General features: G+C 63.2%; 113 protein-coding genes and 2 tRNA genes. 74 read left to right on the top strand and 41 right to left on the bottom strand.

Going from position 1 to position 112,344, the window contains the following annotated elements; all coding sequences use genetic code 11:
- Positions 1–106: 106 nt before the first annotated feature.
- The 4 genes from I6F16_RS26050 to I6F16_RS26035 all read right to left on the bottom strand — a co-directional run bounded on the left by I6F16_RS26050 (position 107) and on the right by I6F16_RS26035 (position 3,897).
- Positions 107–610: a DUF6496 domain-containing protein gene (locus I6F16_RS26050; RefSeq protein ID WP_036026948.1), complete on the bottom strand. Its 504-nt coding sequence runs from the start codon at positions 608–610 to the stop codon at positions 107–109.
- 127 nt (positions 611–737) lie between these two features.
- Positions 738–1,520, bottom strand: a complete 783-nt coding sequence (locus tag I6F16_RS26045) for an alpha/beta hydrolase (protein ID WP_036026951.1) — start codon at positions 1,518–1,520, stop codon at positions 738–740.
- A 4-nt stretch (positions 1,521–1,524) separates the two neighbouring features.
- Complete coding sequence (locus I6F16_RS26040) at positions 1,525–2,820, bottom strand: O-acetylhomoserine aminocarboxypropyltransferase (protein ID WP_225113382.1); 1,296 nt, start codon at positions 2,818–2,820, stop codon at positions 1,525–1,527.
- Positions 2,821–3,096: 276 nt separating this feature from the next.
- Positions 3,097–3,897, bottom strand: a complete 801-nt coding sequence (locus tag I6F16_RS26035) for an IclR family transcriptional regulator (protein ID WP_036014389.1) — start codon at positions 3,895–3,897, stop codon at positions 3,097–3,099.
- 129 nt (positions 3,898–4,026) lie between these two features.
- Here I6F16_RS26035 and I6F16_RS26030 point away from each other — a divergent pair, with 129 nt between their 5' ends.
- Genes I6F16_RS26030 through I6F16_RS26005 form a run of 6 tightly spaced genes read left to right on the top strand, consistent with a single transcriptional unit; the run spans position 4,027 to position 8,642 of the window.
- Positions 4,027–4,992 carry a tripartite tricarboxylate transporter substrate binding protein gene (locus I6F16_RS26030; RefSeq protein WP_036014388.1) on the top strand — a complete coding sequence of 322 codons (966 nt, stop codon included), beginning with the start codon at positions 4,027–4,029 and terminating at the stop codon, positions 4,990–4,992.
- A gap of 3 nt (positions 4,993–4,995) precedes the next feature.
- A complete protein-coding gene (locus tag I6F16_RS26025) occupies positions 4,996–5,613 on the top strand; it encodes a flavin reductase family protein (protein WP_036026965.1) in 618 nt (205 codons plus the stop codon).
- 52 nt (positions 5,614–5,665) lie between these two features.
- Complete coding sequence (locus tag I6F16_RS26020; RefSeq protein WP_036026966.1) at positions 5,666–6,526, top strand: fumarylacetoacetate hydrolase family protein; 861 nt, start codon at positions 5,666–5,668, stop codon at positions 6,524–6,526.
- Between the two features lie 3 nt (positions 6,527–6,529).
- Positions 6,530–7,333, top strand: a complete 804-nt coding sequence (hpaH, locus tag I6F16_RS26015; protein WP_225113381.1) for a 2-oxo-hept-4-ene-1,7-dioate hydratase — start codon at positions 6,530–6,532, stop codon at positions 7,331–7,333.
- Between the two features lie 25 nt (positions 7,334–7,358).
- Positions 7,359–7,754: a RidA family protein gene (locus I6F16_RS26010; RefSeq protein WP_225113380.1), complete on the top strand. Its 396-nt coding sequence runs from the start codon at positions 7,359–7,361 to the stop codon at positions 7,752–7,754.
- A 12-nt stretch (positions 7,755–7,766) separates the two neighbouring features.
- Complete coding sequence (locus I6F16_RS26005) at positions 7,767–8,642, top strand: amidohydrolase family protein (RefSeq protein WP_225113379.1); 876 nt, start codon at positions 7,767–7,769, stop codon at positions 8,640–8,642.
- Between the two features lie 48 nt (positions 8,643–8,690).
- Here I6F16_RS26005 and I6F16_RS26000 read toward each other — a convergent pair whose 3' ends face one another.
- Positions 8,691–9,698 (bottom strand): LLM class flavin-dependent oxidoreductase, encoded by a 1,008-nt coding sequence (locus tag I6F16_RS26000; protein ID WP_225113378.1) that lies wholly within the window; start codon positions 9,696–9,698, stop codon positions 8,691–8,693.
- Between the two features lie 252 nt (positions 9,699–9,950).
- Here I6F16_RS26000 and I6F16_RS25995 point away from each other — a divergent pair, with 252 nt between their 5' ends.
- The 4 genes from I6F16_RS25995 (at position 9,951) to I6F16_RS25980 (ending at position 12,743) form a co-directional block, all read left to right on the top strand.
- Positions 9,951–10,454, top strand: a complete 504-nt coding sequence (locus tag I6F16_RS25995) for a Twin-arginine translocation pathway signal (RefSeq protein WP_225113377.1) — start codon at positions 9,951–9,953, stop codon at positions 10,452–10,454.
- 13 nt (positions 10,455–10,467) lie between these two features.
- The gene (locus I6F16_RS25990) at positions 10,468–11,106 is read left to right on the top strand and encodes a ferric reductase-like transmembrane domain-containing protein (RefSeq protein WP_225113376.1); all 639 of its coding nucleotides are present in this window, start codon (positions 10,468–10,470) and stop codon (positions 11,104–11,106) included.
- A 98-nt stretch (positions 11,107–11,204) separates the two neighbouring features.
- The gene (locus tag I6F16_RS25985; RefSeq protein ID WP_225113375.1) at positions 11,205–11,993 is read left to right on the top strand and encodes a class I SAM-dependent methyltransferase; all 789 of its coding nucleotides are present in this window, start codon (positions 11,205–11,207) and stop codon (positions 11,991–11,993) included.
- Between the two features lie 273 nt (positions 11,994–12,266).
- The gene (locus I6F16_RS25980) at positions 12,267–12,743 is read left to right on the top strand and encodes a cyclic nucleotide-binding domain-containing protein (RefSeq protein WP_225113374.1); all 477 of its coding nucleotides are present in this window, start codon (positions 12,267–12,269) and stop codon (positions 12,741–12,743) included.
- Between the two features lie 126 nt (positions 12,744–12,869).
- On the opposite strand, the gene I6F16_RS25975 is transcribed toward I6F16_RS25980, so the two are convergent.
- The 3 genes from I6F16_RS25975 to I6F16_RS25965 form a co-directional block, all read right to left on the bottom strand.
- Positions 12,870–13,073, bottom strand: coding sequence for a hypothetical protein (locus tag I6F16_RS25975; protein WP_036026980.1), 204 nt, complete (start codon positions 13,071–13,073; stop codon positions 12,870–12,872).
- Positions 13,074–13,874: 801 nt separating this feature from the next.
- Complete coding sequence (locus tag I6F16_RS25970; protein ID WP_085969234.1) at positions 13,875–14,225, bottom strand: RidA family protein; 351 nt, start codon at positions 14,223–14,225, stop codon at positions 13,875–13,877.
- Positions 14,226–14,319: 94 nt separating this feature from the next.
- A tRNA-Thr gene (locus I6F16_RS25965) sits at positions 14,320–14,394 on the bottom strand.
- Between the two features lie 317 nt (positions 14,395–14,711).
- On the opposite strand from I6F16_RS25965, the gene I6F16_RS25960 reads away from it, so the two are divergent.
- The 13 genes from I6F16_RS25960 (at position 14,712) to I6F16_RS25900 (ending at position 25,042) form a co-directional block, all read left to right on the top strand.
- Positions 14,712–14,900: a hypothetical protein gene (locus I6F16_RS25960; protein ID WP_036014369.1), complete on the top strand. Its 189-nt coding sequence runs from the start codon at positions 14,712–14,714 to the stop codon at positions 14,898–14,900.
- 39 nt (positions 14,901–14,939) lie between these two features.
- The gene (locus tag I6F16_RS25955; RefSeq protein WP_225113416.1) at positions 14,940–16,646 is read left to right on the top strand and encodes an FAD-dependent oxidoreductase; all 1,707 of its coding nucleotides are present in this window, start codon (positions 14,940–14,942) and stop codon (positions 16,644–16,646) included.
- 126 nt (positions 16,647–16,772) lie between these two features.
- Positions 16,773–17,081 (top strand): EthD family reductase, encoded by a 309-nt coding sequence (locus tag I6F16_RS25950; RefSeq protein WP_036014366.1) that lies wholly within the window; start codon positions 16,773–16,775, stop codon positions 17,079–17,081.
- A 191-nt stretch (positions 17,082–17,272) separates the two neighbouring features.
- Positions 17,273–17,782 (top strand): hypothetical protein, encoded by a 510-nt coding sequence (locus tag I6F16_RS25945; RefSeq protein ID WP_036014365.1) that lies wholly within the window; start codon positions 17,273–17,275, stop codon positions 17,780–17,782.
- Positions 17,783–17,932: 150 nt separating this feature from the next.
- On the top strand, positions 17,933–18,757 hold the full coding sequence (locus tag I6F16_RS25940; protein WP_225113373.1) for an alpha/beta hydrolase: 825 nt from the start codon (positions 17,933–17,935) through the stop codon (positions 18,755–18,757).
- A 142-nt stretch (positions 18,758–18,899) separates the two neighbouring features.
- Entirely contained in the window at positions 18,900–19,343 is a 444-nt protein-coding gene (locus I6F16_RS25935) for a DUF2948 family protein (protein WP_036014359.1), read from the top strand.
- Between the two features lie 139 nt (positions 19,344–19,482).
- Positions 19,483–20,778, top strand: a complete 1,296-nt coding sequence (hisD, locus tag I6F16_RS25930) for a histidinol dehydrogenase (RefSeq protein WP_225113372.1) — start codon at positions 19,483–19,485, stop codon at positions 20,776–20,778.
- Positions 20,775–21,272, top strand: a complete 498-nt coding sequence (locus tag I6F16_RS25925) for a UPF0262 family protein (protein WP_225113371.1) — start codon at positions 20,775–20,777, stop codon at positions 21,270–21,272. The genes hisD and I6F16_RS25925 overlap by 4 nt, the downstream gene beginning before the upstream one ends.
- A gap of 71 nt (positions 21,273–21,343) precedes the next feature.
- Complete coding sequence (locus I6F16_RS25920) at positions 21,344–21,811, top strand: arsenate reductase ArsC (protein ID WP_036026992.1); 468 nt, start codon at positions 21,344–21,346, stop codon at positions 21,809–21,811.
- 154 nt (positions 21,812–21,965) lie between these two features.
- Positions 21,966–22,595 carry a Maf-like protein gene (locus tag I6F16_RS25915; RefSeq protein ID WP_225113370.1) on the top strand — a complete coding sequence of 210 codons (630 nt, stop codon included), beginning with the start codon at positions 21,966–21,968 and terminating at the stop codon, positions 22,593–22,595.
- A 156-nt stretch (positions 22,596–22,751) separates the two neighbouring features.
- Positions 22,752–22,934, top strand: coding sequence for a DNA gyrase inhibitor YacG (gene yacG, locus I6F16_RS25910; protein WP_036027000.1), 183 nt, complete (start codon positions 22,752–22,754; stop codon positions 22,932–22,934).
- A gap of 186 nt (positions 22,935–23,120) precedes the next feature.
- Positions 23,121–23,196 (top strand) — tRNA-Phe (locus tag I6F16_RS25905).
- 85 nt (positions 23,197–23,281) lie between these two features.
- A complete protein-coding gene (locus I6F16_RS25900; protein ID WP_225174127.1) occupies positions 23,282–25,042 on the top strand; it encodes a site-specific integrase in 1,761 nt (586 codons plus the stop codon).
- 68 nt (positions 25,043–25,110) lie between these two features.
- Here the strand turns inward: I6F16_RS25900 and I6F16_RS25895 are convergent, their stop codons facing one another.
- The gene (locus tag I6F16_RS25895) at positions 25,111–25,707 is read right to left on the bottom strand and encodes a hypothetical protein (protein WP_225174126.1); all 597 of its coding nucleotides are present in this window, start codon (positions 25,705–25,707) and stop codon (positions 25,111–25,113) included.
- A gap of 238 nt (positions 25,708–25,945) precedes the next feature.
- Here I6F16_RS25895 and I6F16_RS25890 point away from each other — a divergent pair, with 238 nt between their 5' ends.
- Together I6F16_RS25890 and I6F16_RS25885 are read left to right on the top strand one after the other, a co-directional pair.
- Positions 25,946–26,149 (top strand): hypothetical protein, encoded by a 204-nt coding sequence (locus I6F16_RS25890; protein WP_225174125.1) that lies wholly within the window; start codon positions 25,946–25,948, stop codon positions 26,147–26,149.
- Positions 26,150–26,221: 72 nt separating this feature from the next.
- Complete coding sequence (locus tag I6F16_RS25885) at positions 26,222–27,028, top strand: S1/P1 nuclease (protein ID WP_225174124.1); 807 nt, start codon at positions 26,222–26,224, stop codon at positions 27,026–27,028.
- A 31-nt stretch (positions 27,029–27,059) separates the two neighbouring features.
- Here the strand turns inward: I6F16_RS25885 and I6F16_RS25880 are convergent, their stop codons facing one another.
- A complete protein-coding gene (locus tag I6F16_RS25880; protein ID WP_225174123.1) occupies positions 27,060–27,488 on the bottom strand; it encodes a hypothetical protein in 429 nt (142 codons plus the stop codon).
- Positions 27,489–27,605: 117 nt separating this feature from the next.
- Between I6F16_RS25880 and I6F16_RS25875 the strand changes: the two genes are divergently transcribed.
- The 3 genes from I6F16_RS25875 to I6F16_RS25865 all read left to right on the top strand — a co-directional run bounded on the left by I6F16_RS25875 (position 27,606) and on the right by I6F16_RS25865 (position 29,990).
- A complete protein-coding gene (locus I6F16_RS25875) occupies positions 27,606–27,848 on the top strand; it encodes a helix-turn-helix transcriptional regulator (protein ID WP_225174122.1) in 243 nt (80 codons plus the stop codon).
- Between the two features lie 326 nt (positions 27,849–28,174).
- Positions 28,175–29,482: a phospholipase D-like domain-containing protein gene (locus I6F16_RS25870; RefSeq protein ID WP_225174121.1), complete on the top strand. Its 1,308-nt coding sequence runs from the start codon at positions 28,175–28,177 to the stop codon at positions 29,480–29,482.
- Positions 29,483–29,495: 13 nt separating this feature from the next.
- On the top strand, positions 29,496–29,990 hold the full coding sequence (locus I6F16_RS25865; protein WP_225174120.1) for a hypothetical protein: 495 nt from the start codon (positions 29,496–29,498) through the stop codon (positions 29,988–29,990).
- 418 nt (positions 29,991–30,408) lie between these two features.
- Here I6F16_RS25865 and I6F16_RS25860 read toward each other — a convergent pair whose 3' ends face one another.
- From I6F16_RS25860 to I6F16_RS25845, 4 genes are all read right to left on the bottom strand, one after another.
- Complete coding sequence (locus tag I6F16_RS25860; protein ID WP_225174119.1) at positions 30,409–31,698, bottom strand: hypothetical protein; 1,290 nt, start codon at positions 31,696–31,698, stop codon at positions 30,409–30,411.
- A gap of 119 nt (positions 31,699–31,817) precedes the next feature.
- Positions 31,818–32,450, bottom strand: a complete 633-nt coding sequence (locus tag I6F16_RS25855) for a hypothetical protein (protein WP_225174118.1) — start codon at positions 32,448–32,450, stop codon at positions 31,818–31,820.
- Positions 32,451–32,812: 362 nt separating this feature from the next.
- On the bottom strand, positions 32,813–33,355 hold the full coding sequence (locus I6F16_RS25850; RefSeq protein ID WP_225174117.1) for a hypothetical protein: 543 nt from the start codon (positions 33,353–33,355) through the stop codon (positions 32,813–32,815).
- Between the two features lie 244 nt (positions 33,356–33,599).
- Positions 33,600–34,340: a recombinase family protein gene (locus I6F16_RS25845; RefSeq protein WP_225174116.1), complete on the bottom strand. Its 741-nt coding sequence runs from the start codon at positions 34,338–34,340 to the stop codon at positions 33,600–33,602.
- Positions 34,341–35,391: 1,051 nt separating this feature from the next.
- Here I6F16_RS25845 and I6F16_RS25840 point away from each other — a divergent pair.
- The 9 genes from I6F16_RS25840 (at position 35,392) to I6F16_RS25795 (ending at position 46,726) form a co-directional block, all read left to right on the top strand.
- On the top strand, positions 35,392–36,741 hold the full coding sequence (locus I6F16_RS25840; protein ID WP_346656571.1) for a DNA cytosine methyltransferase: 1,350 nt from the start codon (positions 35,392–35,394) through the stop codon (positions 36,739–36,741).
- A 1-nt stretch (position 36,742) separates the two neighbouring features.
- Complete coding sequence (locus I6F16_RS25835; protein WP_225174114.1) at positions 36,743–38,539, top strand: AAA family ATPase; 1,797 nt, start codon at positions 36,743–36,745, stop codon at positions 38,537–38,539.
- Positions 38,540–38,862: 323 nt separating this feature from the next.
- Positions 38,863–39,750, top strand: coding sequence for a hypothetical protein (locus tag I6F16_RS25830; RefSeq protein ID WP_225174113.1), 888 nt, complete (start codon positions 38,863–38,865; stop codon positions 39,748–39,750).
- 21 nt (positions 39,751–39,771) lie between these two features.
- Positions 39,772–40,233: a very short patch repair endonuclease gene (locus I6F16_RS25825; RefSeq protein WP_225174112.1), complete on the top strand. Its 462-nt coding sequence runs from the start codon at positions 39,772–39,774 to the stop codon at positions 40,231–40,233.
- Positions 40,234–41,145: 912 nt separating this feature from the next.
- Complete coding sequence (locus I6F16_RS25815; protein WP_225174110.1) at positions 41,146–42,294, top strand: DUF262 domain-containing protein; 1,149 nt, start codon at positions 41,146–41,148, stop codon at positions 42,292–42,294.
- A 4-nt stretch (positions 42,295–42,298) separates the two neighbouring features.
- Positions 42,299–43,477 carry a DUF3696 domain-containing protein gene (locus I6F16_RS25810; RefSeq protein ID WP_225174109.1) on the top strand — a complete coding sequence of 393 codons (1,179 nt, stop codon included), beginning with the start codon at positions 42,299–42,301 and terminating at the stop codon, positions 43,475–43,477.
- A gap of 5 nt (positions 43,478–43,482) precedes the next feature.
- Positions 43,483–44,457 carry a hypothetical protein gene (locus I6F16_RS25805; RefSeq protein ID WP_225174108.1) on the top strand — a complete coding sequence of 325 codons (975 nt, stop codon included), beginning with the start codon at positions 43,483–43,485 and terminating at the stop codon, positions 44,455–44,457.
- A gap of 93 nt (positions 44,458–44,550) precedes the next feature.
- Entirely contained in the window at positions 44,551–45,081 is a 531-nt protein-coding gene (locus tag I6F16_RS25800) for a hypothetical protein (RefSeq protein WP_225174107.1), read from the top strand.
- 925 nt (positions 45,082–46,006) lie between these two features.
- Positions 46,007–46,726, top strand: coding sequence for a hypothetical protein (locus I6F16_RS25795; protein WP_036027003.1), 720 nt, complete (start codon positions 46,007–46,009; stop codon positions 46,724–46,726).
- A 109-nt stretch (positions 46,727–46,835) separates the two neighbouring features.
- Here I6F16_RS25795 and I6F16_RS25790 read toward each other — a convergent pair whose 3' ends face one another.
- Positions 46,836–47,777 (bottom strand): GlxA family transcriptional regulator, encoded by a 942-nt coding sequence (locus tag I6F16_RS25790; RefSeq protein WP_225174106.1) that lies wholly within the window; start codon positions 47,775–47,777, stop codon positions 46,836–46,838.
- A 148-nt stretch (positions 47,778–47,925) separates the two neighbouring features.
- Here I6F16_RS25790 and I6F16_RS25785 point away from each other — a divergent pair, with 148 nt between their 5' ends.
- The 9 genes from I6F16_RS25785 to I6F16_RS25745 all read left to right on the top strand — a co-directional run bounded on the left by I6F16_RS25785 (position 47,926) and on the right by I6F16_RS25745 (position 57,976).
- The gene (locus I6F16_RS25785; RefSeq protein ID WP_225113368.1) at positions 47,926–48,945 is read left to right on the top strand and encodes an alcohol dehydrogenase catalytic domain-containing protein; all 1,020 of its coding nucleotides are present in this window, start codon (positions 47,926–47,928) and stop codon (positions 48,943–48,945) included.
- Positions 48,946–49,005: 60 nt separating this feature from the next.
- Entirely contained in the window at positions 49,006–49,830 is an 825-nt protein-coding gene (locus tag I6F16_RS25780; RefSeq protein WP_225113367.1) for an alpha/beta hydrolase, read from the top strand.
- A 487-nt stretch (positions 49,831–50,317) separates the two neighbouring features.
- A complete protein-coding gene (locus I6F16_RS25775; protein ID WP_057027610.1) occupies positions 50,318–50,950 on the top strand; it encodes a DUF1326 domain-containing protein in 633 nt (210 codons plus the stop codon).
- Positions 50,951–51,124: 174 nt separating this feature from the next.
- Entirely contained in the window at positions 51,125–51,790 is a 666-nt protein-coding gene (locus I6F16_RS25770; protein WP_345944114.1) for a DUF2182 domain-containing protein, read from the top strand.
- 332 nt (positions 51,791–52,122) lie between these two features.
- A complete protein-coding gene (locus I6F16_RS25765; protein ID WP_225113366.1) occupies positions 52,123–54,690 on the top strand; it encodes an EAL domain-containing protein in 2,568 nt (855 codons plus the stop codon).
- Between the two features lie 173 nt (positions 54,691–54,863).
- A complete protein-coding gene (locus I6F16_RS25760) occupies positions 54,864–55,112 on the top strand; it encodes a hypothetical protein (protein ID WP_225113365.1) in 249 nt (82 codons plus the stop codon).
- 190 nt (positions 55,113–55,302) lie between these two features.
- Positions 55,303–55,965, top strand: coding sequence for a heme-binding beta-barrel domain-containing protein (locus tag I6F16_RS25755; RefSeq protein ID WP_225113364.1), 663 nt, complete (start codon positions 55,303–55,305; stop codon positions 55,963–55,965).
- A gap of 19 nt (positions 55,966–55,984) precedes the next feature.
- A complete protein-coding gene (locus tag I6F16_RS25750; protein ID WP_225113363.1) occupies positions 55,985–56,692 on the top strand; it encodes a dihydrofolate reductase family protein in 708 nt (235 codons plus the stop codon).
- Between the two features lie 9 nt (positions 56,693–56,701).
- Complete coding sequence (locus tag I6F16_RS25745; protein ID WP_225113362.1) at positions 56,702–57,976, top strand: NAD(P)/FAD-dependent oxidoreductase; 1,275 nt, start codon at positions 56,702–56,704, stop codon at positions 57,974–57,976.
- Between the two features lie 50 nt (positions 57,977–58,026).
- Here I6F16_RS25745 and I6F16_RS25740 read toward each other — a convergent pair whose 3' ends face one another.
- The 5 genes from I6F16_RS25740 to I6F16_RS25720 all read right to left on the bottom strand — a co-directional run bounded on the left by I6F16_RS25740 (position 58,027) and on the right by I6F16_RS25720 (position 62,520).
- A complete protein-coding gene (locus I6F16_RS25740; protein WP_036027019.1) occupies positions 58,027–58,329 on the bottom strand; it encodes a hypothetical protein in 303 nt (100 codons plus the stop codon).
- A 414-nt stretch (positions 58,330–58,743) separates the two neighbouring features.
- Entirely contained in the window at positions 58,744–59,322 is a 579-nt protein-coding gene (locus tag I6F16_RS25735; RefSeq protein ID WP_225113361.1) for a hypothetical protein, read from the bottom strand.
- A gap of 251 nt (positions 59,323–59,573) precedes the next feature.
- Positions 59,574–60,887: a tetratricopeptide repeat protein gene (locus I6F16_RS25730; RefSeq protein WP_225113360.1), complete on the bottom strand. Its 1,314-nt coding sequence runs from the start codon at positions 60,885–60,887 to the stop codon at positions 59,574–59,576.
- Between the two features lie 12 nt (positions 60,888–60,899).
- On the bottom strand, positions 60,900–61,910 hold the full coding sequence (locus I6F16_RS25725; protein WP_225140507.1) for an aldo/keto reductase: 1,011 nt from the start codon (positions 61,908–61,910) through the stop codon (positions 60,900–60,902).
- A gap of 184 nt (positions 61,911–62,094) precedes the next feature.
- The gene (locus I6F16_RS25720; RefSeq protein WP_036014328.1) at positions 62,095–62,520 is read right to left on the bottom strand and encodes a PaaI family thioesterase; all 426 of its coding nucleotides are present in this window, start codon (positions 62,518–62,520) and stop codon (positions 62,095–62,097) included.
- 70 nt (positions 62,521–62,590) lie between these two features.
- Here I6F16_RS25720 and I6F16_RS25715 point away from each other — a divergent pair, with 70 nt between their 5' ends.
- Complete coding sequence (locus I6F16_RS25715; RefSeq protein ID WP_225113358.1) at positions 62,591–63,217, top strand: CoA pyrophosphatase; 627 nt, start codon at positions 62,591–62,593, stop codon at positions 63,215–63,217.
- Positions 63,218–63,273: 56 nt separating this feature from the next.
- A complete protein-coding gene (locus I6F16_RS25710) occupies positions 63,274–64,491 on the top strand; it encodes a hypothetical protein (protein ID WP_225113357.1) in 1,218 nt (405 codons plus the stop codon).
- A gap of 167 nt (positions 64,492–64,658) precedes the next feature.
- Here I6F16_RS25710 and I6F16_RS25705 read toward each other — a convergent pair whose 3' ends face one another.
- A complete protein-coding gene (locus tag I6F16_RS25705) occupies positions 64,659–64,964 on the bottom strand; it encodes a hypothetical protein (protein ID WP_036014324.1) in 306 nt (101 codons plus the stop codon).
- A 193-nt stretch (positions 64,965–65,157) separates the two neighbouring features.
- On the opposite strand from I6F16_RS25705, the gene I6F16_RS25700 reads away from it, so the two are divergent.
- From I6F16_RS25700 to I6F16_RS25680, 5 genes are all read left to right on the top strand, one after another.
- Positions 65,158–65,637 (top strand): hypothetical protein, encoded by a 480-nt coding sequence (locus I6F16_RS25700; protein ID WP_036014322.1) that lies wholly within the window; start codon positions 65,158–65,160, stop codon positions 65,635–65,637.
- A gap of 343 nt (positions 65,638–65,980) precedes the next feature.
- Positions 65,981–66,928: a TAXI family TRAP transporter solute-binding subunit gene (locus I6F16_RS25695; protein ID WP_036039897.1), complete on the top strand. Its 948-nt coding sequence runs from the start codon at positions 65,981–65,983 to the stop codon at positions 66,926–66,928.
- 162 nt (positions 66,929–67,090) lie between these two features.
- The gene (locus tag I6F16_RS25690; RefSeq protein WP_036027038.1) at positions 67,091–69,211 is read left to right on the top strand and encodes a TRAP transporter permease; all 2,121 of its coding nucleotides are present in this window, start codon (positions 67,091–67,093) and stop codon (positions 69,209–69,211) included.
- Positions 69,172–69,585, top strand: a complete 414-nt coding sequence (locus I6F16_RS25685) for a DUF1850 domain-containing protein (RefSeq protein ID WP_225113356.1) — start codon at positions 69,172–69,174, stop codon at positions 69,583–69,585. The genes I6F16_RS25690 and I6F16_RS25685 overlap by 40 nt, the downstream gene beginning before the upstream one ends.
- 93 nt (positions 69,586–69,678) lie before the next feature.
- The gene (locus I6F16_RS25680; protein ID WP_036027040.1) at positions 69,679–70,485 is read left to right on the top strand and encodes a glucose 1-dehydrogenase; all 807 of its coding nucleotides are present in this window, start codon (positions 69,679–69,681) and stop codon (positions 70,483–70,485) included.
- A 78-nt stretch (positions 70,486–70,563) separates the two neighbouring features.
- Here I6F16_RS25680 and I6F16_RS25675 read toward each other — a convergent pair whose 3' ends face one another.
- Positions 70,564–70,899: an antibiotic biosynthesis monooxygenase family protein gene (locus tag I6F16_RS25675; RefSeq protein WP_050996005.1), complete on the bottom strand. Its 336-nt coding sequence runs from the start codon at positions 70,897–70,899 to the stop codon at positions 70,564–70,566.
- Between the two features lie 149 nt (positions 70,900–71,048).
- On the opposite strand from I6F16_RS25675, the gene I6F16_RS25670 reads away from it, so the two are divergent.
- From I6F16_RS25670 to I6F16_RS25655, 4 genes are all read left to right on the top strand, one after another.
- Positions 71,049–72,290 carry an FAD-binding protein gene (locus I6F16_RS25670; RefSeq protein ID WP_036014306.1) on the top strand — a complete coding sequence of 414 codons (1,242 nt, stop codon included), beginning with the start codon at positions 71,049–71,051 and terminating at the stop codon, positions 72,288–72,290.
- Positions 72,290–73,612 (top strand): glycolate oxidase subunit GlcF, encoded by a 1,323-nt coding sequence (glcF, locus tag I6F16_RS25665; protein ID WP_074448046.1) that lies wholly within the window; start codon positions 72,290–72,292, stop codon positions 73,610–73,612. Before I6F16_RS25670 ends, glcF begins: the two co-directional genes overlap by 1 nt.
- 85 nt (positions 73,613–73,697) lie before the next feature.
- Complete coding sequence (locus tag I6F16_RS25660; RefSeq protein ID WP_225113355.1) at positions 73,698–74,069, top strand: histone; 372 nt, start codon at positions 73,698–73,700, stop codon at positions 74,067–74,069.
- Positions 74,070–74,522: 453 nt separating this feature from the next.
- Positions 74,523–75,536, top strand: a complete 1,014-nt coding sequence (locus tag I6F16_RS25655) for a TorF family putative porin (RefSeq protein WP_036027050.1) — start codon at positions 74,523–74,525, stop codon at positions 75,534–75,536.
- Positions 75,537–75,677: 141 nt separating this feature from the next.
- On the opposite strand, the gene I6F16_RS25650 is transcribed toward I6F16_RS25655, so the two are convergent.
- Positions 75,678–77,429 carry an ABC transporter ATP-binding protein/permease gene (locus I6F16_RS25650; RefSeq protein WP_109145355.1) on the bottom strand — a complete coding sequence of 584 codons (1,752 nt, stop codon included), beginning with the start codon at positions 77,427–77,429 and terminating at the stop codon, positions 75,678–75,680.
- A 387-nt stretch (positions 77,430–77,816) separates the two neighbouring features.
- Here I6F16_RS25650 and I6F16_RS25645 point away from each other — a divergent pair, with 387 nt between their 5' ends.
- A complete protein-coding gene (locus tag I6F16_RS25645) occupies positions 77,817–78,215 on the top strand; it encodes an META domain-containing protein (protein ID WP_036014293.1) in 399 nt (132 codons plus the stop codon).
- Between the two features lie 125 nt (positions 78,216–78,340).
- On the opposite strand, the gene I6F16_RS25640 is transcribed toward I6F16_RS25645, so the two are convergent.
- The 3 genes from I6F16_RS25640 to I6F16_RS25630 all read right to left on the bottom strand — a co-directional run bounded on the left by I6F16_RS25640 (position 78,341) and on the right by I6F16_RS25630 (position 81,790).
- Entirely contained in the window at positions 78,341–79,546 is a 1,206-nt protein-coding gene (locus I6F16_RS25640) for a hypothetical protein (protein ID WP_225113354.1), read from the bottom strand.
- A gap of 197 nt (positions 79,547–79,743) precedes the next feature.
- Positions 79,744–81,375: a chaperonin GroEL gene (groL, locus tag I6F16_RS25635; RefSeq protein WP_036014289.1), complete on the bottom strand. Its 1,632-nt coding sequence runs from the start codon at positions 81,373–81,375 to the stop codon at positions 79,744–79,746.
- A gap of 118 nt (positions 81,376–81,493) precedes the next feature.
- Positions 81,494–81,790 (bottom strand): co-chaperone GroES, encoded by a 297-nt coding sequence (locus tag I6F16_RS25630; protein ID WP_025033779.1) that lies wholly within the window; start codon positions 81,788–81,790, stop codon positions 81,494–81,496.
- A 314-nt stretch (positions 81,791–82,104) separates the two neighbouring features.
- Here I6F16_RS25630 and I6F16_RS25625 point away from each other — a divergent pair, with 314 nt between their 5' ends.
- Entirely contained in the window at positions 82,105–82,626 is a 522-nt protein-coding gene (locus tag I6F16_RS25625) for a hypothetical protein (protein ID WP_036014287.1), read from the top strand.
- Between the two features lie 230 nt (positions 82,627–82,856).
- On the opposite strand, the gene I6F16_RS25620 is transcribed toward I6F16_RS25625, so the two are convergent.
- Positions 82,857–83,642, bottom strand: a complete 786-nt coding sequence (locus I6F16_RS25620; RefSeq protein ID WP_225113353.1) for a protein phosphatase CheZ — start codon at positions 83,640–83,642, stop codon at positions 82,857–82,859.
- Between the two features lie 316 nt (positions 83,643–83,958).
- Between I6F16_RS25620 and I6F16_RS25615 the strand changes: the two genes are divergently transcribed.
- Both I6F16_RS25615 and I6F16_RS25610 read left to right on the top strand, forming a co-directional pair.
- Positions 83,959–84,789: a L,D-transpeptidase gene (locus tag I6F16_RS25615; protein WP_225113352.1), complete on the top strand. Its 831-nt coding sequence runs from the start codon at positions 83,959–83,961 to the stop codon at positions 84,787–84,789.
- Positions 84,790–84,823: 34 nt separating this feature from the next.
- Positions 84,824–85,021 carry a hypothetical protein gene (locus tag I6F16_RS25610; RefSeq protein ID WP_146207773.1) on the top strand — a complete coding sequence of 66 codons (198 nt, stop codon included), beginning with the start codon at positions 84,824–84,826 and terminating at the stop codon, positions 85,019–85,021.
- 415 nt (positions 85,022–85,436) lie between these two features.
- Here the strand turns inward: I6F16_RS25610 and I6F16_RS25605 are convergent, their stop codons facing one another.
- The 6 genes from I6F16_RS25605 to I6F16_RS25580 form a co-directional block, all read right to left on the bottom strand.
- Positions 85,437–86,252 carry a DUF2076 domain-containing protein gene (locus I6F16_RS25605; RefSeq protein ID WP_036014279.1) on the bottom strand — a complete coding sequence of 272 codons (816 nt, stop codon included), beginning with the start codon at positions 86,250–86,252 and terminating at the stop codon, positions 85,437–85,439.
- 305 nt (positions 86,253–86,557) lie between these two features.
- Entirely contained in the window at positions 86,558–87,403 is an 846-nt protein-coding gene (locus tag I6F16_RS25600; protein ID WP_225113351.1) for a ChbG/HpnK family deacetylase, read from the bottom strand.
- Entirely contained in the window at positions 87,400–88,437 is a 1,038-nt protein-coding gene (locus tag I6F16_RS25595; protein ID WP_036014274.1) for a glycosyltransferase family 2 protein, read from the bottom strand. Before I6F16_RS25595 ends, I6F16_RS25600 begins: the two co-directional genes overlap by 4 nt.
- 86 nt (positions 88,438–88,523) lie before the next feature.
- Positions 88,524–89,501 carry an ATP phosphoribosyltransferase gene (gene hisG / locus I6F16_RS25590; protein WP_225113350.1) on the bottom strand — a complete coding sequence of 326 codons (978 nt, stop codon included), beginning with the start codon at positions 89,499–89,501 and terminating at the stop codon, positions 88,524–88,526.
- A gap of 3 nt (positions 89,502–89,504) precedes the next feature.
- Positions 89,505–90,656 carry an ATP phosphoribosyltransferase regulatory subunit gene (locus I6F16_RS25585; protein ID WP_225113349.1) on the bottom strand — a complete coding sequence of 384 codons (1,152 nt, stop codon included), beginning with the start codon at positions 90,654–90,656 and terminating at the stop codon, positions 89,505–89,507.
- A 130-nt stretch (positions 90,657–90,786) separates the two neighbouring features.
- Positions 90,787–91,542, bottom strand: coding sequence for a 16S rRNA (uracil(1498)-N(3))-methyltransferase (locus I6F16_RS25580; RefSeq protein WP_225113348.1), 756 nt, complete (start codon positions 91,540–91,542; stop codon positions 90,787–90,789).
- Positions 91,543–91,752: 210 nt separating this feature from the next.
- On the opposite strand from I6F16_RS25580, the gene I6F16_RS25575 reads away from it, so the two are divergent.
- The gene (locus tag I6F16_RS25575; RefSeq protein ID WP_225140496.1) at positions 91,753–92,415 is read left to right on the top strand and encodes a hypothetical protein; all 663 of its coding nucleotides are present in this window, start codon (positions 91,753–91,755) and stop codon (positions 92,413–92,415) included.
- The gene (gene ubiA / locus I6F16_RS25570; RefSeq protein WP_225174105.1) at positions 92,412–93,344 is read left to right on the top strand and encodes a 4-hydroxybenzoate octaprenyltransferase; all 933 of its coding nucleotides are present in this window, start codon (positions 92,412–92,414) and stop codon (positions 93,342–93,344) included. The genes I6F16_RS25575 and ubiA overlap by 4 nt, the downstream gene beginning before the upstream one ends.
- A gap of 109 nt (positions 93,345–93,453) precedes the next feature.
- On the opposite strand, the gene I6F16_RS25565 is transcribed toward ubiA, so the two are convergent.
- The gene (locus tag I6F16_RS25565) at positions 93,454–93,972 is read right to left on the bottom strand and encodes a DUF6101 family protein (RefSeq protein ID WP_225113345.1); all 519 of its coding nucleotides are present in this window, start codon (positions 93,970–93,972) and stop codon (positions 93,454–93,456) included.
- A gap of 264 nt (positions 93,973–94,236) precedes the next feature.
- On the opposite strand from I6F16_RS25565, the gene I6F16_RS25560 reads away from it, so the two are divergent.
- From I6F16_RS25560 to lpxK, 6 genes are all read left to right on the top strand, one after another.
- Positions 94,237–95,628: a TldD/PmbA family protein gene (locus I6F16_RS25560; protein ID WP_225174104.1), complete on the top strand. Its 1,392-nt coding sequence runs from the start codon at positions 94,237–94,239 to the stop codon at positions 95,626–95,628.
- Positions 95,615–96,433 (top strand): 3'(2'),5'-bisphosphate nucleotidase CysQ, encoded by an 819-nt coding sequence (locus tag I6F16_RS25555; RefSeq protein ID WP_225147342.1) that lies wholly within the window; start codon positions 95,615–95,617, stop codon positions 96,431–96,433. The genes I6F16_RS25560 and I6F16_RS25555 overlap by 14 nt, the downstream gene beginning before the upstream one ends.
- 61 nt (positions 96,434–96,494) lie before the next feature.
- Entirely contained in the window at positions 96,495–96,737 is a 243-nt protein-coding gene (locus tag I6F16_RS25550) for a DUF4170 domain-containing protein (RefSeq protein ID WP_036039955.1), read from the top strand.
- The gene (locus I6F16_RS25545) at positions 96,734–97,453 is read left to right on the top strand and encodes a lysophospholipid acyltransferase family protein (protein ID WP_036039958.1); all 720 of its coding nucleotides are present in this window, start codon (positions 96,734–96,736) and stop codon (positions 97,451–97,453) included. Before I6F16_RS25550 ends, I6F16_RS25545 begins: the two co-directional genes overlap by 4 nt.
- Positions 97,416–98,762 carry a 3-deoxy-D-manno-octulosonic acid transferase gene (locus tag I6F16_RS25540; protein ID WP_225174103.1) on the top strand — a complete coding sequence of 449 codons (1,347 nt, stop codon included), beginning with the start codon at positions 97,416–97,418 and terminating at the stop codon, positions 98,760–98,762. Before I6F16_RS25545 ends, I6F16_RS25540 begins: the two co-directional genes overlap by 38 nt.
- The gene (lpxK, locus tag I6F16_RS25535) at positions 98,755–99,771 is read left to right on the top strand and encodes a tetraacyldisaccharide 4'-kinase (protein WP_225174102.1); all 1,017 of its coding nucleotides are present in this window, start codon (positions 98,755–98,757) and stop codon (positions 99,769–99,771) included. The genes I6F16_RS25540 and lpxK overlap by 8 nt, the downstream gene beginning before the upstream one ends.
- 317 nt (positions 99,772–100,088) lie before the next feature.
- On the opposite strand, the gene I6F16_RS25530 is transcribed toward lpxK, so the two are convergent.
- From I6F16_RS25530 to I6F16_RS25510, 5 genes are all read right to left on the bottom strand, one after another.
- Positions 100,089–100,274 (bottom strand): hypothetical protein, encoded by a 186-nt coding sequence (locus I6F16_RS25530; protein WP_225124433.1) that lies wholly within the window; start codon positions 100,272–100,274, stop codon positions 100,089–100,091.
- Positions 100,275–100,625: 351 nt separating this feature from the next.
- The gene (locus tag I6F16_RS25525) at positions 100,626–101,003 is read right to left on the bottom strand and encodes a TadE/TadG family type IV pilus assembly protein (protein ID WP_225174101.1); all 378 of its coding nucleotides are present in this window, start codon (positions 101,001–101,003) and stop codon (positions 100,626–100,628) included.
- Positions 101,000–101,503, bottom strand: a complete 504-nt coding sequence (locus tag I6F16_RS25520) for a TadE/TadG family type IV pilus assembly protein (RefSeq protein WP_225174100.1) — start codon at positions 101,501–101,503, stop codon at positions 101,000–101,002. The genes I6F16_RS25525 and I6F16_RS25520 overlap by 4 nt, the downstream gene beginning before the upstream one ends.
- An 11-nt stretch (positions 101,504–101,514) precedes the next feature.
- Entirely contained in the window at positions 101,515–102,810 is a 1,296-nt protein-coding gene (locus tag I6F16_RS25515; protein WP_225174099.1) for a pilus assembly protein TadG-related protein, read from the bottom strand.
- A gap of 244 nt (positions 102,811–103,054) precedes the next feature.
- Complete coding sequence (locus I6F16_RS25510; protein WP_036009228.1) at positions 103,055–103,279, bottom strand: DUF2093 domain-containing protein; 225 nt, start codon at positions 103,277–103,279, stop codon at positions 103,055–103,057.
- A 192-nt stretch (positions 103,280–103,471) separates the two neighbouring features.
- Here I6F16_RS25510 and I6F16_RS25505 point away from each other — a divergent pair, with 192 nt between their 5' ends.
- Both I6F16_RS25505 and I6F16_RS25500 read left to right on the top strand, forming a co-directional pair.
- Positions 103,472–104,266, top strand: a complete 795-nt coding sequence (locus I6F16_RS25505) for a dienelactone hydrolase family protein (RefSeq protein ID WP_225174098.1) — start codon at positions 103,472–103,474, stop codon at positions 104,264–104,266.
- A gap of 64 nt (positions 104,267–104,330) precedes the next feature.
- Entirely contained in the window at positions 104,331–104,477 is a 147-nt protein-coding gene (locus I6F16_RS25500) for a hypothetical protein (protein ID WP_197424412.1), read from the top strand.
- A gap of 129 nt (positions 104,478–104,606) precedes the next feature.
- Here I6F16_RS25500 and xseA read toward each other — a convergent pair whose 3' ends face one another.
- On the bottom strand, positions 104,607–106,226 hold the full coding sequence (gene xseA / locus I6F16_RS25495) for an exodeoxyribonuclease VII large subunit (protein ID WP_225174097.1): 1,620 nt from the start codon (positions 106,224–106,226) through the stop codon (positions 104,607–104,609).
- 170 nt (positions 106,227–106,396) lie between these two features.
- On the opposite strand from xseA, the gene I6F16_RS25490 reads away from it, so the two are divergent.
- Together I6F16_RS25490 and I6F16_RS25485 are read left to right on the top strand one after the other, a co-directional pair.
- Positions 106,397–108,955 (top strand): SIR2 family protein, encoded by a 2,559-nt coding sequence (locus tag I6F16_RS25490; protein ID WP_225113334.1) that lies wholly within the window; start codon positions 106,397–106,399, stop codon positions 108,953–108,955.
- Complete coding sequence (locus I6F16_RS25485) at positions 108,921–110,423, top strand: hypothetical protein (protein WP_225113333.1); 1,503 nt, start codon at positions 108,921–108,923, stop codon at positions 110,421–110,423. The genes I6F16_RS25490 and I6F16_RS25485 overlap by 35 nt, the downstream gene beginning before the upstream one ends.
- A 204-nt stretch (positions 110,424–110,627) precedes the next feature.
- Here I6F16_RS25485 and I6F16_RS25480 read toward each other — a convergent pair whose 3' ends face one another.
- Positions 110,628–111,203, bottom strand: a complete 576-nt coding sequence (locus I6F16_RS25480) for a GIY-YIG nuclease family protein (RefSeq protein WP_225113332.1) — start codon at positions 111,201–111,203, stop codon at positions 110,628–110,630.
- Positions 111,204–111,643: 440 nt separating this feature from the next.
- On the opposite strand from I6F16_RS25480, the gene I6F16_RS25475 reads away from it, so the two are divergent.
- A complete protein-coding gene (locus I6F16_RS25475) occupies positions 111,644–112,168 on the top strand; it encodes a hypothetical protein (protein WP_225174096.1) in 525 nt (174 codons plus the stop codon).
- Positions 112,169–112,344 lie beyond the last annotated feature (176 nt).

The following is a 112,344-nucleotide window of genomic DNA, read 5'->3' as shown; positions in this document are numbered from 1 at the left end:
GAAATCGTGGGCACGCCTCGCTTTGCCCACCCCACAGACGCCCGCGATGTGGTGCCGACCACTTCTGACCGCGCCAGATGAATCCGCCTGACGCCGCCTGAGCTGATCAGCTCTGGCGGCGCGCCCTGGTGCGCGCCGCCTTCTTCGCGGCGGCGGAGCGCACCTTGGCACCCTTGGTGTGGCTTGCCTTGCGCGCGGCGGCTGAACGGGACGCTGCGGTTCGGCGGCTTGCGGCTCGCTTGGCCTGTTTCGACAGCGCACTGCGCGATGCGGTCGATCGCGGTTCCTTCTTCAGAGCGTTCGTGGCGGCGCGCGATACTTTTGGCCTCCGCTTCGGCGTGCGTTTGCCCTGGCCGACCTCGTAAGCGTACTTGGCACTACGGCGCGTCGACTTCTTAGTGCTTCCCTTGCGCGGTGGCGGCAGATCGACACCGGCGCGACGCGCTTCGGAGAGGCCGATCGCGATGGCCTGCTTGGTCGAGCGTGCGCCGTGCTTGCCTTTCCGGATCCTGTCGATCTCGTCCTTGACGAATTCGCCGGCCTGCGTGCTGGCCGACTTGCCGGCGCGCTTGTCTTGCCTGGCTTTGCGAATGACTTCCTGTCTCGGCATGGTCCAGTTCCCTTCTTGAGTGAGAGGGATGTCTGACCGCAACGCGCAAGACGGAAGATTGATCCGCCTAAAGCATGATCCGGAAAAGTGCGAAGCGGTTTTCCGGAAAGATCATGCGTAGACAACTTTAGTTCCTCAGCGCCGCCAGCAGCTCGTCCGGCCGCTCGGCCATGATCATGTGGCCGGCGCCGGGCACCACAACGGTCTTTGCATGCGGGATCGCCGCGGCGAGCGCCTTGCCGGCCTTCGCCGGCGTCATCATGTCCCGCTCGCCGAGGATGAGCGTCGTCGGCACCTTCACGGTCGCCGCAGCGGCAAGCGCATTCGTATAGGAGTTGCAGGCCGACAGATCCCTGAACAGCACGCCCGGCTCGCATGCCCTGAGCACCGCCTGCGCGCCGCCATGCATCCACAGGCCCGGCGCCAGGCTGCCGCCGAGCTCCGCGTTGAAGCCGAGGCCCCAGATCGAGACCATGTCGTTGGCATCCTGCGAGTTGGCTTCGGCGGCTTTCAACAGATCCGGACCCACCGTCATGGTCGCGGCGGTGCCGATCAGGCTCAGCGCTGACACCTTGTCGGGATGTCGCGCGGCGGTCTCCAGCGAGATCAGCGAGCCCATGGAGTGACCGATCAGATGCGCCTTTGCGGCGCCCGCCGCATCGAGCAGCGCCGCCGTCCAGTCGGCCATCTCGGCGATGCTGCCGAGCGAAGGCCCAGTAGAGCGGCCGTGGCCGGGCAGGTCGGGCGCCAGCACGGCAAAGCCGTGATGGGCGAACCAGCGCGTATGCAACGCCCAGGTCGAATGGTCGAAGCCGGCGCCGTGGATGAAGACGACCGCGGGCAGGGACTTGTCGAAGTCGCGGCCACCGGTTGCGACAAACACATCGGTGCCGTTGACGGAGAGCTTCATGGTGTCAGGCCTTTTGCGAGATGCGCAGCGCTTGGTTGAGGTCGTCGATGATGTCGCTTGCGGTCTCGATGCCGACCGAGAGCCGCACCAGCTCTTCGCCGATGCCGGCCGCCTTGAGCTGCTCGGCGTCCATCTGCTGATGCGTGGTCGAGGCCGGATGGATCACCAGCGTCTTGGCGTCGCCGACATTGGCGAGATGGCTGATCATGCGTAAGCTCTCGATGAACTTGCGTCCGGCAGGCCGGCCGCCCTTGATGCCGAAGGAGACGATCGAGCCGGCACCGCGCGGCAGCAGCGTCTTGGCAAGCTGGTAGTCCGTATGGTCCTCGAGCGACGGGTGCAGCACCCAGTCCACGGCCTTGTTGGACTTCAGCGCCTCCAGCACCAGATGCGTGTTCTGCATATGCCGGTCCATGCGCACGCCGAGCGTCTCGACGCCCTGGAGCAGCTGGAACGCATTGGTCGGCGACAGGCAGGCGCCGAAATCGCGCAGGCCTTCCGTGCGGGCGCGCATGATGAACGCGGCGGTGCCGAACTGCTCGTCGAAGACGATGCCGTGATAGCCGCCATAGGGCTCAGTCAGCACGCCGAACTTGCCGGAGGAGCGCCAGTCGAAGCGGCCGCCGTCCACGATAGCGCCGCCGATCGCAATGCCGTGGCCGCCGATCCATTTGGTTGCCGAATGCATCACGATGTCGGCACCGAGCTCGATCGGGCGGCTGAGATAGGGCGTGGCGAAGGTGTTGTCGATCAGAAGCGGAATCTTGGCCTCATGCGCGATCGCCGCAACCTTCGGGATGTCGAGCACCTCGAGGCCAGGGTTGCCGATGGTCTCGCCGATCACGAGCTTCGTGTTCGGCTTGATCGCTGTGCGGAACGCGTCGAGATCGCGCGGCTTGACGAAGGTGGTGGTGATGCCGAAGCGGGGCAGCGTGTGCGCCAAGAGGTTGATGGTGCCGCCATAGAGCGAGCTCGACGCCACGATGTGGTCGCCGGCATTGAGCAGCGTGGCGATGGCGAGGTGCAGCGCCGCCATGCCGCTCGCCGTGCAGATCGCGCCGACCCCGCCTTCCAGCGCCGCAAGCCGCTCCTCCAGCACGCCGGTGGTCGGATTGGAGATGCGCGTATAGATGTGGCCGGCACGCTCCAGATTGAACAGCGCGGCGGCGTGATCGGAATCCTGGAACACGTAGGACGTGGTCTGGTAGATCGGCACCGCCCGGGCGCCGGTCGTGGGATCCGGATGCTGGCCCGCATGCAGGCTCAGGGTGTCGAAGGCAGGCGGTTTCGGCGCGGGCATGCGTGGCCTCGTTGGTCGGTCGGCGATGCAGCGTTGTGCCATAAAACGGAGCGGTACGTCAGCCCATTGACAGCGCTGGGTTTGAAGCGAGCTCCAGCCGCGCCGGCGGTGCGCTCCCTCGCCCCGTTCTTACGGGGAGAGGGTTGGGGTGAGGGGCTCTCTCCACGAAGATGATGGCAGCTGGACTCGCGGAGGCTCCCCCTCACCCGGAATTTGCTGCGCAAATTTCCGGCCTCTCCCCGCAAGCGGGAGAGGCGAAGAGGCGCCGTCCGCGCTTCACCCCCCGATCGCCTGCTCGATCACCCGCGCCTCCCGCAGCAGGATCTCCGCGACCTCCTGCTCGCGCCTTGGCCCGAGCCTCGTGCGAACGGCGGAGACCGTCATCGCTGCAGCCGGTTGCCCGTCCGGCGTCTTGATCCAGGTCGAGATCGATTTCGTCCCCTGCACCAGTCCGATCTCTCTCATGCCATATCCCAGGCGCCTGGCGGCGGTGACCTCGCCGAGCACGGTCGCGACGTCGGTCCGGTAGGCCTCGAACCGCTTCTCGTTCGCCGCGACGATCTTTCGCGCCTCCTGCGCCGGCATTGCGGCGAGAATGGCAACGCCGGCGCTGGAGACGCCGAGCGGCCGGCGCGCGCCGACCTCGATCGACAGCACCTGGATCGGGTAGACGCCGATCCGGCGATCGACGCACAGCGTGTCGTTGCCGGTGCGCACCGTCAGGAACAGCGTGTCGCCGATCGCGGCGGACGCGCGCTGCAGCGACGGATTTGCGGCGACCAAGAGCCGCGATGGCCGCGGACGCGCCAGCGCCAGTTCCGGTACCTGGTTGCCGATCGCGTAGCGGCCGCTCCTGCCGTGCCGCTCGACGATGCCTTCCTCGATCAGCACGTGGACGATGCGATGCACGGTCGGGCGGGTGAGGCCGGTGGTGCGGACCACCTCTGCCAATGGCACACCGTCCTCGCGCCCTGCGGCCAGGATGCGCAGCACCGCGAGCGCGCGCCGGATCGCCTGCGCGCCATGTCGCGGCTCCACGGCGCTGCGGGTGGATTTCGTTGCGCGTCGTTTGTCCATAATATGGACAAGAACGCCACAATTCGCTCGACAGGGCAAGCGCGCATCTGGAGATTGCGCTCCGATCGGGATGCCATGCATGAAAGTCTGCGCCCGACATGGAATTGGAAGCGCCGCCGGGAGGTTAACATGAGATTAATCTGGATTGCCATCGCTGCAGCAGCCGCAATGTTGGCGGGACCCGCCTCCGGCCAGCAATGGCCGGCGCGCAACGTCAAGCTGATCGTGCCCTATCCCGCCGGCGGCAATGTCGACAGCGCCGCGCGCATCGTCGCCGACAAGCTCCAGGAGAAGCTCGGCCAACCCTTCGTCATCGAGAACAAGGCCGGCGCCGGCGGCATGATCGCGGGCGAAGCCTTCGCGAAATCGGCGCCCGACGGCTACACGCTGTTCGTCGGCGCCAACGGCCCCGTGCTGTTCGCGACCGAGATCAACAAGCGCGACGCCTACAATTGGAAGAAGGACTTTCTCCCGATCTCGACGATCTCGATGACGCCGCTGGTGCTCGAGGTTCATCCCTCGGTGCAGGCGACCACGCTCAAGGAGTTTCTCGACCTCGCCAAGCGCGAGCCCGGCAAGCTGACCATGGCCTCGCCCGGTCCCGGCACCACCAACCATCTGCTCAGCGAGCTGATGCAGTCGAATCTCGGCCTGCAATGGGTCACGGCGCATTACCGCGGCAATGCGCCGGCCATCAACGATCTCCTGGGCGGTCAGGTGCAGTTCGCCTTCGACCAGCTCACGGTCAGCCTCCAGCACATCAAGGCCGGCCTGTTCCGCGCGCTCGCCGTCACCTCACCGCATCGATTGAAGTCGCTGCCCGACGTGCCGACCTTCGCCGAGCTCGGCTACAAGGACTTCGACGGCCAGACCTTCACCGGCCTGTTCGCGCCCGCTGGCACGCCTGCGCCCATCGTCGAGAAGCTGCACGAGACGCTGGTCGCGATTCTCAAAGACCCCGCCGTGGTCGACAAGTTCGAAAAGCTCGGCGGCGAAGCCACGCCGATGACGCCGGCCGAATTCAGGGCCTATCTCGAGCGCGAGGACGCCAAGTGGATTCCGGTGGTGCGCAAGGCCAATATCAGGGCGGACTGATCGATGCGGATCGATCCGACCGAGCTCGGCGCCGAGCGCATCTACCGCCTGATGACCGGTATCGTGGTGCCGCGCCCGATCGCCTGGGTGACGAGCTTGTCAGCTACGGGCGTGCTCAATCTCGCTCCGTTCAGCGCCTTCACCTTCGTCTCGCAGAAGCCGCCGATGCTCGCCATCAGCGTGGGCCGCAAGGGCGCCGACTACAAGGACACCGCGCACAACATCCTCGATACCGAGGAATATGTGATCCACATCGCGGATACGCCGCTGATGAATGCGGTGCACGACAGCTCCGTCGAGCATCCGCCTGAAATCAGCGAGGTCGAGCATCTCGGCCTGGAGACGCTCGCGAGCGAGCGCATCAAGGTGCCGCGGCTTGCCGCCGCGCCGGTCGCGATGGAGTGCCGATTCCGGCAGTGCCTCGAATTCGGTGACGCCAAGAGCCGGCTCATCGTCGGCGAGGTCGTGCTGTTCCATTTGCGCGACGGTCTCGTCAACGACGGTAAGGTCGAGACCAGGGCGCTCGACCCGATCGCGCGCATCGGCGGGCCGCGCTACGCCCGCCTCGGCGAGATCGTGACGCTGGGCAGCGTGTTCCAGACTCCCAAGTCGAAAGACTGAGCGTGCGGGCCTCATCGCCGGCCGCCGCCCCAAGATCATCGGAGGACATACAATGCGACTGCTGAGCTATCTGCTGGACGGCGAGGCGCGCTACGGCGCGGCCGTGGACGGCGGCGTGGTCGATCTGACCAGGCGCATCGGCCGCGACTATTCGGACGTCAAGGCGCTGATCGCGGCCAACGCACTCGCCGAAGCGCAGGAGGCCGTCGCGGGGCAAAAGCCGGATCATGCGCTGGACAAGCTCGTCCTGTTGCCGCCGGTGCTGGCGCCGGAGAAGCTCTGGTGCATCGGCGTCAATTACGCCGAGCGCAATGCGGAGTATAAAGACAATTCCGACCTGCCCAAATATCCCAGCCTGTTCGTGCGCAGCATGTCCTCGATGACGGGCTCCGGCCAGCCGATCGAGAAGCCGAAGGTTTCGGACCAGCTCGACTATGAAGGCGAGCTCGTCATCGTGGTCGGGCAGGGCGGCCGCCACATTCCGCGCGAAAAAGCGTGGTCGCACATCTTCGGCATGACACTGTGCAACGAGGGCACGATCCGCGATTGGCTGCGCCACGGCAAGTTCAACGTCACGCAGGGCAAGAATTTTGATCGCTCCGGCAGCATCGGCCCGTGGATCGTGACGTCTGACGAGCTCGATCCGCGCGGGCCTCACGACATCACTACGCGCGTCAACGGCGAGGTGCGGCAGCAGGACACGACGGAACGGCTGATGTTCCCGTTCGATTTCCTGATTTCCTATCTCTCGACCTTCGCGACCCTCAAGCCTGGCGACATGATCGTGACGGGCACACCGACCGGCGCGGGTGCGCGGTTCGATCCGCCACGCTGGCTGAGGGACGGCGACGTCGTCGAGGTCGAGTCCAGCCGCATCGGCGTGCTGCGCAACACCGTGGCGGCGGAGCAGTAAACGATGCTGGATTCCGCCACGATCGAACGCCTCGCCGCGCGCCTCGACGAAGCCGAGCGCACGAAATCGCTGATCCCGATGTTCACCAAGGACTATCCGGAGTTCAGCATCGAGGATGCCTACGCGGTCCAGCGCGCCTGGACCAAGCTTCAGCTCGGCCGCGGCCGCATCATCAAGGGCCACAAGATCGGCCTGACCTCGAAGGCGATGCAGAACGCGGTCGGCATCAACGAGCCCGATTACGGCGTGCTGTTCGCCGACATGTTTTACCCCGATGCCACGCCTGTTCCGTTCGACCGCTTCCACGCGCCGCGCATCGAGGTCGAGCTCGCCTTCGTGCTGAAGGCGCCGCTGCGCGGGCCGGATTGCTCCATTTTCGACGTGCTCAACGCCACCGACTACGTCACGCCTGCGCTGGAGATTCTGGAGACGCGCATGCACCGCGTCGACCCCGAGACGGGCAGGACCCGCAAGGTGATGGATACGATCTCGGACAACGCGGCCAATGCCGCGCTGGTGCTCGGCGGCCGGCCGATCCGCCCGATGGATGCGGATCTGCGCTGGATCGGCGCCTTGCTGTTCCGCAACGGCGAGGTCGAGGAGACCGGGCTTGCCGCTGGCGTGCTCAATCACCCCGCCAACGGCATCGCCTGGCTCGCCAACCGCCTCGCACCGCATGACGAGCATCTCAAAGCCGGCGAGGTCGTGCTGGCGGGATCGTTCACGCGGCCCGTCGACATCCGCCGCGGAGACACTTTCCATGCCGACTACGGCGCCTTCGGCTCGGTGTCGTGCCAATTCGTCTGAAGCAATAACGAGCAGGGAGCGAACCATGAGTGGTCAAACGCGGCGCAGGAGCGTCCACATCGGCGGCTTCAAGCACGTCAACCCGATTCCGAACGCCTGCCGCATCGGTAATCTCGTGATGTCGGGCGTCATCCTCGGCCGCGATCCCGCGACCAATGCGATGCCCGAAAGCCTGGATGCCCAATGCGCCAACATGTTCGCCCATATGAAGGCGACGGTGGAGGCCGCCGGCGGCTCGACCTCCGACATCATCAAGATGACGGTGTGGCTGAAGGACCGCTCGCAGCGCGGCCCCGTCAATGTCGAATGGTTGAAGATGTTTCCGGACGAGCATTCGCGCCCCGCGCGCCACGCGCTGCCGATGGACAACATGGATGGCGGCGCGCTGGTGCAATGCGACTTCACCGCCGTGATCGACTGAGGGAGCGCTTCCATGCCGACCTATCTGCCGTTCGACCCCAACCCGCGCCGCCCGATCAAGGCGCCGCCGCCAAAGACCATCGACAGCCAGTTCCACGTGCTGGGGCCGATCGACAAATATCCGGAGCGTCCCGGCGCCGCCTATCGGATGCCGACCGCGACCTGGGAAGCGGCGCTGCGCATGCACAAGACGCTCGGCATCGAGCGCGGCATCATCGTGCAGACCACGACCTACGGCGCGGACCATGCCGTCGTGCTCGACGGCCTTGCCGCGATGGGCCCGAACTATCGCGGCTGCGCCAATGCGCTGGTGTTCGCGGAAGCCAGCGACGCCTATCTCGCAAAACTGCATGACGCCGGGGTGCGCGGCGCGCGCTTCAGCTTCCGCCAGGAGCTCGGCGCCGTGCTATCGGACGCCGATTTCGCCCGCGCCATCGCCCGCATCCGCGAGCTCGGCTGGTACGTCAAGATCCAGCCCGAGAAGGACGGCATCGTCTCGAGCGTCGCCAAATACGAAGATCTCGACGTGCCCGTGCTGATCGACCACATGGCGCGGCCCGACCCCGAGGCCGGCAGGAACGATCCGAATCTGCGCAAGATGCTGGAGCTGCTCGCCAAGGGCAATTTCTGGGTCATGCTCTCGCTCGGCGAGAAAACCTCGAAGACCGGCGCGCCTTACGACGACGTGATCCCGATCGCGCGCGCCTATATCGAGGCCGCTCCCGACCGCTGCGTCTGGGCCAGCGACTGGCCGCATCCGGTCTCGGTGAAGCAGCCGCCGAACGATGCCGATCTGTTAGAGCTGATGTACCGTTACGCGCCCGACCAGGCGGAGCTGGAGAAGATCCTGGTGCACAATCCGGCCAAGCTGTTCGGCTTTGCGGATTAGGGCATGAGAGGATTGGGCTGAGCAGCTCGCTCGGGGCGCGATTGCGCCTCACCCCACCGGCTGCTTCGCGAGCCTATCCCGCACCTCCGCGGCGATCTCGAACGAGCGCAGCCGTGCCGTGTGGTCGTAGATCTGCCCCGTCGTCATCAATTCGTCCGCGCCGGTTTCAGTGATCAGCGCCTTCAGCTTCGCTTCGACCACATCGGGCGACCCGACCGCTGAGCACGACAGCGCTTGCGCAACGCCGGCCTTCTCGGCCGGCGACCACAACGGGTCCATGTCCTCCACCGGCGGCGGCAGCGGCCCCGGCGTGCCGCGGCGCAGGTTGATGAATTGCTGCTGCAGCGAGGAGAACATCCGCTGTGCCTCTTCATCGCTGTCGGCCGCGAACACGTTGACGCCGATCATCGCATAGGGCTTGTCGAGCTGCGCCGAGGGCTCGAAGCGCGCACGATATTCGCGCAGCGCCGGCATCATCATCTGCGGCGCGAAATGCGAGGCGAACGCGAAGGGCAGGCCGAGCATTGCCGCCAGCTGCGCGCCAAAGGTGCTCGATCCCAAGATCCACAGCGGCACCTTGGTCCCCATGCCGGGCACGGCGCGGATCGCCTGGTTCGGCTGCACGTCGCCGAGCAGCGCCTGCAGCTCCAGCACGTCATGCGGAAAGTTCTCGGACGTGGTGGCAAGGTCGCGCCGCAGCGCCCGCGCGGTGAACTGGTCGGTGCCCGGCGCCCGGCCGAGCCCGAGATCGATCCGCCCGGGATAGAGCGATTCCAGCGTGCCGAACTGCTCGGCGATGACGAGCGGCGAGTGGTTCGGCAGCATGATCCCGCCGGAGCCGACGCGGATCGTTTTCGTTCCGCCCGCGATGTGGCCGATCACTACCGACGTCGCCGCGCTGGCGATGCCCGTCATGTTGTGATGCTCGGCCAGCCAGAACCGCTTGAAGCCCCACGTCTCGGCATGCCGGGCCAGATCGAGCGAATTGCGAAAGGCCTGCGCCGCGTCGCCGCCCTGCCGAATGGGTGCGAGGTCGAGCACGGAGAAGGGGATCATGGGAGGGCTGCCGGTGTGGAGGGGCCGCGTGACGGTGCGCGCTTGCAGGACACACATGTAGTGGCAGCGCGCCGAATAGGTAGAGCACTTGCGGGCCCCTCTTGTCAGCTCATCTGAGAGATGCACGCCGCGAAGACGGCCGTTCACAACACTGTTATTGCAGGCCCTGGCGCCCCTCGCGCCAACTGGGCGTTTTACACCTGGTATTGTAGCTTGCGGGAAGCAGCTGCGCTGCTGCCAGGAGGAACTGACATGACCACGGTCGTCTTCACCCGCCGCAACCTCCTCGCTGCCGGCGGCTCCGTCCTCGCAACGGGCCTTCTGGCAACCGGCGATTCCGGCCTCCTGCTGCCCGCCCGTGCGGCGGGCCTCGCACCGACCGAGTCGATGTCGGGCGGCGCGAACAATTACCGCAAGGGCGCGGCGATCGTGGAGCGGATCGGCAAGGGCGGTTTCTGGATGAGCGGCACCGTGCGCCGCGCCGGCGACGGGGCTCCGCTGGCCGGGCAACGAATCCAGATCTGGGCGCACACCGTCGAAGGGCGGGAGCACGAGCCGCAGAGCCACGGCGCAACGCTCACCGACAAGGACGGCAGGTTCCGGCTGGAGATGCCGCAGATCATTCCGATCTTCGGCCAGCCGCACGGCCACCTCGCCTATGACAGCGGCGAGTTCAAGACCGTCTTCCTGCGGCCGGTGATGCGGAGCGCCAAGGAGACCAGCCTCGAGGCGCACTTCGTGCTGCAGCCGGCTTGAACCCCACTTGCAGATGACGCGATGGAGATCGGCCCGGGCGCCCCTGATCTGGGTCGCCCTTGGCTTGGCGATCGGCGTGCCGGTTGCGCTTGCTGCGGCCAGCGAGCAGCTGGCATGGCGCGATCCTGTCTACGTTATCGCCGGCTTCGCCGGCATCATCGCCCTCGGTCTCGTGCTCGTGCAGCCCTTGCTGATCGGCGGCTACCTGCCGCGATTGTCGGCCTATCGCGGCAGGCGCGCCCATCACTGGATCGGCGGCGCGCTTGCTCTCGCGATTCTGATTCACGTCGCCGGCCTCTGGATCACCAGCCCGCCCGACATGGTGGACGCACTGACCTTCTCATCGCCGACGCCGTTCTCTCCCTTCGGCGTGATCGCGATGTGGGCCATCTTCGCGGTTGCATTCCTGGCTCTGTTGCGAAGGCGGTTGGGATTGCGCCCGCGAACCTGGCGCATTATCCATATTCCCCTCGCCATCGTCATCGTCGCAGGCAGCGTGGTCCATTGCCTGCTGATCGAGGGGACGATGGAGACGATCTCCAAGGTGGCACTCTGTGCGCTCGTCCTCGCGGCGGCCGTGAAAGTCATGATTGACCTGCAGGTGTGGCGGAAGCGAAGGACGCCGCGCGGGGAGAATGTCGCGCGGCAATAATCCGCGGATCAGGTCAGCTCCGGCACTTCCCCAGTCCCATCTCTTGTGCGCAGAATGGCGCGCGCCAAGCATCGTCATCGGGCCGGGAGGATCTCGAAATGGCAGAGCAGACCATTCGCTTCGACGATGGTGCCGCCTACGAGCAGATGATGGGAATCTGGAGCCGGTTCGCAGGCGAGATATTCCTTGATTGGCTGGCACCTCCTGCAGGCTTGCGGTGGATCGACATCGGTTGCGGCAACGGCGCCTTCACTGAACTCCTGGTCGAGCGCTGCAACCCCGCCGAGGTCCAGGGCATTGACCCCTCGGCCGAGCAGCTTGCTTTTGCGCGCACACGACCTGCGGCGCGCGTGGCAAAGTTTCACCAGGGCGATGCGATGGCACTTCCGTTCGCCGACGCCAGCTTCGATGCGGCTGTGATGGCGTTGGTTCTGGTGTTCGTTCCGGACCCTGCGAGGGGCGTCAGCGAAATGGTGCGGGTCGTTGTCCCCGGCGGTGCGGTCATGACGTATATGTGGGACATGTTGGGTGGCGGCTTTCCGCTCGACCCGATCTATGACGAGATGAAAGCAATGGGCATTCCGGCAACGCGCCCGCCACGGATGGATGCCTCTCGCATGGAAGCGTTGCGGGACCTGTGGCGAGGAGCAGGTCTCGAGGACGTGCAAACGCGAGAGATTACGGTGCAACGGACGTTTTCAGGTTTCGATGATTTCTGGGCAATCAGTCTGAAGTCCCCCGCGCTCCGGCCTTCCGTTGCCGCCATGAGGCCCGCGGACGTCGAGACCCTCATCGCGCGGGTGCGTGCGGGCCTGCCGGCGCATGCGGACGGCCGCATCACCTGCACTGCGCGCGCGCACGCGATCAGGGGGCGCCGGCCCAAATAGCTCGCACTGTGCGGCCCGTAGGATGGATAGAGCACTTGCGAAACCCATCATCTTCGCCACCGCACGAGTCTGATGGGTTTCGCTGCGCGCGGCAGTGGTCCAGAGTCGAGAGGTGAAATCTCTCGCCGCGTCATTGCGAGGAGCCCTTGCGACGAAGCAATCCAGACTGTTTCCGCGGACACATTCCTGGATTGCTTCGCTACGCTCGCAATGACGGAACCTGGCTGCACCGCTTAGCTTGCCGCAGCCTTCGACCGGGCGTAACCTCGCGCAATGCTCGTCACGTCCCCCGATCTGAAAGCGTTTCTGCTGGCGACGCCGTTCTTCGGCGGGCTTTCGGAGGTGGGCCTCGACCTCTTGATCTCGATGCTGGTCGAGCGCCGCTTCGAAGCCGACGCGACCGTTGTGGCCGAGGGCGAGCCGGGACGTTCGATGTTCATCGTCAAGTCCGGCCGGCTGGCGGTGAGCAAACGCACGCATGCGGGCAGGGTCATCCCGATATCGCGTTTGGAGCCTGGCGATTTCTTCGGCGAGATGACGCTGATCGAAATGCAGAACCGCTCCGCTACTGTTATCGCGGAGGCGCCGACCGTGCTGTACGAGCTGACGGCCCAAAAGCTCTATGCCTGCTACAAGGCCGACATCCACGCCTACGTGATCGTTCTGCAGAACATCAATCGCGAGCTATGCCGGCGGTTGCGCCGTTCGGACGACCGCTTCGCAGCACTGCAAATGAATGGCGACCATTGATGGTGCGCAGTGCGTAGGATGGGTAGAGCCCTTGCGAAATCCATCACGTTTCGTGGCTCGACAAGGAGCAGATGGGTTTCGCTTCGCTCTACCCATCCTACGGGCTACTGAGATCCTCGACGCGCATCACGACTTGTCGTGCGCGTACTTCTCCAGGACCAGCCGATTATACTCGTCCCTGACGGCTCTGCGGGAAACATGTCCCTTCCGGTCCTTGGCGATTTTCAAAAGATCAGGATCGGTCGGTGCTTTTGATTTCCGCCGAAATCTCGCAAGAAGAGGAATCGTCGGCTCCGACATCCTTCCAAACAGGCGGTCGAACCATCCCATCGTGTCCTCCCGGACAGGTCGCGAGCGAAAAGACTAGCACCATGAAATGAGGGGTCAACGTGCCGTGTGGCCGCAACCTTTCGAAGAGGCGCAACCGGAAGGACACCGATCGCAACGCTTCTGGCCCGTCGGGCAAAACACCACCTCTCCCGCGCAGCCCCCGTCAATCCCTTCCCGCAAATATATTCCACTTTACCGAAATTCGGAATTGCAGTATCCATCGCTCATCCCGGCCCAAGGAGAGGGGCGATCGTACGTCGTCACGAACGAGGGCCAGGGTGCGGTGGACGCGGCTGCGTCGGGCACGCGGGGCGGGACCAGGGCGAGATGAACCTCGTGAGGTCTCACAGCGTGCGGAACGGACGGCGCCAACATCCGGCGAAGCCTCTTGGCGGAGCCGGAAACTGCGTACGGCAAAACCGTGGGTCCTGACCGTCGTTGCTACGGTCAAACCTTGCGGAGATGCATCTGGGCTCAACCGGGCCTTGAGGCATCGTCAATTCGCGAGGTGACGGAGGCCAGAAGGAACTCGGCTCCGGGGAGAGCAGGCATAAGCCGTCAAACCACTGCGCAGGGAAGGCCGTGTGTTGGGCTTCACCTGTATGCCGCTGTGCAGTTTTCTGCGTGTGCTGTCGCACAGCGGACCGTGGGTGCCAGCCGGCACCCGGCCTTCCCTGCGCCCTCTTCATAGAAGAGGGACAAGGAAACGAGCAAAACTCGGGCGTTTCGGGCCGCGAGAATGCCAAGCCATGTGTGGAAGACTGACGAAACGACCGAGCTTGCTCTTCTCGCCCGTGAGGATCAGCGGCGCGCGGCGATCGCCGTCAGCTCCAGCTTGACGCCCGGGCCGAGATCCGCAACGCCGATCGCGGCCCGCGCCGGCAGATGCTCCGCGGTGAAGTAGCGCTTCCACACCTGGTTGAACGCGGCCTTCTCAGTGAGGTCGGCCACGAAGATCGTCACCTGCAGAACGCAGGACAGATCGGAGCCGGCCCCCTCGAGCAGGGTCTTCAACTGGCGCAGCACATCCTCGGCCTGGCCGGCCATGTCGAGCCCGGCATCTTCAGGGACGATGCCGCCGAGATAGAGCACGCCATTATGCTCGACGATCTCGTGGAGCAGTCCTTCATAGGGCAGGGAGCGTGTGATCACGATCGCATCCATGGGTGTTGCGGGCGCGCTGGCCAGGCACAAGGCTTGGTTCAACAAGGCTTGGTTCAACACGGCTCGCGTCGGTGAGGAAAGCTGGTGCTGCCAGACAGGATTGAACTGTCGACCTCTCCATTACCAATGGAGTGCTCTACCACTGAGCTACGGCAGCATGTGCTGGGACAAGAATCGGCCGCCCGAGGGGCCTACCAAGCGGGCCGATATCTGCCACAAGCCCCCCTCCTGCGCAAGCTTGCTAGCCCCGCCAAAACGAGAAAATCGGGCCGATATCGGCGCCAAAATGCCCGTTTTCGTCCGGACTGACCGCCTTCATGCCGATTCGGGGTCTGATGTCCCTGCCCAACTGGTCAGTTGGCCGGGGAGCCGGATTCGATCCATCTCGCGTTTCGCAAGGGTCCTATCGCCTCACCCTCTTGAGCTGCCACACTTCGATGGCATCCTGTGGCCGGTTGCTGTGATGGAGCCGCGATGGGCGACGAGACTGACAAGAGCGCGAGGCAGCCGAGGGCGTCCCGGGACGACCGGCTGAAATCGGCGCTGCGCGAAAACCTGAAGCGGCGGAAGTTGCAGGCGCGCGAACGCGCCGCAAGCACCGACCCCTCGCAGAACGACGATGGTTCCCTAAATGAGGGGGCCGCCGGCAAGACCTCTCGTTGAACGCCGGCGGCTGGAGATTTTGGAGTGCATGCAGTGGCCATGGGGCAGGACGAAACACAACGAACCGACCGTGATGCGCAGCTGTTGCGGTTCACGCGCCCCGAGCAGACCTTTCCGGCGCTGACGCCCGCCGAGATCGAACGGATCAGGCACTTCGGCGAAATCCGCACCTACGCGGACGGCGAATTGCTGTTCGAGACCGGCAAGCCCGGGCCCGGCATGTTCGTGGTGCTGGCGGGCCACGTCGCCATCACCCAGCGCGATGGTCTCGGCCACGTCACGCCCGTGATCGATCAGGGGCCGGGGCAATTCCTGGCCGAGCTTGGCCAGCTCTCGGGCAGGCCGGCGCTGGTCGACGGCCGCGCCGAAGGCAATGTCGAGGTGCTGCTCGTCCCGCCGGACCGGCTGCGCGCGCTGCTGGTGGCCGAAGCCGAGCTTGGCGAGCGCATCATGCGCGCGCTGATCCTGCGCCGGGTCAATCTGATCCAGGGCGGCATCGGCGGCCCCGTGCTGATCGGGCCGTCGAACTCCGCCGGCGTGGTGCGCCTGCAGGGCTTTCTCACCCGCAATGGCCAGCCGCATCATCTGCTCGATCCCGAGAGCGAGCATGACGCCGCCGAACTGATCGCGCGCTATTCGCCGAAGCCGGAGGATTGGCCGCTCGTCGTCACGGCCGGCGGCACGGTGCTGCGCAATCCCAGCGAGACCGAGCTCGGCCGCGCCATCGGCATGATCGGCGGGGCTAAGGACGACCGTATCTACGATGTCGCCATCGTCGGCTGCGGGCCGGCGGGGCTCGCGACTGCGGTCTACGCTGCGTCCGAAGGTCTCTCGGTCGCGGTCGTCGACACCCGCGCCTTCGGCGGCCAAGCCGGCGCCAGCGCGCGCATCGAGAACTATCTGGGCTTCCCGACCGGCATCTCCGGCCAGGCGCTGGCGGGCCGCGCCTTCACGCAGGCGCAGAAGTTCGGCGCCGACATCATGATTCCGATGTCGGTGAGCTCGCTGGATTGCTCGCGCGTCAATGGCACCTTCGCGCTGGCGCTGGATTGCGGCGAAACCTTGCGCTCCCGTTCGGTGGTGGTCGCCAGCGGCGCGCGCTATCGCCGTCCCCATATCGCCAACCTCGAGAAGTTCGAGGGCCGCGGCGTCTGGTACTGGGCATCGCCCGTGGAGGCGCGGCTCTGCGCCGGCGAGGAGGTGGCTCTGGTCGGCGCCGGCAATTCGGCTGGCCAGGCCGCCGTGTTCCTGTCGGGCCATGCGAAAAAAGTGCTGATGATCATCCGCGGCGGCGGCCTTGGCGCCAGCATGTCGCGCTATCTCATCGAGCGCATCGAAGCGACCCCGAACATCGAACTGATGTTCAACACCGAGATCACCGCGCTCGAGGGCGACGAGGCCTCGCTGCTGCGGCGCATCCGCTGGAAGAGCCGGCTCTCGGATGACGAGGATTCCGCCGACATCCGCAATCTCTTCCTGTTCGTCGGCGCCGATCCCGCCACGTCCTGGCTCGACGGTTGCGGCGTGACGCTCGATCGCGGCGGCTTCGTGGTCACGGGCGCGCAGTCGGAGCAGAACCAGGGCAAGCTGGTGGCGCCGCTGGAGACCTCCGTGCCCGGCGTCTACGCCGTCGGCGACGTCCGCTCCGGCTCGGTCAAGCGCGTCGGCGGCGCCATCGGCGAGGGCGCGCAGGTCGTTGCCTCCCTGCATGGCTATCTCGGCGACGCCGCAAAACCGGCGCTTTAGTCAAGGACAAGGCAAGGCAATGGCAAGCCAAATCCGGCTTGTCATCTTGCTGCGCAATGCGTGACTATCCCCTCGTCGCGAGGCAAATCGCGCGCGGAAAAAACAACGATTCAACGGGAGGACCAAATGGCTGAAGTCGTCGTGCTCTACAAGACACCCAAGGATGCTGCCGCCTTCGACAAGTACTATGCCGAGACGCACATTCCACTCGCCAAGAAACTTCCCGGCCTGAAGAACTACGCCGTCAGCAAAGGGCCGGTCGCATCTCCCGCAGGCCCTTCCGGAATCCATCTCGTCGCCATCCTCACCTTCGACAGCGTGGCCGACGTTCAGGCCGCCTTTGCCAGCCCGGAAGGCAAGGCGACCGGCGCCGACGTGCCGAAATTCGCCAGCGGCGGTGCCGACATCCTGATCTTCGATACCAAGAACGTGTGAGTTCGATTCAACTTTCGTCGAAAGCCTGCCGTCGTTTGTGACAGCGCTGCAAAAAGTTCAGCCATGCGTTTTTCGATTTCGCACGATGACGCATGGCTGCGCTCATGCATGTGACGACAACGCAGGTGGTAATCCGATGAGGACCGTAATACTATTCTCGTCACCTCAACGCCGAGAGTAGGAGAGATGTCATGGTGCTTGGCCTAAGCCTGCCCGCCCTTACGCTGATCCATGTCATCATCAGCCTGATTGCCATCGTCGCCGGGCTTGTCGTGATGTTCGGCCTGCTTGGCTCGAAGTCGATGCCGGGCCTGACTGCGATCTTCCTGCTGTTCACCATTCTCACCAGCGCGACTGGTTTCCTGTTTCCATTCAAGGAGCTGCTGCCCTCGCACATCATCGGCATCATCTCGCTGGTGCTGCTCGCGATTGCCTGTTTCGCGCTCTACGGCATGAAGCTCGGCGGCGTCTGGCGCCCGGTCTACATCGTCACCGCGATGATCTCGCTCTATTTCAACGTCTTCGTGCTGGTGATCCAGTCGTTCCTCAAGGTGCCCGCACTTGCCGCGCTCGCGCCCGCCGTGCCCCCGGCGCCGCCATCGGGGCCGGTCTTCGCCGTGGTGCAGGGCATCGTGCTGGTGTTCTTCGTCGTGCTGACCATCGGCGCCTGGCGCCGCTACAAGCCCCTGGCGTTTGCCTGATTGGCCCCTCTCGTCATTCCGGCCATCGCACAGCGATAAACTCTGGTGCGCAATCGCGCACCAGAGAATCCCGATTTATCAATCTCCAGATTCCGGGTTCGCGCTGACGCGCGTCCCGGAATGACGTCTCTCATTGAAAGGAGCCCCACCATGCCCACCATCACCACCAAAGACGGCGTCGAGATCTTCTACAAGGACTGGGGCTCGGGCCAGCCGATCGTGTTCAGCCATGGCTGGCCGCTGTCCTCGGACGATTGGGACGCGCAGATGATGTACTTCGTCACGCGCGGCTATCGCGTCATCGCCCATGACCGCCGTGGCCACGGCCGCTCGGCGCAGGTCGCCGACGGCCACGACATGGATCATTATGCCGACGATCTCGCCGCGCTCACCGCGCATCTCGACCTCAAGAACGCCCTCCATGTCGGCCATTCCACCGGCGGCGGCGAGGTCGTGCACTACGTCGCCCGTCACGGCGAGAGCCGCGTCGCGAAGGCCGCGATCCTCTCCGCGGTGCCGCCGCTGATGGTGCAGACCGCAGCCAATCCCGGCGGCCTGCCGAAGAGCGTGTTCGACGATTTCCAGGCCCAGCTTGCCGCCGGCCGCTCGGCCTTCTACCGCGACATCGCCGCCGGCCCGTTCTACGGCTACAACCGCCCCGGCGCAAAACCGCTGGAAGCGGTGATCGAGAACTGGTGGCGCCAGGGCATGATGGGTGGCGCGAAAGCGCATTACGACGGCATCGTCGCGTTCTCGCAAACCGATTTCACTGAGGATCTGAAGAAGATCAACGTCCCGGTGCTGGTGATGCATGGCGACGACGACCAGATCGTGCCATACGCGGACTCGGCGCCGCTCTCGGCCAAGCTGCTCAAGAAAGGCATCCTGAAGACCTACAAGGGATTCCCCCACGGCATGCCGACCACGCATGCCGAGACGATCAACGCGGATCTCCTGGCGTTCTTCAGGGAGTGAGGTTTCACGACTCTCACCCTCCCTTGTTGTGGGAATGGGTGGCTCGCCGCGTAGCGGCGAGCCGGACGAGGGCTTAACTTGTGTGTGGAAATTTCGGGGCTCGTGCGCGTTGAGCCCCGTCCACTCCAGGAGAGGCGCGGCGATGTCGCCCCAGCTCAAACTGATCGCTCTCGACGCCGACGACCTCGCCGTGATCTCGACCCATGTCCAGGACGCCCGCGTCCAGGCTTCCGATATCATTTGGCGGCAGGGCGAGAAACGGCTTGTGGTCGGAATGAGCCGGCTGGACTGGGAGCAGACCTTGGAGGGCGAGACCGAGCCGCGCCGGCTGGTCGCAGCGCTCCGTTTCGACCGTGTGCTCGCCTGCAAGTCGCGCAACATTGACCTCGCCGCGCCGGACAAGATCCTGGATCTCGTCGGCATTGAATTTCACCCCCGGGACGGCCGCGCCGAGGAGCCCGGCGGCAGCGCCCTGCTTTTGTTCGCCCAGGGCGGCGCCATCCGCCTGGACGTCGAGTGTCTGGAATGCGAGCTGACCGACCTCGGGGCTGACACGCTGGGCACTGGAGTCCAGGGGGAGGGCTGAAGAGGCCGTATACCAGCCGAATGGGCCCTGGCTGGGATGGCATCTGCCGAGGGTTGACGCAGCTTCCCCGCCGCGCCATTGAGCAGGGGACCTGGTGCGCCGATCCGCCCCTCAAGACCAGCCGGAAGCCAAGCGAAACATGCCCGTTCGCCTCGACCGCAGCAGCGCCGATTTCGACCAGCGATTCGCAGCCTTCCTCGCCGCCAAGCGCGAGGCTTCGGCCGATGTCGAGGCCGCCGCGCGCGCGATCGTCGACGACGTGGCCAAGCGTGGCGACGCCGCCCTGCTCGAGGCGACGGCCAAGTTCGACCGCTTGAGGCTGGACGCATCCTCCTTGCGCGTCTCCGCCGCCGAGATCGAGGCCGCCGTGAAGGCCTGCGAGCCTGCGACGCTGGATGCACTCAAGCTCGCGCGCGACCGCATCGAGACCTATCACCGCCGCCAACTACCGAAAGACGAGCGCTTCACCGACCCGCTCGGCGTCGAGCTTGGTTGGCGCTACACCGCGATCGAATCCGCCGGCCTCTACGTCCCCGGCGGCACGGCGGCCTATCCGTCCTCGGTGCTGATGAATGCCGTGCCGGCGAAAGTCGCCGGCGTGTCGCGCCTCGTGATGGTGGTGCCCTCGCCGGACGGCAAGCTCAATCCGCTGGTCCTGGCGGCCGCCCATCTCGGCGGCGTCACCGAGATCTACCGTGTCGGCGGTGCGCAGGCGGTGGCCGCGCTGGCGCATGGCACCGCGACCATCGCGCCGGTCGCCAAGATTGTCGGCCCGGGCAATGCCTATGTCGCTGCCGCGAAACGGCTGGTGTTCGGCAAGGTCGGCATCGACATGATCGCCGGCCCCTCGGAGGTGCTCGTCATTGCCGACGACACCGGCAACGCCGATTGGATCGCCGCTGACCTCTTGGCGCAGGCCGAGCACGATTCCAGCGCGCAGTCGATCCTGATCACGGACTCGGCGCGCCTTGCCGCCGACGTCGAAAAGGCGGTCGAGGCGCAGCTGAAGACGCTGCCACGCGCCGCGATCGCCAGCGCGTCCTGGGCCGATTTCGGCGCCGTTATCATGGTGAAGAACCTGGGCGACGCCGTCCCGCTTGCCGACGCCATCGCGGCCGAGCATCTCGAGATCATGACCGTCGATCCCGACGCGCTCGCGGCGAAGATCCGCAATGCCGGCGCGGTGTTCCTCGGACCGCACACGCCCGAAGCGATCGGCGATTATGTCGGCGGCTCCAACCACGTGCTGCCGACGGCGCGCTCGGCGCGGTTTTCCTCCGGGCTCTCGGTGCACGACTTCATGAAGCGCACCTCGATCCTGAAATGCGGACCGGATCAATTGCGTGCGCTGGGTCCGGCCGCGATGACGCTCGGCAAGGCGGAGGGGCTGGATGCCCATTCCCGCTCGATTGGATTGCGCCTCAATCTGTCATGACAAAGCCGCCCGCACAGGACGACTCGACCAATCGCATCGTCGGCGTCTCGCTCGACGAGGAATCGATCGGCCGTTCCGGGCCCGACATCGAGCACGAGCGGGCGATCGCGATCTACGATCTGATCGAGCAGAACCTGTTTGCGCCCGAGGGTGCGGAGGGCAAGGGCCCGTTCACGCTGCATATCGGCATCACCGGCAACCGGCTGATGTTCGACATTCGCCGCGAGGACGGCACGCCCGTGGTCGCGCATCTGTTGTCGCTGACGCCGTTCCGGCGGATCGTGAAGGACTATTTCATGATCTGCGACAGCTATTACCAGGCGATCCGCACCGCGACCCCCGACAAGATCGAGGCCATCGACATGGGCCGCCGCGGCATCCATGACGAAGGATCGCGCACGCTGCAGGAGCGGCTGAAAGGCAAGGTGCGGGTCGACTTCGAGACCTCGCGCCGGCTGTTCACGCTCATTACTGTCCTGCACTGGAAGGGTTAGGGCATGGCCCGGAAAAGTGTGCAGCGGTTTTCCGACAAGGCCATGCCCTCTATCAAAAGAGGCTGAGCGCGATGGCGGATCCGCCACGCGCACGCGATCCTCAGTCGGTGCTGTTCGCCTGTGCGATGAACAGCGTGCGCTCGCCGATGGCCGCGAGCCTGTTGCAGCACATGTTTCCGCAAGGGCTCTATGTGAAGTCGGCCGGCACCAAGAAGGGCGAGCTCGATCCCTTCGCCGTGGCCGTGATGGGCGAGCTCGGCCAGGACATCTCCGGCCACAAGCCGCAGACCTTCGAGGAGCTGGAGGATTGGGAGGGACTGAATTTCGACCTCATCATCACGCTCTCGCCCGAGGCGCATCACAAGGCGCTGGAGCTGACGCGAACGCTCGCGGCCGAGGTCGAATACTGGCCGACGCAGGATCCCACCACCATCGAAGGCAGCCGCGACCAGAAGTTAGCTGCCTATCGCGAGGTCTGTGATCAGCTCCTGATGCGCATCCGGCGGCGCTTCGCCAAGGTCGGCGCGGCGAGCGGGTAGCGTCAGCCCGCCGTAACACCCGCGTCACAGAGAGCAGGCACAGCCGTGGCGGATACCTCGAATCACCAAACTCCGGTTCCCGGGTTGTGAAATCAGCCCCCTTCCGATAGGTTCCGCGCGCAATTCACCCCTGCCTCATCTTCCAAATCACCTGATGCTTGGCCGCCCCAAATTCGTACTTGCCTCCGGCTCGCCGCGTCGGCTGTCGCTGCTCAACCAGGCCGGCATCGAGCCGGATGCGCTCCGGCCGGCCGACGTCGACGAGACGCCGAGGCGGGGCGAGCTGCCGCGCGCCTGTGCCAACCGGCTGGCCAGAGCCAAGGCCGACGCTGCGCTGAAGTCGGTGCAGCTCGACGACGAGCTGCGCGGCGCCTTCATCCTCGCCGCCGACACGGTGGTGGCGGTCGGCCGCCGCATCCTGCCCAAGGCCAATCTGGTCGACGAGGCCGCGCAGTGCCTGCGGCTGCTGTCGGGCCGCAACCACCGCGTCTACACCGCGATCTGCCTGGTCACGCCGCGCGAGGCGTTCCGCCAGCGCCTGGTCGAGACCCGCGTGCGCTTCAAGCGCCTCTCCGAGGACGACATCCAGGCCTATATCGGCTCTGGCGAATGGCGCGGGAAAGCCGGCGGCTACGCAGTGCAGGGCATCGCCGGATCCTTCGTGGTTAAGATGGTCGGGTCCTACACCAATGTCGTCGGCCTGCCGCTCTACGAGACCACGACACTGCTCGGCGGCGAGGGCTTTCCGATCCGCTTCGGCTGGCTCAATACCACCACGGTGTGAGCCCAAGGGCCGCGCCGACAAAAACCTCGAAAACAACCCCATGCACAGTAGAATGGCCCCGCCGGGTCCGACCAGCGGCGCATGCGCAGCTGCACCGGGAACCCGTTTCCGGGCAGGCTCTTGAACCCCGTCACCCCGTGTAAGCTGCCGACATCCATGGACGACCAAGTCAACAAGCCCACCGGCCCGCTCAAAACCTGCCCGATCTGCGGCAAGCCGCAGACGCAGGCCACCCGTCCGTTCTGCTCCTCGCGCTGTCGCGACGTCGACCTGAACCGCTGGCTGAAGGGCTCCTACGTCATCCCCGGCCGCGACGACGAAACCGACGACGTCGAATAATCGAGCTGTATCAAAGCTTTAATTGCCTCGCTGAAGCGCCGAGCGGCAGCCGCAGCAACCCCGCCCGATCTTGTGCACAGAAGGGCCGCGCCCGGCGCAGCCACTTGGCGAAGCCGGGTGGACAGGCCGCTCCGAGCCCACTATAAACCGCCCGCTCGATGGGCTTTGGCCCCTCTCTTGGAGCACGCCCAGGTAGCTCAGTTGGTAGAGCATGCGACTGAAAATCGCAGTGTCGGTGGTTCGATTCCGCCCCTGGGCACCATGCTCTTGAAGGTTCGTTTCCCTTCAATAACTTAAGCCCTTACAGTGACTTGCGCTCGCCTGACTGTGTAACAACGGTGAGCAACATGCTGTATCGGGTGGTGCGACCAATGAAGCGCGATGGCTCGCGATTTCAACTCTACGTGCGGCGAATTCCGGTGGATGTGCGGGAGCGGCTGATTGGCCGGACGCTGCACTTTCCTGTTGGTGATGAAACGCATGCTGTAACGATCTCGCCCCGAGCGCAGGCCATTAGGTTCTCCCTGCGTGCCGATGATCCCGCCGTCGTGAAGCAAAGGATTGCGGCGGCTGACCAATACTTCGAGCGGATCCTTCGCGCCTTTCGAGACAACAGCCCGACCTCCCTCACCAACGCTCAAGCAACGGCTTTGGCCGGGCGCCTCTACAGAGCATGGGCCGGAGGCGAAGGACGCGAGCGTACGCATGCCGTAGAGCAGGGACCGGACGGCAAGATGCACCCGGTACCCCACGATCCTGAGGATGACGCTGCTATCTTCGAGGCGGCCCTCGTGCGTCTCGTGCGGCTGGAGACCATCGGCAAGCATGAAATGGATAAGCCGAGGCCACTGCGCAACCCGGTAGACCTCGACCACCTTCCTCCCGCCGACGAGTGCCCCGAAGTTGCGAACCTAGAGATTCACCTAGGCCGTCTTGTTGATCGCTTGTTGTTGTCTGAAGGCATACGCTGCGTTGACACCGCGTCTCGTGGTCTGCTGCTGAAGGCGTTTTGGCTAGCGCTGCGTGATGCGTTTGAAGTTCGCTTGCGAAATGCTCGGGGAGATTATTCTCCTGACCCGAGGTCAGAGCGCTTCCCTGCATGGGTCGGACCGAACGCAGTCACCGCCATTCCCCCGCAACGGACGGCCATGAAAGCTGGCTCGCTGGTCTCATTGGTCGAAGGGTGGTGGGTGGAGGCAAAGGCCCGCAACCTCAAGCCCAGCACCCACGAGAGCTATAGCAACTCAATGGCGGCTTTCGTTGCGTTTCTTGGTCATGATGATTGCAGCAGGGTGACCAAAGATGACGTGATCGGCTTCAAGGATCATCGTCTGGCAACCATCAATCCCCGCACTAAGCGTCCAATCACTGCGAAGACAGTGAAGGACAATGACCTCTCCGGGCTGAAGGCTGTGTTTGGCTGGGCCGTGGCCAATGGAAAGATGCACAGCAATCCCGCTGAGGGCGTCACACTCAAAGCTTCGAAGCCTCGCAAGCTGCGCAGCAAGGCGTTTACCGAACAAGAAGCCAAAGCCATCCTTACGGCAAGTCTGCATGTGAAGCGGGGCCGCGAGCAATCGGAGACCTTTGCGGCGAAACGCTGGGTCCCCTGGCTTATGGCGTACTCGGGCGCCCGAGTAGGTGAAATGGCCCAACTGAGGAAGGAGGACCTCAAACGGAGCAAGGACATTTGGTATCTGACGGTTACACCTGAGGCAGGAACCGTGAAGACCAACGAAGCGCGAGACGTGGTTCTCCATCCTCACCTTATCGACACCGGCTTTGTGGAGTTTGTAAAGTCGGCGCCTCCCGGCCACCTTTTCCTTCGCCCCGCCAATGACGGCGATGTGCTTGGGCCCCTCCAAGGCATCAAGAATCGACTTGCGGAGTTTGCACGCGAGATAGTCACGGACAAAGGTGTTGCGCCGAACCATGGCTGGAGACACCGCTTCAAGCCGATTGGCACGAGGGCTGGCATAGATCGGCGAACGCTGGATGTGATTTCTGGGCATGCCCTTGAAGGGCGCACCGTTGCGGATGGATATCATGGTGTCGAGCTTGAGGACCAAGCGGCTGCACTCGCCAAATATCCGCGCTATGAAATATGAGTTCGGTGTCTGACGGACTCTGAGATAGGCGCCCCGATGGACTTGTCTGGCCAGCTCGGCAGCTGCGCTCACCGCAGTAGCGGCCAAAGCGTCCGCTTGTGCAGCTTCTCAATTGGCACGTCCAACAGGTCCCATCTATCAACGAATGCCTGCAAATTGCGCTTCATCTGTTCATGATGACCTCGATGCGTCTTGCGGTTGGCGCTGAAGCAGAGATAGATCGGGAAAGTGAAGCTCCGCTTGCCCAGCTTCAAGGTCTCCCGTTTTCGTGCCGGTACACCAAACCAGTAGTTGGCGTGGCGTCGGCAGAGCTTCTCCGCAAGAGCCACCGGTAAGACGACGAACTTGCATGCATTTTCAATATAGCCAACAGCGACAACTATATCAGCCAGGAGAGGACTGTCCTTTGAATTGAAGAAGCTCTTGCTATCGCGAAGGTAATTTGTCGAATATCCAAAGCCCATCCAATTGCCACTGCGGCTTTGCTTTTCGAAGTCCGTCGTCTTGACCTGAATCGTTACCCGCCGCTTTCCCTTAACGGCAATCAGATCAGCATTGGAAGCCATTTGTGCGGTGTCCAGCCTCACCGGGTGCCAACCGTGTTTGGCCAGCTGCAATTCGACCGCCAACTCTCCTAACAGTCCGATCTTCGCCTCTCGGTCCATCAGCCTCTGGTCCCCACCTTGCGGACCAAAGCTCTACCGATCGACATCGGTAAGCAATCCCCCTTTGGATGGTATCGACCATTACCACGTCCATTGGTTCACCGGAGTGTGCGAAACAGGCCCCCGTGAACTATTCCAGCTTGGACTGTCCGCTGAGTGTTCATTGACCCCAAGGCCGGTGAGCTAGGCGTGCGCAATGCGGTGAAGACGGCGCGTAACAAGGTTAATGCGTTCGTGCGTGAGGTGGAAGGATAAGAACGTTGATCCAAGCCACGGCTGGCGCCATCGCTTCAAGACTGTGGGAATTGATCAGGGCGTCGAGATGCGCGTGCTGGATGCCATTCAGGGGCATGCGCCGCACAACGTCTCGGAGGGTTACGGGGACGTTACCATCAAGGCGAAGGCAAACGCCATTGCTAAGTTTCCGAGCATGGTGGTCTAAGTTCTTGTCGTGTTTGCCGTCTTCCAAAAAGAATGCTTCGATGCGTGAGAGGTCGCTATGCGAGGGATGCCGGTGGGTCGATTGCTTGTTGCCGCGTTGGCTTTCTGCTGGTCCTACTCCGAAGCCCACGCTTGGGGTGACAAGGGTCATCAAGCAATTTGCGAAATCGCCTTCAAGCTCGTGCGGCAAGATACGAGAGCCGAAATTGAAAGGCTCATTGCCCTAGATGCGCGATTCAAAAGCTTCCCAGACTCTTGCACATTTCCGGACAATCCACGCATTCGGGCCCCGGAGCATTTCGTAAATCTAGCCAGAGATGCTGGCGGGTTTTTAGCCGACGAGTGCCCTAAAGCGGATGTGTGCGTCCTATCCGCCATACGAAGCGACACGCAAATCTTATCTTCTACGAGCGAAGACGATTCGAAGCGACTGATAGCGCTTAAGTCTTTGGGGCATTGGGTCGGCGATGTGCATCAACCGCTTCATGTTTCCTTCGAGGACGACCGTGGAGGAAACAAAATCGTCTCCAGCGGTGAATGTAAGAACTTGCACGCCGTGTGGGACAATTGTTTGGTGCTCTATTCGATAGGTCCAGATTGGGCGGACGCCGCGGATGAACTCATTCAGGCGATGACTCCTGAAGAGAAATCGCAGTGGCTCTCCTCTACTCCAAAAGATTGGGCGACCGAGTCATTTGCGATCGCGCGGGCGCTATCGACGGGTTATTGCGTGATGAGTGGCCCTTCGTGCGATCGACCAAAGGCGAGTGTGACGATCTCCGAGGAGTATCTGGCGGCGAACGAGCCGGTTGTGAAAAAGCAACTGCTCAAAGCGGGAGTTCGGTTGGCTCAGCTTCTCGATCTCGCGCTAGGCAGGTGAGCCTTGGTTCAAGTCTGAAATCACTTGGCCACTAGCGGGTGTTGGCGTATTGCGTTGCCGACTCCTTGCAGGCTGCGATCTTCGCACAGGCGAGCATGGCACCATCGCGCAGGTGACTCTCGTAAGAATCGCTGTCGTGCCTCGCGTGAAGATAGGCTCCGAGTAAGGCCGCAACGACCAAGACAACGACGTAACGGGCCCGCTCCAAGATCAGCCGCGCTTTGGGGGTCTTCTGGATCCAAGTGACCGTCGCCAAGAATATGGCCGGTGTGCTCACAAGAAGGATGGCAACTTGGAGGCCGCCCGACTCGATATCCAGCCGCTTCAGAACCTGATGTTCGAGCCAAAGGCATAGCGCGATGAAGCCCCAGATGGTGGCCCAGTAGCTGGCCATATCGAAGAGAACCTTGATGGGGTCGTCCTCAGATAGCTTTGGGGCAGTGTTCTCCGTGCTGGCCATTCCGGCATTCCTCATTGCTGGGCAACAACAATTGTAGACGATAGTCATAATCACTCAAGTAAAAATGGGACTCATAGTCCGTAGACCCAAAGTCATCATGGCGGCCTGCTCCCATGGATGGATGACGAGACCGGAATCATTGACGTGGTGGCAGAAGCCGTGCGGAAGGCACGCAAGGGGCTCGGGCTGTCCCAAGAGGATTTAGCCTTAGAGGCGGGGCTAGATCGCACCTACGTCAGCCAAGTCGAGAGGGGCACCCGCAATTGCACCATCATCGTCCTGGCCCGCTTGGCGAAGGCCCTGAAAACGACCCCTGACCGCTTGCTCGTGCCTCAGAGGAAGGGGCGGGGGCCGTCCTAAATCTCGTCCGGTGTCAGGTTGATCACTTTGAGCACCGGCCGCGAGGAAGCAGGGCCCGTCACCGGTTGCGGGGACGACGCATTGCGCAAGATCGCTCTCGATCCAAAGCGGACTTCGGCAGTCACTCACACAATGTCAGCATGTGAGATGACCTTTGAATTATCTCGATGGATGCTCGCCTTATCGCTGTTGCTCACGGTGTGCGGTTGGGTGCGACAAAATGACAAGGACAACTCAGGCGAGTTGCGTCGTTCCAATTCCGTTTCTTGGTGTAGGTTAAGCGATATTGAACGAGCTACCTAGCGAGTCGTCTGGAGACGGTTGCTATGCAGGCTGCGGTCAGGATTGCTCTGCTTGCCATCTTATTTTTGCTGCCCTGCAGTGTCTTTGCTCAAAGCAACCAGGCATCGGAGAAGGATGTACCTTCGGACACACACTCCGTAAGGATGGTGTACTTCAATGCTGATCCGCCACTTTGCGCCACTTACGCTATATCCGGTGCGTCTTACCCCACGAATACGTACTGTACGAGAGCTGACTCCTCGACTCTCGAAGAGCACCGCCTGACTCAGTTTACTCGTTCCCTACTTGGCACGAAGCTCGGTCATATACAGCTATTTTTCTATGGAATGGACAATCCGCGATACGCCAGCGTGATCTGCCAGTTAGTCTCGTTCGGCGCGACTAGTGTTCAAGTAGCGATACAGGCAGACCGCTCTCCATTAGGCGTACGCGAAATTGAGCGCTGTGCTCAATCCGCGACCGTGCCGTTTTCAAGCCGCGCGTTGGGCAGAAACGCAGATTTTTCGAGCTTTCACGTCAAAATTGCTGCGTTCGAACGAGACGACACGACGATCATCCTGACGGGAAGCGGCAACCCCATGCTAAACTCGGAGGCCTTCCATGACTACGCAATTGCGTTTGAGGTAAACTCAGCAAGTGCATTTTCGAGATGGCATGCCTGCATCGGGCTCGTGTTCAGCCTGAAGCCTGAAGATCTGACGTTCTCACGAGCCTCTGAGCTATACCAGCAGTGTGATATCTGGCGTCGAAGCTCCGCTGGCATTCAGCCATTCCTACTACCGTTTGATCGAGACGCATTTGTCTCAGAGTGGCGGTCGCTTGCTTCGGCATCCGTTCAAATTGAGATTATTGTTCAGCATGCCAATTCTACCATTATTCGTGACGCGCTATTGGATTCGCTGAGGCGCGGCAACCACGTAAAGATCATCATGGACGATGACATAGTGTGGGCCAAGAGAGCGCGACCTACTGGCGCAGAGACTGAGTACTACAACACGCCCGAAGAGTACGATCGATGGTTAGAGCCGCTGATGCAGGCGGGAGCAGAAGTGCGATTTCTTCCTACCAATCACCACACTTTGCCGCATAATTTTCTACACATAAAGCTAGCAAATTTTTTGATGCCTGACGGGTCGCGCGTCTCCATCTTCGGTGCCCCTAATATGACGCGAGCGGCATTGTACCGAAACTTGGAGAATGCATATTCGACAGCACTGGCATCGATTACCACGAAGTTTTCAGACTCCTTTTCGATGTACTGGGAGCGACTGTCCATCGACCAAAGTGCAATGCCGAAGGAGGACTTCCCGCCGACTCGTATCAATCCTTGATCACGGTGAAACAATGGACCCTAACCAGCTAATAGAAAAGTTCGCTGACTCTTGTAAGCAGCTAAAAGCGGGCCTTGATGCGTCGACCAGAAAGGTTGAGCGTCAACGCTTATATTGTGAGTTCATAGCCTCCATGCACGAGCTACAGTATTGGGTAACGAAACAGCATCGAGGTGAGCCACTTGATCCGCAAGTCGAGCAGCTATGGGAGAAAATATCGAAGTTGGTGGATGGTTTGTTTGAGGCGCGGCTATTGAAATGGAGTTCCGCCGTGAAGCGGGAAAGATCGTTCTTTCCTGCAAGTGATGATGATGGCGACTTCGCCGGACAAATAGCTGCTGCTATCGACGCTTGCCTTCAGGGCTTAAGGGACGCAGACGGCATGAATGAGCGCGTAGAAGCCGCAAAAGACTGCGTGGATGACTTTCAGGATATCTGGGACGGCGATCTGGATGACGATCAACATGAGCCCGGTGGTCTTCGCATCAACCGGTCATCCACCTCTTAGCTTTAGGGACGACACGTTGACGGAACCTAGAGCAGGTCGGGGTTGGCCCTTAACAGACCTTGCTCGTGGCGCGGCGGATGTCGGCTTCCCGCCAAAGCAGACCCAGTAGGCTCGGTTCTACGTCGCGCTACCCCTTGCTTCATCATCGAGGGGCTCAATAAGGGGACTTGGGGACTCATTCGCCCGAACTAAGAGGTGGCCCTACTAAATCGACCTTGGGGCCGGAAGCTCGGCCTTAGTGGATTGCCCTTAAAGGTGGCCGTGTAGGAGGGGTGGTGTCACCCTCCCAACTTGAAGGGAAATCCTTAGAGACCCCACAGAGATAAACCCACCAAGGTTGCTCCTCTAAGTTCTCCCCCCCTCTAGCTTCCTCCTCCATTAGCGGAGGCGTAAGGCCCAGTATTGCCCTAAGCGACTGTTATCGTGGGCAAAATTCTATGGAAACAATCGCGCAGGAAGATCCCGTTCCCATGCTGAACGCAGCCTGCATCGCGCCAGCCGCAACGTAGGCCTTTGATTCTGCGACCAGCACCGCGTCATGAAGTGGCAGGGCGGTGACCCCGAGGCTCGCCAGATGGGCGATGATCCCGATCAACATATCGCTCTCGAAGCGCATCAATTGAAAGCCTAGCCCGGTCCCGAACAAATGAGCGATAGGCTGATGGCGCGCGGCTAGCATCTCGGTCGCGGTCCGGAGTTTAAAGCCCGAGGGGAAGTGCTGAAGCGTGCCCTCCGGCCAATTCCGGAGAGGTCCGTCCGAGAACAACATCGCGTTCATCAGCGTCTTCCAGCCATCTCGGCCGGAGCCATCTCCTGCGACGTCATAGATGTCACCTTCCGGCTGCGGCTTGTCGGCCCTCGCGTATGCGAGGCGAGGAAAAAGTTGCCTGTAATCGACATCAGCAATTCGCTCGCCATCGATCCGGATGCGCTCAAACCGCTCGGTTCGCTCCATGCCCATCCAGAAGCCACCAGCGAGGCGGCCCCCCTGTTTCCAGTCGGCATTATTGAAGATCCGGCGGAGGGAGCGGCGATAGGGAGCGATGACCTGCCCATCTTTGCCCAGAGATAGGCCGGCGTCCTGACCAGTCACCGCGATGTCTGCGCTGCGCAGACCCTCATTGATGCGCCGTACCTGTCTCGAAAATTGACGAGTCTTCGCGGACTCGCGAAAGGCAATCGCGCGGGCACGCCCATCATCATCCTTGCCTTCTTTTAAAATGATCAGAGCGCGGTCGTCGACTTGCTCGACGCTTCGCCAATCGGGTGGCGCCAGCGGAAGATGCTCAGCGAGCGATGCGCTTGGTCGAATGAGCGACGGCACGCGCATTTTATCGGACAGCCTATATCCCCTTTGCTCCTCCTCGATCAGGCCAAGCGATGCAAGGCCATCTATCGCGGATAAGAAGTGCTGGCCGTAGACCGGGTTGGCGCTGCCATCGCCCCGCCAAAGGAAGCCGTGCGACCGGGGCACCGCGAGCTTGGGGCCGCAATCGATTGCGCTAAGCAGGATCAAGTTGCAGGCCAGCGCCTCCACGGCGAGGCCGAACTTCTCCTCATCTGCTTCCTTCCTCGCTCGCTTCCTCGCGCCGCTCGCGGATTCGTGGTGCAGGAGTGCATAGCGCAGGCGGTAGACTGCATAGCGAAGCTCGGCTGTCTTGGCCCGGAGCAGTGGATCGAACCACATTATGTTGGCTGATTGCGTCATGGGGCCGTGAAGCATGTGTTCAAAGTGGCCTGCTCGAACCCTCGATATGCACGCACTGCTTCACTCCGACCAGATCGCTCATGGGAATGCTGCGACCCGCGAATACTTGCGGCCATCGATCAGCTCGCCGCGCGGGGCCGTCCATAGCGCTGCCGGTGGGCCAGGATGCCGGCGACATGCTTCTCAATGACCCAGTCGCAGGGCTCTTCCAGCATGCGCCCCATCTCCCGCAGAACCCGCCCGGTGGACTTGGGGAAGGCGTGCATTTCGACCTGCCGCTTCCTGCCCTGATGGTCCTCCAGGACCCACACACGATGCGTGCCGGAGGCCAGACGGTGGACGGCCTTGCAGATTTGCACTGTCCGAAACTCCTTTGCGCGGGGCGCTGTGGCGTCGGCCTTGATGAGGGCCGCGACGGCGAGGACAATGGAGACAATCCGCTGCGGGGGCACGCCTTCAACACGGAGCCTCGCCAGTCCGATCTTGGCCCGCTTTGTGGCGGACATGCCTTTGAGGCGGGTCGCAATTTCCACCGGGCCAGCGTCCTCTAGAGCCCGTCCCATGTCCGCAATCGCGGCGGCGATGAACTTATCGTTAGCTGCCCGAAGGCCGACATACGCCGTCGCTGCCGTGATGAAAGGCCGCAACTCGGAAGCCTTGAAGCTCGGCCGCCAGTAGGACCCATGACGCTGCCGGTGCTCAACGTGGCGCCTACAGTGGAAAGGGGCGAGGCCTTCGCGGGCCGCCTTCATGGTCGGGCGCCCGCAACCGGGAATGGCGCACTTGGCTGATGCTGCGAGCGGGCCTAAGCGGATGCTTTCCTTAAGGGCCGCACGCCGTTTTGCCCGCTTGCCGCTAGGCTTCAGCACTGGACCCGCCTTGCCATTGAACCCGATACTTCTCATGCACCGAGTCCGCTAGATGGAGCGCGACGCGCAAGAGCATCTCGTAATCCACCAACGTCAGATCGGTCGATAGTAGTACGGAGTGTCCTGAATCTGAGAGCCGTAGTGCCTCTCCAACTCCCGCCTGAAGTTGCCAAGTGCAAACTGGATAATATCCTCGCGGCCTTTGGACGGTTCCGAGGCGTTGTTTGATTGAACGTGGGCCCACGCTACGCGTCTCCGATCGTATCTCGCATGACGTATACTCCCGCCGTTTTGTACCTTTCTGGATTCGCTATGCGATCTCGGTACGCTTCATCTGCAACTCGTGCGGCAACGTTTTTGGTTTCGGCGATTAGTGCCCGCTCGCCAGCCGTTTCCGGGAGGCGTGGCTTGACGTCGGCGATCGCCTGGGATTCAAAAAGTCGCTTATAGGCCGCTTGCCCATCAGCGGAGGTCCGACTTTCACGAAGCTGTTGAAACAGAGTGTTCTCCTGCGCCGACCAGAAGTTCAGTTTCTCCATAACGCATTCTAAGCGAGACATCTCCGGATCGTCCTTCAGGACTTCCTCGATGCCGATCGCTACGCCGTGTGCCAACATCACCGAGGGTGATTTCTCGCCGCCGTATCCATTCAGATAAACACGTGTGCTGTCGGGCTTGACCCAGATGCAACTGTACGCAACGGGCGCAATGCCATCGAAGCGCTGCGGCGGTTCTTTGTGCTTCGAATGAGGAAAGAGTAGGTGAGGCCGAGTCAGATTCTTGATCATGCTAGTCCGCTTCGCCGTTTGCGCTTCGCAGGCGGCAAACTAGGAAAAGCGTCTCGATCGTGTCAATCCCCCCACAGATCCCCTACCCACCAGGAAGTGCTTGTGCTGCAGGGGTTTCTTTCATCCGGTAGCTACCCCAACGTGGGTGTCGAGTATCCGCATGCGTACCCTAATGGTCCCACCAAGGTGCCCTTGCACAGGGGGGCTGGTTTCAAGGCGCATGCCCTGGCTCTACTGCCCACACTCAGTCTGTGGGCCGCTGTGGCGCACCCCTATCCGACGGTGGTGCCCTTCGCAGTACCCTTGCGACTTGTACCCCTGTCCACTCGGCATGTCCTCGTGAGGTAGGGATACCTCTATCGGTGAGTGCGCAGGCCAACCCTTCATAGGAGGTTACCCCTTGGCCTTGTAGTTCTCTGATGGTCGGTATGAGGTCCTGCGCTCGCTGGCTGGCTATCGTTCCGCGGGCGAGCCTGCTTGCTAGGTGTGCTGCCTTGGATATCGACACTCCCCGGAAGCCTCCAAGCTTGACCCCCCGCTTCTTGGCGGCTGCAAGGGCCGCCTTGGTTCGTGTGGAGATCAGGCCCGCTTCCAGCTCCGCCACGGCGGCCATCTGTTGAAGCATGAATCGACCAGTGGGGCCTTCGATTGCGGGCAGGTCGGCGAAGCGAACTTCCACGCCAGATTCCAACAACCGCGAAAGAAACGCGACTGACCTTGTAAGGCGATCCACCTTGGCAACTACAATAGGAACGCGATGAACGCGGGCCGCAGCGAGGGCCCGCTCTAAGGCCGGCCTGTCGCTTCGGCGTCCACTCTCAACCTCCTTGAACTCCGCTATGACTTGCCCGTGCTCCTTCAGGTAGGCCGCAACAGCTGACCTCTGTGCGGCTAACCCGAGACCAGATGCTTCCTGCTTCGCTGTCGATACGCGATAGTAAGCGACAAAGCGATTGATCGTGACTGACATGCACTGCTCCAACATTTGCAACAACGTCCGTTGACATAAATGTTAGGAGACATCTCTATGCACGCGAAGATGCTTCTGATGAGTCAAAACGACTCAGGCCGCTTTCTGAGCGTCTAATTTTGCGGATCACATGAGTGCGGCGATACGCAACGTGCTGATGTTTGAAAGACGCACCCGGAATATTGATAACGGCGCGGCCTCTGGGCTGAGCTTTGAGTGCGGCGTCCTAATTCGTAGAAGTCACAATATGGTGGCAGCTAGATACAAGCTGGGACACACTAGCGGTTCAGGCGCAGATTCTTGCTGAGTTGAGCGGGGGCAGGGGGGTAAACCGCAGCCTCGCTGCCACACGTCACCTGCCGCGTTTGCGACCCATTTGAGATATCGGCCGGGCTCCTCGATTGCGTGGCCAAGGTGCTGGAGGACTCCGCAGGTAGGTTAGCGCGTGCCTGCGAGAACGCGAGGTGCGACTTGCCGAACGGATGGCGTCCAATTCAGAGGATGTCCAGCCGGCTCCTACACTGAGGACTCAATGCGCCTCCCCGTCCGCGAGCTAAGCGAGTGGTGGGCTGCTTACTTCGCCTGGGAGTGTGCGTGAGCCTTCAAGACTCGTCGTGGGGGCACGATCCGTCCTAGCCCTCTCAGGACTCAAGTCCACGTCGGTCGCGCCGACCAGACTTCCGGAAAAGGTCCCTAGTTAGAGGGGATATGTCAATTTCTATCGTATTTACAATGATTTATGCGTTTGTTGGCGCAATGTTGGAACATGGGCCACTCCCATGATCCCTTCATAGGTGCGACCCCTTAAGGTCCGGGTTTTTTCATAATGCTCAACGGCTGGGGATTGCGGTGAACGTTTTGCCCACGGCGAACACTCGCAAGCTCTGCGATGAGGAGGGGGGCTAGACTGTGCTAGGCGGGTTAGCTGCGTTTCTCTCGACCAGAACAAAACTGGGAGATCACCTTATCCGGGACTCGCTGAGACGATAGCATAGAACAATTGCAAGCGATTCGGCTGGCTTGGGGATACTGAATGTTAGGGTCTAGTAGTGCCGCGCGGTTCGCGGTGGGAGAACTCTTCTGTGGTGTGGGCGGCCTGTCCCGTGGCTTCCACAGCTTGGGTTTCCAGCCAATATTTGCCAACGATGCCTGGGACCTTGCGCTTCATAACTTCCTGATGAACTTCGATGGAGGCTACGCTCGCAACCCCTCGGGGGGCGCTCGCGACATTCTGGCGTTGCCTGGCTCTGTCGAGGACGTCAAGGTCAGTCAACTGCTTGGTCATGTGGTTCATCCAGGCAGTGCCAAGAAGCTCGACTTTGGCGATTTGGACGTCCTACTTGGTGGGCCGCCCTGTCAAGGTTTTTCGCTGAATTCTCACATCCGTTCAGCGGATGATCCCCGTAATCACCTCTTTCGTCACTACGTCCGACTGTTGCGCGGGCTATCCCCGAAAGTATTCGTCCTCGAAAACGTTCCCGGAATGCTTTCCCTGAACGGCGGAGCCTTCATTGAGGAACTCGTCCGGAAGATTTCGACATCGAGGGCGAATGGTTGCCCTGGTTACGAACTAGACCTCCGTATCTTGAATGCAGCTCACTATGGAGTTCCGCAGGAAAGATTTCGGATTGTGATGGTGGGAACTCGGCGCGACGTTGCAGACAAAGCTGGGCTGGTGAAGCTACCTCTTCCCAAGCACTTCTCTCTCGCCCAAGCCCACTTCAAAGGCGGAAGAACTCACACCTTTCACTATGCTATCGGGTATGGAAAGCGGCCACCTGCCGATGAACTGCCACACATAGGTCCTCGGTTAGCGTCGCCCATTCGTGTGAGCGAAGCTATTGGAGACCTTCCGCCTCTGCAAAACGGCGGCGGCCAGGACGTCAGCGTTTACGAGGACACGCAATCAGACCAGCTCACTGACTTTCAGCAACAGATGCGGGGAGACTGCCGTGTTCTGACCAATCACTGGTGCCGCGAGTTGCTTCCGCCAAACGATGAGCGGGTAAAGCACATTCCGATCGGTGGGGATTGGAGATCGATACCGAAAGAGCTTCTGCCTCCAGGCATGCAGCGTGCTCTGCGGAAGGACCACACCAAAAGATATGGGCGTTTCGCGCCAACAGATTTGCCGGGAACACTACTCACCAAGCCGGACCCCCATTGGGGAACGTTCCTGCACTACGATGTCAAACAGCAGCGTCTCATTTCTGTTCGTGAAGCAGCTAGGATCCAGTCCTTCCCAGATAGCCACACTTTCTTCGGATCGCAGGTTGACCAGTATCGCCTCTGCGGCAATGCCGTGCCCCCTTTGATGGCCAAAGCTGTAGCCATCGAAGTGCAGAAAGTTCTCGACTGCTATCACGTGGATGCGAGGGGGCGACGCAAGACCAAGCGCCTTGCGGGCGGAAGATAGCATGGCAGCAAACGATGAGAAGCTAAGGTCTGCGTTAACGGCGATAGCGGATGCTTCCTCCGGGTCGATAAGTTTTCGGCCGGGCACTTCCCGCGAGATGAGCGAGGAGCTTGGGTTAGAGCTGTCGCGTTCGCCGAACCCCCTGTATCTTTTTGAGTTTCAGGCGCAAGGACAAGGTAGCAAGCGCGTCCTAGTGTTTACGCTTGTCCTTGACGGTACTCGCAGGGTCGCAACGCGGGCCGAGGCCCTAGGGAGAAATATTGCGGTAACTGACGGGACAATATTCGAGGTCAATCCGGTTCTGCTGATCTACGATTACAAGGAAGAACGGTTTCTCGCGGTCTCCGCAGCAAAGTTGTTCATGGCGTTTGCGGAAGAGGCGCGAACGCGTAAGATAGCCTATTCGGATACGTCATCGTTTTCCCTCACGCCAAGTTTCGACAAGCAGACCATTTCGATGTATGCGACGTTGGCTCCTCCCGACGTCTGGGTGCAGTCGCTTAGCTCACTGTCCGCAGGCGATCTCATTGCGAGTCTCACAAGGTTCGCAGACGAGACCACTGCCATAGCGGCGAGTATTCCAAGCTTGGTCCAAGCAATTCAGGCTCGACTAAATGCTGCCCAACCCACAGCGTCAGCTGCTCCCGCAGTGACACACGTTCCTGTCCCAAGTGTCCCGGATCATGATGCGGGGCCGGAGGCTGACGTGAAGGTGTCCCCTCGCGTATGGCGAATGATTCTGAACGCAATTGCATCCTCACCGGCGGTGATCTTGGTAGGGCCGCCCGGAACAGGAAAGACAGCCCTGCTTCGCAAAGCTATCGGGATGACACGACCTGCCGACTCAGCGGATCCTCTTTGGGCAACTCCAGATGAGAGTTGGACTGCACGCGAATTAGTCGGTGGCGAAACTATCCTGTCTGGAGAGGTCGTCTTCAAGCCGGGCTGGGTCCTCAGAGCCCTAGAAGAAAAACGCTGGTTGGTTCTTGACGAAGCCAATCGCGCGGACATGGACCGAATTTTTGGCGGTCTGTTGACCTGGCTTTCGGGGGGCAGCGTTTCGATCGGGCTAGAATCGACTGCCGCGGAAGCGAAAACCATACAACTAGGTTGGAAGAGCGGAAGCAGCGAACGCGTTGAAGCTGAGGGCAGTATCCGGTATCTCGCTGGAGATGATTGGCGCATGCTAGGGACGTACAATGCCCTAGATGCCCAGCGAGTTTTCCGTTTTGGAGCGGCTCTCGGACGGCGGTTTTTGAGAGTTCCTATTCCCGCGGCAGACCCCGCAATGTTCGGCGAGATTTTGCAGGAGCAAGCTGCCGATCTTCCCACGACCTCGCGAAGCGCGATCAATAGCCTCTACGCCGCCCATTATGTGAGTGAGACGACACAGCTGGGACCCGCACTATTTCTCGGGATTTGTAAGTACCTCCGGGCTGCAATTGCGGCGGATGCAAAGTCGGGCCTTGCTCTCGATGAAGCCCCCACGAAGAAGTCCAGCCAAGCTAGCGAGGTGCATTCAGGGGGGGTATCTGGCGAGCTGAGCTCCTTGGTGGAGACCAGCCAAGAGAACGGAGAGATGGCCTCCCATGATGCGGATACCGATTCAGCAGGGTCTGTTACAGTCGGACGGTTGCAAGAATGGCTCGCTGAAGCTTATGTCGTGAACGTTGGCACGTGGGTGGCCAACCTAGAGCCACATGATTTAGACGAGTTGAAGCAGCGGGTCGTGAGCGCCGGTGCGCTGACCGAAGACGATTGGTCATGGATTCAAAAAATGTCCCAGTCGCTAGCTTAGGTTCACCGACTATCCCGCAAGAGGGGCTGGCCGAGGTTCTGAGCAAGTGGACCGGAAGAGGTGGCTTGTGGGAGGCCTTGGCAGCTCCGCTGGATGCTGAGGCTTCAGCACAGTGGACGGCGTCTGACGTCAGGGCACGTGCATACCGAGTGTTGCTGGAACACCTACAAGGTTCAATATCTCGTTGGCCCGACCGTCTGAGCATTTGGCACGATCTTCTTCCGGCCGCTCGCGTGAGCGCAAAAATCGTGAGGGACGTGCCGTTTGCGGGGGTGTCCTGGACTAACACCAGGATCTCCTTCGGATGGCCGCCGGGCAAATTCGTGGGTAAGGAAAGTGAGCGTAATGCTGACCTGATGATAGTAACCAACTTGCGCTGGATCGTATCTGAGCTGATCAAAGTTCGAAAGCAAGCTACGAATCTCTTTCCGGACGTCGACCGTAACATTCGGCCGCAGCTCGACGTCGCAGAGCGCTTGTTAAATTTCGAAGCGATGGCCTCGGCTGCATCTACTCGGCCCTCTCGTCACGAGCTTAAAGCCATTCGACGCGAAGGCGCGCCCTGGGGAGCAGTGTGTGAAGTAGCAGACGAGCTGATTAGCGCGGAGACATCAGTAGACCATCTCGCAGCAAGGCTGCTCGTTCCAGATGACGCAATCCGCTGGCGTCTATTCCATCTAGGTGTGCTTGGAGTGTTGCTAGCCAGTTTGCGCGAACATGGGTGCATCTTGGATTCCCTCCGGCCTCTTAGCGCAGGGGCTGCTCGTCCTGCTTTTCGAGTTCGTGACAAGATCGGCAGGTCTTGGGAGCTTTGGTTTGAAGCGGCGGGTATTTGGAGCCACAACGGCATTAGGGCGCCATACACAGAAGCTACGGAGGCACTTGAGGGCGTCTCGCGATCGCTTGGTGCAGACATTTTGCTGTTTAGGAAGGGCGAAAGCGCGCTCATCATAGAGTGCAAGTACTCTCATTCAAAAGATATGGTGGCGAGGAATGGCTATTATCAAGCTACGACTTACGGTGCCGAAATCCGATCGCGGTTGGCAAAAAATGTTGCTGCGGTTGCAGTGGGGCCAGACGGAGTAGTTGGATCTGCCAGATTTGTGCAACTGAACTTTGGTATCGTCGGAATCGCCGCACCTGCTTTCCTCAACCAGATTGTTGGTGAGTTCTTGAATGGTACTATCTTTGCCCCTTCGAAAGAGAGCTAGGTCACTCCGGCTAGTAATGCGATGGACAAGCTGACACGGGAGCAACGCTCCGAGAACATGCGGCGTATTCGTGCCAAGGATACCGCTCCAGAGATAGCGGTTCGCAAACTTCTCCATGGGCTAGGTTACCGTTATCGGCTTCACTCAAAAGACTTGCCGGGCCGGCCTGATCTCGTCTTTCGGTCGCGCCATAAAGCCATCTTCGTGCACGGTTGCTTCTGGCACGCTCACGACAATGCAAACTGCCCGGAGTACGGGCGGATCGTAAAGACGAACAGAGCCTATTGGGGACCTAAACTTTTAGGTAACCGCGCTCGAGATGAGAGGCATTGCAAAGCTTTGAGAGACAGCGGTTGGTCAGTCCTCACAGTGTGGGACTGCGAGCTCGGCGATGGCCGGCAGCTTTCGAAACGTTTGAAGAAGTTCTTAGGGACGACTGGTTCGAACCTTCGGCGAAATAAAGCGAAGAAGCCAAGGCGGTAGGATTCCCAATTTACCGCTCGGAAGGGCCGCTAATGAATGCCGAAAGGACGACCTCTCCCGTGGGGAGTTGCGCAGTGAGCGTTAGGGAGCCTTCCCATCGCCTCAATATAACTGCGTATTGTAGAAAGCCGAAGGTCCGCGCGTATCTCAATTCGAGAGACACCATCCTGGCTTATCCCCACGGCCTCTGCCATCTCGGCCTGAGTGATCCGAAGCGTCTTTCTGATGTCCTTCAGGCCCATGCGGGGCTTCAAAGGACGTGATGGGCCGCGGCGGGGCTGCCGGGGAGATCTCGTAGAGCTTTGCATACTTCCCGAACCAAAAGTTTGGGCTAATTGACTTTAACTGGAGACCCGAAGCGAGGGCGGCCACCCTCACAGAATAGGATTGCAGCTCGCCTCGCAGGGTGCTGGGAGCTTGGCCTTCACCGCCGCAACTCGCAACGCTTGATAGTTGGCTTTTTCGCTTAAGATCCCGGGCGATCCGTTGAGCTGTGATCTCCGTGATGCGATGCAGGGGTAGATCCATCGGGCAAATCATGAGTGCGAGGCTCCACCCTTCTCGAAGGCATCGGGCACTCTGTGGTAGAATAGTTGACCGACATTACCCCAGCCACTACAGTTTTGGGATGTCAAAGAAAACAATCGCAGGGGACCTTGCAAGGGGAAGAGGGCACGGCACGAGCGGATTTCCGGCGGCCGAGCTCGCAAGCCGCAGTTTTCCCGTGATTTAAGAGCAGGTACTGCGACGCGTCAGCCGCAGCCCAAATCAAAAGGTTAAATGTCCTCGCGCCTAGCAGCGAACGCGCAATTGACAGCTGACCAAGGGCGTACGGCTGCATCAAATTGTGCGCAGACCTAGGAGCGGCCTGACGTTTGAACCTAGGTCAGTTTGAGGATCATCGGTGACAACATGACGGATGTAGAGGTCGATAATAAAACCCTGGTCGATGAGGCCGTCTCGACTGCGCTAGGCGTAGAAGAGGAGCGGCTTGATCAGGGTTGGATTATCGATAAGCCATTTGATCCCGACAAGATAAAGGTAACAACGGAGCGGAAAACGATTGATTTGATCATTCGCCGCATCGATCATGGGGAAGTGGATCTAGCTCCTGAATTCCAGCGTCGAGCTCGCGTTTGGCATCCACGACGAAAGAGTCAACTTATTGAATCGTTGCTGCTGCGTATTCCGCTGCCCGTCTTCTACGTCGCGGCGAACCACCGTGACGACTGGGCGGTAGTCGATGGCTTGCAACGTTTGACTACGATTTTCGATTTCATGAAGAACGTATTCCCGCTCACCGGGCTTGAATACCTCGATGCTTTGGATGGTCTGACGTTCGGCCGGCTTGATAGGTCAATGCAGCGCCGAATCGAGGAGACCGAGTTGGTCATTAACGTGATCCAGCCCGGTACTCCCGAGGAGGTCATGATCAACATCTTCAAACGCATCAACACCGGCGGTGCCCCTCTCACAGGGCAGGAAATACGCAACGCCCTGCACAAGGGTCCTGTGCGCGAATTTTTGCGCGGCTTGGCGGACAGCGCCGAATTCAAATCTGCAACCGACAACCGAGTTCGCGACGAGAGAATGGATGCGCAAGAAATGGTTTTGCGCTTTCTAGCCTTCAGAATGACCGCCTGGGCAGAATATAGGGTGAATGACTTAGACGCATTCTTAAATGATGCAATGCACCAGCTTAACGCGATGTCGCAAGAAGGAAGAGACGCGCTGGGCTTGGAATTCAGACGCGCGATGCGGGCAGCAACGAGTATTTTTGAAGGAGATGCGTTCCGCAAGCCTCGGATTCTGGGTGGAAGCAGAAACCCAGTTAGCAAGCCGTTGTTTGAAGCATGGAGCGTTAATCTTGCTTGCTTAAACGACGAAGAAATTTCGCTCCTTGTCGAGCAAAGGCAGGCCGTGCGCGACGCTTTTCAATCGCTCGTCCGTGATGATCCCGAGTTCGTAATCTCAATCTCCTATTCGACCGGAGTACCTCGTCGCGTGTCGAAAAGATTCGGTGAGGTTGCGCGATTAGTCCGCCAATTTGTGCCGGAGTAAAACCATGATCGACGAATTGCACCTTATAAACTTCAAGTGCTTTGCCGATCAGCGCATTCGTCTAGCGCCGCTTACGTTGCTTACCGGCCTCAACGGTATGGGAAAGAGCAGCGTGATCCAGAGTTTGCTGCTGCTGCGCCAATCCTATCTAGACGGAATTCTTCGACGGGGAACTCTGCTAACGGCCGGAGAGCTAGTCCAGCTGGGCGCTGTAACGGATATTTGGTTCGAGCGGGCTAGAGAGGACGTTCTCGGAATTCGCCTTTCGTTCAGCCGGCGCAATATGTTCGGAAAAAATCCGTCCCGCGTCGCCCAGTTCAATTTTGTCGTGGTTGCCGAGGACAACCTGACGCTGCTCGGCGACGAAGAAAGCATTCGGTCATCCATTGAGGTCGTCGAAAGCCAACGCGGCGGCTCAATATTTTCGCGGAATTTGCGTACTGATCACATCGGCAACTTCCAATATCTTGGTGCGGAGCGGAACGGTCCGCGTAAGTTTTCGCCCATGTTGCATTCACCGACGTCTCCTCTAGTTCTTGGTAGTCAGGGCGAATACACGCTCCATGTGCTTCAGATGTTTCAAGACATCATCCAAATTCAACCTTCGGATCCTCGGTTGGTGTCCGCACCAAGCGAACGGCTGCGAGATCAGATAGAAGTGTGGCTTGGAGAAATAAGCCCCGGTGTTAATTTATCGATCAAGGCAATTCCGGACGCTGATTTGGTAGTGAGTGGCTTTTCTTTCGGATCAGCCGGTCAGCTTCGAAGCAGGGACTATCGCGCAACGAACGTTGGATTTGGGCTGTCATACGTCTTGCCAGTACTCGTGGCCCTATTGGCGACCCCTCGGGGCGGATTGGTTTTAATTGAAAACCCGGAAGCACATCTGCATCCGCAGGGGCAGACGAAATTAGGAGAGCTTTGTGCTAGGGCGGCGGCTGCCGGGGTGCAACTCATAATCGAAACACATTCTGATCATGTCATGGACGGGGTTCGCATCGCCGTTCGGGACGGCATCTTGAATGCGAGCAGCGCAGCCTTTCATTATTTCCAGAGAACTTCCGGCGAAATCGGCGTTACGAGCCCGACGCTGGATTCGGAGGGAAAGCTGAGCGAGTGGCCATCGGGGTTCTTCGATCAAAGCCGGCGCAATGTCGCCCGGCTATTACGACCGAAGCAGTAATGCCGATGGCCGATTACGTCTTTAACTCGGCGACGCTCGATCCTCCGTATCCCACGAGAGCGGACGCTGAACCACATCTGGCCTCGCTGCTAGAAGGACTGGCGGCACTAGATGCGGCCAGCGAGGTTCTTCCAACGCTCCGGCTACCGAATGATCCCTGGTACATTGCACTGGTCCGTCATCCTGACGGCTCCGAGATCACTCTTGGTGAGGTGGCGCATGCGTTTTATGGAACCGCTAATCACGACTATGCAACGTTTTTCGACCAACTCAACAGGGCAATTCCATCAGACGCAGGTCTGGAAGAGAACGTAATTGACGAACTGCTTCAGATTGCGCCAGAAAAGCCTGCCGCTGGGTACGAGGAGAGCTTTCCAAGTATTCAAGCGGCGGGGTTCGACTCGGTTTTGTGCGCCGTCACAAACTCAATCCTCGTAGGTCTGTTCAGAAGCCGGCTTTGGGACTTCGACTCGATGGGGTTCTTGTCGAAGGAAGTCGCCTATTGCTTCGATCACATCGCGATTCCGGGTCATGCCACGGCTATCGCTAATCGTCGGACTCAACTAGCTCGGATTGATTTAACGTCACGAAATTTCTGGGAAAGAAAGAGTGAGGCGTTTCCTCATCTGGCTTTTGGTTTGGATATCGAGTCACAGATTGGAAAATTTAGCGCCACGCTACTGCCTCTGCTGTTTCGACGTTTGTCCGAACTGGATAACCTAGCGCGGGCATGGCGTGAATCTGCCAATGGTCGTCCACCAGCGATGCTGCCGCCAATCACTGGTGAATCTGCACCGACGATGGCAAGATATGCTAATGCTCGCAGGTTTCGCGGTGAAGATGGTGTTGTTCGTACTTTCGAAGATCATGTGTGGGTCGATAGAACTCACCGGGTGCACATCTTCTTACATGACAATGAGAAAAAGATCGAAGTAGGCTATGTTGGGCGTCATCTTCCGATTTCGTCGGAGCCGACCTGAGGGCCGCGCGATTGCGCTCCGGCGAGACTTGCTTCCGTAATTCGCTCGACAAATAGCTAGGTCGAAGGATGACGCTGCGGAGCGGGCGAACAAATGTCTGATTCTGAGATTGGAAAGCGGGAGCTCGAACGGGATCACTTAGCGCTATTTTTGAAAGCATATCAAACCATCGCTTCGGAGAATTTCGAACTGGTCGATGCTGAGACCCCGGACTTTATAGGCCGTGACAATGTAGGGCGGAGTGTTGGCATTGAGCTGACGCAGCTTCGCTTCAGCCCCTCAGAACGAAGCTCAAGAAGACTATTTCCGATCGGGATTGTGGATCACGATGCATGGTGGCGACTGCTTGGTCTGCTCAACGCAAAGGAAATGACTTTAACCCGCGGCCAGTGGTCCCGGTGCGAGCGCAAGATTTTGGTTGTGATGCTCATTGATACTTCTTTGGATCAGCTTGGGTGGGGATTTGACACTGAAGAGCCGACGAGCGAAGGCTTCACCGAAATCTGGCTTGCCGATCATACGCAAGTGGACGCCTTCGGAGCAGTCGACCTTCTTGCTGTCGTTCATCCCACGCTCGCGGGGCGATTTGCCACGGGAGATCATGGTCAAAAGCCATTTGGCTAAAGCGGTAGCCCGCCGCGTGACCACCGCGTGACGAGCCTATGATGATCCTCCGGGAAACAAGGCGTGGTGCTTACCTGCTTGACGGCGGGAGTAGAGCCCGAACTCCAACGAGCTACAGCCGCAACCAGAAGCCTCCCACTTGCCCGCGGCCTCCTTTTACAGAGCCGAGCCCAACGCCCTAAATGGTCAAAGTTTCGTGGGGCAGACCGTGAGGGCCGGGCACAGAAGACAGCGTCGAACCAATGAGCCGCGTTGCTCCTGACCTTGTATTGGCGCGGCAGCCGCCGCACGTGAGCTGACACACCTGAGTGTCGAACTAAGCGCATCAAGGTTGGTCTGCGCCTCCGCCAGCCAACAACTCGTCCAGCACTTTCTGGAAAGCATTCGTTTTAACTCGGGGTCTTTGACGCCCGCTACGGCCTTCTCCGCCTGTGCAACTAAGGCCGCAAAATCTGGTGCTTCGCTCACATCAAATCACTCCGGCAATCGCGATGCATGCATCAGTAGAAACCTGCGCCTGAATCGCAAGCGACTGTGGCCGCGTACTCTCAATGTTCACAGGTGAGCTGGAAAGGACAGCAGGGCGGGTGAGTAACAGAACTGGTAAACATTCTCACCGCCTGCTAGAAATTCTGTCGGTATTTCAATGGCTAACCTGTCGGGCAGCGCAATCCGCCCCTGGGCACCAATCTACGCTTTTCCACACTGAAGCACGATCTCGTACGATAGCGCTTGCCAGATGACCGGCGCGAAGCGCGCTCGCGTTTTTCTTTTCTCTTCCTGGAGCTTGCCAAGAGGCATCTGGAAAACCCGGCGCGCGGCGGCGTCTGGAATCAAGGCATCTAAGTCGTTCGGCAGGCTTGGCCGACCGCCTAGGCTCCCGCTAAAGGCTGCGATCCCGCGCGGCTTCCGCAGGAGCCCAACCATGAAGCAACTCAAGGATATAGCCATCGAAGCCCATGGAGGCCTCGATCGGTGGCGGCAGTTCGAGCAGGTGTCGGCCGATCTTGTGCAGGGCGGCGTCCTGTGGTCCTTGAAGGGACAGGCAGTCACCCTCGAGCGGACCAACGTCACCGTGGGTCTGAAGAGGCAGTGGGCGTCACACGCTCCGTTCGGCGCTGACCATCGCCGCTCGCGCTTTGAGCCGAGCCGGGTGGCTCTGGAAGCAGACAACGGAACGGTTCTCGAAGAGCTGCTTGAGCCGCGCGCGAGCTTTGCCGGCCATGAGTTGCAAACGCCGTGGACTGAACTGCAACTCGCCTACTTCGCCGGCTGCGCGATGTGGACCTATCTGAACATGCCGTTCCTGCTTGCCTGGCCGAGACTTGAGACCGAGGAACTGGAGCCCTGGCCGACCGACAGCGGAGACTGGCGCCGCCTTGCGGTGCGATTTCCGGCAGAGATCGCGACGCACAGCACCGTGCAGACGCTCTATTTCGACGGTGAGGGGCTGCTGAAGCGCCACGACTACAACGTCGAGATCTCCGGCAACACGCCCGGCGCGCATATCATCGAAGACTACACGGAAGTCTCGGGCATCAAATTCCCGACGAAACGCCGGATCTATTCCCGCCAGCCAGACGGCAGCTTCAGCACCGAGCCCCTCGTCGTTTCGATCGATCTTTCCAACATCCGGCTCAGCTAGCGATGAGCCTTTGGAATCCAAACTCGACGGCGTGAGAAGCCGGTGGCCTTATGACGATTGATCCGACATGGGCCGCCTTCTTACACGCATTGCCGCGGTCGCGCGTCGATCATAGTGCGGCCAGCGGTCCGGCATCATTGCGGATGGCTCTAGGGACCTCCCCAAGCACGCGCGCAAACGCCAGACGCATCCGCTCTCGGTTCGCGAACCCCACCTCGCGAGCGATGACCTCGATCGGCAACCGACTTTGTTCCAGCATCAACTTCGCGGCTTCGACACGCAACGCTTCGACCGCCTTTGCGGGCGTGGTGCCGGTTTCCGCCCGAAACAGCCGCGTGAACTGCCGGGGGCTGAGGCACGCGGCCTCGGCAAGCTCGTCAACGGTGAGGTTTTCGGCAAGGTTCTGACGAGCGTAGTTCAGCACGCGCTGGACCCGATCTTCATTCGCGCCGAGGTCCAGCAAAGTGGAATGCTGGGACTGTCCGCCTGAGCGGCGATGGTACATGACCATGCCCTTCGCGACCGAACGGGCAATATCGGAGCCGTGGTCGCGCTCGATCATGTCCACGACCAGGTCCGTTCCCGCGGTCATGCCGGCTGACGTCCATATCGGTCCGTCCGCGATGAAGATCTTGTCCATGTCGACCTCGCAGCTGGGGAAACGGTCCTGCAGCGCCTGCGCGTAACGCCAATGCGTGGTGGCGCGCCGGCCGTTCAGCAAGCCCGCATCTCCCAGGACGAACGAGCCCAGGCAGATGGCGGCGACGCGGCGCGCGTCGCGAGCAGCAGCGCGAAGCAGCCGGACCAATCCCGGCGACGAGGTCGGTATCTCCAGGCCCGCGGCGACGATCAGCGTGTCATAGCGAGCATCGTCGATTGGGTCCGTCATGACCTGCATGCCGGATGACGAGGCGACCAGTCCTCCTTCCTCCGAGAGGACGCGCACGTCATAGACCTTCTCGCCGGCCTGCTTGTTGGCCACGTCGAACGCTGCGACGGCTCCGAAGCAGACGGGTTGGAAACTCGGGCAAAGGACGAGGCCGATCTTCATGCTTTCTCCGCGACGGTTGCTAATCGCCTAGATGGTCGTTCCAGCGATGTTTCGCCATGCATGGCCGGAATGATGGCATCTACGTCCTGTCGGCTTGGGCAGGCCGCTGGTAGCGCTCCGACAGGTTTTTTCAGACCTTGGAGCTTTCATGTCGAGCGATCCGACGACATACAGCGCTGTTCAGGCCGTCGCGCCGGGACAGCTCGAACTGACGCAAAAGCCGCTTGTCGATCCCGGCCCCGGGCAGGTCCGCCTTCGCGTCGAGGCCTGCGGTGTCTGCCACTCCGACGCCGCGACCGTCGAAGGGGCTTTTCCGATCCAATGGCCGCGCGTGCCGGGCCACGAGGCTGTAGGCGTGATCGACGCGGTCGGCAGCAACGTCGAGGGTTGGACGCTCGGGCAGCGCGTCGGCATCGGCTTCCTCGGAGGTAGTTGCGGACACTGTGCAGAGTGCCGCGGCGGCGATCTCGTCAATTGCCGGAACCAGGAGTTCACCGGCGTTCATCATGACGGGGGCTACGCGCAGTACATGCTCGCGCGCTCAAGTGGCCTCGTGTCGATTCCCGATGGGCTCGCCTCGGAAGACGCCGCTCCGCTGCTCTGCGCCGGACTGACGACCTTCAGCGCGCTCCGCAACTCTCCCGCTCGCGCCGGCGATCTGGTCGCCGTGATCGGCATTGGCGGCCTCGGGCACCTCGCCGTGCAGTTCGCCCGGCGCATGGGCTTCGAGGTCGTGGCGATTGGGCGCGGACCGGACAAAGGTGGTCTCGCCGGAAAGCTTGGCGCCCACCATTATGTCGACAGCTCGAGCGTCGCGGTTGCTTCCGCGCTGCAGGATCTGGGCGGCGCGCAGCTCGTCGTCATCACCGCGTCAGGTGGTAGAGCTGTGGCAGACGCGGTGAAGGGACTTCGGCCGCGCGGCCGGATCATCGCGCTCGGCGCATCTCCCGAACCTGCGGAGATCGCGACGTCCGACCTCCTGTTCGGCGAGCGTTCGATCGAAGGCGCCTTGACCGGCGATCCAGCGACCGCCGATGCCACCTTGCGGTTCAGCTCGCTCGCTGGCGTTGCCGCCATGATCGAGACGATGCCGCTAGAACGCGCGCCGGAAGCGTATCGCAAGATGATGGCGGGCGAAGCCCGCTTTTGCATCGTCCTCACCATGTAGATGCGCTGCCAATCAGGATCGACTCCGCATCAAGCAAATGCAACTCACAAAGGAGCAACCATGTCGCTCGAAACCGCTAGAACAGAATCTTTGAACGTCGGCGATGTGCGCTTCGCCTTCCGGCGGCTCGGCCCGACGGCCGGGACGCCGCTCATCCTGCTGCAGCACTTCACCGGGACGATGGATGCCTGGGATCCGGCAGTGGTGAATAGCCTTGCTGAAACGCGGCCGGTCATTGCGTTCAACAATCTCGGCATAGGCACCTCCACCGGCCGGACGCCCGACACGGTGGAGCAGATGGCCTCGGATGCCGAGACATTCATACGAGGCCTTGATCTGCCAAAGGTTGACCTCCTCGGCTTCTCCCTCGGCGGCATGCTCACCCAAGTGCTTGCCGTGCAGCACCCCGGCTTGATCCGCAAGCTCATCATCGCCGGCGCTGCACCGCGCGGGGGCGAGGAACATCTGCTCGCCGTAGTCGACGAAGCCTTCGCTCAAAGCGGGACGGATGTGCGGTTGCCCCTGTTCTTCACACCCTCCGAAGAAAGTCAGCGCGCCGGCCGCGCTTTCGTCGCCCGCGCAACGATGCGCAAGGAGGATCGTGATCCGGACAGCGGCGAGGATGTCAGCAACGCGCAGGCGAAGGCAATCATTGGCTGGTGCGCCAGGAAGCATGAAGGCGAAGCGACGCTCCGCGCCATCGCGCAGCCTACGCTCATCGTGCACGGCAGCGACGACACGATGTTTCCGAGCATCAACGCCTACAACATGTTCAAGGCTATGAAGAACGCCCAGCTCGTTCTCTATCCGGACTCCGGCCACGGCGCGCTGTTCCAGTATCCAGCGAGGTTCGTCGCCCATTGCCGAACCTTCCTGGACGAGTGAGGGAAGAGATCGATGCCAATCTTCAGCAACTGGCGATCGAAGCCCATGGCGGCCTCGATCGGTTTCGGCAGTTCTCGTTCCTCACGGCGCGGCTTCACCAATTTGGCATCCTCTGGAATCCGAAGGGAAAGCCGGACGTGCTCACTCATGCCAATACGTTCTTGTTGCTTGCTAGAAATTCTCTCGATATTTCAATTACAAGAGCGTCGGAGAGCGCATCCCGCCCCTGCGCACCACGCCCCGAACGTCGGACATCCCCCGAGCTGTAGCTGCCCCCGAGCCACGACCCTCGTCCGCTATACGCAGCCGGCCGCCGCTGATATGATCCTCCGACAGTAAACGGCAGCTCGCCACCAGACTATTTCTGCGATGCCGGCCTTCTGATCGGACCTCGATCCCGCTCGCGCCATTTCGCATTGCTTCGACGAGAACGCTGAACAAATTCGTCAACGGCTGCCGCGTCCCCGCTCACATCAGGAGATGTGCCATGACTGCATCGGACTGGCGTCTCGAAGGCGAATGGATGAAGAACTGCACCTGCGCGTTCGGCTGCCCCTGCGATTTCAACGCACGGCCGACCCAAGGCTATTGCAAGGGATTGGTCGCCATGCGGATCGCCAAGGGACATTTCGAAGGGACCAGGCTCGATGGTCTCTGCTTTGCGATCACGGTCGATTTCCCCGGGCCGCTGCATGAGGGCAATGGGACAATCCAGCCCATCATCGACGAACGCGCCACGGCGGAGCAGCGACAGGCGTTGTTCGATATCTTCTCCGGTAAGCATTCGGCCGAAGGCACGCTGTTCCAGATCGTCAGCATGATCGTCACCAAGATCCATGATCCCGTGTTTGTGCCGTTCGAGTTCTCATTCGACAAGGACGGACGCGTCGCAAGACTCGTCGCCAAGGGCGTGCTCGAGACCGATGTCGAGCCGATCAAGAATCCGGTGACCGGTGATCCGCACCGCATCCAGGTGGTCATGCCCGAAGGGTTCGAACATCGGGCGGCCGAGGTCGCATCCGCCGACATCCGCTCGACCGGCGCGATCCGGTTCGAGACCCGCGCTACGCATAGCTCGCTCGCCAATGTCGTGCAGACGCCTAAGGGCGTTGCGGCATGATGCGGCGCTGACACCGACACAAGATCTCGGTGTCAGCTCCTCGTCGCTATGGACAAGTCGATGCAGGAGCGCTCGATACTCGAACACTTGCTCCACCGCGACCGGCTGATCGTCGCGATCGGGACCGCCGCAGTGGTCGCGCTCGCCTGGGCCTATCTCGCTGCGGGCGCCGGCATGGACACCGAGATGATGGCCGACATGCCGGACATGGCGCCGATGCCGTGGACGCCGTTCTATGGCGCGCTGCTGTTCGTGATGTGGTGGGTGATGATGATCGCGATGATGGCGCCGAGCGCGGTGCCCACCGTTCTCCTGTATGCGACCGTCAAGCGAAGGCAGGAGGCTGCCTCCCGCGCCGCAATCGATAGCTGGATCTTTCTCGCCGGTTATCTCGTGACGTGGGCCGGGTTCAGTCTCGCTGCGGTCCTGGTGCAAGGAGCATTCGAACGCTTCGGGTTGTTGTCGATGGCGATGGCAAGCACCAGCGCGATTCTGGGCGGCGGCGTGCTGATTGCAGCAGGGCTCTATCAGTTCACGCCGCTCAAACAGGCCTGCCTGCGCTACTGCGACAGTCCGCTGTTGTTTCTCAGTCGATATTGGCGGCCCGGCACGCGCGGCGCATTCCGGATGGGACTTCGCCACGGCAGCTACTGCGTCGGCTGCTGCTGGTTTCTGATGGTATTGCTGTTCGTCGGCGGCGTGATGAACCTGGCCTGGATCATCGGCATCGCGCTCTATGTCGCCGCCGAGAAGCTGCTGCCGTTCGGCCAACGGTTGAGTTATGCGGCAGGCGCGCTCCTCATCCTGTCCGGCACGATCGTCCTTGCGCGCGCGATGTGAAAAACGGTCCAAAGACGGTTAAAATGTGCCGCTTGCGACATGGCGATGTGCCTGAATACCAGCCGACCTCCGTGATGATACGGAGGCTTTGAGCTGAAGAATTGAGCTTCCTCCAAACAAAAACTTAAGGCTGTTTCGGCTACCTTCGCGCTATGAACGGCACCCGCGCGGGTGTCCCTGTGCAGTCGAGGCGGAGACAAGGCGATGCCAATACTGCGGGCGAGCGCAGTTCTGCCCTGGCGGCCGAAGCGGGGGTGCGCGTCGTGATTCCCGCAGGGGCAGTCCGCAAAGCCGGAAGAGCGATCCTGCGGAATGCTCCGCTGCAGATCGCATTGTTCTTTCTCCCCCTGGTCTGGATCGGCTATTTCGCAATCACCGCCTCCGAGCGGATGGACGCGATCCAGCAAGCGCGGTCGCACGGCAACAGCGTCGCCGAATTGTTCGAGGAGAACACCGAGCGCATCTTCGAGCGCGTGGATCAGTCGTTGCTGGTGGTACAGGCACTCTACGCCCAGGATCCGCAGGCCTTCAGCCTGAAGTTCTGGTCCGACAAGGCCCGCCTCGCCACCGGCGACGTGGTCCAGTTCGCTCTGATCGGATCGGACGGATACATGACCGAGACGACGGCGGGCTATTCCGGTCCGCCACTTTATCTCGGTGATCGCGAGCACTTCATTCATACCATGTCGCAGGTCGACGATCGCCTTTACGTGGCGAAGCCGGTGCTGGGCCGCGCGTCCAAAAAGTGGACGATACAGCTCGCGAGAAAGCTGTTCGATCTCGCCGGCAATCGGGTCGGCGTGGTTGTCGGCTCGATCAGCGTCGACGTCGTCGGCAGGTTCTACGACACCGCAAAGCTCGGCGTCGGGGGAACGCTGGTGCTCAGGAATGCGAGCCACGTGGTGCTCGCCGCCCGGGGCGTGGACCAGGGGTCAGTGCTGGGACAAAGCGCGCCGAGCCGCGTCGCGGGCGAACTGGGCGACGGCTTCTATGCGCAATATTGGAACGAGAACCGACCGGACCGCAGCGACCGACTGATCACGGCGCGCAGGTCGCGCGCGTTTCCGCTCATCTTCACCGTCGGCATTTCGGAGCAGGAGATCTATTCCCGCTCCGCCTTCAGGCAGAAGGTCTATCTCGGCGGCGCGGTGCTGCTCACGTTCATCATCCTCGCCGCGACGACATTTCATTGGCGACGGCAGCAGGCGCTGGATCGCGCCCACCGCGAGCGGCGCGATTTCGCCAGCAAGTTCGAGGATGCGCTCAGGAACCTCCCCCAGGGCTTGAGCATGTTCGATGGCCGTGACCGCCTGATCGCGTTCAACCGGCAATGGCTCGAACTTTACGACCTCGTGCCGGAAGACATCCGGATCGGCATGGACTTCCGGGAGGTGTTCGCGAAGCAGACCGCCGTGCTCGACGTCGAGGCGTACCTCGTCGATTTGAAGAACCGGCTCGCCCAGTCGGAGCAGATCTCGAACACCGTGCAGTTTCCGGACGGCCGGGTCGTCTACATCTCCTACGGCCGGCGCGAGGACGGCGGCTGGGTTGCCACGCATGAGGACATCACCGAGCGCAAGGCGTCGGCGGACCGCATCGAGCGGCTCGCGCATTACGACAGCCTGACCGGCCTTGCCAATCGCAACCTGTTCAAGGAGCGCATCGACGAGGCGCTGGCCCGCCCGCGCCGGCCGGAGCCCGCGTTCGCCGTACTCCTGCTCGATCTCGACAAGTTCAAGTCGGTCAATGATGCGCTCGGCCATCAATGCGGCGACGCGTTGCTGAAGCAGGTTGCCGACCGGATCAAGGCGCAGATCCGTGATGCCGATACGGCGGCGCGAATCGGCGGCGACGAATTTGCCGTCATCGTGGCACCCGGCGGGGCCGCGATGCGCGAGGGCGCTGAAAGCCTGGCCGCGCGGCTGGTCGAAGCCATTGCCGAACCCTTTCACATCGATGGCCACCCCGTCGTGAGCGGCTGTAGCATTGGCCTTGCGCTCGTGCCCGAGCACGGCACGCGGGTCGACGAGATCCTTCGCAACGCCGATCTTGCGCTCTACAGGTCGAAGAATGCCGGCAGAAACTGCTTCCACGTCTATTCACCGGAGCTCAAGGCGGAAGCGGATCAACGCAACGTGCTCGAGATCGAGCTGCGTGAAGCGATCTGGCGCGAGGAGATAGAGCTGTTTTATCAGCCTGTGATCGAGCTCGGCACTGGTCGGGTAAAATCGGTCGAGGCCCTGGCGCGCTGGCATCACGCCACCAGGGGCTACATCCCTCCGGCGGAGTTCATTGCGGTTGCCGAGGCGGGGGGACTGATCGTCGAGCTCGGCCACCAGGTGCTCGCCAGGGCCTGCCGCGATGCGATGAACATGCCGGGCGACATCAAGGTCGCTGTCAATCTCTCCGCCCTGCAATTTGCCAGCGCCAATCTCGTCGACACCGTGACCTTTGCGTTGACGCAGAGCGGGCTTCCGCAGACCCGGCTCGAGCTCGAGATCACCGAGAGCGTTTTTCTCGCCGACACCGAGGAGAACCTCAGGACGCTCCAGCGCCTCAAGGCGCTCGGCGTCTCCATTGCCCTCGACGATTTCGGTGTCGGATACTCGTCGTTGTCCTATTTAACGGCCTTTCCTTTCGACAAGGTCAAGATCGACAAATCCTTCATCGACAGGATCGATCGCTGCGAGACCGTCGCCGTGCTGAAATCCATCGTGCAGCTCGCAAAGACGCTGAAGCTGTCGATCGTCGCCGAGGGGGTCGAGTCCTCCGAACAGGTCAGACGGCTCCAATCACTCGGCATCCCGCTCGGCCAGGGATTTCACTTCAGCAAGCCCGTGCCGCTTGCAAGCCTCTCCTGGCAAGCCCCCACGGCGCGCCGGAAACGGCGGGTGGCGTGAGCTGAATGCCCCAGGCGTTTTCATCATGCCCGCCACTGCAGCCCCTTGGGCCGAAGAGCGTTCCTTAATTGCCGGTTCGGAAGCCTGCGCCCGCCCGTCCTGGCACTCCCCTTGCTCAGTCCTGACCCAAGCCCGGGCCTCGGCGGAGAGGCCGTTTCAGGTTGAGGCAAGTGATGCAGGAAGTGTCCCGTTCTGGTGCTGTTGACGAACTCCGGCTCGACGCGTTGATCGCCGATTTATGGTGGCGCGTTCGGCTGATTAATACCGACATTCTCGAGGAAGAGGCGCGCGCCGGGGTGTTCGACCCGGTTCAGCCGACCTACCCGCTTCTCGCGGCCAACCTTCGCGCCCGACGCGACAATCTGGTCGCGACGATCGGCGTGCTCGAGCAGCGTGCGAGATCGGTGTCGGAAGCGGCTTGAAGCGGTCGCGGGGACGCGCCAGCCTCGACGTCTTCGTCAACCGGCCCGGCTGCAGCGCCAGAGGCGGGCGCGGGATGCAATGCGCATCCTCGCATGGCTCGAATGCCTCCGTCGCTGTGCCGCTAACAGTTGAATTCAGGCCGCCGCCTGCCCGTGTTATGGCTGGTCTCTGCACCCCCGCGAGGCCGCCATGCTCCCCATTCCCGCCGATATCTTCACCGAACCCGAGGACGTCTCGCCCGACGGCCTGGCCAATCTCGGCCCGCTTCGGCGTCTTGCCGGCACCTGGCAGGCGGACAAGGGCATCGACATCAATCCGAAGGCGGAAGGGCCGGAGCGGCGGACCTTCATCGAGCACATCCGCATGGATCCGATCGATCCGCAGGCCAACGGGCCGCAGCTGTTGTACGGGCTGCGGTACCACATCCACATCAACACGCCCGAGGAAGACATTACCTTCCACGACCAGGTCGGCTACTGGCTGTGGGAGCCGGCGACCGGGCTGATCATGCAGACCCTGGCGATCCCGCGCGGGCAGGTGCTGCTGGCCTCGGGCACGGCCGGGCCCGACGACAAGACGATCTCGGTCACCGCCAAGCGCGGCGACACCGCCTACGGGATCTGCTCGACCGATTTTCTGGAGCAGGCCTTTCGCACCGATGCTTACCGCTGCGACATCACCTTCAACGACGACCGCAGCTGGACCTATCTGATCCAGACCGAGTTGTTCGTGCGCGGCGCGCCGTTCAATCACCACGACACCAACACGCTCCAGCTCATAGCGCCACCCAGGCTCAATCCGCTGGCGGCGATCGTGAACGATCGTGCCGCGCGCGGTGGATCCGCGGCCTGAGTGCTGCCCGGAGGATTGCATGAAGCCCCACGTCATCTGCCTGATGCACTCCAGCCTCGACGGCCGCACGCATCCCAGCCGCTGGCGTCCGAAGGGCGCGGGCACGGACTGGTTCGAGAAGATCCACGATGAGCTCGGCGGCGATGCCTGGGTGATCGGCCGCGTCACGGGTTCGGAGTTCGCCAAGGGCAGGCCCTATCCCCCGACAGACGCGAAAGTTCCGCGCGAAAACTGGTTCGCCCGGCGCGATGCAAAGACCTACGGCGTCGTGCTCGATGCAGAGGGCAAGATCGGCTGGGGGCGCGCGGAGATCGGCGGCGATCCGATCGTCGTCGTGCTGACCGAGAATGTCCCGGATTCGCATCTCGCTGGCCTCCGCGGCGAGGGCGTGTCCTACATCTTTGCCGGCCAATCCGAGATCGACCTCGCACTGACGCTGGACATTCTCAGCCGCGAGCTCGGCGTGAAGCGCCTGCTGGTCGAGGGCGGCGGCGTTGCCAACGGCGCGTTCCTGCGCGCCGGCCTCATCGACGAATTCAACCTGATCCTCAGCCCTGCGATCGACGGCGCAAAAGGCGCCCCGTTCGTGTTCGATTCCACCGAGGCGGACAGCGACCGGCGCGCGCCGATCGCCGCGATGACGCTGGAGAGCACGCGCGAGCTCGGCGGCGACGTCCTGCTGCTGCGCTATCTGATCCAGAACGATCCGCAAGCCGTGAGCCGGTAAGGCGCGGCCATGTCCGATCCGTCCGAGCACATCGTCATCGTCGGCGCCGGCGCGGCCGGCCTGATGGCGGCGCGCGAGCTGGCGCGTGCGGGGCGCAAGGTGACGATCCTGGAGGCGCGCCAGCGCTGCGGCGGCCGCATTCATCCGCTGCCGGCCTCGGAGTTCGGCTATGCCGCCGATGGCGGCGCCGAGTTCGTCCATGGCGAGGCGCCGGTCACCCGCGCATTGCTGCGCGAGGCAGGCCTGTCGCTTCAGGAGATCGAAGGCGAGCAGTGGAGCTTTGACGGGACGAAGCTCACACGCGAGGCGCGTGACGATCCCCATGAAGCGGAGCTTCAGGCCAAGCTCGCGGACTTGAAGGACGACCTCACGGTCGCCGACTTCCTGCGCCGGCATTTTGCAGGCGACAATTACGCGCCGCTGCGCCATTCGATCGAGCGGATGGTCGAGGGCTATGACGCGGCCGATCCCGAACGCGCCTCCACGCTGGCGCTGCGCGCGGAATGGATGGACGGCGGGCACGCTCCGCAGGCGCGCATCGAAGGCGGCTACGGCGCGATGATCGACGTGATGACGGCCGACTGCCGCAGGCACGGCGTCACCATCCGCCTCGGCAGCGTCGTGTCGGCGATTGCGGAGGAGGGCGGCGCGGTGATCGTTCGCTGCGCCGGCGGCGACGTGCACGCCTGCGACCGCATGATCCTCACCGTGCCGCTGCCGCTGCTGCGCGAGATCGCGCTACCGGCAGGCGCGCGTGCCAAGCTGGCTGCTGTCGACGACATCGGCTTTGGCAACGTCATCAAGATCCTGCTGCGCTTCGCGCGGCCATGGTGGCGCGAGCGCAAGGAAGACCTTGCGGACATGACATTCCTGCTCTCGGACGAGGCGATCCCGGTCTGGTGGACGCGCTATCCGGACCAGCATCCCGTGCTGACGGGCTGGTTCGGCGGCCCGCGCACGGCGGAGCTGGAAAGCCTCGACGCGCGAGCATTGATCGATGCCGGGCTCGGCTCGCTCGCCGCAATCTTCGGCCTGCCGCGCGATCACATCGCGCGCGAGCTGGTGGCGTCCGCCGCGACCAACTGGGCGCATGATCCGTTCGCGCGCGGCGCCTATTCGTGGGCGACGCCGCGCACCCGAGCGGCACAGGCGATCCTCGCGCGTGGCGACGGCTTGGTGCTGTTTTCCGGCGAAGCGCTCTATCGCGGCCGCGATATGGGCACGGTCGAGGCGGCACTGGCGAGCGGCCTGGAAACGGCGAACATGATCCTTCGGGGACAATGAAAAGAGGCCCGCATCTGATGCGGGCCTCTCGTCGCGTGTGTCTCCAGATCTTACCAGCGTCCGCCGCCGAAGCTGAACGTCACGCCGGGGCCTCCGCCGTAATAGCCGTAGGGCCCGCCGCCGTAATAGCCGTGGTGCCGCGGGTAATAGCCGTAGCTCCTGTAATACGGCCGGTAATAGCCGTGATGATGCCGCCAATGATGATGGTGGCGGTAATGCCTGCGGTGCGCGCTGATGTCGGTGGTCTGGCTTTCCTGCGCGGTCTGCTTGGCACTTGTATTGCCGGCCGCGCTCGCCGATCCACCGGCCAACGCCGCAGCACCAAGGGCGATCGCGGCAATGAGATATTTCATGTCATCACTCCAGTTGAAGGTCGTGTGACAACCCATGAGTATCCCGCGCGTTCCAGCCACTGCGGGCGTCGAAACGACGCAGATTTTCAGTTCCCCGATGAACGCACGTTAACGTTTGTGAACGAGCGAAGGCCGCGCGATCTATCGTCGCATGAAGAGGCATGGCCTGCGACTCGCGCCCCGAACGCGGCGCAGCTTCTCTTCGACGATGCGGTGCGAGTCCGGGACACGAGAGTGGCGCATGTAGATTTTCGCAACTGGCACGGATGCGGATTAGGAAAGCGGTGTCGCTCGGAGAGCGCAGCGAGGATCGCATCCTGTCTGCGATGAATGTACGACCGTGATAGCTGAGCGCAGTGCCAGGGCTCCGTGGCATCAGCGCGATCGTACACGTTGACGCCAGCGGACACGGACCTACTTGAACGGGTCCTGGATCGACGGGGCCGACTGACGGATGCGGCGCACGCTGACCGGGGTGCCGTCGGAGACGAACAGCAGCTCGTATTTGCGGCCCTCGCTGTCGGTCGCCGAGCAGGTGACGTCGTTCACCTTTCTGGCGGCGAAGTTGCCGGTCTGGCGGCAGATGCCGGTCGAGGTCTGCTCGGCCGGCACCGGCAGGCCGTCGACCTTGGGGCGGTTCTTGGAGTTGAGCAGCACGCGGTCGATCCGCAGCTCGTAGGAATTGTCGTCGGCGCGCTTGCCATTCTCGCCGGAGAACGACACCACGTGGCTGTCATCGGAGGGATCGTCGACCGCGACCGCGAAATTGACCCGGCCCGTGTCGCCATGGGCATAGGCCACCGTCTTGCACGGGAAGGTGCGGCCCGCGACCCTGAACGTCTTGCAGTGGCCGGACATCAGCGCCAGGAGATCGATGAACGCGTTCGGCCGCGCCGGCGGATTGTTGACCGGAATCGGTTTGGAAGTCTCGGCAAAACAAGGACTTGCCGCAAGCACGAGCAGCGCGGCGAGGAGCAATCGGCGAAGGCGCATCGTCGGGCTCATGAGCCAGAGGGCTATGGCGGAAGAGTTCCGCACCATAGCCATCGAGCCGCAAATTGGTTGCGATCCCGTTTGTGCTGCAAATCCCGTCTGGAATACCACCACGGCCACCCCGACGGCGATTCGTTCAAATCGCCCGATCCATCCCGGCGGGCACATGCCATCAGGGCGGTGTTTTTTTCGTGGCATGATCCGGAAAAGTGCGTAGCGGTTTTCCGAAAGGCTCATGCTCAAACAATAACCTAACCCATCGCCGCCTGCCAGCGCCTGTCGCGGAAGGAGGGGCGGCGGTGGAGGCGGGCGTCCAGCACGGCGCGGGCGCGAGGCAGCTCACCGCTGCGCATGAGCGCGACGATATAGGTGTCCTCGATCAGCTCGCGCTGGGCGTGGCTGCCGCCGATGCGCACGACCTCGCCGAGCACGGGCGCGAGCATCTGCACGCAAGTCCGGTAGTCCTCATCAGCGAAAGCCGCGAGCGCCCGGAAGATCGCCGGCACCACAGGGCCCGCCGGCAGCTTGCCGTCGGCAAGCCGCTGCTCGATCGCCGCAAGGCGGGCGGCGAGCGCTTCGCGATTCTGCGTCGCGGCTGCGAATAGCGCCATGTGGACGTCGGCAAAGGACAGACTCGATTTCGGAAACAGTTTTTGCGCGGCGGCGTCGGCTTCCTGCCACAGCGCCTTCGGTACCGCATGACCGTACATCGACAGGCGCCACAGCAGCGAAGCGCTGTCGGTGATGACGTTGAGCGGCGGCGCCTGCGTGGCAGTGGGCCGAAGCACGTCGGCATAGATCGCGAGCGCCCGCGCCGCATCGCCATGCTCGAGCGCGCCGAGCGCCTGATGCCAACGGATATGGCCGTGGAGGATTCCGGAGCGGTCATAAGCCGGCAGCCATTCGTCGACGAGACGATCGGCGTCCTCGATCGATCCGTCCTCGAACATCGCATGCAGCACCGCGTGCGCGGCGTGGGCATTTTCCCGGCGCAGATGGAAGCCGCGCTCGGTGACGGCGCGGCCGCGCGCGACGTCGCCATTCTCCGTCATCGCCCAGCCGGACATGGTGAGGAACCACCAGTCCTCGCCGTAATGTGGGGTGACGCGTTCGCAGAGCTCGTGCCGGGCGCGGTCGTGATCGGCCATGCCGGAGAAGGCGAACAGGCCGAACGCGCCAAGCGGCAGCGACAGCACCAATGCGTCGCGGGGCCATGCGTCGATATGCTTCAGCGTCGATGCGATCGCCTCCGGCAGCCGGCCCTCGATCGCGAGCGCCAGCGTCTCGACATGCGAGCGCTCGCGCTCGCTGCCGCGCCCGGCCACGAGCTCGCGCGCGCGTGCCGCCTTTTGCCGCGCGAGATCGCCCTGCTGGTAGAAGGCATGAACGCGGCCGCGGGCGATGTGGGCCAGCGCGAAATCAGGGTCGGCCGCGATCGCGCGCTCCAGCATCTCCGCCGTGCCGGTCCAGCCCGCGAGCATGAGGTCGACGCCGTCGCGATAGGCGGATGCTGCCTCGTGCGAGGTGGTGGAGAGCGGCAGGCCGTAGCGGTCTTGAAGCGCCATCGAAGGCCCCCCTCACGCCGTCCGCGCGCGGCGGCCTTCGATCGGATAGGCCGGATCATTGTAGCCTGGCGTCGAGGGATGGCCTGGCGTCACCAGGCGGTCGATCAGCGCCTCGTCCTCCGCGGTGAAACGATAATCGAGCGCGCTGATGTAGCCGTCCCATTGCTCCTCGGTGCGGGGACCGGCGATCACCGACGAGACGAAGGCGGAGTTGAGCACCCAGCCGACCGCGAACTGGCCGGCGGTGATGCCTTTCTTCTCGGCGTGAGCCTTGATCTCCTGCGCAAGCTGGAGCGATTCCGGCCGCCATTCGGTCTGCATCATGCGGGTGTCGTTGCGCCCCGCGCGCGTCTCCTTGTCGGGCGCTGCATCCACCCTGTACTTGCCGGTGAGCACGCCGCGCGCCAATGGACTATAGGGCACGATGCCGAGACCGTAATAGGCGCAGGCCGGAAAGTGCTCGACCTCCGGCATGCGGTTCATGGCGTTGTAATAAGGCTGGCTCACCGCGGGCCGGTCGATGCCGAGTCGGTCGCAGATGTTGCAGATCTCAGCGACGCGCCAGGCGCGGTAGTTGGAGACGCCGAAATAGCGCACCTTGCCGGCGTGGATCAGGTCGCTCATGGCGCGCACCGTCTCCTCCAACGGCGTGGCATGGTCTTCCTTGTGCAGATAGTAGATGTCGATGTGATCGGTGCCGAGCCGCATCAAGCTCTCGTCCGCCGCCTGCAACACCCAGCGCCGCGACAGTCCGCCGCGATTGGGATCGTCCCCCATGGGGTTTGCGAGCTTTGTGGCAAGCACCCAGGCACCACGATTGCGCGCGATGGCGCGGCCGACGACCTCCTCGGAGGCGCCTTTGGAATAAGCGTCCGCTGTGTCGATGAAATTGATCCCGGAATCGCGTGCCTTGTCGATGATCCGCTTCGACGTGGCCTCATCGGTCGGCCCGCCGAACATCATGGTGCCCAGGCAAATCGGCGAGACCTTGAGGCCGCTGCGGCCGAGCTGGCGGTATTGCATGGGCGAGTCCTCGATGTTGGTGGACGGCAGCATAGCCAGCAAAGTCCGTCATTGCGAGCGCAGCGAAGCAATCCAGAGATGTGTCCGCGGAGGGATGCTGGATTGCTTCCGCCTTCGCCAAGGCTTCGGCGGACAAGTCGCTGCGCTCGCAATGACGGGGAGAGGGCGGTCGCAGCCCGACTAGCTACCCCGGCCCCTTCAAGATCTTGAACACGCCGTTCGCCATCACGATGCAGCGGTCGTCCACGGTCACCTCGGTGCTCATGAAGATCAGGCTGCGGGTCGAGCGCACCACGCGCGGGCGGGAGATCAGGGTGTCGCCGATCTGGCCGGCCTCGACGAAATGGGTGTCGAGCTGCACCGTCGCCAAGTACTCCTTGCCGGAGACGTAACGGGCCGTCATGCCGCAGGTGCGATCGGCGAACGTCATCATCACGCCGCCCTGGACCATGCCGCGGCGGTTGTGGTGCTTGTCCTCGGTCGCGAGCGCGAACTCGTAATGGCCGTCGACCTTGCGCTCCCACAACGGGCCGATCAGATGCAGGAAGCCCGTGGTCTCCAGGATGCTCCAGCCCTCTGATTTCAACCTTGCGGCGGCCTTGCTGGTCATGTCGTCGTTCGTCCTTGCAACGCGATGTCTCCTCGTTTCATCAGATGCAGTCCTGGTGTAGTCAAGCATCATGAGAACGTTCGACGATGCCACCAGACGGAATATCGCAGAGGTCTGCGCGGCCTTCGCGCGGCTGCCCGACACAGCCGAGCCGTCGGCGCTGAAGCGCGCCGCGGTGGTGCTGGCGCTAACCGAATCCGACGACGGTGGCGACACCGCCTTCCTGCTCACCAGGCGCGCCTCGCACCTGCGCGCCCATCGCGGCCAATGGGCGCTGCCCGGCGGACGCTGCGATGCCGGCGAGACGCCGGTCGAGGCGGCGCTGCGCGAGCTCGACGAGGAGCTCGCACTCGCGCTGTCAGCCGATGCGGTGCTCGGCCTGCTCGACGATTATCCGACGCGCTCGGGCTATCTGATCACGCCGGTCGTGGTCTGGGCGGCCGACAGTGCTGCGATCCGCCCGAACCCGGACGAGGTCGCCTCCGTCCATCGCATCGCGCTGGCCACGATCGAGCGCGACGATGCCTTCGATTTCACTGAGATCCCCGAGAGCAGCCGCCGCGTGATCCGCTTCCATCATCAGATGAGCCTGATCCATGCCCCGACCGCGGCGCTGATCTACCAGTTCCGCGAGGTGCTGGCGGGGCGGCACACCCGCGTCACCGACCTGGAACAGCCGGTATTCGCCTGGACGTGACGATGGTAAACGGCGCGTTAACGCGACGGTTACCGGATGCCTGCTAAGAAGGCAGCATGCATCACTCGATTCGAAACAAATTGGCGCTGGTTCCGCTCGCGCTCGTCCTGATCTCGCCCGCGGCGCGCGGCGCCGAGGCCGACGCGCTGTCGCCCGCCGTTCGCAATGCCAACGCCCAGCTGCTGTCGCAGTTTTTCGCGCAAGGCGGGGGGGCTTCGCCGGCCGTGCTCGAATATCGCCGCAAGCTCGCGGAATATCAGGCCGCGCGCGCCGCCTTCGATGCCGAGGCCGGCGCCTATTGGAGCCAGATCTCGGAGAAGCGGAAGGCCCGCAACGCCAAGCGGCGCAATGGGCAGCAGATCACGCTCGATGATTACGTGCTGGAGCATCCGCCGCTCTATACCGGGCCGAAGAAGCCGGTGAATCCGGAGCCGGAGGAAACGCCGGATCGCCCCGCGAGAAGACCGATCCCCGTGGTCGCCGATTTCCTGCGTGCGGCGCAGGAACTCTACCAGTTCACGCCGCAACGCCCGTCCAGCGAGCTCGAGTTCAAGCGCGCCTATGCGCGCTACGCTCTGGCCCATGGCCTGACGCGCGAGCAGGCGGTGCGGGTCTATTCGTTCGAGACCGGCGGCACCGGCAGTTACGACGTGCAGGCGGGCATCGAGCATGGCGGCAAGCGCGCGATCTCGACCGCGATGGGCTACAACCAGCTGCTCACCACCAACAGCGTCGAGCTGCTCGCCGAGCAGGGCCATGAACTGATCCGCGCGCTGTCCGAGAAGGTGACGCGCACATCTGGACCGGCGCGGCATGCGCTCGAGCACAAGCTCACTGTCCTGAAGAAGATGGTGGCGCACGCGAAGTCGGTGCCCGATACCTGGTCGGAGCACGAGAAGATGGGTGCCACCCCGCAGGGCTGGGCCATGCATGCGATGGTGCTCGACGTCGACATCGGACCGATGCTGCAGACCCACAAGCTGCTGACTTCGGTGCATTTCGCCCGCGCCAAGGGACACTCGCGCCCGCTGTCGGCGGCCGAGCTCGAGATGATGAACCTCACCGGCGACGGCACCGGCCTCGACATGGTGACGATGCCGCAAGCGATGCGCGAGCGGGTGCCGACCTCGAACTTCTTCCAGCGCGGCGGCTATGAGCGCAACCCAGTCGCGATCCGCCACAACACGGTGGCGAAGCTGCTGGCCGTAACCGACGAGCGCATGGACGTGAACAGCGGCAAAGCCGGCGCAAGGGAATTGGCAGGGGCGTTTTAGGAGCGCTCGCTCTTGCCGCATTTTCCGCTGTCATGCCACGCGAAGGCGGGGCATCCAGTACGCCGCGGCCTCTCGATTCAACCACAAGGGCTCTGGAATACTGGATCGTCCGCCTTCGCGGACGATGACACCGAGTAAGTGGCGGGGCAGCCGCCCGCCTTCTCCGCTTACTGATCCGGCCCGAACTTGAACTTGCCGTCACCCTCCAGATACGGGCCGGTGCGCATGTAGAGCTGGCCGTTCTGGCCGATGAAGAACAGTGTGCCCTTGGGCACCTTCTTGGCGCCCTTCAAGAGCTCGCCGGCGTTGCTGGTGCCCATCTTGTAGGAATAGGTCTTGCCCTCCCTGTCGTAGGCGTAGCCGGTGTCGGTCTTCAGCTCCCAGGGCGTCGCTGCGGTTTGCGCCAATGCGGGCGCTACCAATGCGCCGAGCGCGGCTGCGAGTGCAAATGTCTTGATTGAAAATGCCGTCATCCCATCCTCCCAAGATCGGGACATTCCATGATTGAACAAATCACGAACGATGCGTCCCGGTCAACTTGCGATAGCGCCGCAGCGCATCACGTCTTGCCCAGCAGTTTGTGATTTTCCCTCCGTCCCCTCGCGACTATGTTCCGCTTTCCGTTTAGAACGCAACTCGACAAAAATATTGGTGGGGATGATTCGAATGAACCTAGTCGTCAAAGCCTGCTCGGCTGCCGCGCTGTTGCTCACGGCGCTGGCGCCGGCCGCCCAAGCCGATGACTACCGGCTCAGCCACAACCAGCGGATTTCGTGCAGCCGCGGCCTTGCCCCGGGCAAGCTGAACACGGCGACCTGCAAGTCCTACACCTATCTCTTCAATACTAGGACCTCGGAATATTTCCGCTGCCAGGTCTCCCTGGCGCTGACCCGCGACAACAAGGAAGTCATCAACGTCCAGACCGACGGCGGCTGCACCAAGAAACCGCGCATTTTCGAGACCGACGGCAAGTACGATTTCGACGCCACCGAGACCGAGCCGCCGAACACCAATTCGTTCTTCGGCCCCGGCGGCTATTCGGTCTGGGCCGCCGACGTCGGCGCGCAGAAGGTGCGCGGCTGCATCACCATTTCCTCCGGCCTCGGCTCGGACATCTCCAAATGCCTGGACATGACGTTCCAGTGAGCGAGCGCTCGATAGCCACTGCGTAGACGGTGCGCTCCCTGCCCCGCCACGGGGGAGGGCTGGGGAGAGGTGTCTCCGCATCGGGACAATCTCCTAGAGGAGAAAACCCTCACCCGCGCCTTCGGCGCGACCTCTCCCGCAAGCGGGAGAGGTGACCGAGCAAGCCGCTCCGACTCGAACCTAACGCGACTCCAGTCCCGCTGCGCCACCTCGCCGCACCGTCCGGTTCCCAAGAACCCAGCGGGAACGGCCCTTTGCCGCAGTCCTGTTTTGCCTTTTGGATGGGTTGACCCGCATCCCTCATCCGGCCAATTTCGCCGCCGGTTTGGGGAGTACAACAACCATGAAACGGACGATTTTCGGCGCAGCCGCGGCTCTGGCTCTGGCGGCGTCGGCACCTTGCGCCCAGGCGCAATCCTTCATCAACGTGCTGACCGGTGGCACCTCGGGCGTCTACTATCCGCTCGGGGTCGCGATCGGAAAGATCTACGGCGACAAGATCCCGAACGTGAAGACGCAGGTGCAGGCCACCAAGGCGTCGGTCGAGAACCTGATCCTGCTGCAGCAGGGCCGCGGCGAGCTGGCGTTCACGCTGGGCGACTCGCTGAAAGCCGCCTGGGAGGGCGAGGAGGAGGCGGGCTTCAAGACCAAGCTCGACAAGCTCCGCACCATCGGCGCGATCTACCCGAACTACATCCAGATCGTCGCGACCGCCGACAGCGGCATCAAGACGCTCGCCGATCTCAAGGGCAAGAGCCTGTCGGTCGGTGCACCGAAGTCGGGCACCGAGCTGAACTCCCGCGCGATCCTGGCCGCTGCCGGCATGAGCTACAAGGAGCTCGGCAAGGTCGAATATCTGCCCTTTGCCGAATCCGTCGATCTCATGAAGAACCGGCAGCTCAACGCCACGCTGCAATCGGCCGGGCTCGGTGTCGCCTCGCTGAAGGACCTCTCGACCTCGAGCCCGATCACGGTGGTGTCGGTGCCGAAGGAGACCGTCGACAAGATCGGCCCGCCCTTCGTGGCGGCGACTATTCCGGCCAACACCTATACCGGCCAGGACAAGGACGTGCCGACTGCGGCCGTGATCAATTATCTGGTCACCAGCTCCGCCGTCTCGGACGATCTCGCCTATCAGATGACCAAGCTGGTCTATGAATCGCTGCCCGAACTCGTCACTGCGCACGCGGCCGGCAAGGAGATCAAGCTCGAGACCGCCGCCACCGGCAGCCCGGTCCCGCTGCACCCCGGCGCGATCCGCTATTACAAGGAAAAGGGGCTGATCAAGTAATCAGCTCCTGTCGTCGGACGTCATGGCCGGGCTTGTCCCGGCCATCCACGTTCTGCGGCTGTGCATGGAAGTTTCGTGGATGCCCGGGACAAGCCCGGGCATGACGGCTCGGGACATACCGTGCCAATGCTACAAGCGCTCGACGATTGGGGATGGGCTGAGATGCTGGAAAAGGCAGAGGGGACTGAGATCGCGCCCGACAAGGTCAAGGTCGAGTTCGACAATTTCGAGCATGGTTTTCCGGAAGGCTTCGGCCCGGGCTGGTGGGGCCGGCTCGCCTACTGGATCGGCATCGCGTTCGCAATCTTCCAGCTCTACGTCGCCGCCTTCAACTATCTGCCGAGCCAGGTGGTGCGCGGCGTCCATGTCGGCTTCCTGCTCCTGCTCACCTTCGGCCTGATCGCCAACTTCACCGCGAAGAGCAATTTCGGCCGTGCGCTGGGCTGGGCGATCGGCGCCGCCGGCTTCTACTGCGGTCTCTACCAATGGATCTTCTATGCCGACCTGATCGCGCGCGACGGCGATCCGACCAGGCTCGATCTCGCCGTCGGCACCCTACTCGCGGTGCTGATCTTCGAGGGCACGCGGCGGCTGATGGGCGCGGCGCTGCCGCTGATGTGCGGTGCGTGTCTCGTCTATTGGTTCTTCGGTCAGTACCTGCCGTCGCCGCTCAACCATCGCGGCTATGATTTCGACCAGATCGTCACGCATCTGTCGTTCGGCACCGAAGGCTTTTACGGCGTGCCGGTCTACGTCTCCGCGACCTACATCTTCCTGTTCATCCTGTTCGGCTCGTTCCTGGAGCGCGCCGGCATGATCCAGCTGTTCACCGACGTCTCGCTCGGCCTGTTCGGCCGCACCCGCGGTGGACCTGCCAAGGTCGCGGTGTTCGCCTCGGGCATGATGGGGACCATCTCCGGCTCGGGCGTCGCCAACGTCGTCACCGTCGGTCAGTTCACGATTCCCTTGATGATCAGGTTCGGCTACCGCCGCGCCTTCGCAGCCGGCGTCGAGGCGACGGCCTCGATGGGCGGCCAGATCATGCCGCCGGTGATGGGGGCGGTCGCCTTCATCATGGCCGAGACGCTCGGCGTGCAATATTCGGAGATCGTCAAGGCCGCCGCGATCCCCGCGATCCTCTATTTCGCCTCCGCGTTCTGGATGGTGCATCTGGAAGCCGGCAAGCACGGCCTGGTCGGCATGAAGCGCTCGGAGATCCCGAGCGCCTGGAAGGCGCTGGTGACGCGCTGGTACCTCGTGCTGCCGCTCGCGGCGCTGGTCTACATGCTGTTCGAGGGTTTTACGCCGCTCTATGCCGGCAGCATGGGCCTTGCGCTCACGGTGACGCTGATCCTCGGCACCGCCATCACGACGGGCGCCTCCTCGAACGTGATCCGCACCATCTTCTGGGTCGGGCTCGCGCTCGTCGTCGCGGCATTGTCGCGCGACGGCCTCCAGATCGTGCCGGTCGCGACCGTCGTGGTCGGCCTGATCGTGATCACGGCGTTCGTGCGCGGCGGCTTTGCGGCGTTGCGGGCCTGCCGCGATGCGCTGGCCGAGAGCGCGAAATCCGCCATCACCGTCGGCATGGCCTGCGCGATCGTCGGCGTCATCATCGGCATGATGTCGCAGACCGGCGTCGGCACCATCTTCGGCGGCTGGGTGATCGGACTCGGCGAGAAGAGCCTGTTCCTGGCGCTGGTCATGACCATGCTGCTGTCGATCCTGCTCGGCACCGGCATCCCGACCATCCCGACCTACATCATCACCGCCGCGCTCGCAGCTCCCGCGCTGGCCAAGCTCGGCGTGCCCTTGATCGCGAGCCACATGTTCGCATTCTATTACGGCATCATGGCCGACCTCTCGCCGCCGGTGGCGCTCGCCGCGCTTGCGGCCGCGCCAATCGCCAAGGAGAACCCGGACAAGATCGGCTGGGAGGCGATGCGCATCGCGCTCGCCGGCTACGTCATTCCCTTCATCTTCGTCTATTCGCCGGCCTTGATGCTGCAGGCCGGCGATCCCATGGCGGCCAAGCTCGGCTTCTACGGGGCGGTGGCGCTGGCGAGCTTGAAGGCGCTGGTGGCGATCGGCCTGTTCGGCATGGCCGCGATCGGCTTCCTGTTCACGCGGCTGACGCTGATCGAGCGCCTGGTCGCGCTCGGCGCCGCGTTCTGCCTGCTCGGCGAATTCCCCTTCAGCGACAGCGCGGGCTTCGTGCTCGCCGCCGCGCTGGTGCTGTGGCAATGGCGGCAGCGTCCGCCGGCGCCGGTCGAGGCGGTGTGAGCCTCTGTCTTGCGACAGCGGGCGGCGTGAAAGCGCTGACGCTATCCGCGTTCACGCTTGTCTGGACGCATTCGATCGCGAAGGTCGAATGGCAGGAAGACTGGCGCCTCACGCCCGCCGGCCTCGAGCTGGTGCAAGCCCGCGTCAAGGGCACCGGCCCCGGCATGGAGCCGCCGGCCGAGGCGCGGCTGGTCGACGGCTGGTTTCAATGGCGGCCGCAGCGTGCGCCGATGCCGGAATTGGTGCTCGGCGATTCCGGCGCGGCCGGAGAATGGCGACTCTGCCATGACGGGACGTGCCGGACATTGTCGGAGATTGTCGGGCATCCCATTGGTGCTAACGTGACCACGTTGAGCGTCTGCAAAGAACCGTAGCCCGGATGGAGCGGAAGCGTAATCCGGGACCACTGCCCCGGATTGCGCTGCGCTCCATCCGAGCTACAAGAACAACAACACGGGAGACACGCGATGGATCGGCTCAAGGGCAAGGTTGCGATGGTGGTGGGGGCCGGCTCGATCGGTCCAGGCTGGGGTAACGGCAAGGCGACCGCGGTGACCTTTGCGCGCGAGGGCGCGCAGGTGTTCTGCGTCGATCGCAACGGTGCCGCGGCCGAGGAGACCGCCAGGATCATCAGCGGCGAGGGCGGCAAGGCGATTGCGTTCACGGCCGACGTGTCGCGGCCTGCCGAGATCGAGGCGATGGTCGCGGCGTGCCTCAAGGCCTATGGCCGCATCGACGTGCTCGACAACAATGTCGGCATCGCCGAGATGGGCAGTGTCGTCGAGGTGAGCGAAGACAGCTGGGACCGCGTCTTCAGCGTCAACCTCAAGAGCGCCTATCTCGCCATGAAGCACGTCGTTCCCGTCATGGTGAAGCAGGGCGGCGGTTCGATCATCAACATCTCCTCGATCGCCTCGATCCGCCACATGGGCATCTCCTACGTTACCTACGGCGCCTCGAAAGCGGCGATGAACCAGATGACGCGCACCACAGCGATCGAGTTCGCGCGCCATCACGTCCGGGTCAACGCGATCCTGCCCGGCCTGATGAAGACGCCGATGGTCGAGCACTCCGCCGGCCTCGCCGCCAGCTACGCCAAGGGCGATGTCGAGGCGATGTGGCGCGCGCGCGACGCCCAGGTGCCGATGGGCCATATGGGCGATGCATTCGACGTCGCCAACGCCGCGCTGTTCCTGGCCTCGGACGAGTCGAAATACGTGACGGGCATCGAGCTCGTTGTCGACGGCGGGATCACGTGCAAGGCCGGGGCTTGATCCAGCCCCAGCTTGCACGCAGCCCGCCGCTGCGAGTCATAGGCGATCGCCCTGGCTCGCAAGGAGGAAGCAGATCATTCACAGCAGGGCGTATTGCGCGCGTTCGCGCCTGGTTAGCAGCGGCAGCGCCTGTTCCGCGATGTAGCTCTTGAAATGCGCGCTCTCCTGGTGCGCCCTAAAGGCGTCTTCGTCGCGGAACAACTCGTAGAACAGGAACTGGGCCGGATTGTCCTTGGCGCGCGAGATCAGGAACAGCTTGACGCCTGGCTCGCGCTGCGCCTGAGGGAGGAAGCCGCGCAGGATTTCAGCAACCCGGTCGACCTCTTCGGCCTTTGCTTCCCATTGCGCCACGACGAGAAGTCCGCCGCCGATGGCCGGGTGGCCGGCCTCTTGATTCATTGCCTGTTCGGTCATGATGGAGCTCCTTGAGAATGCTCCATTCGATAGCGCGGCTCTGGGCGGCAATGGTTCGATGAAGATCGTAGTGCGAATGTCGCCGCGGCCCAGCGTTCCGTCGCGGGTCGAATTGATTTCCTGCGCGAATTTCGCTACCGCCTTTTCCCGTGGATACGCTCAAGGTCAGAGACGCTAAAGACGTCGAAGAGGTGGTGCGCGCGGCGATCGCGAGCGAGCAGCCGCTCGAGATCATCGGCCATGGCGGTAAGCGCGGCATCGGCCACGCCATGGCGACCAACGCCGTGCTCGACGTCTCCGCACTCAATGCCGTCACCGCCTACGAGCCGAACGAGCTCATCATCACGCTCCAGGCCGGCGCGCCGCTGGCCGACGTGTTGGCGCTGATCGACGCCAAGAACCAGCAATTCGCCTTCGAGCCTGTAAACACCGCCCCGCTGCTCGGCACGACGGCAACAGGCACCATCGGCGGCATGATCGCGGCAGGGCTCGCCGGGCCGCGGCGGATCCGGGCGGGCGGAGCGCGCGACCACCTGCTCGGCGCGCATGCCGTCTCGGGTTTCGGCGACAGCTTCAAGACCGGCGGCAAGGTGGTGAAGAACGTCACCGGCTACGACCTCTGCAAGCTGCTGGCGGGGTCCTGGGGCACGCTGTCGGTGATGACCGAGGTCACGCTCAAGGTGATGCCCAAGCCCGAGGCCGAGCGGACGCTGTTGCTGCGCGGGTTAGATGATGCCGCCGCCAACAAGGCCATGACTGCGGCGCTGGGCTCGCCCTTCGACGTCTCCGCCGCCGCGCATCTGCCGAAATCCGCACTCCGGGCCGGGACCGAGGGGCTAGGCGACATTGCGGGCCAAGGCGAGGCCGAGGCGCTGACCGTGCTGCGGCTCGAGGGCATCACCGCGTCCGCTGCGCACCGCGCCGGCTCGCTGCGCCAATTGCTGGCGCCGTTTGGAACCGCGACGCTGATCGAGGACGTGGCATCCGCGGCCCTGTGGAGCGCGATCCGCGACGTGCTGCCGTTCGCGGCGAGCGGCGCGCTCGGCGCCTGGCCGGTCTGGCGGATCGTCTGCCCGCCGGCCTCGGGCGCGGCGCTGGGCACGCAGCTGGCGCGCGAGACGGGGGGCGATGTGATCTACGATTGGGGCGGCGGCCTGATCTGGGCGGCGCTCCCGCCGAAGCCGGACGCGCATGCCCCGGCGGTGCGTGCGCACGCGAACGCGGCCGGCGGGCATGCCACGCTGATCCGGGCGACTGATGATGTCAGGCGCGAGGTCGACGTGTTCCATCCGCAGGCGCCGGGGATTGCCGCGCTGAGCGAGCGGGTGCGCGCCAGCTTCGATCCGAAGATCATTCTCAACCGGGGGCGGCTCACGCGGAGCGCTGGCTGATGAAGACCGAATTCTCACTCGCGCAGCTCGCCGACCCCGATATCGCGGAAGCCGACAAGATCCTGCGCGCCTGCGTCCATTGCGGCTTCTGCACCGCAACCTGCCCGACCTATGTGCTGCTCGGCGACGAGCTCGATAGCCCGCGCGGCCGCATCTATCTGATCAAGGAGATGCTGGAGAAGGACCAGGCGCCGACCGCCGACGTGGTCAAGCATATCGACCGTTGCCTGTCGTGCCTTGCCTGCATGACGACCTGCCCCTCGGGCGTGAACTACATGCACCTGGTCGATCAGGCCCGGGTGCAAATCGAGCAGCGCTATCGGCGGCCGCTGACCGAGCGGCTGCTGCGCCAGGTGCTGGCCTTCGTCCTGCCGGACCCGCAGCGCTTTCGCGTCAGTATGTGGTTGGCGCGGCTCGTCCGTCCGCTCGGCGTCTTGCTGCCGACACCCCGGCCTGCGGCGACGCCGGGCTTGATCCAGCGCATCAAGGCGATGCTGGCGCTGGCGCCGGACCGGCTGCCGCCCGCAGGGCCCGCCGCCGGCAGCGTGTTCGCGGCGCTGGGCAAGAAGCGCGGCCGTGTGGCACTGCTCCAGGGCTGCGCCCAGCAGGTGCTGGCGCCGCGCATCAACCAGGCCGCCATCAGTCTCCTGACCCGCCACGGCATCGAGGTCGTCCTTGTCAGGGACGAGCAGTGCTGTGGCGCGCTGACCCATCACCTCGGCAACGACGAGGATGCGCTGGCGCGGGCTCGCGCCAACGTCGCGGCGTGGCGGAAGGAAATGGCCGGCGAGGGGCTCGATGCCATCCTGGTGACGACCTCCGGCTGCGGCACGGTGATCAAGGATTACGGCTATCTCCTGCGCGAGGACACAGCGTTCGCGGCCGATGCTGCGAGGGTCTCGGCGCTCGCCAAGGACATCACCGAATACGTCGCCGGCCTCGAGCTTGCGACCGCGGCGCGAGCGGACGACATCGTCGTCGCCTATCACTCCGCGTGTTCGTTGCAGCATGGACAGAAAATCACAGGGCTTCCGAAAGAATTGCTTTCCAAGAATGGATTCGTGGTGAAAGATGTGCCCGAGAGCCATTTGTGTTGCGGTTCGGCGGGGACCTACAACATTCTCCAGCCCGAGCTTGCGGGTCGGTTGCGTGATCGCAAGGTCGCCAACATCGCGAGCGTCAAGCCGGACATGATTGCCGCGGGCAATATCGGCTGCATGGTGCAGATTGCCAGTGGCACGTCAGTTCCGGTCGTACACACGATTGAGCTTCTCGATTGGGCGACGGGCGGGGCGCGGCCGGCACTGAACGCGCAGGTTTGAGCTTTCAGGAGCCCGAACTGTCCTCCCGAGGTGACGACTGAAGACGCCCGATCAAGCATTGTTCGGCGGCAACAGGAGGACCACGATGGCGAAAGCGAAGAAGAAGAAAAGCAAGAAGGCCAAAAAGGCCAAGAAGGCCGTAGCGGCGAAGAAGTCCGCGAAGAAGGCGACGAAGAAGAAGGCGGCCAAGAAGACCGCCAAGAAATCTGCCAAGAAATCTGCCAAGAAATCTGCCAAGAAGGCCGCCCCGAAGAAGGCTGCCAAGACGACCGCAAAGAAGTCGGCGGCCAAGAAGGCTGCTCCGAAGAAGGCCGCGAAGAAGGCGGCACCGAAGAAGGCGAAGGCAGCGCCTGCTCCGAAGCCGTCGGCACCGGCGGAGACCCCCGCGCCCGCCGAGACAAGCTGGGCGATGCCTTCGTCTTCTGCGGAAGCGGCGCCGGCCGAGGGGCAGGGGTAGGAAGGCGGTCTCTCATCGCCTTCGGACTGTCACTCGGGACTGTCACTCGGGACTGTTACTCGGGATTGTTACTTGGGATTGTAACGAGAAGGCCGCGGCACCCCCCGGTGCTGCGGCCTTTTTGCATCGCGGAAGCCGCCCTTGGCGGCTGGCGCTCCGGGCCCACCCTGATTCGTAGCGAAGGTGTCACGCCGCCTGGCGATCCCCGGGTTTACACGGGTCTGCACTGCACCTTGGAATGCAAATAATGTGATCGAGAAGCCACACAGCCTGACAACCTTTCGTGAATTCGTCAAAACGCCTAAAAAGTCGGCAGATGCCCGTGCTTTTTGCTTCACGGTTCCTGTCCATCGATCCAAATTGCCGCAGTGACGCAATTTTGCAGGTAGGCCGCATGCCCCGGGGGGCTTCCGGGGGCGACTGCTAAGTAAGAACGGGTAGATGGGGATCGAAATGAAAAAAGTGGCTTTGTTGGCAACGGCGCTGGCAATGGTGACGACGGGTTCGGCGTTCGCGGCAGATCTGCGCGTGAAGGCATTGAAGGCCCCGCCGCCCCCGGCGTTCGATCCTTGGGATATCGCCTTCGGCGGCGGCATCATGAGCGATTACGTCTTCCGCGGCATCACCCAGTCGAACCATAAGCCGGCCGTCACGGCCTATTTCGAGCCTCGCTACAACGTCACCAAGGACTTGCAGCTCTACGTCGGTACGTCCGCCTCGAGCATCTCCTTCCCGAACCGCGCTGCGGCGGAAGTCGACTTCTACGGCGGTATCCGCCCGACCTTCGGCATGTTCGCCTTCGACTTCGGTCTCTGGGGCTACCTCTATCCGGGCGGACAATGCTTCGGCTCGCAGTACACATTGGCTCAGGGCAATTGTGGCGGCGACATCGACTACTCGCAGGGCGCAATCGGCCTTCCGATCAACGGCAACTTCGCCAAGAAGGACGCCAGCTTCTTCGAAGCCTACGCCAAGCTGAACGTCGTCATCAACGACCAGTGGACGGTCGGCTTCAACGAGTACTACTCGCCGAACTTCCTGAACCTCGGCGCCTGGGGCAATTACGCCTCGATCACGGCCAAGTGGACCGCCCCGAGCACAATCTTCGGTGCCAGCGGCGTCGGCATGTATGTGTCGGGTGAGTTCGGCCGGCAGTGGTTCGGCACTTCCGACATCTTCTACGGCATCGCGGGCGATCCGGTTTATGCGAACGGCATCAAGGAGCCGAGCTATAACACCTGGAACGTCGGCGTCGGCTTCACCTACAAGGTGTTCACGCTCGATCTGCGTTATCACGACACCGACCTGAACAAGGGCGACTGCAACGCCTTGACCAGCGATCACACCGCGAAGTTCACCGGAAGCTTCACCCCCATCAACCCGGGCGGCTTCGGCTCCAACTGGTGCAGCGCGGCCGGCGTGGCCAAGCTCTCGTTCGACCTGACGGCGATGAGCAATCTGAAGTAAGCTTCTTTCCGAAACGACTTCGCGAGGGCGGCAGGGCAACCTGCCGCCCTTTTGCTTTTCTCCACGCCGTCATGGCCGGGCTTGACGCGTGTATGGAGTGACGACTCGAACTTGATGATCAGCGGCAACCCAGCGCTCGCCTCAGCGCGCGGCGCTCGGCTCCGCCGCAGTCCGCTCGCCGCCGACGACGTGGATCGCACCGTCCTTCACGAGCGCCACCTTGCGGGTGTGGAAGGCATCGAGCGTCGAGCGGTGGCCGATCGAGACGATGGTGGCCTGCGGCAGTCTCTCCGCCAGCAGCCGGTAGAGCCGGGCTTCCGACGGCTCGTCGAGCGAGGCGGTGGCTTCGTCCAGGAACAGATAGTCCGGCGCATGCAGCAGCGCTCGCGCTAGCCCGAGACGCTGCTGCTCGCCGAGCGAGAGCATCCTGTTCCAGTGGCCGTCCTCGTCCAGCCGCTCGGCGAGATCGGGCAGCCCGACCGCGATCAGGGCCTCGCGGACCTGCGCGGCGTCGAACGCGCCCGGCGCTGCCGGATAGACCACGGCATCGCGCAACACACCGACCGAGAAATAGGGCCGCTGCGGCAGCATCATCAGCTTTGCCTTTTCCGGGACCACAACCGTGCCGGTGCCGAACGGCCAGATGCCGGCGATGGCCCGGAACAGCGTGGACTTGCCGGAGCCGGACGGTCCGGTCACCAGTACGCGCTCCGAGGCCTGAATGGTGAAGGCCTTGGCGGCCACCAGCGGCGTGCCGTTGGGCAGGTTCACGCAGAGCTGCTCGAGGTCGATATGGCGGCCGGCGACCTCCAGCGCGATGGCAGGCTCATGTGCCGGCAGATTGACCGCCGAGGCGACCGACATCTCGAAGCCATCGAGACGGGCAACCACCGCACGCCATTCGGCCAGGGATCGGTAGGCGCTCACGAAGAAGGACAGGGCCTTCTGCACGCTGCCGAAGGCGGAGCCGGTCTGCACCATCCCTCCAAGTTGAATCTTACCGGCAAAATAGGCAGGCGCGGTGAGGATGAAGGGGAAGATCACGGCGGCTTGGGAATAGCTCGCCGTGAAAGCAGTCAGACGCTTGGTCCGGCTCATGATCGCGTACCAATTGCCGACGACATAGCCGTAGCGGTGCAGCAGTCGTTCGCGTTCGGCGCCTTCGCCCTTGAGCAGTGCGATCTGTTCGGAGTTCTCGCGCACGCGGACGAGGTTGAAGCGGAAGTCGGCCTCGTAGCGCTGCTGCTCGAAGTTGAGATTGACGAGAGGCGAACCGATCCAGTGCGTGAGCGCGGTGCCGAAGATCGCGTAGACGAGCGCCGCCCACACCAAATAGCCGGGGATGGGAAAGTCGAGGCCGGAGATATGCAGCGGTGCCGCGTTCGACAGCCCCCACAGAATGACCACGAACGAGAGCAGCGTGACGATCGAGGAGAGCAGCCCGATGCCGATATTGAGAGTCTGCTCGACGAAACTCCTGACGTCGTCGGTGATGCGTTGGTCCGGGTTGTCGGCCGCATCGCCCTTGAGCTGCATCCGATAGTGGGTCGCGCTATTCAGCCATTCGCCCAGATAGTGACGCGTCAGCCATTGCCGCCAGCGAATCTGGAGCCACTGATTGAGATAGAGCTGGTAGACGGAAAGCGCGACGCTGGCGCTCGCGAGCAGTGTGAAGACGCCCAGCTCCCAGACGAAGCCGTTCCAGTCGCGCTCCTGGAGATAATTGTAGAAGCGGCTGTACCATTGGTTCACGAGCACATCGATGGCGACCAGCAGCAGTTCGATCACGATCACCGCGCCGAGCAGGCCGCGGCCGGCCCATTTGTCCTCTGATCGGAAATAAGGGATGGCGATTCGCCAGACGATCGCGAGCGTGGCGCGGATGTTGTTCACAGAGCTGGATCTCCTCAGGGGATGTGCACGATGCCCAGAGCCAAATAGCTGAGGCGATGGCGGAAATGGGCGCGCTTAGACGAAAGTCGCAAGTTCTGCAATTTGCGTTGGATTGTCGCAGCCAGCAACCCTAGCATGGTGCCCGCCGGTGCGGGGCAGGGTGCTCCGGGATTTCGCGACCTTGTGAGCGGACGGGAACCGCCGGATGCGCGAGAACTTCGCGCCGCGGCTGCAACTGGCTGCCGATCGCTTTCTCGTTCGGCGTGGTCTTCGAAGGCGCCCCGGGCTTCGCCATGCCGGTGCGCCTGCATCGACCATGCGCGAACCTTCTCAACGCCCCCGCCGTCTCATAGAAGGTGCGGCAAGTCAGGTCGGTCGAGAGGTCTCATGGTTTCGTTCCAGCGATTGGTGTGTGCGGCGGTTGCAATGTTCGCGATGTCCACACTCGCGCGTGCTCAGGAGGGGTTTCCGTTCGGCACCGAGATGACGCTGGAGGCGTTGCCGCAGGCAGGCTCGAAGCGGATTCCCAACATCGAGATCGGCGACAATGGCGAGGTCGTGCTGGAGCTCTGGTGCAAGGGCGGCAAGGGCCAGTTCTCGGTCGCCGGCAACACCGTGATCTTCGTGCCCGGCCAGATCCAGAACCGCAACTGTCCGCCGGCGAGAGCGCAGGCCGACGACGAGCTCGTCGCAGCCCTCGGCAGCGTCGAGACCTGGAAGCGCCAGGGCGACGTGCTGACGCTGATCGGCCCGAAGCCGCTGCGCTTCAGGACGACGGGGAATTAGGCCTCTGTCATTCCCCGCAAAGGCGGGGAATCCAGTACGCCGCAGCCTATCGATTCCATCGCTGCTGTCTCGGAGTACTGGATCGCCCGGTCAAGCCGGGCGATGACAGCGGTGGCTGTCTCAGCCTACTTCCACACCGACTTGTCGGCGTCCCAGCGCTGGCCCTTCAGCTCCTTGACGAGCGCCTCGATCGAGCCGTTGTCGTCGGGCAGATCGCCTTCTTCGTCGAGGCTGGCATCGTCAGACAGATTGAGCCTGGCCCCGCTGCCCTCGTCGGCCGTCGTGGTCGCCGGGCTGCCGATCCAGAGCATGAGCTTGTCCGTGGTGCCCGGCTTGTCGGGCGAGACCAGGCCTGCGACCTCGATCGTGTCGATGAGCTCGAGCGCCGGGAAGTCCTGGTTCGGCCGCTTGAACACCAGCTTGAGCCTGCCGGTGGCCGGGTTGAAGTTTTGCGTGACCGGCTTTGCGGCGAGCGTCCTGCTCAGCACGCTCGCCACCGCCGTTGCAAGCTTGCCCTTGTTGATCTTGTCGCCCTCGCGCCAGTCGGCCGCAGGGAAGCGGATGGTGCGGTCCATCTCGGTCATGCCCGCGGTCCAGCCTGCGGCGGTGACGCCCGGCATTGCCTTGAACTTCGCCAGCAGCGCGCCGGCGCGCTCGGGATCGACCGACATGGTGATGGTCTGCTCGCCCGCGCGCAGCGCGTCGCAGCCGACATTGAGGCTCGCCAGCGTCACCTCGACCTCCTGGCCCTTCAGGCTCTTCAGGAAGTCGGTCGCGGCGTCGAGCTTGACCTTGACCGCGATCGCTTCCGGCGAGACGTCGGTGAAATCCTTCGGCTGCGGCGTGATGCCGTCGTCGGAGGCCTGACTGTCCAGGAATTCCTTTTCGCTGAGATCGGAATTGTCCGGCGAGGTCACTTCGGTCACCGCCTGGCCGACCGCGATCTGGCCGCGGAATTCGAACATGTCGCCGGACTGCTTGCGCGTCAGCTTGACGCTGACCGGCGACTTCTCACTGATGCTCTGCGTCGTTCCGGTCAGCGTCTGGCCGGCGACCTGGAGGTTGACGACGAAGCGGTCCTTGCGGTCGGAGTTCTTCGCGATGGGGTAGCAGACGTCGAGCACCGCCGCGGTCAGCGTCTTGCCCTGGCGCGTCTCCTTCAGGATCACGTCGGCATTGCCGTCCATCAGCCCGTCCATCGCGGTGAAATAGCGCGTCTCGGTTCCCCCCGGCGCGGTCGCCTTCGGCGACAGCTTCATCTGGGCGGAGGCCTGCGGCGGAACGGCGAGCAGGGCCAGAACGGCCGTGGAGCAAACCAGAAGCGCACGCATCGATGACATCCTCGCGCAACGGCCATGATCCGGAAAGCGTGAAGCGGTCTCTAGGATCATGCCCAAACAATCAGAATCGGCGCGCCACCGTAGTGGGTTTTGGCCGCTGGTTGAATCGGAAAGCGAAACGGGCAGGGTCGGCAAAAAAGAAGGCCGCCCGGAGGCGGCCTTCGCAACTCTGTCACGGAACGGAAGGCTTAGAAGCCGCCCATGCCGCCGCCGGGGGGCATCGCGGGCGGAGCTTCCTTCTTCGGCATCTCGGCGACCATGGCTTCGGTAGTCACCAAGAGGCCGGCCACGGAAGAGGCGTCCTGCAGCGCGGTGCGCACCACCTTGGCGGGATCGATGATGCCCTTCTCGACCATGTCGACATAGTCCTCGTTCTGGGCGTCGAAGCCGAAGGTCTCGGACTTGTTCTCCAGGATCTTGCCGACCACGATCGAGCCTTCCACGCCGGCGTTCTCGGAGATCTGGCGGATCGGGGCTTCCAGCGCCTTCAGCACGATGTTGATGCCGGCCTGGACGTCGTCATTGGCGTTGGTGAGACGGCCGACCGCCTTCTTGGCGCGGAGCAGCGCGACGCCGCCGCCCGGGACGATGCCTTCCTGAACCGCGGCGCGGGTGGCGTTGAGCGCGTCCTCGACGCGGTCCTTCTTCTCCTTGACCTCGATCTCAGTGGCGCCGCCGACGCGGATCACCGCGACGCCGCCGGCGAGCTTGGCGAGGCGCTCCTGGAGCTTCTCGCGGTCGTAGTCCGAGGTGGTCTCCTCGATCTGCGCCTTGATCTGGCCGACGCGGGCCTCGATGTCGGGCTTCTTGCCGGCGCCGTTGACGATCGTGGTGTTCTCCTTGTCGATCACCACCTTCTTGGCGCGGCCGAGCATCTTCACCGTGACGTTCTCGAGCTTGATGCCGAGCTCCTCGGAGATCAGCTGGCCGCCGGTCAGGATCGCGATGTCCTCCAGCATGGCCTTGCGGCGGTCACCGAAGCCCGGCGCCTTCACCGCGGCCACCTTCAGGCCGCCACGGAGCCGGTTGACGACCAGGGTGGCCAGCGCCTCGCCCTCGACGTCCTCGGCGATGATGACGAGCGGCTTGCCCGACTGCACCACGGCCTCCAGCACCGGCAGCATGGCCTGCAGGCCCGAGAGCTTCTTCTCGTGCAGGAGGATGTAGGCGTCCTCGAGCTCGGCGGTCATCTTCTCGGCATTGGTGACGAAGTAGGGGCTGAGATAGCCGCGGTCGAACTTCATGCCCTCGACGATATCAACCTCGGTCTCGAGCGACTTGTTCTCCTCGACGGTGATGACGCCCTCGTTGCCGACCTTCTGCATCGCCTGGGCGATCATCTTGCCGATGGCGGCATCGCCGTTGGCCGAGATGGTGCCGACCTGGGCGACCTCGGAGGAGGCGGCGACCGGCTTGGCGCGCTTCTCGATGTCCTTGATGACGGCGGCAACCGCGGTGTCGATGCCGCGCTTGAGATCCATCGGGTTCATGCCGGCGGCGACCGCCTTGGCGCCTTCGCGCACGATGGCCTGGGCCAGCACGGTCGCGGTGGTGGTGCCGTCGCCGGCGAGGTCGTTGGTCTTGGAGGCGACCTCACGCACCATCTGGGCGCCCATGTTCTCGAACTTGTCCTCGAGCTCGATCTCCTTGGCGACCGTGACGCCGTCCTTGGTGATGCGGGGGGCGCCGAAGCTCTTCTCGATGACGACGTTGCGGCCCTTCGGGCCGAGCGTCACCTTGACGGCGTTGGCGAGAACGTCGACGCCGCGCAGCATGCGATCGCGCGCGTCTCCGGAAAACTTGACGTCTTTGGCAGCCATGGTCTGCAATCCCTCGTGTTATGTGATGTGTGTTGTCTTGTGCCGTGCGGCGGAACGATGGATGCCCGGATCGCCTGGATCCGGGCATGACATTCAGCGGCTGTTCAGGCGGACGGCCTTAGGCCAGCACGCCCATGATGTCCGACTCCTTCATGATCAGGAGCTCTTCGTTGTCGATCTTGACCTCGGTGCCCGACCACTTGCCGAACAGCACGCGGTCGCCGACCTTGAGGTCGATCGGGATCAGCTTGCCGGTCTCGTCGCGGCCGCCGGGGCCGACGGCGACGACCTCGCCCTGGGACGGCTTTTCCTTGGCCGTGTCCGGAATGATGATGCCGCCCTTGGTCTTTTCCTCGGCGTCGATACGTTTGACCACGACACGGTCATGCAGCGGACGAAATTTGGATTTAGCCATGACGTTTCCCTTTGGAGGCTCGCTTCGGAAGTAGTGGGGTCGGTGGGGCGGCGCTTCCGTCCGCCCTCGCGTCGAGGATCGAACGGCGCGCTTAGCAATCGGGCTTTCCGAGTGCTAATAGTGGGTCCGGAAATATGGCTTGGCCGCGATCCTGTCAAGCAAAGGTGGTTAAGCGATTGTTGAGGCGGATATAGGATGGTGGCATTGGAAACTCGCTCGGGGCGTCGCCGTAAAGAACGACGTCATTGCTCCGGCAGCGGTTTTGCGCTTGGCTGCGGGAGGGGTGCGGCCATGGTCTTGTTCGGGGGAATGCCATGATCAGTTCGGCTCACGCGCGCACGGTTGCCAATCTGGCGGCCGCCTCTTGTCTGGCGCTGCTGCTGGGCGCCTGCGGCGGCGGCTTCAACCTGCCGTCCCTCACGTCGTCCCCGCCGCCGCCCGAAGCCGAACCTGGCGTCGCTCCGGAAATGCCCGCCAGCATCCGCGCCGACGAGATCGTCGGCCGCTGGGGCCTCGCCTCGTTCCAGAACCCGGCCGATCGCGCCCGCACCGAGAAGATGGCGCGTGAGCAATGCAGGAACCCCTACGTGATCACCGCCGGTTCCTCCGGTGGCGTGATCATGCATCTCGCCGACCAGGCGACGCCGCAGGAGCTGCGGCTGAAGGGCTCGCCGAGCGGCAAGAACTACATCGGGCCGGCCGGCCCGACCCCCGGCGACCAGGACCGCGAAATCGTCTCCTTCGACGGTCGCGTCATGATCACCCGCTTCATCGACAAGGACGCCGGCACCCGCTACGGCAACATGGTCTACGTCCGCTGCGCGCCGAGGGCGTGACGGTCTCTTACCCTCTCCCCTTGTGGGAGAGGGTGGCTCGCCGCGTAGCGGCGAGACGGGTGAGGGGTCTATCTCCTCACGAACGGTCTTGCGAGTCGAGAGAACCCCTCATCCGGCGCTTCGCGCCACCTTCTCCCACAAGGGGAGAAGAAGAGTTCACGATCTGCACCGGCCAAAACAAAAAACGCCGGCCCAAGGCCGGCGTTTTGGTATTCCGATGTCGTCGCCGCTCAGTCGAACAGCGCGTCGATGTCGTCCTGCGAGGCGTGGCCGACGTCGCCGGCGAGCTTGGGGCCGTTGAGGAGCTTCTCCTCCTCGCTGCGGTTGTCGACCTGCGCGGGCACATGGGACTTGATCGCGTCGACGCCTCCCCAGATCTCCATCATCGCGTTGATGTGCTGCTCGATGAACTTCATCGTGCCCATGACCTTGCTGATGCGCTGGCCGGTCAGGTCCTGGAAGTTGCAGGCTTCGAAGATCGAGATGACGCGTTCCTGGATGTCGTCGGCAAGGCGCTTCTGCTGATCGATCGAGTCCACCTTCGACATCGCGCTGGCGGCCTGGTCGATCGATTCCGCGGCTTCGAGGATCTGCTGGGTCGCCTGCTCGGTGCCGCCGACCACCGCGCCGAGCTCGCCGTTGACCTTGGCCATCTCGCCGCCGTCGAAGCTCTTGCCGTGCAGCGTCGCGATCTCGCGCTTGGTGCGGTCGATGGCGTCGTGGATGAGGTCGAGCTCGACCTTCAGCTTCTCGCACTGCTCGATCTGCGCCCGGTAGGTATCGAGCATGGTGCGCGCTTCGGCAAGCTCGTGCGCGGTCGAGGCGTCGATCGCCGCCATGGCAGCGCTGCCGGACAGCGGGGCCGCGACGATGCCCTTCGCCATCTGGGCGCGGATCGCGCGCAGCTCGGCCATGATCTCGCTATGCATCGGGAGTGCCTCTTCAGTTACGTCTACAATGGGCATCTCGCCACCGACGATATCTTCGACGCGAAAACGCTTGCGGTGAACAGCCATCAGGATACTCCCCCCACCTCACTCACGCGTCTTTGTAGGCAGAAGCGATTTAACACGAAGTTCACAGCAGGAACTGCTGATCGGCCGCGCGCGACGCGGCGCAAAGAAGCGATTAACCATCACCGCGCGGCGTTCATCGAAAATAAACGCTGATCGCCAAATTGCAGGCGCGCTCGCGACGTGGTGAATCCAAACGCGCTGTCCGTTTACCAAACAAAACGGCTTTTGCTTTTTATTGACCACGTCGAAGAGCGCGGATCAGCCACCGGCTCTCCACGACGCATGTGATCTAGACGAAACAGTACAGAGTACGTCGATGTTCAAGAAAATGTCTGTCGCGCTGCTCGGCAGCGCTTGCACCTTCATGGCCGGCGCGAACGACGCGGGCGCCTTCGACAACAGCGTGCCGAACGATCCGCCCGCGGTGCTGTACCAGCCGCGCGTGCCGCCGGCGCCGGTGCGCGTGGCGTCCCATTCCAACATGGGCGGCGGCTTCATCGAATTCCTGTTCGGCGATGGCCCCGGCCGCGGCCCGGCCTACGCGCCGGAGCGGCCGGTGTATCAGCAGCAGCCGGGCTATTACGACCAGCGGCGCCTGCCGCCGATGGGCGAGCCGCAGATGCAAGGTGGGTATCAACAAGGCGGATATCAGCAGGGCGCGTCTCTGCAGCAGGAGGCGGTCGATCCGCGGCAGCGTCCGTTCGATCCGAAATTCGAGAAACAACTCGTTGACTATAGCGGCAAGGAAAGTCCCGGCACGATCGTGGTCGATACGCCGAACAAGTTCCTCTATCTCGTCGAGGGCAACGGCCGGGCATTGCGCTACGGCATCGGCGTCGGCCGTCCCGGCTTCACCTGGTCCGGCGTGAAATCGATCACCGCCAAGCGCGAATGGCCGGACTGGACGCCGCCGGCGGAAATGCTCGCGCGCCGGCCCGATCTGCCCAGGCACATGGAAGGCGGCCCGGAAAATCCGCTCGGTGCCCGTGCGATGTATCTGGGATCGACGCTCTATCGCATCCACGGCTCCAACGAGCCCTGGACCATCGGCACCAACGTCTCCTCCGGCTGCATCCGCATGCGCAACGAGGACGTCATCGATCTCTACGGCCGCGTCAATGTCGGCACCAAGGTCGTGGTGATGTGAAGCGTCATGCGCTCGATGGAGCGATCAAGTCCGGGTGCCGCGTCGGCTCGAAATGCGCGGCGTCGAAGGGACGCTGCCGCCGCCAAACGTCCGCCTGAATAGTCCTACGTCCGCTGACGGTGCCTCGACCCGCGACGAGGGACAGCGGCGCGGCGAGGACGAGCTGATGAAGCCGAATGCGGTGCGCGAGCCGAGCGGTTCAGCCGCCGCACCGACAGCTCTGCCTTCCTGAGGCGCTCGTGCAGTCCCTCCAACTCGTACAATTCGGTGATGAGATGGGTCGTGACGTCGCTCAGGGTCGCGATGCGCTGTTGAAGTGAACTCATTCTTAAAACCCCCGACTGTAGCCAAGAGAGGCAGCCACGATGTGTGGCATAAGCAGTGTGTTCTTCCAATTGAACACCCATGTCCAAATTTGGAAATCCGGGAGTCTACGGCGGCGTGTGTCGGAGGACGATTTCGCCCGGCATGGTGAAGTCAGGCGCACCTCGTGACGTTCTGCACGGTGCTGTCCGACAACGCACGCACTAGTCATATTATATCGAATGGCATCATGGTGTGGTGGCAGAGCAGAAGTGCGTTGAGCTCTGCTTGAACAGAAATCGGCCGCCCGGAGGCGGCCGTTCCACATCTGTCGGTCGAATGGCCTACGCGTAATCGCTGCCGCCGTCGTCGTCGCCGCCGAAATCGCTGTTGTCGGCCGTGTCGAAGCTGTCGTCGTGATCGTTGCCGTAGTTCTGGTCGTAGTTGTCGCGCTCGTTCGACGCCTGGTCGAAGAAGCCCTGGCGGGATTCCCGGTTCGAGCCAATGTCATCGAGGCCGGCCTCGCGCGCCAGCGAGCCGCCGGACTGATCGCCGCCGCCCCAAGGACTTCCACCAGCGCTGCGGTCGCCGAGCGCGTTGCTGTCGCCAAAACCCTGCTGGTGCGATCCGCCCATCATGCCGCGGATGCTCGAGAGCAGCAGCGAGCCGCCGACGACGCCGGCCGCGGCTGCCGCCGCCGTGCCGAGGAACGAGCCGCCGCCACCGCCGATCGGCGGAGCGCCCTGACCCGGACCTTGGCCGTAAGCCTGTCCGTAAGGCGGCGCGCCGTAACCCGGCTGGCCTTGCGGCATCGCCTGGCCGGTGTTCCAAGCCGGACGCTGCTCACGCTGCGGCACATTCGGCACCGAGCCGCGGGACGGGCCGCCGCCAAACAATGTGTCGCGCATGGTGTCGAGGAAGCCGCCGGACTGCGCCTGCTCGGGCGCGTGGGCCGCTTCCAGCTCCTGGATGCGGGCATTGGCGCGCTTCAGCGCTTCGTCCTGGACCAGCGTGGTCTGCACCAGCGCGTAGATGGCGCCGGGCGCCTTGCGCAGCCCGTCGGAGATCGCGGCGATCGCATCGGGATCGCGCTGTGCATTCTCCAGCTTAGAAAGCCGGTCAAAAAGGTCGTCGACGAGCTGGCGTTCCTGCGGCGTCATGATCTGTCTCCTTCGCGCCAAACCAAGCGCGAGAGGAGATGTAGGGTTCCATTATGGCCCCAACAGTGCCGGCCGGATTAAATTTCGGTATGCGACAAGCTGCCTCGCCGCTTCGGCAGATTCCTCGCGTCTTCGGCGGTTTCCTTCATCAGAAGTGGGACGTCGTGACCCATGCGGCTAACGGAGCGACCGTCCTCGTGGAAGCCTTCGGCCCGGTAAACGCCGAAAGACGTCTCCGTCAGCGTGAAACGCCAGCCTGGGAGCTCTGGAAAAGGGCGGTCTCGATTGTCCATGAGGACAACATATCACTCCAATGTCACGTTGCTATCCGCCAGCAGGCGCGCGAAGGCATCGCCCGCGAGATAGGCGTGCTCGCGCTCGCGCACGTCGGTCATGGGGTCGAGGCCGGTAAGGACATCATCGACAAAGCCGGGATGGCACATCACGAGGCCGCCATCGGGAAGGCCGTCCAGGAATTGCTGCATCAGCGCGCCGAAATCGGCGGCGCGCGTGAAATCATAGGCGCCGGCGAAGCCGGGGTTGAAGCTGAGGCCGGCGCTGCCGGCGCGGCGGCGGAATTGCGCGCTGAGGATATCGAGCACCATGGCCTTGGGGGAGGCCAGCCGCTGCCGCAGCGGCAGGTCGCGGCCGCCTTGGCGCACCCAGGCGTTCGGCGCGACTTCGCTGACCGCATCGACAAAACCGTCGCGCACCTGCGGGAAGAGCTGCACATGCTGGTGACCGTCGACGAAGTCGGGGGTGCGTCCGAACGCGTCCATGAAGGCGGCCAGCTGTGCCTTCACCTCGTTGCGGATGAATTCACGGTCGAGCCGGCGCATCAGACCGGCGCGCAGCAGCTTGGGAAAGGCGAAGAACATGTCGCCGTCCAAGGGGCGGAAATGCATGGTGAGCGGCCGGAACGGCGCCGACAGCGTCACATGCAGCCCGATCGCGCAGCGCGGGCTTTGCTTTGCCGAAGCCTGCAGCGCCTCGACGTCGCCGCGCGCGATCGCGGGCCCCACCATCATCACCGACGTCGCATTGAGGCGGCCGCGTTCGATCAGGTCGCGGATGGCGCGGTTGACGCCCGGGCTGATGCCGTAATCGTCGGCGCAGAGCCAGATCCGCCGCGGGCTCGCGGCCACGCTCATTCGGCTGCCGTCCTGCTCGCGGCATCATCAGCTTCGGAATGCTTCTCGCTGTGCTCGGCGACGAAGTAGATCGGCCGCGCCTTCAGCTCGGAGAGGATCTTGCCGATATATTCGCCGACGATGCCGATCATGATGAGCTGCACGCCGCCGATCGTCATCAGTCCGATCACGAGCGAAGGATAGCCGGGCACCTGCTTGCCGGTCGTGAACACTTCCCAGAGGATCGAAAGGCCGAACAGGAAGGCGCCTCCTGCGAGAATGACGCCGAGCAGGCTGGCGAAGCGCAAGGGCGCCACTGAAAAGGACGTCAGGCCCTCGATCGACAGGCCAAGCAGGCTCGCGGCGTTGAAGGTGGTGACGCCATGGGCACGCGCTGCGGGCTCGTAGTCGACGCGGATCTGGCGGAAACCGATCCAGCTGGCGAGGCCCTTGAAGAAGCGGTTGCGTTCCGGCAGCTGCCTCAGCGCCGCGACCGCGCGCGGCGACAGCAGGCGGAAATCGCCGGCGTCCTCCGGAATCTTCTGACGGGCGCCCCAATTGATCAGCGCGTAGAAGCCGTGCACCGCGACCCGGCGCAGGAAGGACTCGTTGTCGCGATGCGCCTTGGCGGTATAGACGACGTCATAGCCGTCATCGATCCAGTGCCGCACCAGCTGTTCCACCAGCGCCGGCGGATGCTGGCCGTCGCCGTCCATGAACATCACCGCGCCGAGGCGGGCATGGTCGAGGCCCGCCATCAGCGCGGCCTCCTTGCCGAAATTGCGCGACAGCGACACCACCTGGACGTCGATGGCGTCGGCCGGCAATGACCGCGCGATCGACAGCGTCGCATCCTTGCTGCCGTCGTCGACATAGACGACTTCGCAGGACAGGCGATAGCGCTGCCGCAGGGTCTTGGCGAGCTCGCAGATGCGCTGATGCAGGCCGGCAAGGCCAGCCGCCTCGTTGTAGACGGGGATGACGATCGACAGCCCCTTCGCGGCTGCGCTGGCTGCGGTGGTCGTCATGCCGGATACGTCAGAGCCCAGCGTCATCGATCAAGGTTCCAGAGGTGTTTAGGTCTTCTCAACCGCATATGGTAGCTGCCGTTTGCTGTCGCAAAGCTGAACAAACCTTGGGCTCACCGCCGCAGGAACGCCTCCAGCCTGGCGAACAGCGGGTTCTCGCGGTCGAACACGTAGTCGAGCGACACCACCGAGACGGTCTCGGCGCCATGCTCGCGCAGGAAGCTCGCCAGCGCATAGAGCTGCCCCGGTGGGCAGTGCAGGGTCAGCATGCCTGACGAGGTCGGACCGCCGAACGGGGCCTCCACGCCGAACCGGTTGTGGGCTTCCCCGAGCAGGGCGGTATCGCACTGCCGGAAGCGGGTGCGGACCTCGCGGTATTTGTTGGCCCGCGCCCGCGCTGCGATGTGATCGAGAATGACACGCGCCGTCTCGCGCGCCTGCGGCGACCAGTCGGCCTCCTTGGCGGCCACCAGATTGGCCTGGCTGCGCAGGATCACGCCGTCGTCGAGCACCCGCAGGCCGTTGGCGGCAAGCGTCGCGCCGGTCGTGGTGATGTCGACGATCAGCTCGGCGCTGCCGGCCGCCGGCGCGCCTTCGGTGGCGCCCGCGCTTTCGACGATGCGGTAATCGCTGATGCCGTGCGCCTGGAAGAAGCCGCGGGTGAGGTTGACGAACTTGGTCGCGACCCGCATCCGCATGTGATGCTGCTCGCGGAAGCCTGTGGTGACGTCGTCGAGGTCGGCCATGGTGCGGACGTCGATCCAGGCCTGCGGCACTGCGACGACGACGTCGGCATAGCCGAAGCCGAGCCCGTCGATCAGCGATACGCGCTTGTCGGCATCGGCGATGGTCTCGCGCACGAGATCTTCGCCGGTGACGCCGAGATGGGCGAGGCCGCGGGACAATTGCGAGGCGATCTCGCTGGCCGAGAGATAGGCGACCTCGACATTGTCCAGTCCTGCGATGGTGCCGCGGTAGTCGCGGACGCCGCCGGCCTTCGACAGCTTGAGGCCGGCACGGGCAAAGAAGGCCTCGGTGTTCTCCTGCAGGCGGCCCTTGGAGGGAACGGCCAGAACGAATGGCGCGCTCATGACTTAAGCTCCCACCTTGCGGCCGATCCGGTTCAGCGCGTCCACCCAGACCGAAAAGCCGACCGCGGGGATCGGCTCAGCTGATCCGAGCTGGGTCATCAGCCCGTCGTAGCGGCCGCCGGCGACCAGCGGCTCGGCGCCGTTGCCGCTGTGATGCAGCTCGAACTCGAAGCCGGTGTAGTAGTCGAGTCCGCGCCCGAACGCGGTCGAGAAACGGGTCTGCTTCACGTCGATGCCGCGCGCGGCCATGAAACCGACCCGGCTCTCGAATTGGTCGATCGCAGAGGCGAGATCGAGCTTCGCGTCCGTCGTGAGTGCGCGCAGCTCGGCGATGGCGTCGTCTGGATTGCCCGAAATCGACAGGAAGCGCTTGAGCACGGCGATCGCCTCGCGCGGCAGCGCGCCGCCCTTCAGCGTCGATTGCTCGAGGAAGCGGTCGGCGATCTCGGCCGTGGTGCGGCCGCCGACATTGGTGGTGCCGGCGATCGACATCAGATCGGTGACGAAGGCAAGCGCCGCCTTGCGGTCGGAGCCGGCAAGGGCCGCCAGCACACCCTCATACTCGCTGCGCGTCGCTTTGGTCGCGGCCGCCAGCCGCTCCAGATCCTGCTCCAGGCTGATCTTGCGGTTGAAATCCTTGACCAGGCGGCGGCGCCAGACCGGATAGAGGTTGAGCGCGTCGAGCAGCGCATTGAACAAGGCGACATCGCCGGTGCGGATCTCGACGTCGCGGACGCCGAAGGCGGCCGTCGCCTCCAGCCCCAGCGCCAGCATCTCGGCATCGGCCGCGGCGCGATCCTGACGGGCGAACGATTCGATGCCGGCCTGGAGGAATTCACGGGCCTGGCCGCTGCGGTAGCGGAACACCGGACCGAGATAGCTGAACCCCGCCGGCTGGCCGGCGCGCCCCGAGGCCAGATAGTCGCGCGCGACAGGAATGGTCAGGTCCGGGCGCAGGCAGAGCTCCTCGCCGGAGAGGTCGGTGGTCAGGTACAGGCTCTTGCGGATGTCCTCGCCGGAGAGGTCCAGAAACGGCTCGGCCGGCTGCAGGATGGCGGGCTCGGCCCTGACATAACCGGCCTGCGCAAACGACAAGAGCAGCGTATCCGCCCAGGCGGCGGAGCCGGCAGCATTTGAGGTGGCAGTCGCGGTCATCTCAGGGGTCCATCGTCCCGGCGGAACCGGGCAGGCAAGGGGAGGCGAATTGGCGCAGCCCTTAGCATGGCCCGACAGCGGTTTCGACCTCCAAAGGATCAATCGCTTAACAGGCGGGCAATGCGCAGGATCAGGCGCTTTTGCCGCTCCAATCCCCCAGCACCGCCTGCACCAGCGCCAGGGCGGCGACCGCGGCGGTGTCCGCCCGCATGATGCGGGGGCCGAGCGCCAGCCGCAGGATTTTGGGCTGGCGCAGCAAAAGCGCCCGCTCTTCCTCGGCAAAACCGCCCTCGGGGCCGATCAGCACGTCGATGCCGTGTCCGATCCCGCGCGCGCCTTGCAGGCTCTGAATGGGATCCTGGATCTCCGCCGCCTCGTCGCAGAAGATCAGCAACCGGTCGGCGGGCCGCTGGCTCAGGAAGCGCTCCAGCGGCACCGGCTCGGCCACGCTGGCGATGCTGAGGATGCCGCATTGCTCGGCCGCCTCGACCACATTGGCGCGCATCCGCTCGGTGTTGACCCGGGATGCCTGGGTGAACCGGGTCAGGACCGGCTGCAGCGCGGCGGCGCCCATCTCGATGGCCTTCTGCACCGTGTAGTCCAGCCGGGCATGCTTGAGCGGGGCGAAGACATAGGTGAGGTCGGCGAGCCGATCCTGGGGCCGGGTCTGCTGCAGGATCACGAGGCCGTCCGGCCGCTTGCGGCCCTCGATGGCGGCCTGCCACTCGCCATCCCTGCCGTTGAAGGCCAGGACCTCGGCCCCGGCCGCCAGCCGCAGCACATTGCCGAGATAATTGCTCTGGTCGCGGTCGAGCGGCACCCTGGCGTCCTGGACCAGGGGGGCATCGACGAACAGGCGGGGGGCGCGAAAATCGTGGACAGGCATCGCTTTGGGGTCCGATTACCGGCCGTTCTTAACTGAAAGGCGCCATTTCGGGGGTAAATATTGCCGAACTGGTGCGTCCCAGCGCCGCGCTCTCGCCCTATTCCACGGGTTGTTAAGCGCCGGCGGGAATCGTAAAAACGCGAACACGCTGGTCGCGCTTCAATTAGGAAGCCCTGAGCCCCGTAAGCTCCTGCCGGAGAGACTGTCTTGATGATCCGCCATTTGATGGTTCCGATCACTGCCGCCATGGTGGCCATGGGTGCTGCGGGCGCGACTGCGCAAAGCGCGTTCCCGGCGCCGCTGCCCAACCAGCCTGCCGCCAATTCCCCATTTCCTCCGGTTAACGGTTCGGCACCCGCTGCTTCGCTCGGTGCGGCGCCGCAATCGTCCTTTCCCGTGAACGGTGCTGCCCCGATCGGTGGCGCCGGCGCCTTCAGCGCGGCTCCCCCGACGCAGGCCGGTCCCGGCGAGGACTGCATGAAGGCATTCATTCCGCTGCGCGAGGAAGCCGAGAAGCGCGGCAAGCTGATCAAGGCCGCGAGCGATCGTCGCGCGCAACCGGACGAGGCCTGCAAGCTGATCCGCAATTTCAGCCAGGCTGAAGTCAAGATGATCAAGTACATCGAGACCAATGCCGCCAAATGCGGAATCCCGCCCCAGATCGGTGCGCAGTTGAAGGAAGGTCACAAGAACACCGAGGCCATGGCGACGAAGGTCTGCAACGTCGCGCAACAGATGCAGAACCAGCCGCGCGGTCCGGCCGGTCCGTCGCTGAGCGAGGTGCTGGGCTCTGGCTCCGCGCCCGAGGCCAATGCCGGCAGGAAGGGTGGCAGCACCTTCGATACGCTCAACGGCAACGTCCTGACCCGATGAGCGATACATCCGCCCGCGTTGCCGATTCCACCGGCAACTGGGTCGATACGCTCGCGCCGCATTGGGCGCGGCCTTACCTGCGCCTGTCCCGCTTCGATCGCCCGATCGGCTCCTGGCTTCTCCTGATGCCATGCTGGTGGTCGGCGGCGCTGGCCGCCGGCATGGCGCATGACGTTCGCGGCCTGCCGCTCACCATCGTGCTGTTCTTCATCGGCGCTTTCGTCATGCGCGGGGCCGGCTGCACCTGGAACGACATCACCGATCGCGACCTCGACGGCAAGGTCGAGCGCACGCGCTCGCGGCCGCTGCCGTCGGGGCAGGTGACCACCAGGCAGGCGCTGGTCTTCATGGTCGCGCAGGCGCTGGTCGGTCTTGCGGTGCTGCTGCAGTTCAACCGCTTCGCGATTGCAACGGGCATCGCCTCACTCCTGATCGTCGCGATCTATCCCTTCATGAAGCGCATCACCTGGTGGCCGCAGATCGTGCTCGGGCTCGCCTTCTCCTGGGGCGCGTTGATGGGGTTTGCCGTCACCTTCGGCCGCATCGACGCCACCGCGCTCGTGCTCTATGCCGGCGCGATCTCCTGGGTGATCGGCTATGACACCATCTACGCGCATCAGGACACTGAGGACGACGCGTTGATCGGCATCAAGTCGACCGCGCGCCTGTTCGGCGCGCATACGCGCCAGGCGCTGGTCCTGTTCTACGGGCTCGCGGTGATGCTGATCGGCGTCGCGCTGGCATCCGGCGAAGCGCGCTGGCCGGCCTGGCTTGGGCTTGCCGCCTTCGCCGCGCATCTGGTGTGGCAGATCGTGCGGCTGCGCATCAACGATCCCGAGCTGTGCCTGCGCCTGTTCAAGTCGAACAAGCATGCGGGCCTGTTGCTGTTTGCGGGATTGCTCGCGGACGCGATGATGCGAGCGGCGTGACGCGAAAATGCGTAGGGTGGATTAGCGAAGCGTAATCCACCAACTTCTATCCGCGCGAAAAGCAAAGAGGTGGGTTACGCCCTTCGGGCTAACCCACCCTACGGCACCGTCAATTCCTCGCGATGATCTCGCGCTCGCCCTGATGAACCGGCAGCTCGCGCGCCATTGCGGTGCGCCGGCGCATCAAGAATTTCGGACGGCGGGCGCGGATCGCATTGGCGCGGCGGCGGCGCGGTGCGGGTTTGCGCGCGCCTTCGTCGAGCTGCGGCAGCGCAAAGATCTCGCTCCAGATCGCCCAGGCCTGCGCGATCTCGTCCGCGTCCGCGCTGATCAGTAGCGGGATGGACAGCGAAGGATCGCGATGCACGAGGACGAGCGTCTGCGTCTCGTCATTGCCGCGGAGCGCAACGCCGGTGAAGTCGGCGACGCGCACGTTGATCGCCATCTGCATGCCGCGCACGGCACGGCGCAGCACGACACGCTCGCGATGAAGCTCGATCTGCCTGACATGCCCGTCGGCGCGCGGATCATGCGCATCGAAGCGGACCGGAAGGGAAAGAGGGTCGAGCCGCAAGGAGCGGCTCGACCCGGCGGGGTGGGCCCCGCATGTTGCTGTTTGACGCCTCACGGCTTTGTTCTCCCCGCCAGGATTATGTTCCCGGTCGATGCGAGGACCTTAGCGCCGGGCGGTCCGAAACCGCTTAAAAAGGCTGGTTAACCCACCGTCACTCGCTCCTCATGATTGACAAGACCTTGGCGTGCATGATTGACGAGACGTTGCGCCGACGTCGCGAATCTGAGCTTTTGGCGGGCTGAAAATGCTTGAAGTCCGCGCTATCAGGGCACATCTGTGGGTTCCGGTCCCGAACCCCGCCCCAACAGGATTTCGTTCGTGAACTCTTCACCAAGCCCGACGCTTTCGCCTTCCGCCAATCGCGACCTGTTCGATCAGTCCGCGCTCTCCGATCTCGCGCAGCGGCTGGTCGAGGCGGCCAAGCGCGCCGGCGCGGATGCGGCCGACGCGGTCGCGGTGCGCGGCGTCTCGCAGGGCGTCGAGGTCCGCGACGGACGCGTCGAGGAATCCGAGCGGTCCGAGGGTGACGATGTCGGTCTGCGCGTGCTGGTCGGTCAGCGTCAGGCGGTGGTCTCCACCAACGACGTCAGCGGCGATGCCGTCACCAAGCTCGCCGAGCGTGCGGTTGCGATGGCGCGCGTCGCGCCCGACGACAAATATGTCGGCCTTGCCGATCCCGCGCTGCTCGCGCGCGACTTTCCCGATCTCGACCTGCTCGATCCCGCCGTGCCCACCCCGACCGAGCTCGAGCGCCGCGCGCTCGCGGCCGAAGCTGCCGCGCTCGGCGTCAAGGGCGTGACCAAGTCCGGCGGCGCCTCGGCCTCATCCGGCATCGGCGGCATGGTGCTCGTCACCTCGACCGGCTTCCACGGCTCCTATCTGCGCTCCAGCCAGGGCATCTCCGCCACCGCCATATCGGGCGAAGGCACCGGCATGGAGCGCGACTACGACTTCACCTCGGCGCCGCATGGCGCCGATCTGCTGTCGCCGGAGGTCGTCGGCCGCTCCGCCGGCGAGCGCACCGTGGCGCGCTACAATCCGCGCAAGGTCGAGACCTGCAAGGTCCCGGTGGTGTTCGATCCGCGCGTCGCCGGCTCCCTGGTCGGCCATCTCGTCGGCGCCATCAACGGCGCCTCGATCGCGCGCAAGACCAGCTTCCTGAAGGACAAGCTCGGCCAGCAGCTGTTTGCGAAGAACATCCGCATCATCGACGATCCCCTGCGCAAGCGCGGGCTGCGCTCGCAGACCTTCGATGCCGAAGGCGTCGCAGTGAAGCGGACCGCGCTGGTCGACGACGGCGTGTTGACGACTTGGCTGCTCGACTGTGCCACCGCGCGCGAGCTCGGCCTCACCACCACCGGTCACGCCCATCGCGGCGTGTCCTCCTCGCCTTCGCCGGGGCCGTACAATCTGCATCTTGAGCCCGGCTCTGCAACGCCGGCCGAGCTGATCGCCGACATCAAGCAGGGCTTCTACGTCACCGACCTGATCGGCTCCGGCGTCAACGGCGTCACCGGCGATTACAGCCGCGGCGCCTCCGGCTTCTGGATCGAGAACGGCGAGATCACCTATCCCGTCAGCGAGGTGACGATCGCCGGCCATCTGTTCGAGATCTTCAGGTCGATGCAGCCTGCGAACAATCTCGAATTCCGCTACGGCATCAATGCGCCGACGGTGCGCATCGAGGGTTTGACGCTTGGCGGACGCTGACGCGCATTCTCTCGACCACACCCTCCTGACCCGCGACGCGGCGCTGCTGAAGGACACGGTGCGGGAGGCGGGCGCGCTGGCGCAGTCGATGTTCCGCACCGAGCTGAGGAAGTGGACCAAGGGCGCGTCCTCGCCGGTGTCGGAGGCCGACATCGCCGTCAACGATCTGCTCGAATCGCGCCTGCGTGCCGCGACGCCCGATTATGGCTGGCTGTCCGAGGAGAGCGCCGACGATGCGGCGCGGCTGTCGCGGCGGCTGACCTGGATCGTCGATCCCATCGACGGCACGCGCAATTATCTCGGCGGCCATGACGAATGGTGCGTCAGCGTCGCACTGGTGGCGGACGCTTCGCCGGTGCTCGCCGCCGTATTCGCCCCGGCCAGCGACGAATTCTTCTTCGCGGTGCGCGGCAAGGGCACGACGCTCAACGACAAGCCGGTGCGCGCGACAGGCGGATCCGAACTCGACTTCGCCCGCGTCGCCGGCCCGAAGCCGCTGGTCGAGCGGCTGAAGCCGTCACTCGGCGAGATCAAGCTGCACCGGCGGATCGGCTCGCTGGCGCTGCGGCTGTGCCGGGTCGCCGATGGCGCGCTGGATGCGGCATTTGCGGGCGGCAACAGCCATGATTGGGATCTTGCGGCGGCCGATTTGATCGTGCAGGAAGCGGATGGTAGGATGAGCGACCTCTCCGGAGAACCCATCCTCTATAACCGCCGGGAAGTGGCGCACGGGGTGCTGGTGGCAGCGGGACGCGAACGTCATGCGGGCATTGTCGCGCATTTTCGCAACCGTCCGATAGCCTAAGGCGCATTCGTGGTGCTTCTCGAACACTGCTTTGCCGGGCAGCCCCTTAGGAACAGAACTCATGCCAGATAGCGCCCCGCAACAACTGCTCCACCTCGTCATCGGCGGCGAGCTCGTCGATCTCGAGCACAACACCTTCAAGAATCTGGACGAGGTCGACATCGTCGGCCTGTATCCGAACTATGCCAGCGCCCACGCCGCCTGGCGGGCCAAGGCGCAGAGCACGGTCGACAACGCGCAGATGCGCTACTTCATCGTCCACCTGCATCGGCTGCTCGATCCGAATCAAGAACCGGCGCGTTGAAGAAACTGCTTCGCAATACGCTGCGAAGCAGCTGGTTTCAGCGTGCCGTCGGGGTCCTGGCGGCCGAATATCTGCGTCTGGTCTGGCGGACCAACACCTTCACCTTCGATCCGCCCGACGTCTACGAGCGCGTCGAGCCGCAGCTCCCTGCGATCTTCGCGTTCTGGCACGGCCAGCATTTCCTGACGCCCTTCATCAAGAACCAGAACAAGGCCTCCTATCGGGCCAAGGTGCTGATCTCCCGGCACCGCGACGGCGAGTTCAATGCCATCGCCGCCGAGCGGCTCGGGATCGGCACCATCCGCGGTTCCGGCGACCATGGCGGCGCGTTCCACCGCAAAGGTGGCGTCGGCGCCTTCAAGGAAATGGTGCGGACGCTCCAGGCCGGTTGTAATGTCGCGTTGACCGCCGATGTCCCCAAGCGCTCGCGCGTGGTCGGGCTCGGCATTATCATGCTGGCACGGGAATCGGGACGGCCGATCATGCCTTTCGCGATGGCGACCAGCCGCTTCGTCCGGCTCAAGAACTGGGATCGCACCACCATCAATTTGCCATTCGGGCGGGGCGCTTTGGTCGGCATCAAGGAAATCCACGTTCCCGCAGATGCCGACGCCGCCATGATGGAGACGTTGCGGCAGGAGCTGGAAGACACGTTGAACGAGGCGACCCGTCGCGCCTATGCGCAGCTCGGCCGTCCGGGACCGGAAGATGCCTAAGTCGCTGCCCATTGCGCTGCCGATCACGCTGCGGATGTATCGGCGCCTGGCCGCCGGCCTGGTGCCACTCGCGCCTGCGCTGATCAAGCGGCGGCTGAAGCAGGGCAAGGAGGATCCCGCCCGCGTCGGCGAGCGGCGCGGCCTGTCCGCCGACGTGCGGCCGCACGGCCCGTTGGTCTGGATTCATGGTGCCAGCGTCGGCGAGGTCCTGGCGGCGGCCGCCCTGATCGAGCGCCTGCGCGATCTCAATCTGCGCATCCTGCTCACCTCGGGCACGGTCACCTCGGCCGCGGTCGTCGCAAAACGCTTTCCCCCCGACGTCATCCATCAATACGTGCCGTATGACTCGCCGCGCTACGTCGCGCGCTTCCTCGATCATTGGAAGCCGTCGCTGGCGCTGTTCATTGAATCCGATTTGTGGCCGAACCTGATCCTCGCCGGCGCGGCGCGCCGGGTGCCGATGGTGCTGATCAACGGGCGGATGTCGCCGCGTTCCTTCCCGCGCTGGCGCCGCATGCACGGCACCATCTCGGCGCTGCTGTCGCGGTTCGACATCTGTCTTGCGCAGTCGAAGAAAGATGCCGAGCGCTTTGCCGCGCTCGGCGGCCGCGACGTCGCGACGACGGGCAATCTCAAGCTCGACGTGCCCGCGCCGCCGGCCGACCCCGCCAAGCTCGAACGGCTGATGGCGATGACGCGCGGGCGTCCGATCATCGTCGCGGCCTCGACCCATCCGGGCGAGGACGAGATGCTGGTCGCGGCGCATCGCAGCCTGGTCGGCTTCTTCCCGCAGCTTCTCACCGTGATCGTGCCGCGGCACCCGGATCGCGGCTCATCGATCGCAGGCCTCGTCACGACGTCGGGCCTGAAGCCCAGCTTGCGCTCGCGCGAGGAGCTGCCGACCGCGACGACCGACGTCTATGTCGCCGACACCATGGGCGAGCTCGGCCTGTTCTATCGGCTCTCGGGAATCGTGTTCATGGGCGGATCGCTGATCCACCATGGCGGGCAGAACCCGATCGAGGCGATCAAGCTGGGCGCCGCGATCGTCCACGGTCCGCACGTGTTCAACTTCGCCGACGTCTATGAAGCGCTCGATACCAGCGGCGGGGCGCAGCAAGCCGACACGCAGGAGGCGCTCGTCAAGCAGCTCGGCCAGTTGCTGGCCGATCCCACCATGCGCGACAAGATGCAGCGCGCAGGCACGGGCGTGGTCGAGCAGCTTGGGGGTGCGCTCGATCGCACCATGACCGCGCTCGAGCCGTATCTGCTGCAGTTGCGGATCGAGATGGGGGCCGCCAATGCGTGAGCCGGCCTTTTGGTACCGGCCACGCTCCCTTCAATCGTACGCGCTATGGCCGCTCGGTGCGCTTTACGGCGCGATCACTGCACGGCGCATGCTGCGCCAGGGCGTGGACGCCGGCATCCCCGTGATCTGTGTCGGCAACTACCATGTCGGCGGTGCCGGCAAGACGCCGACGGTGCTGGTGTTGACCAAGCTCTTGCGCGAGCTCGGCGAGACGCCGGTCGTGCTCAGCCGCGGCTATGGCGGGCGCCTGAAGGGGCCGGTGATGGTCGACCGCGAGCGTCACGATGCGGCCGACGTCGGCGACGAACCCATGATGATGGCGCGCGACGTCCCGGTCGTGGTCGCGCGCGACCGCCTCGACGGCGTCGCGCTCGCAAAGTCGCAAGGCGCCACCGTGATCCTGATGGATGACGGCTTCCAGAATCCGCGCCTGTTCAAGGACGCCTCGCTGATCGTGATCGACGGCGAGCGCGGCCTTGGCAACGGCGCGGTGTTTCCCGCAGGGCCCCTGCGCGCACCGCTCGCGGTGCAGCTCGCGCGCACCGATGCGCTGGTGCTGATCGGCGACGGCAATGCCGCCAACGATGTCGCGGCGGAGATCGCGAAGCGGAACAAGCCCGAGCTGCGTGCGCGCCTGATGCCGGATGCGGCCTCGCTCGCGCAGCTGCTCGGCAAGCGGGTGTTCGCCTTCGCCGGCATCGGCGATCCCGAGCGTTTCTTCCGTACCCTGCGTGCGAGCGGGATCGACGTCGTTCGCACGCGCGCCTTCGCCGACCACCACATGTTTTCGGAAGGCGAGATCGCAGCGCTCGCAGCGGAGGCGCAGCGCGAGCAGCTCACGCTGGTGACCACGGAAAAGGATCTTGCACGCTTGCGCGGCCGCGCAGGCGTGCCTGACGGCATCGTGCCGTTCGCCGTTCAGCTCGAGTTCGATGACCTGGCGAAGCTGCGGCAATTGATCAGCGATCATCTATACAGAGCGCGCGAGCGAAGGTTCAGTGCGCGCTGATCTCGCAACGTGAGGCAACGTCTCTGCCCTGGTCGCGAAACGTGTCGTATTCGCCGCCGGGAAGCTGATCTGCGGATCCAAAGTGCAGCCGCCGCCGTCGGACGACGCGGCGGCTGTACTCATGTCGAAGTCGGAATCATGTCTGCAACGAGCCATGCTCACCACGCGCCGGCGGCCATCAATCCGATGATGGTGAGGCACGACATGCAGGCGACGACGACGGTGTAGCATTCGGGTGTATTCATTGCCGTCTCCCAAACTGTTGCCAATTGCTTGGTCGCTGCTACGCGGGAGTGATCGCCGGTCTTGGAGCCGCTTCAATTCGGCAGGCCGAGACCGGTCTTGCGGTGCGGGTCCGTTCTCTCATCGTCACTCAGCGTCGCGGGATAATGATCCGCTGCGACAGCTTCAGCGCGCTCAGCTGCGATCAGAAGCTGTTTGCGCATCTCAGCGAGACGGGCGCGGCAATACTCACGATAGAGCAGGTCGAAAATGGCGGGCATGATCACCCCCATCGCATGATTGTCGATTTACAGATATTCCACCGCGAATTTTCAAGGTGATCGTCGCCCGTCAGATGGCTCTTCGATATGAGCCCGTTCACAGACCGCGCCAATTCCAACGCTCGATGGCTGTTTGGTTGACCTGATCGTCTGTGCGATAAAAAGAACAGGGCCAATTACCTAACCTGCACTATAGCAGTGCTTTGTTTCAGCAGAACTTCATCAAACAACTCTAGGGCGCGGAATTGCAACAAAGAATCCAACCACAGGGCGAAACGACTCACCCACGGCTGCAAGGAATGTAGAACGCAAGCGATTGGCATGGCAGAATCCATTTTTCTGTCGGCGACCTCAGCTCGGGAAGCAGGCTCGCGCGGTCAGCGTGATCGGAGACAGGTTGATGATCTGCGGAAACTCGAATGAATAGCTCGCGCTGACCTGGTTGCCGCATGCGACCGTGGCAAAGGTGAATGTCCCCGGGGGGAGCGTGAGGCCGTAGGCCTGCTGGGCAGCGTAGGTCGTGATGGCGCTGCTGCTCGGGCAGAGCGTGTTGTTGACGCTCGCGCAGCGCGCCGCCATTTCGCTGCCATGCTGGATTCCGAGCTGAGTCCAGAACAGCAGCCCGCATTCGATGATCCCGAATATGAACAGGAAGAACACGGGAGCGGTCAGCGCAAATTCCAGCGCTGTGGTGCCGCGCGTGTCCCGCCATAATGCGGTGAGCTTCACTGCAGCCTCGTGGTGGACTGCGCGGTGTACGTGTATGTGGCCGCCACGATCTGATAGTCGATGATCGTATAGTACGTCGCTTGCGCCGAGACCGTCGTATATGTCCCGGCCGGCGCACCGCCGGTGCAGACCGTTCCGCAGCTGGTGGCGCTCACGCCCGCACTCGTCGGACATCCGCAGAACTGGACTGGCGGAGGTGAAGCGGTGATGTTCGTCGCGCTGGTGGCACTTGCGACGGCGTTCGCGATGCCGCTCGTGTCGAAGCCGCGCGCAATCGCGTACTGGGCTCCCGCTTGCGCGGCATTTTCGACCTGCATCTTGCGATAGAGGGCAAGCCCGATGTCCGTGACCGAGACGACCATCAGGGACAGCAGGGGAACCAGGATGGCGAATTCGGCTGCCGCGACGCCCCGTTGATCGCCGGCAGCGATTCGCACATGCCGCGCCAGAGAACCGAGCAATCGACGGCCAAGCTTAAATGAGAAACTCTGGATCTGCATCGCTCCAAACCTCATTCGACGAGCTGCGCGGTCTGCGAACCGATCGTCGCGGTGCCGAGCGCGGTGCAATTGACCTGCAGGTTCGACGTGCCGCTGAACGTCAGCGTATCCGCGATGATCTTGGTGCAGGATGTGCTGGTGCCGTTGCCGCCGCTGAAGCTGAGATTGGCCTTTGGCAGGTAGATGGCACCGCCGAAATTCTGCGTAGCACCGCCGGTGAGATTGAAATTGGTCCCGGCCGGCATGTTGCGGTCACCGTACATGACGATGCCCTTCGTCGGGCCGCTGGTCGGCCCGGTCAGGTCGACGGTCGCGTTGCTGCCGATTGAGGCGGTGCCCCAGTCGCTGCCGGAGCCCGTGAACACCAGGGTGACGCCGCTGCCGGTGATGGTGGCATTTCCGGCGACGCTCAAGCTGGCGCCGTCCAGATAGTAGATGCCGGGATTGAGGTTCAGGACTGCGCCGGCGTTGACCGTGATGCTGCCCATGTAGCAGCCGGGGTCGAGCGAGTTCGTCTTTCCGTTGGCGTTGACCGTGATCTTGGCATTGCTGCAGCTCGGCCGCGTCGGCGGAGAGACGTCGGCATAGGGATCGGCGACAGGCGTGATGTGCGTCTTGACCCCGTTGGTCGCCGTGATGCTGCTCGCGCCGGAGACGTCGCCGACCACGCCGACCTGGTTTGCCGCCACCGAGGCGCTGCCGGCGACGTTGAGCGAGGGGCTCGCGCTCGAATTGCTGTAGAGATTGCACTTGATCAGGTTGAGCTGGTTGCCGCCGCTGACGTTGACGGCGGGGCTTGCGCTCCTGTTGAGCGCAAGGACGCAGCCCGTCCCGGAGTTGGGCAGCGCGACCGAGCGCGCGGTGATTGGTACGCGATCCGAGCCGAACAAGGCCGACAGCAGCCGACGCTGCGGTTGACTGACGATGACTTCGATGGCCTGCGCGTTCGACGCTTGACTGCCTGTTTTCGGTGGCTGGTTCACCGTGACAGTGACGTCGTTCGCGCCGTCGGTGTAACCATAATTTGCCGCGACCGCCTTGGCTTCGGACCGGGGGTCGCCGCCTGCACTGGCAGCCGTCGCAGCGCTGACCGCGCCGGAATCTGCAACGCTCTGCATGTTCTTGTGCTTGTAGTACCACCAGCCCACTTCCGTTCCGAGGCCGGCGGTGCCGACCAGGACCGGCATGAGCAGCGCAGAAATGAGCACGTAGCTGCCCTGCTCGTCGCGGATGAACCGTTCGAGCAAATGATCCCTTGCGCTCGAAGGTACACCGAACGAACGGCTGAAAATTCTCCGGAGGTCCATGCTTCCTGCCCGCTTGCCACTTTATCCCGAGGCAATGTGGTGCGGGCCGGCTTAAATGGGCCCCAATGGAAGCCTGACAATTTTAGATATCGGCGAACATTCAGCCGGCATTCATGGCCGCAATCTTATTGAATGAAGCCGCATCCAGGAGAAGTCAGATGGAATTGCACCCTGCAATTGTTACCGCCAGCATTATAGGTCTGCCGGTTTTACCCGCCTTACGAGAGTTGCGAGAGCCGAAGGATCACGGCTGCTTCAGCGCGCCGGGAAAATGCCGCTGCAGCACCGCGGTGGGCGTGGCATAGGCCTCCTGCAGATCGACGCTCCAGTACTTCAGCTCGTCAAGCGGGATGCGGACGTCGGTGATCGCGCAGCGCACGAAGGTCCCCGGCGAGATCACGCGGAAATCGCCGTCGAGATATTGCACCTGCGCTTCGCCATGGCCCGAGGGGCCGAACTTGTTCAGCACGGTCGAAAGTCTCCGTGGGGGCCTCTCCAGGAAAGCCGTGGAAGGCACGATGTGTTGGACGGGATGTAGCATAGATGGGGTGGCTTGTCCGCCCGTTAAACCCACCGGTTCGTGATGATTTGCCGCCGTTTTCGCATGATAAGGCTTCGGTCGAAGGGGCGCCGGTTCCGGCAGCTCCTGCCGCAGAGTCCGATGCGCCTTCGCCTCGCCGCTTTGTTCCTGACGCTGCTGATGTCGGCCGCGCACGCCGCCCCGGCGCCGCAGCCGGTCGAGATTCCGCTCGCCTCCGGGGTGCTCCATGCGCAGCTCTACAAGCCCGCGGGCGAGGGACCGTTTCCGGCCGTGATCGCGCTGCACGGCTGCGGCGGGCTGAGTAGCCATTCCGAGCCCGTGCTGCCGCGCTATCGCGAATGGGCCGAGCGCCTGCTCAAGGCCGGCAATGCCGTGCTGCTGCCCGACAGCTACGGCTCGCGCGAGCTCGGCCCGCAATGCCGCGTCAAGGAGATGCACGTCAAGGCGCGGCGCGAACGCGTCGCCGACATCGCGGCCTCGCGCGCCTGGCTGATGCAGCAGGCTTGGGTGGCGCGGGACCGTGTCAGCCTGATCGGCTGGGCCAATGGTGCGAGCGCGCTGCTCTGGGCCGTGCGTCCGCAGAGCGCAGCGCGCGATCACGGTCCGGACTTCCGCGCCGCGATCGCGTTCTATCCGGATTGCCGGATCTCGGCGGGCCTCGGCTGGAGCACGCGGGTGCCGACGCTGGTCTTGATCGGCGCCGATGACGAGGTGTCGTCGCCGCCGGCCTGCCGCCAGATGGTGGACGGCGCGCGCGGCCGCAGCGCCCTAGCGCGCATCGTGGTCTATCCCGGCGCCGATCACGATTTCGACCGCGCCGGCGCGCCGGTGCACGCAGCCGCCGCGCCCGAGCACGGAGATGCCGAAGCCCGCGCCGCCTCGCAGAAGGACGTCGCGCAATGGCTGGCGCGGTGATGGCGGTGCCGTAGCACGTGCCCGCGCCATCATTCGACCACGATGTCGATTAAACGCATCTCACATGCATGGCCGCATCACGCTCTTCGCCTCCGCCCTGATCGTCTTCACCGTCGCGATCCTGCTGTTCGAGGCCCACGCCGGCCCCCACCGCGCGCCGGACCATTGCGGCTTCTGGACCACGATCGAGGCGGGATTGTCGTGCCGGTAGGGGCACGCTGTTTCCTCGTCGTCATTGCGAGGAGCCCTTGCGACGAAGCAATCCAGAGTCCCTCCGCGGAAAGACTCTGGATTGCTTCGCTGCGCTCGCAATGACGCGGATAGAGCCCGTCCTCCCTCCTCAGAACAAGCTGCCCTGATCCACCGGCTTGGCCAGGCGCCTCGGCGCCGGCTTCGTCTCCGCAGCCGGCTTGGCCTGCGCCGGCGCGCGCCTCTCCGCGGGCGCCGGGCGATCCGCATCCGCCGTTGCGCCGACACGGCCGTCCGCGAACTCGATCTCGACCCGCGCGCCGGGACCGATCGCATCCGCCGCATGCACGGGATGGCCGGCCTCGTCGCGCACCAGGGCAAAGCCGCGCGCGAGCACGCTGCGATAGGACAGCGCGGAGAGCAGCTTGCCGCTGTTCTCGACCCGCGCCTCCAGCCGGTGCAGCAGCGTGACCAGCGCGCGCTGCGCCCGCTCAGTCAGACGATGCGTGCGCTCGCGCTGGCGGGCAATCGCGTTGCGCTGCGCCTGCGCATTCGCAAGTTTTGAGGCGCGCAGGCGCACCTCCAGTCCGGCAAAGCGGTCGCGCCGCTGCCGCAGCAGCGAGCGCGTGGAGAGACCAAGCCGCTCGCCGCACACGGTGAGGCGATGATCGGCCTGCGAGATCTGGCCGTGCAGCACGCGCAGCGTCAGCTTCGCGCTTGCGGCGGTGAACCTGCGGAAATGCGCGTGCGTGTTGGCCTTGAGGCAGCGGGGCAGGGAGGCGCCCGCCGAATCCAGTCGCTGCCGCGGGATCGCGAGCAGATCGCCGGCCGCCGGCAGCGCGCGCGCGGCGGCGCGCAACTCGCTGCGGCGGCTCTCCTGGGCGCGTTGCCAATAGGCGCGGGTGCGGCGGCCGAGATCGCCCACCTCGATGAACAAGTCGCTGCGCACCGGCACCGCCATCTCGGCCGCCGCCGTCGGCGTCGGCGCGCGCTTGTCGGCGACGAAATCGATCAGGGTGATGTCGGTCTCGTGCCCCACCGCCGAGATCAGCGGAATCATGCTCTCGGCGGCTGCGCGCACCACGATCTCCTCGTTGAACGACCAGAGGTCCTCCAGCGAGCCGCCGCCGCGCGCGACGATCAGCACGTCGGGCCGCGGAATCCTGCCGCCCTCGGGCAGCGCGTTGAAGCCGCGGATCGCGGCCGCGACCTGCTCGGCCGAGCCGTCGCCCTGCACCTTGACCGGCCACACCAGCACGCGGCGGGGGAAGCGGTCCTCCAGCCGATGCAGGATGTCGCGGATGACGGCGCCGGTCGGCGAGGTCACGACGCCGATCACCTCCGGAAGCCAGGGCAGGAGCTGCTTGCGCGCCTCGTCGAACAGGCCCTCGGCGGCGAGCTTCTTCTTGCGCTCCTCCATCAGCGCCATCAGCGCGCCGATGCCGGCCGGCTCCAGCGCCTCGATCACGATCTGGTATTTCGAGGAGCCCGGATAGGTCGTGAGCTTGCCGGTGGCGATGACCTCGAGCCCCTCCTGGGGCTTGAAGCGCATGCGGCTATGCACGCCCTTCCAGATCACCGCCTCGATCTTGGCGCTCTCGTCCTTCAGCGCGAAATAGCAATGGCCGGAGGAATGCGCCCCGCGAAAGCCGGAGATCTCGCCGCGGACGCGGACATGGCCGTAGGCGTCCTCGACCGTCCGCTTCAGGGACAGGGACAGTTCGGAGACGGTGAATTCAGGCGCGTTGAGCAGTTGTTCCGCAGGCGGCATAGCAAAGGATTCGGCATTTCGGAGTCAGGCCCGACGTTAGTGATTTTCGGGGCGCGGCGCCAATCCGGGCACCAGACGGATGTGAATATGCCCTTGAGCCTGGCTTATCCACCGGATTACGCATTGTCTGTACTTGTTTTGTTCGCAAGAATCGGCTTAACCTCAAGGGCATGTCCCACAAGGATAGTGTCGCCCTTCTTTGCTCCCTCTTGCGGCCCGACAACGACGCGCGGCCCACATTCCTCTTCGGCGCGGGTACGTCGTTTTCGTCGGGAATTCCGCTTGCAGCGGAAAGCGTGAAGCGGCTCGCCAAGCAGGCCTATTCCGATCTCAAGCTCGGCGGCAAGACTCTTCCCGAGCAGATCAAGACCTCCGAGTGGACCGCGTGGCTGCAATCGCAGACCTGGTTCATTCGCGGTGATGACCGCCTCGCCGAAAATTTCCCGCTCGTCATTCAGCATCTCCTCAAGCCGGACGATTATCGCAAGCGGGCGCTGCTCGACCTGACCGCCTTACGCCAGAATCTCGGCGACGGCTACCGCGCGACCGCCGATCTGGTCTTGCGCGGACTGATGGGAACGATACTCACCACCAACTTCGACAAGTGCCTGCCGAAGGCGCTGAACGATAAGCAGCCACACATCCGGCACGTAGCCGAGGTGAATCGCGGACCGAGCGACTTCAACGAGTTCAGTCTCTATGCCCGCGCGCAGATAGTGTGGCTGCATGGAAAGGCCGAACAGTACACCGACCGCAATCTGGTCAGCGAAACGCAGGCGCTTGATCCGGTGTTGGTTCAGACCTTAGTACCGCTGCTGAAAAGCACGCCGCTGGTCGTAGTGGGCTATCGCGGCGCTGAACCCTCGATCACTGAGTCGCTGCTGGGAGCAGCGACAGGAATCGAATTCCGCCACGGCATATATTGGTGCATCAGGAAGGGCGAGCAGCCGCACCTGCGTGTCGCGGCACTCGCGGAACGTCTCGGCCAGAATTTCCAGTTCATCGAGATTGACGGCTTTGACGAACTTCTGACCGACCTGAACCGCGATCTCGCGGGAGTTCAGCGGTTTGCACCTCTGCCCGATGACAAGCAGAGCAAGCAATTCGACGACCAGCCCGTTGCCGAGGCTACGTGGGCAGACATTGACGTTGATCTCGCGCTCACGACGCTCCGACAGTATTGCCAGAAGCTGGAACGAGGCGCGATTGACTCGCAACAACTCAGGCCGTTGATGCGCGAACTCGGCTTGGTGGTAACCTCGTCCGGCGAGGAAAAGCCGAGCGTCGCGTGCATTCTTCTGTTTGGCCGCGATCCGGGGCGCTTTTTCTCTCACAGCGTCATCGGCGCGACGATCGACGGCAAGCGCAAACAGGTATTCAAGGGTAATCTGATCGAGCAGCGCAAGAGCGTGCTCGAATGGATGGAAGAGGAAGAGATCAACCCGAAGATTAAGGTGAAGGGCCGGCGACAGCACGAAAGCCGTTTTGCGTACCCTGAGCGCGCTCTTCTTGAGCTTCTGGTGAACATGATCGTTCACCGCGACTATACGATCGCGAAGCCGGCGCATATCAACGTCGTGCCAAACCGCTCGGTCCGCTTCGTAAATCCGGGCGCGCAACTGCCTAACGCGGTGGCGCATCTGAAGCTCGACGCCGACGGCGCCTTCGAGCCTGTTCCGCAGTTCAGTGACCTGCGCAACCGTGCGCTTTGCGACGTGTTTTTCGGCATCAGCGCGATGGAGCGGGCGGGCACTGGCCTCACCGATGCGCGCGAACTCGCAGAGCAGCATGGCGGCACGGCGACCTTCGCTTATCCGCCCGGACGGGACTGCTTTGAGGCCGAGCTTTACCGGCTGGCCGCGTCAGCGGGATCGGCGACGGTTGCGCGCGACACGCGGCCGGTCGGCACGTACGTTCTCAATTTGCTGCCCTTCGGATCGATCCCGCAGGAATTGACACGCATCCCGCTGAACGTCGCCGGCTGGGACGAACTGCAGAAGAAAGTTCCTCTGGACGACGTCGGCACCTTCGTGTTCGAAAGCAAAACAGGCGATCTGTGGAGCTTCGTACCGGCTGCGCTTTTGAGCACGCTGTTCGCTCCGGTTGCAAAAGGCCCTGCCAAGCCTATCCCGCTCGACGAGGTTGAGCGCGATCCCGTGCTGCGCGCCAAGTTCGCATGGCTCGCGCGGCGGCACTTCGAGCGATATCTGACGCGCTTTGACGATCGCGGTCTCCTCATTGAGAAGAATAAGCGCGGTTATCCGGCCAAGCGAGCCTACTTCACGGCGCACAACCGGCAGAACCGCACGATCATCTACGACACGCCACACCGAAAAAACGTGCGCCGCGATGTTGTCAAGCGCCGCGGCGAGGACCGGAAGACCTGGTTTGAGTGCGAAGGCTTCGGCTACGAGGTGGTGCACCAGGCAGGTGTCTGGGGCGTTCGCATCAAACCCTTCTACATGTTCGCCAAGCACGACGGCGTTTCGCCGCTGCCGGGCTACATGCGAACCAGTAAAGCGACCCGCCGCATCAAATTCGATCGCAACGCGAGCGTGGAGAGCGATCTGGCATTTTGGGCACGCTTCCTCGCGCAAGGTGCGCCGACCATCAACATCGGCAACCGCCATGTCGATGACCTGCTGCTCGAAGGCGCCTTCTTCACGGTTGACGTGCAGGAAGGAGGTTTGATCGATGGCGCTTCCGCTGAAGATCGACGTTCTGCCTGAGCCGGAACTCGAATTTGCTAATGCCGCGCATGACGTAGACCCGCGCCGGGGTCTTAGCGCGCATGGTCCCGTCGATGATCGCGGCCTCCGAACCGTCCGTCTTGGCCTCGTCGGACTTCCCGAGGATGTCGAAGCGGCGACGGCGTGGCTTAATCGCCTCAAGCAATACAGCCCGACCTTCGAGGCCAATTCGAACCGCTTTCGCGATTGGCCGGGCCTCGAAAATGCTTTCAATTGCAAATTCCTCATCGAGGAACGCTTCATCCGGACCATCGAGCCGAGCGTCTACAACACCCAGTTCAAGGACGCGTTGACCGGTAGGACCTTTAACGAGCTGGTCGAACTTTTCGACGGTCGGATTAGTAGCCTTTTCGGCGACGACAGCCCGGATTGCATCATTGTCTGCATCAAGCCGGAGCTTGGCGACCTCCGCGTCGCCAATCCGGGTTTGACGCCGGAAGAACGGCGGGCGCTTGAAGTGTTGCGCGCTGAGGAAGAAAGCGATCAGCTGGCGCTGTTCCAGCCGTCACCCGAGGAGCGGAAAGAGGCTGAGGCCCTCTACACGATGGCCGATGACTTGTTGTTCCGCACCTTCTATCGCGCCATCAAGGCGCGCACGATGATGCACGACGAAGCCGTGCCCATTCAGATCCTCCGGCGGGATACGATTGACCGTCCTGACGACAAGGGACAGAGCTTCGCAACGCGCGCCTGGCACATCACGACCTCGATTTACTACAAGGCACAAGGAATTCCATGGCGTCCCACCGACCTGCCGCGCAATGTCTGCTTTGTCGGGATTTCTTTTCATCACATGAAGCGGCGGAGTGGCCATCTCGTCTACGCGAGCGTGGCACAGGCCTATTCGACCGACATCGAGCCGTTCGCGCTGAAGGGCGCGAACATTGAGCATGACCAACGGCGCGACCGGCAGCCTTATCTCGACGATGCGCAGGCCAAGAGTCTTCTCGATGACGTTCTCGCCCAATATGAAAAGCGCGCAGGGGTCATGCCGGACCGGGTCGTCATTCACAAGACGACGACGTACCAGCCGGAAGAGATCAAAGGCTTCGCGGCGTCGGCCAAGGACCGGGTTCCGGCCGTCGATTATGTGTGGATGCGGTCAACGGCGTTCCGCATGGTGCGCAAAGGGACCGAGGAGCCATGGCGGGGCACACTCTGCACGCTGAAAGACCAGTTCTATCTGTTCACAGGCGGATACGTTCCTTGGTGGAACGAGTATCCCGGTATGCACATTCCGGCCCCGATTGAGGTCGGCACGGCGTCGCCGACAAACATGAAAGACCGTTCGAAAGAAATTCTGACGCTCACCAAGATGAATTGGAATTCGAGCGACGGCATCTCGCGCGTGCCAATTACCATCATGTTTGCGCGTCGCGTCGGCGAACTCATGTGCGAGCTGTCGGACAACGCAACGCCGAAGGCATCGTACCGGTTCTACATTTAGCAGAATAGCTTGACGCGGCAGTAGATCGTAGGATGGGTTGAGCGGACCCATCGCTTTTCCATTCCCGCTCTCCCCCATCGCGGCTGTCCGACTGTGAGCGACGAACCGCGGATGGCGCCCGGTCGGCTAGCTTTACGGATGCTTCGAAAAACACGTGTGATGGGTTTCGCAAGTGCCCAACCCATCCTACGGGCTACGGGCTGATCAAATCACCTTGTCACGCGGCCATTGCATCTTTGGGAAGAGGCCACGATACCTGTCGCGCGCATTGATGGCGCGGGCGAGGTCGGAAAACCACATCGCCCTGCTTCCTCCAGGAAGCTCATCGCCGATCAATGGGCGAAGCCCCTCATCCCTATCGGGAACGAGCACAAAATACATGTCAAGGCTGTGCCGATAATGGATGCCGTGTCTGCCTTCAAAGTTGAAGGTGTGGTTGCGCATGTATTCTGCAATGACGGCAATCCTGGGAGTACGCGCACGGCACTGCGGAGCCTGCCGAGGGCGATAATACTTCCGCGCATTAAGGAGATTGTCGAAGAGATTGATCCAGTATGTTTCACGATCGCTGACCTGACTTATGTCACACCATTCGAGCAATGCGGTCCGAACCGGAAACGCGTCGTTCCACTCGTCACGCATCCAGCTTCGCACGACACCTATCCCGTCATAAGGACCCCGCCGGTGCTGCACAAAACGGCGATCGATGGTGTCAGCCGTCATCCCGACGTATCGTACCCGCCCGTCGCGGCAGGAATAGAGAGCGTAGATGGACGCCATCGAGGCTCCTGGGTGCTTTCCGGCTCAGCAAATGAAGTGATAGGCTCGAGGTTTGTCAACCTACGCCCGCACATCGCAAGCTGCTGGGTGACTGGGTTGGGCCCGGAACGGGTAGCTCGTAGGATGCGTTGAGCTCACGCGAAACCCATCGCTTCCCTATTCCCGCTCTCCCTCATGACGGCTGTCATCCGACTGCAAGTGACGACAAACCGCGGGTGGCGCCCGATCGGCTAGCTTTACGGATGCTTCGAGAAACACGTGTGATGGGTTTCGCTAGGCTCAACCCATCCTACGGGCTGCCTCGCATTGCCTCGGCCACCCTCGCAGGCGCCGCGCGCGGTGCTATCCCGCTAATTGACCCACACCGGCTTTCGTCCTAAATTTAGGACATGACGGATGGGCGTTGGCCTGCCGCATATGGGCAAAGGAGGCCCGATGTCATGACGAACCAACTACTCCAAGACATTGGCGAGCAACTGTACGGGCCGCGCTGGCAGACCGATCTGTCGCGAGCCATCGACGTTTCGGACCGCACGATGCGCCGCTGGGTTTCTGGCGAGGACGGCGTTCCGGAGGGGGCGTGGCGGGACATCTACGCGAAGCTGGAAAGTCGGATCACCGAGCTTGATGTCACGAGACAGCGGCTGTCAGGCCTGCTCGGCAGGCGTCGACTGAAGCGTGAGTTGGAGCCCATCCCCAACGGAAAGGCACGCGCGGAGCTTGAAGGCGTCGAGTTCGCGATGAATGACCCTTCCACGCGGCGCACGATGCGATGCCTGGCGCGGCGAGAGATTTTCGATGATCGCGGCTGCACCGATTGCCCAGGCATGCTGGCTTTTTTCGAACGTTACGTGAAGAACTTCCAAGCTGCGGCGAGCGTCAAGCACGACATGGGAGAGTGGCACGCTCCCACGCGCATCATCATCGGAAACGACGACATCATCCTTCCGCCGACCGCTCGTTAGGTTGAGTGGCAAGCCCGCTGGGCCCCGAGAACGGCTTCCGCGACGCCCGGCCCAGCGCGCTCCCCCTAAGCGTTTTCCTGGCCCGCTGTGCTACAGACACCGGCCGGACTTCGGGCGAAGGGAAGCAGCTTCGCCGCGCCCCGAATGCCGGGGAGTTCGGCCCCACCCCCTTGAGC

It is taken from the genome of Bradyrhizobium sp. IC4060, assembly GCF_020193715.1.
Lineage (GTDB): Bacteria > Pseudomonadota > Alphaproteobacteria > Rhizobiales > Xanthobacteraceae > Bradyrhizobium > Bradyrhizobium yuanmingense.
The sequence above is the reverse complement of the archived record's forward strand: the minus strand, read 5'-3'. Positions and strand labels throughout refer to the sequence as shown.

Coding starts and splice junctions, on each gene's coding strand:
- I6F16_RS26050 (WP_036026948.1), bottom strand. CDS start 610: ATGCCGAGACAGGAAGTCATTCGCAAAGCCAGGCAAGACAAGCGCGCC.
- I6F16_RS26045 (WP_036026951.1), bottom strand. CDS start 1,520: ATGAAGCTCTCCGTCAACGGCACCGATGTGTTTGTCGCAACCGGTGGC.
- I6F16_RS26040 (WP_225113382.1), bottom strand. CDS start 2,820: ATGCCCGCGCCGAAACCGCCTGCCTTCGACACCCTGAGCCTGCATGCG.
- I6F16_RS26035 (WP_036014389.1), bottom strand. CDS start 3,897: ATGGACAAACGACGCGCAACGAAATCCACCCGCAGCGCCGTGGAGCCG.
- I6F16_RS26030 (WP_036014388.1), top strand. CDS start 4,027: ATGAGATTAATCTGGATTGCCATCGCTGCAGCAGCCGCAATGTTGGCG.
- I6F16_RS26025 (WP_036026965.1), top strand. CDS start 4,996: ATGCGGATCGATCCGACCGAGCTCGGCGCCGAGCGCATCTACCGCCTG.
- I6F16_RS26020 (WP_036026966.1), top strand. CDS start 5,666: ATGCGACTGCTGAGCTATCTGCTGGACGGCGAGGCGCGCTACGGCGCG.
- hpaH (WP_225113381.1), top strand. CDS start 6,530: ATGCTGGATTCCGCCACGATCGAACGCCTCGCCGCGCGCCTCGACGAA.
- I6F16_RS26010 (WP_225113380.1), top strand. CDS start 7,359: ATGAGTGGTCAAACGCGGCGCAGGAGCGTCCACATCGGCGGCTTCAAG.
- I6F16_RS26005 (WP_225113379.1), top strand. CDS start 7,767: ATGCCGACCTATCTGCCGTTCGACCCCAACCCGCGCCGCCCGATCAAG.
- I6F16_RS26000 (WP_225113378.1), bottom strand. CDS start 9,698: ATGATCCCCTTCTCCGTGCTCGACCTCGCACCCATTCGGCAGGGCGGC.
- I6F16_RS25995 (WP_225113377.1), top strand. CDS start 9,951: ATGACCACGGTCGTCTTCACCCGCCGCAACCTCCTCGCTGCCGGCGGC.
- I6F16_RS25990 (WP_225113376.1), top strand. CDS start 10,468: ATGACGCGATGGAGATCGGCCCGGGCGCCCCTGATCTGGGTCGCCCTT.
- I6F16_RS25985 (WP_225113375.1), top strand. CDS start 11,205: ATGGCAGAGCAGACCATTCGCTTCGACGATGGTGCCGCCTACGAGCAG.
- I6F16_RS25980 (WP_225113374.1), top strand. CDS start 12,267: ATGCTCGTCACGTCCCCCGATCTGAAAGCGTTTCTGCTGGCGACGCCG.
- I6F16_RS25975 (WP_036026980.1), bottom strand. CDS start 13,073: ATGGGATGGTTCGACCGCCTGTTTGGAAGGATGTCGGAGCCGACGATT.
- I6F16_RS25960 (WP_036014369.1), top strand. CDS start 14,712: ATGGGCGACGAGACTGACAAGAGCGCGAGGCAGCCGAGGGCGTCCCGG.
- I6F16_RS25955 (WP_225113416.1), top strand. CDS start 14,940: ATGGGGCAGGACGAAACACAACGAACCGACCGTGATGCGCAGCTGTTG.
- I6F16_RS25950 (WP_036014366.1), top strand. CDS start 16,773: ATGGCTGAAGTCGTCGTGCTCTACAAGACACCCAAGGATGCTGCCGCC.
- I6F16_RS25945 (WP_036014365.1), top strand. CDS start 17,273: ATGGTGCTTGGCCTAAGCCTGCCCGCCCTTACGCTGATCCATGTCATC.
- I6F16_RS25940 (WP_225113373.1), top strand. CDS start 17,933: ATGCCCACCATCACCACCAAAGACGGCGTCGAGATCTTCTACAAGGAC.
- I6F16_RS25935 (WP_036014359.1), top strand. CDS start 18,900: ATGTCGCCCCAGCTCAAACTGATCGCTCTCGACGCCGACGACCTCGCC.
- hisD (WP_225113372.1), top strand. CDS start 19,483: ATGCCCGTTCGCCTCGACCGCAGCAGCGCCGATTTCGACCAGCGATTC.
- I6F16_RS25925 (WP_225113371.1), top strand. CDS start 20,775: ATGACAAAGCCGCCCGCACAGGACGACTCGACCAATCGCATCGTCGGC.
- I6F16_RS25920 (WP_036026992.1), top strand. CDS start 21,344: ATGGCGGATCCGCCACGCGCACGCGATCCTCAGTCGGTGCTGTTCGCC.
- I6F16_RS25915 (WP_225113370.1), top strand. CDS start 21,966: ATGCTTGGCCGCCCCAAATTCGTACTTGCCTCCGGCTCGCCGCGTCGG.
- yacG (WP_036027000.1), top strand. CDS start 22,752: ATGGACGACCAAGTCAACAAGCCCACCGGCCCGCTCAAAACCTGCCCG.
- I6F16_RS25900 (WP_225174127.1), top strand. CDS start 23,282: ATGCTGTATCGGGTGGTGCGACCAATGAAGCGCGATGGCTCGCGATTT.
- I6F16_RS25895 (WP_225174126.1), bottom strand. CDS start 25,707: ATGGACCGAGAGGCGAAGATCGGACTGTTAGGAGAGTTGGCGGTCGAA.
- I6F16_RS25880 (WP_225174123.1), bottom strand. CDS start 27,488: ATGGCCAGCACGGAGAACACTGCCCCAAAGCTATCTGAGGACGACCCC.
- I6F16_RS25875 (WP_225174122.1), top strand. CDS start 27,606: ATGGATGACGAGACCGGAATCATTGACGTGGTGGCAGAAGCCGTGCGG.
- I6F16_RS25870 (WP_225174121.1), top strand. CDS start 28,175: ATGCAGGCTGCGGTCAGGATTGCTCTGCTTGCCATCTTATTTTTGCTG.
- I6F16_RS25865 (WP_225174120.1), top strand. CDS start 29,496: ATGGACCCTAACCAGCTAATAGAAAAGTTCGCTGACTCTTGTAAGCAG.
- I6F16_RS25860 (WP_225174119.1), bottom strand. CDS start 31,698: ATGACGCAATCAGCCAACATAATGTGGTTCGATCCACTGCTCCGGGCC.
- I6F16_RS25855 (WP_225174118.1), bottom strand. CDS start 32,450: ATGAAGGCGGCCCGCGAAGGCCTCGCCCCTTTCCACTGTAGGCGCCAC.
- I6F16_RS25850 (WP_225174117.1), bottom strand. CDS start 33,355: ATGATCAAGAATCTGACTCGGCCTCACCTACTCTTTCCTCATTCGAAG.
- I6F16_RS25845 (WP_225174116.1), bottom strand. CDS start 34,340: ATGTTGGAGCAGTGCATGTCAGTCACGATCAATCGCTTTGTCGCTTAC.
- I6F16_RS25835 (WP_225174114.1), top strand. CDS start 36,743: ATGGCAGCAAACGATGAGAAGCTAAGGTCTGCGTTAACGGCGATAGCG.
- I6F16_RS25825 (WP_225174112.1), top strand. CDS start 39,772: ATGGACAAGCTGACACGGGAGCAACGCTCCGAGAACATGCGGCGTATT.
- I6F16_RS25815 (WP_225174110.1), top strand. CDS start 41,146: ATGACGGATGTAGAGGTCGATAATAAAACCCTGGTCGATGAGGCCGTC.
- I6F16_RS25810 (WP_225174109.1), top strand. CDS start 42,299: ATGATCGACGAATTGCACCTTATAAACTTCAAGTGCTTTGCCGATCAG.
- I6F16_RS25805 (WP_225174108.1), top strand. CDS start 43,483: ATGGCCGATTACGTCTTTAACTCGGCGACGCTCGATCCTCCGTATCCC.
- I6F16_RS25800 (WP_225174107.1), top strand. CDS start 44,551: ATGTCTGATTCTGAGATTGGAAAGCGGGAGCTCGAACGGGATCACTTA.
- I6F16_RS25795 (WP_036027003.1), top strand. CDS start 46,007: ATGAAGCAACTCAAGGATATAGCCATCGAAGCCCATGGAGGCCTCGAT.
- I6F16_RS25790 (WP_225174106.1), bottom strand. CDS start 47,777: ATGAAGATCGGCCTCGTCCTTTGCCCGAGTTTCCAACCCGTCTGCTTC.
- I6F16_RS25785 (WP_225113368.1), top strand. CDS start 47,926: ATGTCGAGCGATCCGACGACATACAGCGCTGTTCAGGCCGTCGCGCCG.
- I6F16_RS25780 (WP_225113367.1), top strand. CDS start 49,006: ATGTCGCTCGAAACCGCTAGAACAGAATCTTTGAACGTCGGCGATGTG.
- I6F16_RS25775 (WP_057027610.1), top strand. CDS start 50,318: ATGACTGCATCGGACTGGCGTCTCGAAGGCGAATGGATGAAGAACTGC.
- I6F16_RS25770 (WP_345944114.1), top strand. CDS start 51,125: ATGGACACCGAGATGATGGCCGACATGCCGGACATGGCGCCGATGCCG.
- I6F16_RS25760 (WP_225113365.1), top strand. CDS start 54,864: ATGCAGGAAGTGTCCCGTTCTGGTGCTGTTGACGAACTCCGGCTCGAC.
- I6F16_RS25755 (WP_225113364.1), top strand. CDS start 55,303: ATGCTCCCCATTCCCGCCGATATCTTCACCGAACCCGAGGACGTCTCG.
- I6F16_RS25750 (WP_225113363.1), top strand. CDS start 55,985: ATGAAGCCCCACGTCATCTGCCTGATGCACTCCAGCCTCGACGGCCGC.
- I6F16_RS25745 (WP_225113362.1), top strand. CDS start 56,702: ATGTCCGATCCGTCCGAGCACATCGTCATCGTCGGCGCCGGCGCGGCC.
- I6F16_RS25740 (WP_036027019.1), bottom strand. CDS start 58,329: ATGAAATATCTCATTGCCGCGATCGCCCTTGGTGCTGCGGCGTTGGCC.
- I6F16_RS25735 (WP_225113361.1), bottom strand. CDS start 59,322: ATGCGCCTTCGCCGATTGCTCCTCGCCGCGCTGCTCGTGCTTGCGGCA.
- I6F16_RS25730 (WP_225113360.1), bottom strand. CDS start 60,887: ATGGCGCTTCAAGACCGCTACGGCCTGCCGCTCTCCACCACCTCGCAC.
- I6F16_RS25725 (WP_225140507.1), bottom strand. CDS start 61,910: ATGCAATACCGCCAGCTCGGCCGCAGCGGCCTCAAGGTCTCGCCGATT.
- I6F16_RS25720 (WP_036014328.1), bottom strand. CDS start 62,520: ATGACCAGCAAGGCCGCCGCAAGGTTGAAATCAGAGGGCTGGAGCATC.
- I6F16_RS25715 (WP_225113358.1), top strand. CDS start 62,591: ATGAGAACGTTCGACGATGCCACCAGACGGAATATCGCAGAGGTCTGC.
- I6F16_RS25710 (WP_225113357.1), top strand. CDS start 63,274: ATGCATCACTCGATTCGAAACAAATTGGCGCTGGTTCCGCTCGCGCTC.
- I6F16_RS25705 (WP_036014324.1), bottom strand. CDS start 64,964: ATGACGGCATTTTCAATCAAGACATTTGCACTCGCAGCCGCGCTCGGC.
- I6F16_RS25700 (WP_036014322.1), top strand. CDS start 65,158: ATGAACCTAGTCGTCAAAGCCTGCTCGGCTGCCGCGCTGTTGCTCACG.
- I6F16_RS25695 (WP_036039897.1), top strand. CDS start 65,981: ATGAAACGGACGATTTTCGGCGCAGCCGCGGCTCTGGCTCTGGCGGCG.
- I6F16_RS25690 (WP_036027038.1), top strand. CDS start 67,091: ATGCTGGAAAAGGCAGAGGGGACTGAGATCGCGCCCGACAAGGTCAAG.
- I6F16_RS25685 (WP_225113356.1), top strand. CDS start 69,172: ATGGCGGCAGCGTCCGCCGGCGCCGGTCGAGGCGGTGTGAGCCTCTGT.
- I6F16_RS25680 (WP_036027040.1), top strand. CDS start 69,679: ATGGATCGGCTCAAGGGCAAGGTTGCGATGGTGGTGGGGGCCGGCTCG.
- I6F16_RS25675 (WP_050996005.1), bottom strand. CDS start 70,899: ATGACCGAACAGGCAATGAATCAAGAGGCCGGCCACCCGGCCATCGGC.
- glcF (WP_074448046.1), top strand. CDS start 72,290: ATGAAGACCGAATTCTCACTCGCGCAGCTCGCCGACCCCGATATCGCG.
- I6F16_RS25660 (WP_225113355.1), top strand. CDS start 73,698: ATGGCGAAAGCGAAGAAGAAGAAAAGCAAGAAGGCCAAAAAGGCCAAG.
- I6F16_RS25655 (WP_036027050.1), top strand. CDS start 74,523: ATGAAAAAAGTGGCTTTGTTGGCAACGGCGCTGGCAATGGTGACGACG.
- I6F16_RS25645 (WP_036014293.1), top strand. CDS start 77,817: ATGGTTTCGTTCCAGCGATTGGTGTGTGCGGCGGTTGCAATGTTCGCG.
- I6F16_RS25640 (WP_225113354.1), bottom strand. CDS start 79,546: ATGCGTGCGCTTCTGGTTTGCTCCACGGCCGTTCTGGCCCTGCTCGCC.
- groL (WP_036014289.1), bottom strand. CDS start 81,375: ATGGCTGCCAAAGACGTCAAGTTTTCCGGAGACGCGCGCGATCGCATG.
- I6F16_RS25630 (WP_025033779.1), bottom strand. CDS start 81,790: ATGGCTAAATCCAAATTTCGTCCGCTGCATGACCGTGTCGTGGTCAAA.
- I6F16_RS25625 (WP_036014287.1), top strand. CDS start 82,105: ATGATCAGTTCGGCTCACGCGCGCACGGTTGCCAATCTGGCGGCCGCC.
- I6F16_RS25620 (WP_225113353.1), bottom strand. CDS start 83,642: ATGGCTGTTCACCGCAAGCGTTTTCGCGTCGAAGATATCGTCGGTGGC.
- I6F16_RS25615 (WP_225113352.1), top strand. CDS start 83,959: ATGTTCAAGAAAATGTCTGTCGCGCTGCTCGGCAGCGCTTGCACCTTC.
- I6F16_RS25605 (WP_036014279.1), bottom strand. CDS start 86,252: ATGACGCCGCAGGAACGCCAGCTCGTCGACGACCTTTTTGACCGGCTT.
- I6F16_RS25600 (WP_225113351.1), bottom strand. CDS start 87,403: ATGAGCGTGGCCGCGAGCCCGCGGCGGATCTGGCTCTGCGCCGACGAT.
- I6F16_RS25595 (WP_036014274.1), bottom strand. CDS start 88,437: ATGACGCTGGGCTCTGACGTATCCGGCATGACGACCACCGCAGCCAGC.
- hisG (WP_225113350.1), bottom strand. CDS start 89,501: ATGAGCGCGCCATTCGTTCTGGCCGTTCCCTCCAAGGGCCGCCTGCAG.
- I6F16_RS25585 (WP_225113349.1), bottom strand. CDS start 90,656: ATGACCGCGACTGCCACCTCAAATGCTGCCGGCTCCGCCGCCTGGGCG.
- I6F16_RS25580 (WP_225113348.1), bottom strand. CDS start 91,542: ATGCCTGTCCACGATTTTCGCGCCCCCCGCCTGTTCGTCGATGCCCCC.
- I6F16_RS25575 (WP_225140496.1), top strand. CDS start 91,753: ATGATCCGCCATTTGATGGTTCCGATCACTGCCGCCATGGTGGCCATG.
- ubiA (WP_225174105.1), top strand. CDS start 92,412: ATGAGCGATACATCCGCCCGCGTTGCCGATTCCACCGGCAACTGGGTC.
- I6F16_RS25550 (WP_036039955.1), top strand. CDS start 96,495: ATGCCAGATAGCGCCCCGCAACAACTGCTCCACCTCGTCATCGGCGGC.
- I6F16_RS25540 (WP_225174103.1), top strand. CDS start 97,416: ATGCGCAGCTCGGCCGTCCGGGACCGGAAGATGCCTAAGTCGCTGCCC.
- lpxK (WP_225174102.1), top strand. CDS start 98,755: ATGCGTGAGCCGGCCTTTTGGTACCGGCCACGCTCCCTTCAATCGTAC.
- I6F16_RS25530 (WP_225124433.1), bottom strand. CDS start 100,274: ATGCCCGCCATTTTCGACCTGCTCTATCGTGAGTATTGCCGCGCCCGT.
- I6F16_RS25520 (WP_225174100.1), bottom strand. CDS start 101,503: ATGCAGATCCAGAGTTTCTCATTTAAGCTTGGCCGTCGATTGCTCGGT.
- I6F16_RS25515 (WP_225174099.1), bottom strand. CDS start 102,810: ATGGACCTCCGGAGAATTTTCAGCCGTTCGTTCGGTGTACCTTCGAGC.
- I6F16_RS25505 (WP_225174098.1), top strand. CDS start 103,472: ATGCGCCTTCGCCTCGCCGCTTTGTTCCTGACGCTGCTGATGTCGGCC.
- I6F16_RS25500 (WP_197424412.1), top strand. CDS start 104,331: ATGCATGGCCGCATCACGCTCTTCGCCTCCGCCCTGATCGTCTTCACC.
- xseA (WP_225174097.1), bottom strand. CDS start 106,226: ATGCCGCCTGCGGAACAACTGCTCAACGCGCCTGAATTCACCGTCTCC.
- I6F16_RS25490 (WP_225113334.1), top strand. CDS start 106,397: ATGTCCCACAAGGATAGTGTCGCCCTTCTTTGCTCCCTCTTGCGGCCC.
- I6F16_RS25485 (WP_225113333.1), top strand. CDS start 108,921: ATGGCGCTTCCGCTGAAGATCGACGTTCTGCCTGAGCCGGAACTCGAA.
- I6F16_RS25480 (WP_225113332.1), bottom strand. CDS start 111,203: ATGGCGTCCATCTACGCTCTCTATTCCTGCCGCGACGGGCGGGTACGA.
- I6F16_RS25475 (WP_225174096.1), top strand. CDS start 111,644: ATGACGAACCAACTACTCCAAGACATTGGCGAGCAACTGTACGGGCCG.